This is a genomic window from Streptococcus sp. Marseille-Q0941 (genome assembly GCF_943736975.1).
Classification (GTDB): Bacteria; Bacillota; Bacilli; order Lactobacillales; family Streptococcaceae; genus Streptococcus.
In genome coordinates this window covers 1-115343 of sequence record NZ_CALSFO010000007.1, presented here as the reverse complement: position 1 = coordinate 115343, position 115343 = coordinate 1, and the positions used below count along the sequence as shown (strand labels likewise).

At 40.3% G+C, this 115343-nt stretch carries 93 protein-coding genes, 1 tRNA gene, 1 other RNA gene and 4 pseudogenes (1 of these 99 running past the window's edge); 20 read left to right on the top strand and 79 right to left on the bottom strand.

The window, feature by feature from the left end; genetic code table 11:
• Nucleotides 1-2966, bottom strand: partial view of a hypothetical protein gene (locus tag NGI26_RS07940; RefSeq protein ID WP_251938526.1) — the 5' portion only. It extends 79 nt beyond the left edge of the window; the window shows 2966 of its 3045 coding nt (coding positions 1-2966); the start codon lies at nucleotides 2964-2966; its stop codon lies beyond the left edge, outside the window.
• A gap of 94 nt (nucleotides 2967-3060) precedes the next feature.
• On the opposite strand from NGI26_RS07940, the gene NGI26_RS07935 reads away from it, so the two are divergent.
• On the top strand, nucleotides 3061-3960 hold the full coding sequence (locus tag NGI26_RS07935; protein ID WP_251938524.1) for a tyrosine-type recombinase/integrase: 900 nt from the start codon (nucleotides 3061-3063) through the stop codon (nucleotides 3958-3960).
• A 22-nt stretch (nucleotides 3961-3982) separates the two neighbouring features.
• Here NGI26_RS07935 and NGI26_RS07930 read toward each other — a convergent pair whose 3' ends face one another.
• The 11 genes from NGI26_RS07930 to NGI26_RS07880 form a co-directional block, all read right to left on the bottom strand.
• Nucleotides 3983-4153 carry a hypothetical protein gene (locus NGI26_RS07930; protein ID WP_251938523.1) on the bottom strand — a complete coding sequence of 57 codons (171 nt, stop codon included), beginning with the start codon at nucleotides 4151-4153 and terminating at the stop codon, nucleotides 3983-3985.
• Nucleotides 4154-4336: 183 nt separating this feature from the next.
• Nucleotides 4337-5059 (bottom strand): TipC family immunity protein, encoded by a 723-nt coding sequence (locus NGI26_RS07925; RefSeq protein ID WP_251938521.1) that lies wholly within the window; start codon nucleotides 5057-5059, stop codon nucleotides 4337-4339.
• A 72-nt stretch (nucleotides 5060-5131) separates the two neighbouring features.
• Complete coding sequence (locus tag NGI26_RS07920; RefSeq protein WP_251938519.1) at nucleotides 5132-5635, bottom strand: hypothetical protein; 504 nt, start codon at nucleotides 5633-5635, stop codon at nucleotides 5132-5134.
• Nucleotides 5636-5915: 280 nt separating this feature from the next.
• Nucleotides 5916-6461, bottom strand: a complete 546-nt coding sequence (locus tag NGI26_RS07915; RefSeq protein WP_251938517.1) for a ClbS/DfsB family four-helix bundle protein — start codon at nucleotides 6459-6461, stop codon at nucleotides 5916-5918.
• Between the two features lie 129 nt (nucleotides 6462-6590).
• Nucleotides 6591-7439, bottom strand: coding sequence for a hypothetical protein (locus NGI26_RS09345; RefSeq protein ID WP_502961308.1), 849 nt, complete (start codon nucleotides 7437-7439; stop codon nucleotides 6591-6593).
• Between the two features lie 170 nt (nucleotides 7440-7609).
• Nucleotides 7610-8305: a hypothetical protein gene (locus tag NGI26_RS07905; protein WP_049530714.1), complete on the bottom strand. Its 696-nt coding sequence runs from the start codon at nucleotides 8303-8305 to the stop codon at nucleotides 7610-7612.
• Between the two features lie 14 nt (nucleotides 8306-8319).
• Nucleotides 8320-9333: a hypothetical protein gene (locus NGI26_RS07900; protein ID WP_251938515.1), complete on the bottom strand. Its 1014-nt coding sequence runs from the start codon at nucleotides 9331-9333 to the stop codon at nucleotides 8320-8322.
• 205 nt (nucleotides 9334-9538) lie between these two features.
• Nucleotides 9539-10012 carry a hypothetical protein gene (locus tag NGI26_RS07895; protein WP_251938513.1) on the bottom strand — a complete coding sequence of 158 codons (474 nt, stop codon included), beginning with the start codon at nucleotides 10010-10012 and terminating at the stop codon, nucleotides 9539-9541.
• Nucleotides 10013-10023: 11 nt separating this feature from the next.
• The gene (locus tag NGI26_RS07890) at nucleotides 10024-13584 is read right to left on the bottom strand and encodes an RHS repeat-associated core domain-containing protein (RefSeq protein ID WP_251938511.1); all 3561 of its coding nucleotides are present in this window, start codon (nucleotides 13582-13584) and stop codon (nucleotides 10024-10026) included.
• A 111-nt stretch (nucleotides 13585-13695) separates the two neighbouring features.
• Entirely contained in the window at nucleotides 13696-14418 is a 723-nt protein-coding gene (locus NGI26_RS07885; RefSeq protein WP_251938509.1) for a TipC family immunity protein, read from the bottom strand.
• Nucleotides 14415-20195, bottom strand: coding sequence for an RHS repeat-associated core domain-containing protein (locus NGI26_RS07880; RefSeq protein ID WP_251938507.1), 5781 nt, complete (start codon nucleotides 20193-20195; stop codon nucleotides 14415-14417). The genes NGI26_RS07885 and NGI26_RS07880 overlap by 4 nt, the downstream gene beginning before the upstream one ends.
• Before the next feature lie 85 nt (nucleotides 20196-20280).
• Here NGI26_RS07880 and NGI26_RS07875 point away from each other — a divergent pair.
• Nucleotides 20281-21285, top strand: a pseudogene (locus tag NGI26_RS07875) (site-specific integrase); the annotation flags it as partial.
• Between the two features lie 261 nt (nucleotides 21286-21546).
• Here NGI26_RS07875 and rpsI read toward each other — a convergent pair.
• The 8 genes from rpsI to pbp2b all read right to left on the bottom strand — a co-directional run bounded on the left by rpsI (nucleotide 21547) and on the right by pbp2b (nucleotide 29278).
• Entirely contained in the window at nucleotides 21547-21939 is a 393-nt protein-coding gene (gene rpsI / locus NGI26_RS07870; protein ID WP_000075969.1) for a 30S ribosomal protein S9, read from the bottom strand.
• An 18-nt stretch (nucleotides 21940-21957) separates the two neighbouring features.
• A complete protein-coding gene (gene rplM / locus NGI26_RS07865) occupies nucleotides 21958-22404 on the bottom strand; it encodes a 50S ribosomal protein L13 (protein ID WP_251938504.1) in 447 nt (148 codons plus the stop codon).
• Between the two features lie 158 nt (nucleotides 22405-22562).
• A complete protein-coding gene (locus NGI26_RS07860) occupies nucleotides 22563-23270 on the bottom strand; it encodes a YwaF family protein (protein WP_251938502.1) in 708 nt (235 codons plus the stop codon).
• A gap of 121 nt (nucleotides 23271-23391) precedes the next feature.
• The gene (locus tag NGI26_RS07855; protein ID WP_251938500.1) at nucleotides 23392-24003 is read right to left on the bottom strand and encodes an NUDIX hydrolase; all 612 of its coding nucleotides are present in this window, start codon (nucleotides 24001-24003) and stop codon (nucleotides 23392-23394) included.
• Complete coding sequence (locus NGI26_RS07850) at nucleotides 23990-25363, bottom strand: UDP-N-acetylmuramoyl-tripeptide--D-alanyl-D-alanine ligase (RefSeq protein WP_251938498.1); 1374 nt, start codon at nucleotides 25361-25363, stop codon at nucleotides 23990-23992. The genes NGI26_RS07855 and NGI26_RS07850 overlap by 14 nt, the downstream gene beginning before the upstream one ends.
• Nucleotides 25364-25416: 53 nt before the next feature.
• Complete coding sequence (locus NGI26_RS07845) at nucleotides 25417-26460, bottom strand: D-alanine--D-alanine ligase (RefSeq protein ID WP_251938496.1); 1044 nt, start codon at nucleotides 26458-26460, stop codon at nucleotides 25417-25419.
• Between the two features lie 165 nt (nucleotides 26461-26625).
• On the bottom strand, nucleotides 26626-27222 hold the full coding sequence (recR, locus tag NGI26_RS07840) for a recombination mediator RecR (RefSeq protein ID WP_251938494.1): 597 nt from the start codon (nucleotides 27220-27222) through the stop codon (nucleotides 26626-26628).
• Nucleotides 27223-27232: 10 nt separating this feature from the next.
• Nucleotides 27233-29278: a penicillin-binding protein PBP2B gene (gene pbp2b, locus NGI26_RS07835; protein WP_286009855.1), complete on the bottom strand. Its 2046-nt coding sequence runs from the start codon at nucleotides 29276-29278 to the stop codon at nucleotides 27233-27235.
• Between the two features lie 192 nt (nucleotides 29279-29470).
• Here pbp2b and NGI26_RS07830 point away from each other — a divergent pair, with 192 nt between their 5' ends.
• Nucleotides 29471-30322, top strand: a complete 852-nt coding sequence (locus NGI26_RS07830; RefSeq protein ID WP_251938489.1) for a MurR/RpiR family transcriptional regulator — start codon at nucleotides 29471-29473, stop codon at nucleotides 30320-30322.
• A 115-nt stretch (nucleotides 30323-30437) separates the two neighbouring features.
• Here the strand turns inward: NGI26_RS07830 and NGI26_RS07825 are convergent, their stop codons facing one another.
• The 22 genes from NGI26_RS07825 to nrdR all read right to left on the bottom strand — a co-directional run bounded on the left by NGI26_RS07825 (nucleotide 30438) and on the right by nrdR (nucleotide 64143).
• Nucleotides 30438-37361 carry an alpha-L-fucosidase gene (locus NGI26_RS07825; protein ID WP_251938488.1) on the bottom strand — a complete coding sequence of 2308 codons (6924 nt, stop codon included), beginning with the start codon at nucleotides 37359-37361 and terminating at the stop codon, nucleotides 30438-30440.
• A gap of 309 nt (nucleotides 37362-37670) precedes the next feature.
• Entirely contained in the window at nucleotides 37671-38555 is an 885-nt protein-coding gene (locus NGI26_RS07820; RefSeq protein ID WP_251938486.1) for an ROK family protein, read from the bottom strand.
• Between the two features lie 15 nt (nucleotides 38556-38570).
• Nucleotides 38571-39488: a dihydrodipicolinate synthase family protein gene (locus tag NGI26_RS07815; RefSeq protein WP_251938484.1), complete on the bottom strand. Its 918-nt coding sequence runs from the start codon at nucleotides 39486-39488 to the stop codon at nucleotides 38571-38573.
• A 164-nt stretch (nucleotides 39489-39652) separates the two neighbouring features.
• The gene (locus tag NGI26_RS07810; protein WP_251938482.1) at nucleotides 39653-40303 is read right to left on the bottom strand and encodes a YesL family protein; all 651 of its coding nucleotides are present in this window, start codon (nucleotides 40301-40303) and stop codon (nucleotides 39653-39655) included.
• Between the two features lie 20 nt (nucleotides 40304-40323).
• Nucleotides 40324-40776: a NanQ anomerase/TabA/YiaL family protein gene (locus tag NGI26_RS07805; protein WP_251938480.1), complete on the bottom strand. Its 453-nt coding sequence runs from the start codon at nucleotides 40774-40776 to the stop codon at nucleotides 40324-40326.
• Nucleotides 40777-41177: 401 nt separating this feature from the next.
• A complete protein-coding gene (locus tag NGI26_RS07800; protein ID WP_004250812.1) occupies nucleotides 41178-42017 on the bottom strand; it encodes a carbohydrate ABC transporter permease in 840 nt (279 codons plus the stop codon).
• Nucleotides 42018-42033: 16 nt separating this feature from the next.
• Nucleotides 42034-42900 carry a carbohydrate ABC transporter permease gene (locus NGI26_RS07795; RefSeq protein WP_053092415.1) on the bottom strand — a complete coding sequence of 289 codons (867 nt, stop codon included), beginning with the start codon at nucleotides 42898-42900 and terminating at the stop codon, nucleotides 42034-42036.
• A 233-nt stretch (nucleotides 42901-43133) separates the two neighbouring features.
• Nucleotides 43134-44453 carry an ABC transporter substrate-binding protein gene (locus NGI26_RS07790; protein ID WP_251938478.1) on the bottom strand — a complete coding sequence of 440 codons (1320 nt, stop codon included), beginning with the start codon at nucleotides 44451-44453 and terminating at the stop codon, nucleotides 43134-43136.
• A gap of 116 nt (nucleotides 44454-44569) precedes the next feature.
• Nucleotides 44570-45268 (bottom strand): N-acetylmannosamine-6-phosphate 2-epimerase, encoded by a 699-nt coding sequence (locus NGI26_RS07785; RefSeq protein ID WP_006152943.1) that lies wholly within the window; start codon nucleotides 45266-45268, stop codon nucleotides 44570-44572.
• A gap of 288 nt (nucleotides 45269-45556) precedes the next feature.
• Nucleotides 45557-49147, bottom strand: a complete 3591-nt coding sequence (locus NGI26_RS07780) for an SIALI-17 repeat-containing surface protein (RefSeq protein WP_251938476.1) — start codon at nucleotides 49145-49147, stop codon at nucleotides 45557-45559.
• A 347-nt stretch (nucleotides 49148-49494) separates the two neighbouring features.
• The gene (locus tag NGI26_RS07775) at nucleotides 49495-50478 is read right to left on the bottom strand and encodes an acetylxylan esterase (RefSeq protein WP_251938474.1); all 984 of its coding nucleotides are present in this window, start codon (nucleotides 50476-50478) and stop codon (nucleotides 49495-49497) included.
• Nucleotides 50479-50791: 313 nt separating this feature from the next.
• On the bottom strand, nucleotides 50792-52807 hold the full coding sequence (gene recG, locus NGI26_RS07770) for an ATP-dependent DNA helicase RecG (RefSeq protein ID WP_251938471.1): 2016 nt from the start codon (nucleotides 52805-52807) through the stop codon (nucleotides 50792-50794).
• A 24-nt stretch (nucleotides 52808-52831) separates the two neighbouring features.
• Nucleotides 52832-53935 (bottom strand): alanine racemase, encoded by a 1104-nt coding sequence (alr, locus tag NGI26_RS07765; RefSeq protein WP_251938469.1) that lies wholly within the window; start codon nucleotides 53933-53935, stop codon nucleotides 52832-52834.
• Nucleotides 53925-54287 (bottom strand): holo-ACP synthase, encoded by a 363-nt coding sequence (gene acpS / locus NGI26_RS07760; protein WP_251938615.1) that lies wholly within the window; start codon nucleotides 54285-54287, stop codon nucleotides 53925-53927. Before acpS ends, alr begins: the two co-directional genes overlap by 11 nt.
• Nucleotides 54288-54331: 44 nt before the next feature.
• Nucleotides 54332-55363, bottom strand: coding sequence for a 3-deoxy-7-phosphoheptulonate synthase (locus tag NGI26_RS07755; RefSeq protein ID WP_251938467.1), 1032 nt, complete (start codon nucleotides 55361-55363; stop codon nucleotides 54332-54334).
• A 1-nt stretch (nucleotide 55364) separates the two neighbouring features.
• A complete protein-coding gene (locus NGI26_RS07750) occupies nucleotides 55365-56396 on the bottom strand; it encodes a 3-deoxy-7-phosphoheptulonate synthase (RefSeq protein WP_251938613.1) in 1032 nt (343 codons plus the stop codon).
• A gap of 80 nt (nucleotides 56397-56476) precedes the next feature.
• Nucleotides 56477-58990, bottom strand: coding sequence for a preprotein translocase subunit SecA (gene secA / locus NGI26_RS07745; protein ID WP_251938465.1), 2514 nt, complete (start codon nucleotides 58988-58990; stop codon nucleotides 56477-56479).
• Between the two features lie 578 nt (nucleotides 58991-59568).
• Complete coding sequence (gene der, locus NGI26_RS07735; protein WP_251938461.1) at nucleotides 59569-60879, bottom strand: ribosome biogenesis GTPase Der; 1311 nt, start codon at nucleotides 60877-60879, stop codon at nucleotides 59569-59571.
• 13 nt (nucleotides 60880-60892) lie between these two features.
• On the bottom strand, nucleotides 60893-61606 hold the full coding sequence (locus NGI26_RS07730) for an NADPH-dependent oxidoreductase (protein WP_251938459.1): 714 nt from the start codon (nucleotides 61604-61606) through the stop codon (nucleotides 60893-60895).
• On the bottom strand, nucleotides 61603-62499 hold the full coding sequence (dnaI, locus tag NGI26_RS07725; RefSeq protein ID WP_251938457.1) for a primosomal protein DnaI: 897 nt from the start codon (nucleotides 62497-62499) through the stop codon (nucleotides 61603-61605). The genes NGI26_RS07730 and dnaI overlap by 4 nt, the downstream gene beginning before the upstream one ends.
• Nucleotides 62500-63669 (bottom strand): replication initiation and membrane attachment family protein, encoded by a 1170-nt coding sequence (locus NGI26_RS07720; protein WP_251938454.1) that lies wholly within the window; start codon nucleotides 63667-63669, stop codon nucleotides 62500-62502.
• Nucleotides 63670-64143 carry a transcriptional regulator NrdR gene (nrdR, locus tag NGI26_RS07715; protein WP_251938451.1) on the bottom strand — a complete coding sequence of 158 codons (474 nt, stop codon included), beginning with the start codon at nucleotides 64141-64143 and terminating at the stop codon, nucleotides 63670-63672. It abuts the gene before it with no gap.
• A gap of 139 nt (nucleotides 64144-64282) precedes the next feature.
• Here nrdR and NGI26_RS07710 point away from each other — a divergent pair, with 139 nt between their 5' ends.
• From NGI26_RS07710 to NGI26_RS07700, 3 genes are read left to right on the top strand one after another with little or no spacing between them, the layout of a single operon-like run.
• Nucleotides 64283-64648 carry a GntR family transcriptional regulator gene (locus NGI26_RS07710; protein ID WP_251938449.1) on the top strand — a complete coding sequence of 122 codons (366 nt, stop codon included), beginning with the start codon at nucleotides 64283-64285 and terminating at the stop codon, nucleotides 64646-64648.
• 3 nt (nucleotides 64649-64651) lie between these two features.
• Nucleotides 64652-65347 carry an ABC transporter ATP-binding protein gene (locus NGI26_RS07705; protein WP_251938447.1) on the top strand — a complete coding sequence of 232 codons (696 nt, stop codon included), beginning with the start codon at nucleotides 64652-64654 and terminating at the stop codon, nucleotides 65345-65347.
• A 15-nt stretch (nucleotides 65348-65362) separates the two neighbouring features.
• The gene (locus tag NGI26_RS07700) at nucleotides 65363-66094 is read left to right on the top strand and encodes a hypothetical protein (protein ID WP_251938446.1); all 732 of its coding nucleotides are present in this window, start codon (nucleotides 65363-65365) and stop codon (nucleotides 66092-66094) included.
• 69 nt (nucleotides 66095-66163) lie between these two features.
• Here NGI26_RS07700 and NGI26_RS07695 read toward each other — a convergent pair whose 3' ends face one another.
• Together NGI26_RS07695 and NGI26_RS07690 are read right to left on the bottom strand one after the other, a co-directional pair.
• Nucleotides 66164-66859: an LrgB family protein gene (locus NGI26_RS07695; RefSeq protein WP_251938444.1), complete on the bottom strand. Its 696-nt coding sequence runs from the start codon at nucleotides 66857-66859 to the stop codon at nucleotides 66164-66166.
• The gene (locus NGI26_RS07690; RefSeq protein ID WP_251938442.1) at nucleotides 66856-67230 is read right to left on the bottom strand and encodes a CidA/LrgA family protein; all 375 of its coding nucleotides are present in this window, start codon (nucleotides 67228-67230) and stop codon (nucleotides 66856-66858) included. The genes NGI26_RS07695 and NGI26_RS07690 overlap by 4 nt, the downstream gene beginning before the upstream one ends.
• 181 nt (nucleotides 67231-67411) lie before the next feature.
• Here NGI26_RS07690 and NGI26_RS07685 point away from each other — a divergent pair, with 181 nt between their 5' ends.
• From NGI26_RS07685 to trxA, 3 genes are all read left to right on the top strand, one after another.
• Nucleotides 67412-67786, top strand: a complete 375-nt coding sequence (locus NGI26_RS07685; RefSeq protein ID WP_251938440.1) for a MarR family winged helix-turn-helix transcriptional regulator — start codon at nucleotides 67412-67414, stop codon at nucleotides 67784-67786.
• 102 nt (nucleotides 67787-67888) lie between these two features.
• On the top strand, nucleotides 67889-68110 hold the full coding sequence (locus NGI26_RS07680; RefSeq protein WP_251938438.1) for a DUF4649 family protein: 222 nt from the start codon (nucleotides 67889-67891) through the stop codon (nucleotides 68108-68110).
• A gap of 14 nt (nucleotides 68111-68124) precedes the next feature.
• Complete coding sequence (gene trxA, locus NGI26_RS07675; RefSeq protein ID WP_001029581.1) at nucleotides 68125-68439, top strand: thioredoxin; 315 nt, start codon at nucleotides 68125-68127, stop codon at nucleotides 68437-68439.
• A gap of 97 nt (nucleotides 68440-68536) precedes the next feature.
• Here the strand turns inward: trxA and NGI26_RS07670 are convergent, their stop codons facing one another.
• The 9 genes and pseudogenes from NGI26_RS07670 to NGI26_RS07630 form a co-directional block, all read right to left on the bottom strand.
• Nucleotides 68537-69205, bottom strand: coding sequence for an MIP/aquaporin family protein (locus NGI26_RS07670; protein ID WP_251938436.1), 669 nt, complete (start codon nucleotides 69203-69205; stop codon nucleotides 68537-68539).
• Nucleotides 69206-69480: 275 nt separating this feature from the next.
• Nucleotides 69481-69831, bottom strand: a pseudogene (locus tag NGI26_RS09340) (choline-binding protein C); the annotation flags it as partial.
• 2512 nt (nucleotides 69832-72343) lie between these two features.
• The gene (gene pepF / locus NGI26_RS07660; RefSeq protein WP_251938434.1) at nucleotides 72344-74140 is read right to left on the bottom strand and encodes an oligoendopeptidase F; all 1797 of its coding nucleotides are present in this window, start codon (nucleotides 74138-74140) and stop codon (nucleotides 72344-72346) included.
• A 10-nt stretch (nucleotides 74141-74150) separates the two neighbouring features.
• Nucleotides 74151-74894: a 16S rRNA (uracil(1498)-N(3))-methyltransferase gene (locus NGI26_RS07655; protein WP_251938432.1), complete on the bottom strand. Its 744-nt coding sequence runs from the start codon at nucleotides 74892-74894 to the stop codon at nucleotides 74151-74153.
• 1 nt (nucleotide 74895) lies between these two features.
• Nucleotides 74896-75846 (bottom strand): 50S ribosomal protein L11 methyltransferase, encoded by a 951-nt coding sequence (prmA, locus tag NGI26_RS07650; protein ID WP_353505227.1) that lies wholly within the window; start codon nucleotides 75844-75846, stop codon nucleotides 74896-74898.
• A 137-nt stretch (nucleotides 75847-75983) separates the two neighbouring features.
• A complete protein-coding gene (locus tag NGI26_RS07645; RefSeq protein WP_251938427.1) occupies nucleotides 75984-76457 on the bottom strand; it encodes a GNAT family N-acetyltransferase in 474 nt (157 codons plus the stop codon).
• Nucleotides 76458-76515: 58 nt separating this feature from the next.
• A complete protein-coding gene (locus NGI26_RS07640) occupies nucleotides 76516-76884 on the bottom strand; it encodes a hypothetical protein (protein ID WP_251938425.1) in 369 nt (122 codons plus the stop codon).
• Complete coding sequence (locus NGI26_RS07635; RefSeq protein ID WP_251938424.1) at nucleotides 76881-77309, bottom strand: NUDIX hydrolase; 429 nt, start codon at nucleotides 77307-77309, stop codon at nucleotides 76881-76883. Before NGI26_RS07635 ends, NGI26_RS07640 begins: the two co-directional genes overlap by 4 nt.
• A 9-nt stretch (nucleotides 77310-77318) precedes the next feature.
• A complete protein-coding gene (locus NGI26_RS07630) occupies nucleotides 77319-77789 on the bottom strand; it encodes a DUF3013 family protein (RefSeq protein ID WP_251938422.1) in 471 nt (156 codons plus the stop codon).
• 115 nt (nucleotides 77790-77904) lie between these two features.
• Between NGI26_RS07630 and NGI26_RS07625 the strand changes: the two genes are divergently transcribed.
• From NGI26_RS07625 to NGI26_RS07600, 7 genes are all read left to right on the top strand, one after another.
• Nucleotides 77905-79176 carry a replication-associated recombination protein A gene (locus NGI26_RS07625; RefSeq protein WP_251938610.1) on the top strand — a complete coding sequence of 424 codons (1272 nt, stop codon included), beginning with the start codon at nucleotides 77905-77907 and terminating at the stop codon, nucleotides 79174-79176.
• 65 nt (nucleotides 79177-79241) lie between these two features.
• Nucleotides 79242-79435: non-coding RNA, 6S RNA (gene ssrS / locus NGI26_RS09335), on the top strand.
• A gap of 1 nt (nucleotide 79436) precedes the next feature.
• Nucleotides 79437-79509 (top strand) — tRNA-Lys (locus NGI26_RS07620).
• Nucleotides 79510-79725: 216 nt separating this feature from the next.
• Complete coding sequence (locus tag NGI26_RS07615; RefSeq protein WP_251938420.1) at nucleotides 79726-80157, top strand: Rrf2 family transcriptional regulator; 432 nt, start codon at nucleotides 79726-79728, stop codon at nucleotides 80155-80157.
• 77 nt (nucleotides 80158-80234) lie between these two features.
• Nucleotides 80235-81239, top strand: coding sequence for an NADP-dependent oxidoreductase (locus tag NGI26_RS07610; RefSeq protein WP_251938417.1), 1005 nt, complete (start codon nucleotides 80235-80237; stop codon nucleotides 81237-81239).
• Between the two features lie 13 nt (nucleotides 81240-81252).
• Nucleotides 81253-82089 (top strand): alpha/beta fold hydrolase, encoded by an 837-nt coding sequence (locus NGI26_RS07605; protein ID WP_251938415.1) that lies wholly within the window; start codon nucleotides 81253-81255, stop codon nucleotides 82087-82089.
• A 1-nt stretch (nucleotide 82090) separates the two neighbouring features.
• Nucleotides 82091-82966, top strand: coding sequence for an SDR family NAD(P)-dependent oxidoreductase (locus NGI26_RS07600; protein WP_251938413.1), 876 nt, complete (start codon nucleotides 82091-82093; stop codon nucleotides 82964-82966).
• A 137-nt stretch (nucleotides 82967-83103) separates the two neighbouring features.
• Here the strand turns inward: NGI26_RS07600 and NGI26_RS07595 are convergent, their stop codons facing one another.
• The 18 genes and pseudogenes from NGI26_RS07595 to rpsL form a co-directional block, all read right to left on the bottom strand.
• Nucleotides 83104-83280 (bottom strand): hypothetical protein, encoded by a 177-nt coding sequence (locus NGI26_RS07595; protein WP_251938410.1) that lies wholly within the window; start codon nucleotides 83278-83280, stop codon nucleotides 83104-83106.
• Between the two features lie 436 nt (nucleotides 83281-83716).
• Nucleotides 83717-84499, bottom strand: a complete 783-nt coding sequence (locus NGI26_RS07590) for an AAC(3) family N-acetyltransferase (RefSeq protein ID WP_251938408.1) — start codon at nucleotides 84497-84499, stop codon at nucleotides 83717-83719.
• A gap of 29 nt (nucleotides 84500-84528) precedes the next feature.
• Nucleotides 84529-85071, bottom strand: a complete 543-nt coding sequence (locus tag NGI26_RS07585; protein WP_251938406.1) for a T6SS immunity protein Tdi1 domain-containing protein — start codon at nucleotides 85069-85071, stop codon at nucleotides 84529-84531.
• 368 nt (nucleotides 85072-85439) lie between these two features.
• Nucleotides 85440-86003, bottom strand: a complete 564-nt coding sequence (locus NGI26_RS07580) for a DUF6287 domain-containing protein (RefSeq protein WP_251938405.1) — start codon at nucleotides 86001-86003, stop codon at nucleotides 85440-85442.
• Nucleotides 86004-86190: 187 nt separating this feature from the next.
• Nucleotides 86191-87228 (bottom strand): tRNA preQ1(34) S-adenosylmethionine ribosyltransferase-isomerase QueA, encoded by a 1038-nt coding sequence (queA, locus tag NGI26_RS07575; protein WP_251938403.1) that lies wholly within the window; start codon nucleotides 87226-87228, stop codon nucleotides 86191-86193.
• Between the two features lie 28 nt (nucleotides 87229-87256).
• Nucleotides 87257-88165: a LysR family transcriptional regulator gene (locus tag NGI26_RS07570; protein WP_251938401.1), complete on the bottom strand. Its 909-nt coding sequence runs from the start codon at nucleotides 88163-88165 to the stop codon at nucleotides 87257-87259.
• Between the two features lie 257 nt (nucleotides 88166-88422).
• On the bottom strand, nucleotides 88423-89241 hold the full coding sequence (locus tag NGI26_RS07565) for a hypothetical protein (protein ID WP_251938399.1): 819 nt from the start codon (nucleotides 89239-89241) through the stop codon (nucleotides 88423-88425).
• A complete protein-coding gene (locus NGI26_RS07560) occupies nucleotides 89234-90352 on the bottom strand; it encodes an AAA family ATPase (protein WP_251938397.1) in 1119 nt (372 codons plus the stop codon). The genes NGI26_RS07565 and NGI26_RS07560 overlap by 8 nt, the downstream gene beginning before the upstream one ends.
• A 180-nt stretch (nucleotides 90353-90532) precedes the next feature.
• The gene (locus tag NGI26_RS07555) at nucleotides 90533-90763 is read right to left on the bottom strand and encodes a GlsB/YeaQ/YmgE family stress response membrane protein (protein ID WP_251938395.1); all 231 of its coding nucleotides are present in this window, start codon (nucleotides 90761-90763) and stop codon (nucleotides 90533-90535) included.
• A 9-nt stretch (nucleotides 90764-90772) separates the two neighbouring features.
• Nucleotides 90773-92014 carry an aminopeptidase gene (locus tag NGI26_RS07550; protein ID WP_251938393.1) on the bottom strand — a complete coding sequence of 414 codons (1242 nt, stop codon included), beginning with the start codon at nucleotides 92012-92014 and terminating at the stop codon, nucleotides 90773-90775.
• Between the two features lie 23 nt (nucleotides 92015-92037).
• A complete protein-coding gene (locus tag NGI26_RS07545; protein ID WP_251938391.1) occupies nucleotides 92038-92190 on the bottom strand; it encodes a hypothetical protein in 153 nt (50 codons plus the stop codon).
• 17 nt (nucleotides 92191-92207) lie between these two features.
• Nucleotides 92208-96602 carry a PolC-type DNA polymerase III gene (locus NGI26_RS07540; RefSeq protein ID WP_251938389.1) on the bottom strand — a complete coding sequence of 1465 codons (4395 nt, stop codon included), beginning with the start codon at nucleotides 96600-96602 and terminating at the stop codon, nucleotides 92208-92210.
• 145 nt (nucleotides 96603-96747) lie between these two features.
• Entirely contained in the window at nucleotides 96748-98343 is a 1596-nt protein-coding gene (locus tag NGI26_RS07535) for an LPXTG cell wall anchor domain-containing protein (RefSeq protein WP_251938387.1), read from the bottom strand.
• A gap of 99 nt (nucleotides 98344-98442) precedes the next feature.
• Nucleotides 98443-98846, bottom strand: a pseudogene (locus tag NGI26_RS07530) (transposase); the annotation flags it as partial.
• Nucleotides 98818-99049 (bottom strand): annotated as a pseudogene (locus tag NGI26_RS09330) (transposase); the annotation flags it as partial. The pseudogenes NGI26_RS07530 and NGI26_RS09330, both read right to left, overlap by 29 nt.
• 199 nt (nucleotides 99050-99248) lie before the next feature.
• The gene (gene fusA, locus NGI26_RS07520) at nucleotides 99249-101330 is read right to left on the bottom strand and encodes an elongation factor G (RefSeq protein WP_131200389.1); all 2082 of its coding nucleotides are present in this window, start codon (nucleotides 101328-101330) and stop codon (nucleotides 99249-99251) included.
• Between the two features lie 280 nt (nucleotides 101331-101610).
• Nucleotides 101611-102081 carry a 30S ribosomal protein S7 gene (rpsG, locus tag NGI26_RS07515; protein WP_004250722.1) on the bottom strand — a complete coding sequence of 157 codons (471 nt, stop codon included), beginning with the start codon at nucleotides 102079-102081 and terminating at the stop codon, nucleotides 101611-101613.
• 19 nt (nucleotides 102082-102100) lie between these two features.
• Nucleotides 102101-102517, bottom strand: a complete 417-nt coding sequence (rpsL, locus tag NGI26_RS07510; RefSeq protein ID WP_001142333.1) for a 30S ribosomal protein S12 — start codon at nucleotides 102515-102517, stop codon at nucleotides 102101-102103.
• Between the two features lie 342 nt (nucleotides 102518-102859).
• On the opposite strand from rpsL, the gene NGI26_RS07505 reads away from it, so the two are divergent.
• Both NGI26_RS07505 and NGI26_RS07500 read left to right on the top strand, forming a co-directional pair.
• Nucleotides 102860-103300: a LytTR family DNA-binding domain-containing protein gene (locus NGI26_RS07505; RefSeq protein WP_251938366.1), complete on the top strand. Its 441-nt coding sequence runs from the start codon at nucleotides 102860-102862 to the stop codon at nucleotides 103298-103300.
• Nucleotides 103297-103755 (top strand): DUF3021 domain-containing protein, encoded by a 459-nt coding sequence (locus NGI26_RS07500; RefSeq protein WP_251938364.1) that lies wholly within the window; start codon nucleotides 103297-103299, stop codon nucleotides 103753-103755. Before NGI26_RS07505 ends, NGI26_RS07500 begins: the two co-directional genes overlap by 4 nt.
• Before the next feature lie 39 nt (nucleotides 103756-103794).
• Here NGI26_RS07500 and mutS read toward each other — a convergent pair whose 3' ends face one another.
• Both mutS and argR read right to left on the bottom strand, forming a co-directional pair.
• Nucleotides 103795-106329, bottom strand: a complete 2535-nt coding sequence (mutS, locus tag NGI26_RS07495) for a DNA mismatch repair protein MutS (RefSeq protein WP_251938362.1) — start codon at nucleotides 106327-106329, stop codon at nucleotides 103795-103797.
• Between the two features lie 46 nt (nucleotides 106330-106375).
• On the bottom strand, nucleotides 106376-106822 hold the full coding sequence (argR, locus tag NGI26_RS07490) for an arginine repressor (RefSeq protein ID WP_247913194.1): 447 nt from the start codon (nucleotides 106820-106822) through the stop codon (nucleotides 106376-106378).
• A 153-nt stretch (nucleotides 106823-106975) separates the two neighbouring features.
• On the opposite strand from argR, the gene argS reads away from it, so the two are divergent.
• Entirely contained in the window at nucleotides 106976-108667 is a 1692-nt protein-coding gene (gene argS, locus NGI26_RS07485; protein ID WP_251938360.1) for an arginine--tRNA ligase, read from the top strand.
• Nucleotides 108668-109072: 405 nt separating this feature from the next.
• Nucleotides 109073-109324 (top strand): MarR family transcriptional regulator, encoded by a 252-nt coding sequence (locus NGI26_RS07480; protein ID WP_251938358.1) that lies wholly within the window; start codon nucleotides 109073-109075, stop codon nucleotides 109322-109324.
• A 128-nt stretch (nucleotides 109325-109452) separates the two neighbouring features.
• On the opposite strand, the gene nrdI is transcribed toward NGI26_RS07480, so the two are convergent.
• The 6 genes from nrdI to cadX all read right to left on the bottom strand — a co-directional run bounded on the left by nrdI (nucleotide 109453) and on the right by cadX (nucleotide 115317).
• Nucleotides 109453-109920, bottom strand: coding sequence for a class Ib ribonucleoside-diphosphate reductase assembly flavoprotein NrdI (gene nrdI / locus NGI26_RS07475; protein ID WP_251938356.1), 468 nt, complete (start codon nucleotides 109918-109920; stop codon nucleotides 109453-109455).
• 75 nt (nucleotides 109921-109995) lie between these two features.
• Nucleotides 109996-110520 (bottom strand): ABC transporter permease, encoded by a 525-nt coding sequence (locus tag NGI26_RS07470; RefSeq protein ID WP_251938354.1) that lies wholly within the window; start codon nucleotides 110518-110520, stop codon nucleotides 109996-109998.
• A 61-nt stretch (nucleotides 110521-110581) separates the two neighbouring features.
• A complete protein-coding gene (locus NGI26_RS07465; RefSeq protein WP_251938352.1) occupies nucleotides 110582-111868 on the bottom strand; it encodes a response regulator transcription factor in 1287 nt (428 codons plus the stop codon).
• Between the two features lie 2 nt (nucleotides 111869-111870).
• Complete coding sequence (locus tag NGI26_RS07460; protein ID WP_251938608.1) at nucleotides 111871-113544, bottom strand: sensor histidine kinase; 1674 nt, start codon at nucleotides 113542-113544, stop codon at nucleotides 111871-111873.
• The gene (locus NGI26_RS07455; protein WP_251938350.1) at nucleotides 113522-114136 is read right to left on the bottom strand and encodes a YesL family protein; all 615 of its coding nucleotides are present in this window, start codon (nucleotides 114134-114136) and stop codon (nucleotides 113522-113524) included. The genes NGI26_RS07460 and NGI26_RS07455 overlap by 23 nt, the downstream gene beginning before the upstream one ends.
• Before the next feature lie 842 nt (nucleotides 114137-114978).
• Nucleotides 114979-115317 carry a Cd(II)/Zn(II)-sensing metalloregulatory transcriptional regulator CadX gene (gene cadX / locus NGI26_RS07450; protein WP_000711085.1) on the bottom strand — a complete coding sequence of 113 codons (339 nt, stop codon included), beginning with the start codon at nucleotides 115315-115317 and terminating at the stop codon, nucleotides 114979-114981.
• Between the last annotated feature and the right edge of the window lie 26 nt (nucleotides 115318-115343).

Below are 115343 nucleotides of genomic sequence, written 5' to 3'. Positions count from 1 at the left end.
GAACAACTTAATTTAAGATTGTGTAAATTAATATTTTTATAATGATTAGGAAGAGGGGAACTATCAATTAATCTCAATTTGTTTTCAGTTTCTAGATATTGATTATTTTGGACTAATTCTAAATAATTAAATATGTTAGCAAAAAATAGTTTTTGACGAGCTCTGTAGGGACGTTTTCCCGAATCGTAGATTTCTTTGATTAAGTTCTTAAGAGTTGTTTGATCATCTAAAATGATAGCTCCGGCTACCAATCCAAGAATATACTTTTTATAGTCGTTAAGGTGGTCCTTTTTTAAGATACTAACTTTCTGTAGGATAATTAAGAACTGTTCTTGCTTAGGATTCTCTAAAAATTTTATAAATAATTTCTCTATTTCTAAAAAATAATTATATTTATCAATTGAAATAGGTTCAATTTTAAATAAAATTTCTTTGGCAAGTGTTATATTACTTGAATAAAAGATTCTCGCAAGGCGTTGGATGTAAATTTTTCCATATTCATCTATTTTTGAATAGTTCATAAATTCTTCTAAGAGCTTACAATCTAGTAATAAAGTGTTCTCTGTTTTAATCAGAGCCTCCAAAAATTTTTGGTTAGATTTAATTGTCTGAACTTGATCATGATTTACATTACGATAGGATAGCAAATTATGGAACTTCTTGCTATGTTTTCGAAATTGTTCTAAGCGATAGTTTTCATAATCACTATTGATTATTTCATAGACTACATTTAATATAATATTTAAAAAAATTTCAGATTCACTATTATAGTTTAATTTTTCATCAAGTATATTGAAAAGTTTTAAAAATTCTGCATATCCACTACTATCTTGTCCAACATTTGCATTAGCCATTGCAAAAAAATAGTGCAGTAAATAATAATCATTTTGAAATCTATAGAACAACCTCAAGTAGTTGTCTCCTCCTTTAAATTTGCGAAGGAGATAGTAAATTGAATGGTATTCTTGATGAGAAAAATATTGTTGAAGCGTAGCAATTGCTTTTTGACTTTTTTCTCTATTCTTATCTATAAATAAGGAGACAAATATTTCCTGGAGAGGATGATTGAAATTTATATTTTCAGAGATAAATAATTCATTCCCATTGTCTATAATCCAGTTCAAGAACTCCTCTAATAAATTAGAAGAGAATGGCACTAGTTGTTGGTTGATGTCAAAACCTAGAAATTTTTTTTCCAATAAAGATATTGTTGCTTCGCTATATATTTGAATATCATTTGGTGGGAGACTATAGTTCAAGAAAACAGACTTTACTACTTCAAGTTCCTCTTTGCTTAAATCTTCAAAACTTTTAATATTCTCGTTGCTACTGAAATGAATTAATAGTTTAGCGGGTTCGAGTTTTAAGATAGGAAAAGTATTTAAGTCCTGTAATTGTTTTATATTCTTAATGGATTCTTTTAATGGTTCATAGATTGGGTTTATTCCGTCCAGGGATAATGCTTCTGATATGTGAATGACATCTTTTGGAAAAGTTAATGGATTTGTTGAAGTAACGACAAAGAAAATATTGTAATCTTCATTATAGCAAGCTTGAATTATATGTTCAAAAAATTCTTTGTATTCGTTTGATAAAAATTGAAAGTTTTCTACAATAACTAATTTAAAGAATTGAGTTTCCTTAAATTGCTGAAAAAAGTCCGTTAGAATGTCTAATTGAAAATATCTAAAAAGTGCTTCGTAATTTTTAGCTTGATACTGTTGTATAAATGATTTTAAGGAACTACTGAGAGGAGTTGGATAATCTTCTTTGATGACCAGATCGTGTAGCAACGGAAACAAAATAAAATGCACTAGCTGAACTAAATTTTCCAAATTGTAGACATCATCCGATGAAAATGATATAAATATTTTGGGGAATTGCTGAATAGTAGGTGATGAAAAATAATTTTTGACTAGATAGCTTTTTCCATATTTATAGGGAGAAATAATTGAAAAAATCTGAGTAATTTTAGTATGATTCCTAGTTGTTTTACAATATTCTTCCAATTTCTGTCTGACATTCTCTTGTGATTTTATATAAATAGGTTTCATAACAGTATTTTTTATTAAAGTAAAATACTTAGGACTAAGAATTGAAATTTTGGTATTATTAGATTTCTTACATAAATCGAAAAAATGATAGATAGAATAACTGTCTTGATTTTTTTCGTAAATAAAAGAATTATTCTGGCTACCATTGGGTGAAGCATCATACCTATCGTCAGGAACTATTTGAAATTCTATTTGAATATGATTTTCACCAGCATTTACCGGAATCTCCTTAAGAGAAGATGTACTAACAATTCTCCAGGGATATTTTCCTATATTGTTAGGTAAAATTTCTATTATGTCATCATTGTCAGAAAAAAATGAAAAGGACAATCGATAGCGTGTATTGTACGACAGGTAATCTACTGAAAAATCGGGGTTTCGAATGGCATAGGAATTTATCGTGGTCACTTCAACAAATCTAGTTGAAGTAGTTTCAATTTCTGATATATCAATATCTTTTTCTGAGATATTAGAAGAAAAAAATTCTTTGATATATTTGGGATTACGTTTTAACCAACTTTCTAGATTTGTTTTAGTTATAAAATGTACAACCGCTTCGGGAGAAATTTCGGCAATTGCAGTTTTTATATTAATAATATTCTCAGTAGAAATATTCGAATTAGTAACAAAGAAATATTTTTTAACATTTTTTTGTAAGATAGAAGTGACAATAGTCGCATCAAGACGATACCGAGATAGTTTTTCTTTGGAGGTATATTTTGCTTCCATCCACCATCTAATAAATTGGCCGTCTTCTATAAAAAAGACGACCTGCGCATCTCTATTTCCATCACGAGTTTCTTTTGTTGGGGACCAATTTCTCTCACTGGGATAAACTTTTTCAACATATTTTAGTGCTAATACTTCAAAAGTTTTATCATTTTTGGGTTTTAGATATTGCCAAATATTCAATTTTATAAATCTCCTAATGATAACTATTTATTATCACTATACAAAGCATCAAAATAAGTTTATAATAGCCTGATTATTGATAAAGGAGTTATTCATGGATTATAAACTTATTTCTACTTTTTTAGACTACTGCAAAACTCATAAACGCTTGAGTTTACATACAATTCGAGCTTACAAAAATGATCTTTTGCAATTTTACAATTCAAACTATGACAATGTTGAATCATATATTGAATTTTTAACAAAATCAAATATAAAATCAAATACTCTACGGCGAAAAATCGCAAGTTTGAAGGTTTTTTATAGCTATTTGAAATTTCAAGATATAATTGATGAGAATCCTTTTAATCAATTACGTTTTCAATTTAGAACGGAAAAAATATTACCTAAAACAATTCCTTATGATATTTTGAAAAGTATTTTTTCACATCTAGAACAGAAAGTTGCCTATTCAAAAACTAAATATCAAAAACAAAAAGCTGAAAGAAATTTGCTAATCATTTCCTTATTACTTTCAACTGGTATTAGGGTTTCCGAACTTTGTCATATTCATCTCAAAAATATTAATCTTTCAAATAAGACTCTCCATATTATGGGAAAAGGTAAGAAAGAACGTATCCTATTTTTAGGAGATCAAATAACATTTAGCTTACTAGAAACATATATAAATAATTACTGCTTTCAACCCAGTGACTACCTATTCCCTGGAAAATATTCTCTCAAACCATTGTCAGAGCAAAGTGTACGTTTAATTCTAAATACTCTTGTTAAACAACATAACTTAACTACACCTATTACTCCCCATATGTTTAGACATAGTTTCGCAACAATGCTTCTAGATAGTGATGTAGATATTCGCTACATTCAACAAATTCTTGGACATAGTTCTATCTCAGTCACACAAATCTATACTCATGTATCTCAGTCAAAGCAAAAAGAAATTCTAAGTCTGTGTAATCCCATCGCTTCGATTCATTCACAGTCAAAAAAATAGGGCTACCTTCATAGAGGTAGCCCTATCCTGAATAGTCAAGCCCAGTATCGTCGCGGACTTCTCCGTTATAGGCAAAGGGATTGCCTGTTGTGTCTGTACTTGTCTTTCTTGCCCCATAAAGATGATAGCTAGTTGATGCGACGGTTTGTCTATCCTTTGTCAAGCCTGACACAGAGCCTGACTGGTTGGTCAAGCGGAAGCCTTATCCCCCCTTCCTTGGCCGCTGTAAGCAACTGTTTCTTTAAGTCATAGGTGAAACATAAAACTCTCGAAGAAATCCTTCCTCGAGAGTTTTTGTAGGTTTCTAGCACAACAGAAGATAGCCGTTCATTCAATATAGAGCAACTAAATACTGAGAGCCTAAAAATCGGTTAATCTATTCAGAAAAACTTAGTGGCACAATCTCTACATCCCCAAGATTGTCAACTGAGTAACGTTGACTACCATTTTTAAACCAACGTGCCAGAACAACATCATAAAGCATGAAGTGAGATTTTTCTTTAATCCAAGCTTCATCAATCCCATGAGGTTTTAAATACTCTAGTACTTCGTTGGGATTTGTTAGGTAAAAATTAGGTATCGAATCCCCTGTTTTCGACTGACGTGATAATTCTTTATATGCCTCCAAATCTAGTTTCCCCTCATCCTTATGGAGTATATTGTAACTAGCCAAGTCATACGCTACCGACCATTTAGAATCTGAGATTTCGACCGATTGGTTGAGTTTCTTATCATTGTAGTCATATTTTATATAAAGATATCTCCCATCAGATAATAGTTGCTGGTATTCAATAATAAAAGATTCTTCAAAACCTACAATCACTTTTAAACTTTCATTTTCAGACAAGTCTGCATCAAGTTCTATGGGAATTATCCAGTCTGAATCTCTAAACGACTGACTTCCGTCAACAGCTTTACTAAAATCAGCGAGGCCAGGTAAGATACCACTATGGGTTTCTGCATAGTTCATCTCTAAAAAGACATTACTTAAAGATTCATACACTCCTTTATAATAATACCTTTGATAGACACGATATAGACCAAACAAAGTTAGAAAAACTAATATCGTTATGACTAGAATTTTTAAAATTTTTTTCATCCAAATTCTTTTCCTCTAAATACTTACATATAACCTTTCTGCTATATTTGAAATCAAAATAATGATAGCCCCCTACCCCAACTCCTTGGCTATTCTGCTCTTTTCAAGTTTTCCCTTGGTAATTCGTTTCCATAAAACAAGTGGGTTCAAACTATAAGATAGGCGTAGGAGGAAATAATTGATCCATTCGATTAGGGCAAAAAGTTGTATCAGTGTTGCTAAGATAGCCACTTGGAAACTCTGGGTATTCCAGACAATAAAAGGAAAGCCTGAAATAAGTAAAACAAGGTCTAGTATTCTGAAACTACCATATAATTTGGGGACACTTCTACTGCCAAACTGGGGATTCGACAGTCTTCTAATCAAAATCGCCCAGTAGATTGAACCTTGAAGCAATATAAATGTCAGTAAAGACAAAGAATAGAGAATGGTTACTAGACTATTCCAATCAGTAAGCCGATTTTTCAAAAGGAGAAAACAAAACCAAAAGGATAGGACAGCTGTGAACTCTCCCAAACAGAGGGACACCAACTCTTTTCTAACTTTCTCTTTTTGCATGTTCATCATCTCACCCATCTATCTATCATCCTATATCAGAAAAAAGCCATTCGAATCATTTTCTAGTCAAGATTTCTCAGAATCAAGGCATTCTAAGCATCGAGCAGTTCAATTCCTTTAATATCGATGCAATTTTAAACTTAGAATTACATCAAAATAAATGTTTTAGGTCTATTCTAAGTCTATGAAGGCCTTAAATTTTAATTTTTAAAGGATTCTAAAGCTAGAATTGTTCAAAAATCACGAGAATGAAGCTATTCGAAGCTTAGAAGAACCTTTGGTGAATTTCAATAGCACTTCAACTAGCTATTCTACAATTTCTCTGATGAGCTTTGAGTTTTTTCAGAGCCCAATCATAGTGACTGGAAGTGGCACTCACAAAGTAGGAGCCTAGACTTGTTCCTCCCGTCCACTTATAGACACCTTTTGTGAACAATTCGTCATTGCTGAAGCCTTCCATCAACTCTAAAACCTCTTTATGCGATTGATTGAGGAGTTTGGTCGCTTCTTCTAAGGAAGTTCTCTGGTGCTTCTTCCAAAAAGCGACATTCATTTCCCCATAAGTTTTCCAATTATAAGGTTCAGGGAGAAAAGGTCTTTCATGACCCTTTTGATTGAAATGGACCCAGGTCAAAAGTAACTGATGCCATTCATAGAGATGGATCAGAACATCTCTTAGATTTTTATCTCTTTTCCAGTGAGCTTCTTTTTTCTTTTGGTCTTTTGAAAAATCAAAAGGAGTCTGTAGTTCCTCTTCACTTAATTTAGATATAAAGTGATTGAGCTTTTCATAGTTTTCTTTAGAGGCTAAGACTAATTCCTCTTTCGTTCTTGGTCTAGGCATAGGAGTTCTCCCTTCATTTTTAAGTTGGATATGCTATTTCCTCACTTCATTATACCATAATCAAAAAGCAGTTCTTCATTTTACGAAAAACCGCTTTTACTTACCATTTTATAAAAGTTAGGAGCGCCCCTAGACTTGCTTATTTACATATAAATCTTTAAAACGACGGTCCGCTTCTGCTATCTGATAGAGCAAGTTGGCTAGTTCTTGGTAATCTTCTCTTAAACATGAAAGGTGGGCTTGGCCATTATAGGCAAAGGGATTTCCTGTTGTGTCTGTGCTTACCTTGCTTGCCCCATAGAGGTTATAGCTGCTTGATGCGACGGCTTGTCCATCCTTGGTCAAGCCTGTCACAGAGCCTGACTGGTTAGTCAAGTAGTTGTAGCTGTCACCTGTTTGGTTGTTGAGGTAGCTAACTCGACCCTGACCATAGCTATAGGTCTCACGAGCCTTGCCATCATGATCATAGGTTTCGAGGACTTCTGTATGTTCACGATTGACATCGTTGACATAGTTGCGTTCCTCGTAGTAGTTGTAGGTATCCTCTCGTGTGGTATAAGGGATCAGGACATCCTGAACCTGACTGGCATAGGTTACTTCTCCCTGACCCGGTAAGTTTCCAAGTTCTGGTGGGTTGACGACAATTCCCTCCTTGGTTGCTCGATCCTTAGCCACTTTCTGGTGATAGGCTCTAGACACATCGTCAAAGATGCTGTGCCAGATGCTGCCTATCGTTTGCGGTAGAGCAGACAGGGCTTGGAGAACATTCTGGCTAAAACCATACCAGAAGAGGGAGTTTTCTTCTCCACTTGGGGCTGTGTATGGAAACTTACGACCTGAATTGGTATCCTTTGGCTTGCGTTGGAAGAGCTGATAGGTGTTCTTGCCTTCCTTGCGACTGGCAGTGAAGACACGGTTATCATCTCCATCATAGAGCGCAGCCATGAGAAGACCCTTCTTGTCCTTGATCGCAAGCAAGCGATTCTCTGTATCGTAGATGTAGTCTAACTTCTCTGAGTTCTTCTCAGAAGCGATGCTGGTATCAATATAGTCAGCTAGAAGTAAACTTTATAGTAAGCCATAAGTAAAATCTCCTGAAGAAATTCTTCAAGAGATTTTAGATTAATTTAACTCATAATCCTACGTCATCAAAAATCTAAACCGATGATTATCCATTCATCAACATAATCCCAAAAAGGGATCGGATATTCTGGCAATTCATCCTTTGACCAAAATATACCTCCTTCATCTATTGGTTTAGACAAATCTAAAACGAGATACTTTCCCATACCATTACTAAAAAAATTGTAATAACAGGAAATATCATCTGTTAACTGATCCTCAAATTCCCAATCATAATCGGCTATTGGTTCAATCATATCTAAATCGTCTAATCCCATACTTTTACTCGTATAGTCATTAAAACCTGCATGAACTTTTGTATAAAACTGAATAATACTCTCATCTAATTCTATATCTGACTGCTTAAAATGATCAATAAAATGTTGCTCCAAAATCGGCATTTTCCCCTCATAAAAAACCAAGCTATTGCTTTGATACGTTCTAATGGAATAAAGCAATGAATAATTGCTTCCAATTTTGATAAGATCTATATCTTCTGAAAATTCCTCTAGATATGAGATCGTATTGCTGAGTTCAACTCCTAAATATTTTTTCCATTCCTCAAAAATTATTTGTTTTCTTTTAGAAAAATCTGATGTTTGAAATGCATCGCGCCAATATTGTGGAATAGTATGATTGGACAGATTTTCAAAATTAGATAAAATCTCGACCATCTCTCCAGCTGGTACATATTTCTTTAAAAAATTTAATTTTTCATTCATAAACTACCTCCAATTTATTTATCATAGATAAAATTATCTATCATACTCTGAGGTTTCCCTTCTAAGATTGCTTCTTTTCTTATCATTTCTTCCCTAAAAATTGGATTTATCGGTGTATTAGTTTTTTTATACATCGTCCAATCGCTATAAGATTTTGCTCCTTTTGAAGTATTTGCTGATTTACTTAATCCTATAAAATTCTCTTCAAAATTCAACACAGAAAGTTGTTGCTCCGATGATAACTTATCAAATCCCTCCATAGTAACAATTTTTTTCATTGGGACTATATGATCAGCTTCTAGTTTCTTGGTAATGACATTTTCTGGTATTGCAAAATCATTCATCGGCAGACTAATCCCTTCATTCACTCTCATCCGAAGATTGGGTGTTGGAGTATTATCTCTTAATTTTTTATATTCTGCAGCAGATAATTTACTTTTCCCATATCGTGCTTTAGATACTGAGGCACCAGACTTCTCCGCAAACATTTGGAGATTATCTACTGTCATTGGTATACGTCCGCCCGTAGGCTTCGTCGTCACCACATCAGCCTTAGGAGCCTTCTTAGGAGACACACTACCTGCTCCGTTGGTAAAGGTGTTAAAGGCAAAGTTCATGGCGACTGTTTGACCAGTAATCTTATTTCCTGTGGCCAAATCAATACCTGTGTCAATCGCAGTCTCAACCGCTGATTCCACTCCAATCTTGGCAACTTGTCGAACTGCTTGATTGCTAATACTTTGGGTCACATTTGTTGCTAGACTAGCTCCTGCTCCCACAAATTGGCCGCCAATAAGACCTGAGATAGCACCTGTTCCTGCTCCTTTAGCGATCGAACCAACCAATTCCCAACCACGTTGGCCAGAACTATAGGCATCATATCCTGAGATGATTGCTCCAGAGGCTACACCACCGATAGCTGCCGCAGTTACGGCAACCTTCTTCCAGTCGACATTTTTCACGAAATCAACGACTTGATTCTTAACTCGTTCAGCTGTTGTACAGACATGTTTTAAGGTATTCTGCAAGGCTGTTCCCCAGTTTCGGAGGAGATATAGCCTCCATCGTCATACTCATAGTCGTAGCTAGAGATGAGCTTATCCTGCTTGCCCATATGGCGGAGTTCAGTGAGACTAAAATATATTTTGATTTCAAAAGCCCCCCAAAAATTTAGATTTTCTGTCTAATTTTTGGGGGAGTTCAAATCGTTTTTAATGTAATCTATCTATTGTCCTACACAATTTTCATCACCTTAAAGTGCCCCTCTGGATAATTGCCTTGGTAACCAACTGGAATGTACCCTCCCTCATAAATTAAAAGTAAATCATCATGAAATGCAGACTCTATCCCGAAATCGTCTTGCAATAATTTATAGTTTCTAAGAGTACTTAAATCAAATAAAATCGAATCTATGCATGTCTGTGGCAAAAAATTTCTCTGTAGGTATTCTTTTAATATAGGGTCAATAGATTTACGAAAATAGGCCGAATTTTCATTCCAAATTTTTCCTATTCCAGTTCTAACTTCACCTTTGTTCTTAAGTAAAAATTCACTTCGAAATTCCCAAACAAGCTCTTCCCATTCACTAGACTCTATACTTAGCAATCCTTCAGTACTGTCTAATATTTCTATCTTAAATGGGAATTCAATATTTCTTTTACTAAAACATTCAATAATATACTTCATATCCATATATTTTTCTTTCATTTAGAAAAACCTCATTTCTTTTTAGGTAACGGCATTCTACCTGGTAAAATTATTTCTGAATCACTATTCAATCCATAATAACTTTGTTCAGCTCTAGTAGCAGACATAACTTCACCAACTTGAGAATCTGTCAAGCCTGCATCTTTTAATGATTTAGTCGTTGCATCATTGTAATCAGAAATAGTAGGGATATCACCATATTTAGAGCCCCCCTTCCTATACTGATTATAAAATTCTTCCATAGTAGCATGGGCGTTGTAATGAGGACTACCAATATCTTTTCTTATGTTGCCAATTAGCGGAACAGTCACACCATCATTATAACTATAATTTGGAGCAGTTTTCTTCATCATAGCCGCTTGATTAACATGGTGAGCCTGATAATCAGTTCCTTTTAAAGACTTCGTTTGATTTTTATAAGTTCCCACCTGAGTATTTTCTTTCAATACTTCAAGACTTGACGTACCAGCCCTTGGCCCATCTAACAATTTCTGTGAAGCTTCTGCTGGTGGAGTGACATCTTTCAATGATCGATGATGCTTATACCCCACATCAAGGACTTCGACATCCCCTGATTTCGGCTTCGTCGTCACCACATCAGCCTTAGGAGCCTTCTTAGGAGATACACTACCTCCTCCGTTGGTAAAAGTGTTAAAGGCAAAGTTCATGGCGACTGTTTGACCAGTAATCTTATTTCCTGTGGCCAGATCAATACCTGTGTCAATCGCAGTCTCAACCGCTGATTCCACTCCAATCTTGGCAACTTGTCGAACTGCTTGATTGCTAATACTTTGGGTCACATTGGTTGCTAGACTAGCTCCTGCTCCCACCAATTGACCGCCAATAAGACCTGAGATAGCACCTGTTCCTGCTCCTTTAGCGATCGAACCAACCAATTCCCAACCACGTTGGCCAGAACTATAGGCATCATATCCTGAGATGATTGCTCCAGAGGCTGCACCACCGATAGCCATCGCTACGGGGGCTCCAAGACCTCCAGTCGCTACGGTAAGAGCAATACCGACACCGATAGCTGCCGCAGTTACGGCAACCTTCTTCCAGTCGACATTTTTCACGAAATCAACGACTTGACTCTTGACTCGTTCAGCTGTTGTACAGACATGTTTTAAGGTGTTCTGCAAGGCTGTTCCCCAGTTTCGAAGGAGATTCATGCCTTCTCGGATGGTAGGGGAAGAACTCCTACCTGTTGCCAGCGCATAGGCAGATTGAACCACTTGTTGGCGCCTAGCCTCTATCTGTGCTGCCGCTTGCTGGTATTTCGTTTGTACATAGTCACCGGCACTATTGTAGGCCGTTTGAACCTTATTCCACTGTCTGCCAACCCAATTCGATGCGCGATTGAATTGGGTGCTGATCCAGTTAGTCGCGTGATTAAAGGCACTCTTGGTCACATTCCAAGCTTTGGAGGCGAAACTCTTCACACTATTCCAGGTGTTTGAGGCCACTCGTTTCACCGTATTCCAGGTATTAGAAGCGACCCGTTTTACACCATTCCAAGCATTAGAGGCCTTCTTTTTAACATAGTTCCAGCCTTTTTTGATATTGTTCCAGAAATGCCCACTCGGGTCTGTATAGTTGACAGGGTTGTTCTGCACATAGCTGTAGAGGTTCTGGCTGAGAGGATCTGTGTCCTCGCCTGGATAGCTATCCTCAGTTAAGAAAGCACCTCCCTGACTATCATAATACCTTGCGCGTAAATAGTCAAGTCCAGTATCGTCACGAGCTTCGCCGTTATAGGCAAATGGCTGACCTGTCGTGTCTGTGCTTGTCTTTCTTGCGCCATAGAGGTTATAGCTGCTTGATGCGACGGCTTGTCCATCCTTGGTCAAGCCTGTCACAGAGCCTGACTGGTTAGTCAAGTAGTTGTAGCTGTCACCTGTTTGGTTGTTGAGGTAGCTAGCTCGACCCTGACCATAGCTATAGGTCTCACGAGCCTTGCCATCATGGTCATAGGTTTCAAGAACTTCTGTATGTTCACGATTGACATCGTTGACATAGTTGCGTTCCTCGTAGTAGTTGTAGGTATCCTCTCGTGTGGTATAAGGGATCAGGACATCCTGAACCTGACTGGCATAGGTCACTTCTCCCTGTCCCGGTAAGTTCCCGAGTTCTGGTGGGTTGACCACGATTCCTTCCTTGGTCGCTCGATCCTTAGCCACTTTCTGATGGTAGGCTGTCGACACATCGTCAAAGATGCTGTGCCAGATGCTTCCTATCGTCTGTGGTAGAGCAGACAGGGCTTGGAGGACATTCTGGCTAAAACCATACCAGAAGAGGGAGTTTTCTTCTCCACTTGGGGCTGTGTATGGAGACTTACGACCTGACTTGGTATCCTTTGGCTTGCGTTGGAAGAGTTGATAAGTGTTCTTGCCTTCCTTGCGACTAGCAGTGAAGACACGATTGTCATCCCCATCATAGAGTGCAGCCATGAGAAGACCCTTCTTGTCCTTAATCGCAAGCAGGCGGTTCTCTGTGTCGTAGATGTAGTCTAGCTTCTCTGAATTCTTCTCAGAAGCGATACGATTGCCATTCTTGTCGTAGGTATAGGTGATGGTACCATCTGGACCTTCTAGTTTGGTCAAGCGGTTATGATCATCGTAGGTAAATTGTGTCTGGCTCTCCTTGCCATCAACTGTCTCGGTGCTGGTCAGTTTATTGCCCGCTAGGTCATAGGTGTAGGAGAGTTTAGAGAGCTCCTTACCAGCTCCATCCGATACCGTCATGTTTTCCACTTGACCCAGAGTATCGTAGGTATAGGTATGGACTAGGGTTTCGCCATCCTGCTTAATGGTTTCCTTAGCGATATAGCCTCCATCATCATACTCATAGCCGTAGCTAGAGATGAGTTTGTCCTGCTTATCCATGTGACGGAGTTCGGTGAGACGGTGAGCCTTGTCATAGGTCAAGAAGCTCTTGGTTCCATCTCCTCGATTAACTTCCGTCAGATCCCCTGCTTGGTTATAGCTATAGCTGGTCTTTTGTCCCTTGACATCTGTCACGGAAGTCAGGCGATCCAGTTCATCGTAAGTATAAGAAACTGTGCTACCATCTGGGTAAATCATCTTCGAGATATTGCCATAGGCATCATACTCGTACTGAATCAGGCTACCATCTCCCTGACGAACACCCGTGATCTCGCCTTCTTCGTTGGTCGCGTACTGACTAGTTCCTGTCAGATCACTCATAGACACCCGACGGCCATCCGCATCATAGGTATAGAGGACTTGACCCTCTTGCTTTTCAGAGTACTCCACCTTGAGCAGTTGATCCAGCTTGTTGTAGTCATAGCTGATGGTTTTCCCATCGGACTTGGTTACTTTTTCGAGCTGGTTATTGACATTATAGGTATAGGTCTCCTTATCTCCGAGACTAGTCAAGCGCTCCACTAGATTGGAAAGCTGATCATAGCTGTAGCTTGTGACCTTGCCATTTCCATTCGTGACCGAAGTGACATTGCCCACACTGTCGTAGGTATAGCTAGAGGTGGAAGCCTTCTCTCCACTTCCTTGTGTCGCTGTAAGCAACTGATCCTTTAGGTCATAGGTGGGCATAAAACTCTCGAAGAAATCCTTCCCCGAGAGTTTTTTCTTGTTTCTATCACAACAGAAGATAGCCGTTCAATATAGAGCAACTAAATACTGAGAGCCTAAAAATCAATTAATCTATTCAGAAAAACTTAGTGGCACAATCTCTACATCCCCAAGATTGTCAACTGAGTAACGTTGACTACCATTTTTAAACCAGCGTTCTAGAACGACATCATAGAGCATGAAGTGGGATTTTTCTTTAATCCAAGCTTCATCAATCCCATAAGGCTTTAAATACTCTAGCACTTCGTTTGGATTTGTTATCTGAAAATTTGGTAAGCCTTTAGTCGAGCTAAAACTATAGGAACTTTTTAAATGTAGCTCTAAATCAGATTCTTTTCCACTCTTCACTTCTATATTATAACCAATTAACCCGTAAGCTAATGATTGATCAGATTCCGAAATTTCAATAGTTTGTTTGAGTATTTTATCGCTATAATCATAGTCAATAAAAAGATATCTACCGTCAGGTAACGTCCGCCTATACTCAATTAGAAATGTTTCTTCAATACCTACATACACTAATATAGTTTCACCTTCAGATAAGCCTGCTTCAAAACTCATACCAACTATAATATCCTTATCGCGATATGATTCACCTCCGTCAACGGCTTTACTAAAATCAGCGAGGCCAGGTAAGATACCACTATGGGTTTCTGCATAGTTCATCTCTAGAAAAACATTACTTAAAGATTCATACACTCCCTTATAATAATTCTTTTGATAGACACGATATAGACCAAACAAAGTTAGAAAAACTAATAAAATTATGAGTACGATTTTTAAAATTTTTTTCATCTACCTGTTTCCTTACTTAAATCTTGGATAAACTGATAAGCAACATTATTCTTCTCTTTTAACATCTCCATTGCTTGGGTATCATTCTGATGATTGATTCCTGTCTCTTTATAAATTTGTTTTTTAACATACTCCATTCCACCCATATTCTTTAAAAATTCAGATTCCCTTGAAGAGCTATTAGTAGAAAGTTGATCATAATATTGATTAGTAGCTGCAACATAGGATATTCTCTGATTTTTCATGATAGATATAATATTAACTGCATCAAGGTCTGCCTTATAATCAGGTATATTCATACTTGGAGGATTACCAATTGTCACATCTCCTAGCCAACCAGATAGGTCATTAGTATGTTGGTGACTATTGCCCCAGTATCCTTTTCTAAGCCCTTCAAAATTCGCAAGACGATTTTTGTTATCGTATAAATTAGTTGCAGTAGTAATACTTTGATGGGCAAAATCTGTAACAGTCTCACCCACAGTATTGGCTTTATTATGTTGTTCATTTATCCTAGCTTGTATTATCTTATATTCCTCTCCAGACAATCCGAAGCGGTTCATTTGTTCTTCTATGGTGTGATGGGGTTTAGCTCCACCTGTTGAACCTGGTCCAGCAGTTCCATTCCATTTAACAATATCCTTCAAGTATTCTAATACAGAATCGTTCCATTGTGCATTCTCATCGTTATAAATAATTCCACCTACTAAACGATTATAGACATAATCTGCATTTCTACCTTCTTTTTTCTCAATATTTTTATATAATTTCCACAATAATTCTGAAGTTTCTTCATCAAAATCATATTGTTTTTTAAGATTTTGCTTAAACTCGTATGCTGAAACACTGTAATCATCAACCGAGTTGGCCTTATTTTCTCCCTTATCGGAGGCACCAGTTGTTTTTGGATCACAGACATGCTTCAATGTGTTCAGTAGAGCCGGATTCCAGTTACGAAGAAGATTCTTGCCTTCTCGGATGGTTGGGGAAGATTTGATACCTGTTGCTAGCGCATAGGCAGTACGAATTGCCTGATAGCGTAGTTCTTGAATACGAGCTTGTGCTTGCTGGTATTTCGTTTGAACATAATCGACTGCACTATTGTAGGCTGTTTGAACCTTATTCCACCGTCTGCCAACCCAATTAACACCTCTATCAACCTGTCTACCAATCCAGTTAATGCCTCTATCAATCTGTCTGCCAACCCAATTAACGCCTCTATCAATCTGTCTGCCAACCCAATTAACGCCTCTACTAATTTGTCTGCCAGCCCAACTAACGCCTCTACTAATTTGTCTGCCAGCCCAATTAAGACCTGACTTAACATAGTTCCAGCCTTTTTTGATACTGTTCCAGAAGTGCCCACTCGGGTCGGTATAGTTAACCGGGTTGTTCTGCACATAGCTGTAGAGGTTCTGGCTGAGAGGATCTGTGTCCTCGCCTGGATAGCTATCCTCAGTTAAGAAAGCACCTCCCTGACTATCATAATACCTTGCGCGTAAATAGTCAAGTCCAGTATCGTCACGAGCTTCGCCGTTATAGGCAAATGGCTGACCTGTCGTGTCTGTGCTTGTCTTTCTTGCGCCATAGAGGTTATAGCTGCTTGATGCGACGGCTTGTCCATCCTTGGTCAAGCCTGTCACAGAGCCTGACTGGTTAGTCAAGTAGTTGTAGCTGTCACCTGTTTGGTTGTTGAGGTAGCTAGCTCGACCCTGACCATAGCTATAGGTCTCACGAGCCTTGCCATCATGGTCATAGGTTTCAAGAACTTCTGTATGTTCACGATTGACATCGTTGACATAGTTGCGTTCCTCGTAGTAGTTGTAGGTATCCTCTCGTGTGGTATAAGGGATCAGGACATCCTGAACCTGACTGGCATAGGTCACTTCTCCCTGTCCCGGTAAGTTCCCGAGTTCTGGTGGGTTGACCACGATTCCTTCCTTGGTCGCTCGATCCTTAGCCACTTTCTGATGGTAGGCTGTCGACACATCGTCAAAGATGCTGTGCCAGATGCTTCCTATCGTCTGTGGTAGAGCAGACAGGGCTTGGAGGACATTCTGGCTAAAACCATACCAGAAGAGGGAGTTTTCTTCTCCACTTGGGGCTGTGTATGGAGACTTACGACCTGACTTGGTATCCTTTGGCTTGCGTTGGAAGAGTTGATAAGTGTTCTTGCCTTCCTTGCGACTAGCAGTGAAGACACGATTGTCATCCCCATCATAGAGTGCAGCCATGAGAAGACCCTTCTTGTCCTTAATCGCAAGCAGGCGGTTCTCTGTGTCGTAGATGTAGTCTAGCTTCTCTGAATTCTTCTCAGAAGCGATACGATTGCCATTCTTGTCGTAGGTATAGGTGATGGTACCATCTGGACCTTCTAGTTTGGTCAAGCGGTTATGATCATCGTAGGTAAATTGTGTCTGGCTCTCCTTGCCATCAACTGTCTCGGTGCTGGTCAGTTTATTGCCCGCTAGGTCATAGGTGTAGGAGAGTTTAGAGAGCTCCTTACCAGCTCCATCCGATACCGTCATGTTTTCCACTTGACCCAGAGTATCGTAGGTATAGGTATGGACTAGGGTTTCGCCATCCTGCTTAATGGTTTCCTTAGCGATATAGCCTCCATCATCATACTCATAGCCGTAGCTAGAGATGAGTTTGTCCTGCTTATCCATGTGACGGAGTTCGGTGAGACGGTGAGCCTTGTCATAGGTCAAGAAGCTCTTGGTTCCATCTCCTCGATTAACTTCCGTCAGATCCCCTGCTTGGTTATAGCTATAGCTGGTCTTTTGTCCCTTGACATCTGTCACGGAAGTCAGGCGATCCAGTTCATCGTAAGTATAAGAAACTGTGCTACCATCTGGGTAAATCATCTTCGAGATATTGCCATAGGCATCATACTCGTACTGAATCAGGCTACCATCTCCCTGACGAACACCCGTGATCTCGCCTTCTTCGTTGGTCGCGTACTGACTAGTTCCTGTCAGATCACTCATAGACACCCGACGGCCATCCGCATCATAGGTATAGAGGACTTGACCCTCTTGCTTTTCAGAGTACTCCACCTTGAGCAGTTGATCCAGCTTGTTGTAGTCATAGCTGATGGTTTTCCCATCGGACTTGGTTACTTTTTCGAGCTGGTTATTGACATTATAGGTATAGGTCTCCTTATCTCCGAGACTAGTCAAGCGCTCCACTAGATTGGAAAGCTGATCATAGCTGTAGCTTGTGACCTTGCCATTTCCATTCGTGACCGAAGTGACATTGCCCACACTGTCGTAGGTATAGCTAGAGGTGGAAGCCTTCTCTCCACTTCCTTGTGTCGCTGTAAGCAACTGATCCTTTAGGTCATAGGTGTAGGTCTTGACACGCTTGCTTCCGGATGTGACACTGGTGAGGTTGCCATTGGCATCATAGGTCATACTTGCGACGCCACCAGCTTCATCTGTGATTTTCGTGAGATGGTTATCGTGGTCATAGCCATACTTAGTCCACTGGCCTGCCGCATCGCTTTCTGAGGTGAGGCGATTGAGGCTATCATAGGTCCGCTTGGTTACTTGACCGAGAGGATTCGTCTCCTCAAGGAGATTGCCATTCGGATCATAGGTATAGGTCGTTTCGCGTTTACCATTGATAGTTCGTTTGGTCACTTGACCGACTGGGTCATAGCTTGACTCCACTGTTCGACCAGTTGGCGTTTTGATCGTTTTTAGTTGATCGAGGGTCGTATAGTCAAAGGTGGTTGTAGCACCGGACGGTTTGGTCAGTTTAGCTAGATTCCCCGCTTCATCGTAGCTATACTTGGTTTCAAGGTCAAGGGCGTTCTTAGCCGTTAAGAGACGACCAACCTTGTCATAGCTATAGTGATTGCTTCGATCGGATTGGTCTGTCTCTTTCACCAAGTTTCCAGACACATCATAGCTATAGGTTTTTGATAGCCCCTGTGGACCTGTTTGCTTGGTGAGACGTCCCAAAGCATCATAGGCATAGGTATAAGCCGCCTCATTTGGCAGAGTGCGTTTGGTCACACGGCCATAAAGGTCATTGACATAGTTGGTGCTATGACCGTTGGCATCTGTTTCTTTTGCCAAGCTACCTGTAGCGTCATAGGCATACTGAGTCACTCCACCTGTTGGACGTTTCTTGCTGCTGACACGGTTCATACTGTCATAGCTGTAGGTCGTTGTATGACCTTCGCCACTTGTTTCGCTCAAACGATTTCCCAAAGCATCATAGCTGAAGCTTTGCTTGCTTCCTGTCGGAGCTACTGTTTCGATGATTCGTCCTAATGGGTCGTACTTAAAGGCTGTCGCTTGACCATTTGGATCCGTATAGAGTACCAATTTCTTATTAGCATCATAGCCATAGCTACTTGAATGGCCATTGGCATCGGTCATTTTAGATAGGTTGCCAAGGACATCATATTCGTAAGTGGAGGTATTGCCATCAGCATCCGACTCTGTCACTACTCGGTTGAGGGCATCGTAGCTATACTTGGTTTCACGTTTTAAATGATCAACGGTCTTAACTAGATTGCCATTTTGATCATAGTGATAGGTCTTAGTCTTACCTTCTTGGTCGGTTGAGCTTACGACATTGCCCATGACATCATAGGTGAAGGTTTCGCTAGTCTTATCTGCGTAGACCACTTTAGTCAGTTGGTTGTCGCTATTATAGCTGTATTGGGTGACCTCACCCAAGCTATTTGTTAAAGTGAGGCGATTTCCTGCCTTATCGTAGGTGTAGGACTCATTGAGATCCTGATTATCTTTTTTGTTCACTACTCGGTTGGCGGCATCGTAGTTATACTCTGTTACCAAACCGCTAGAATGCGTTTGCTTGATGAGACGATCAAGGGCATCGTATTCCTGCTTTACGGTAGTTCCGTCTGGGAGAGTCACTTCTTCCAGTTGAGCCGTTGAGGTATAGTTCATCTTAGTGACATTGCCATTGGCATCGGTAACCTGAATCGGATAGCCCAGTTCATTATAGGTGTACTGGGTCTTGCCACCCAAGGCATCTGTCAACTCTGTCAACTGTTCCATCTGGTTGTAGCCCATCTTAGTGACATTGCCTAAACCATCTGTAATACTGGAAACTTGATTTTGGCCTGTATAAGTCGTGCTAGCAGTATAGCCTGCCGCATCTGTAAGACTATTTTGATTGCCATTAGCATCATAGGTCATGCTGGTGCGGTAACCCAAGGCATTGGTCGTTGCGATCAGGCGCCCTGCCTTACTATATTCATAAGTCGTTTCTTTTCCAAGGGCGTCTGTCATGGACAGAATATTTCCCATCGCATCCAACACATATGAAACACTGCTACCATCTGGGTAGGTAACACCTGTCACATTTCCTGCAGCATCATAGGTGTAGCTGGTCGTCTTTTTCTCTTTGGTTTCACTGAGTTTATTACCAACACTGTCATAGGTGTAGGTCACTGTCTGACCTGCTTCATCGGTGTAAGAGAGCACACGCCCCATGATATCATAAGTAGTCTCTGCCTTTGTACCGATTGGGTAAGAAACTGAGGTTAGTTTTCCTGCTGCGTCATAAGTATTTTGAGTAACTTGACCTAAAGCATCTGTGATAGTTTTAACGGCATTGTTTCTATCATCGTAAGTCAAGCTGCTACTATTACCTGCTTCATTGGTCCGAGTGACAATCCGACCTAGTGCATCACGAGTAACGGTAGTCGTTTGACCTGAAGCATTGGTTTCTGTTAGAAAACGACCCTTGCTATCATATGTATAGCTAGTAGCGTGTCCTTCTGCATCAGTCACGGAAAGCTGGTTTCCAACACCATCATAAGTGTAACTATAGGTTCCACCTTCTCCATTCGAAGCACCGACTTTACGGCCAAAACCATCATACTTTTATCAAAACATTTGGTCGGAATCTTACAAAGCAGGTCAAACTACTTCTGCTACTAAACCACCATCTCAAGCAACTATAGTTGGAACAGAAATTGCTTTTAGGAAACACATCTTACCCTTACTTGGGAATTATTCAATAGACTTTCTTAATTAAAATAAACAAGTTGTACTAAATCTATTGACTCAAAAGGCTGAAGAATATGCAAATTTCAAAGTTATCAGGAGCTATGTTAACTCTATCTTTGACTGGGCAGAAGAATTAGAGTATATCGAAACTAATCGCCTATCAAAAACGATAAGCCGTATCAAAGCCACTAAGAAAATCAAGCTACAGGAATCAAAAAAAGATGAAGATTTATCTCTATCTCAAGAAGAACTTCAAGCATGGCTTACAGCTTTTGAAAAAGATTTAGATACTGAAAAAATTCTATTCAAAGACTATGTTTTATTCTATACTACCTTCTTTTTGGGAGATAGAAAATCAAAGAGCTACGCTTTGCAATGGAAGCATATTAATACAAAGGAACAAGAAATTCAGTTAGTCCAAGCTTTAGATAAATACAAAAATCCAAAGTCTACCAAAGGAAACAAGAAGACAACTTTTCGAATTCCTAATGAGTTAACTGACTTGCTTCAGGAATGGAAAAAACAACAAAAAATTGAACTGGCTAAATTCAATATTATCCAGACTCCAGAACAGTATGTGTTTACGTACATTGATACAAAGGGAAATGTAAACAGTTGTCTCCATGCTGATTATCTTAACAACAAGATGAAATCTGTTAAGCGTCGTCATCCAGAGCTTACACATGCTACGCCACACAAACTACGTCATACGGGAGCAACGCTCGCTAAACAAGCAGGAATGAGCTTAGAAGCTATCTCAGAAGCATTAACCCATAGTGATACGATTACAACCAAGACTTATGTCAATACTTCAAACATTGTTCCCCTATCTGCTGGACATGTCGCCTATCAACACATTAAAAATGAATAGTGCAAATTTAGGGCAAATTTTAGGGCAAATTCTCGTAGAAAGCACAGAAAAAAGCACCCATAGGGCAAACCTGTGAGTGCTTTGAAACGTTGATATAATCGTATTGATTAACGTTTTGAGGCAACTGACTTTGTCAGGTTGCAGCCACATTTGTAAGCGACTAAAGTCGCAACAACTGTGTCAATTGCACCAATTTAGTATGAAAGCATAAAAAAGAACACCCCGAAAGGTGCTCTTTGTAAGTATAGTAATTCTTTCGAATTAACGTTTACTAAATTGTGATGCTTTACGAGCTTTCTTAAGACCTGGTTTCTTACGCTCAACTTTACGTGAGTCACGTGTAAGAAGTCCTGCACGTTTCAATGAATCGCGGAAGTCTGGGTCTACTTGAAGAAGGGCACGAGCGATACCGTGACGGATAGCTCCTGCTTGACCAGCGTATCCACCACCTACAACGTTAACGAAAACGTCGTATGAACCTACAGTTGAAGTAACTGCGAATGGTTGGTTGATGACAAGACGAAGGTCAGCGTGTGGGATGTACTCTTCAACATCTTTTTTGTTAACAGTGATTTTACCAGTTCCTGGAACAAGGCGAACGCGTGCAACAGCGTTTTTACGACGTCCAGTACCTGCATATTGTGCTTGTGACATACTTTATTGTTCCTTTCCTTAGATAAGTCCTGAAATATCAAGAACTTCTGGTTGTTGTGCAGCGTGAGTGTGCTCAGCTCCAGCGAATACTTTCAATTTCATACCTTGAGCGCGGCCAAGAGTATTGTGTGGAAGCATACCTTTAACTGATTTTTCGATCAAACGAACTGCGTTTTTAGAACGAAGTTCACCAGCAGAGATTTGTTTCAATCCACCTGGGTGGTTTGAGTGAGTGTAGTAGATCTTATCAGTTGCTTTTTTACCAGTCAATTTAACTTTTTCAGCATTGATAACGATTACGAAGTCACCTGTATCAGTGTGTGGTGTGAATGTTGGTTTGTTTTTTCCGCGAAGTACGCTAGCAACAACTGCTGAAAGGCGTCCAAGAGGTACATCAGTTGCGTCAACAACGTACCATTTGCGTTCTACTTGGCCTGGTTTAGCCATGAATGTAGTTTTGTTCATGATTTCTCCTATATGAATATCGTTTTTGTTTACAGGGCGGATGTTCCGGTCCGCGGGGTATTTGAAAGGTTCCGGGGCCTTACAAATGGGGTAAACAATACCGCCTACTATTGTATCAAAATTCTCAGATAAAAGTCAAGCGGTTGGGAAAATATTTTTTATTTCTGCCAGATTTTCAATCTTCTTTCTGCCTTCTCCTGAGTGATGACCTGAAAACCTTTAGAGAAGAGGAAAATAGCACAAGCCAAAAATAGAGTGACAATGATATAATTAACCACAAGACCGTGGTCTCCCACCAATGGTGGTTTTGTCATAAAACCGTAATCTCCACCCGTCAATAAATTGACTATAAAAATCAAACCATTAAGTAAAGAGGTCAGTATAAGAATACCTTTGAAATCCAAGAGACGAGCATCGTAGTTGTTTAAAAGATAAATCAAGGAATTTCCAAGAAGGGCTAGATGTCCGAAAATAAAGGACAAAATAACGATGTGTGGGAAAGAGTAAGCGTCTGGGATTGGATAAACAAAAGCTGCAATCGTCCCAAAGGTTCCAAGCAAAGCAAAATACTGTTTGGTTTTTGAAACACCTGGTAGTAGTAGAACTACAAACATGGCTAATCGGCAATGATAAAAAGGCAAGCTTTCTGACAGCGGGAACTGGTTGATCCAATACCAGCTGTAAAGCGCGATTAACTGTATTGCCTGTATTATCTGGAAAAATCGTTGACAAACCTTATTATCACGATAGCGGTAAGCAAGATAAATTGTCAAAAACAGTAAGGCAAATGTGCTTGCGTACCAAGTAAATCCAAATTGGGGTGGCTCCGTAGCCTGGGTGGTAAATAAAGCATCCCAAACATTCATATAATTTTCCTCATTTTCATATAAGCCACCTCTTACTTATCTCCATAGATCATAGCTTACATTTATTTCTAATATTTTTGTGTTCCAAAGAAGCTAGTGGCCTTAAGATAAAACAAAGCTTCTAATCGATATATTGTTCCCGCTCACCCTTATAGACCTGCCATAGAATCTCCATTTGTTCCTTGGTTATTCTTTTTTCAGATAAGGGAGGGAGAGCCGAAATGTCAAAAAATCCTAATTCAGCAACTTCTTGATTTTCTTGAAAGTCCCCATCCAATAGTCGACAATCAAATACAAACTTGGCATACTGCTTACTCTGCATTTGAAAGCGATTGGTATCAAAAATAGCCAATAAAGAGCCTACTTCTGCAAAAAAGCCTGTTTCTTCCTGAACTTCTTTTCGAATATTTTCCTTAGGGGAATAGCCTACTTCACCAAAGCCACCAGGTAATGCCCAAGTATCCTCTCCTTGTCCTCTAACCAAACAAATCTTCTGGTCTTGAATAATCCAAGCCCTTACATCCATCAAGGGAGTTGCATAGCTAGCTGTTGGTTTTAAGATCGCAGTCAATTCCTCTTGATTAAGATCCGTAGTCTCCTGCAATACGTTCGATAAAATCTGACGTAAATCCTCATAACGTTCACGGTCAAAAGTGTCCTTTGTATAGGTCAAACCAGTATCAGTGATGGCTAACATTCTCTGCAGAGCCTTAGCAAAATCAGTTGTGCTCATTTTCTAGACTTTCTACTAGCTTAGCTAGATTCATAGAGTTGGAACCTTTAAGTAAAATTTGGTCATTGGCTCCAAGGCTTTCCTTAACCTGCTTGACTAGGTCTTCAAATTGGTCCTCGTCAGCTGTTTTCTTGAAGTAGAAAACGTGGCCGATTGGAAACATTTGACTAGCCAGCTGGCTTAATTCCGCAATATCTTCTCCGTAGAAAATAACGGTATCAAGGACATCTGGGGAAAGGCTCAAAATCATTTGATTATGGAGTTGGACAGACTGGTCGCCAAGTTCCTTCATATCCGCCAGAACTGCTATTTTTTTGCCACCTTCATTAGCTGGGATAGCAGAGAAAGTTTCTAAAATCAACTTCATGGCTGTTGGGTTGGCATTATAGACATCTGATAAGATATCTGCACCGTTGGCAGCCTTTTTCCACTCGGTACGATTTCGGGTCAACTCTAGATTATGGAAGGCTTGACCTATCTGCTCCTCAGACACTCCTTCTTGCAAGGTAACGTAAGAAGCAATCATAGCATTGGTCGCATTGTACTTGCCAGTTACTGGTAAATCCAGGGATTTTTCCAAAAAATTTGCCTTGAAGGTTAAGCTATCCTTACGCTCAATTAAGTCTGTAATCTCGAGTTCTGCACCCGGACCAAAACGAACCACTTTTTGCTCAGTAGGTAGATAATCCTCTACAATTGGATCAGCTGGTGCTAAAAGCAAGGCACCCTTTTCCATCCCATCAGCGATTTGCAATTTCCCTTTGGCAATTTCAGAACGGTCCTCGAAGAAGGCCAAATGAGCTTCTCCGACCAAGGTCACGATAGCTGTCTTTGGATGAGCTAGTTCAGATAAGAGATGGATATCTCCTAAGTGATCCTGCCCCATTTCCAAGACCAGCTTTTCAGTATCATCTGGCATATGAAGAACTGTATAAGGTAATCCAATCTCGTTATTATAATTTCCTTGCGTTTTGTAGGTTTTATAGCTTGTAGAAAGCAAATGGGCCAACATATCCTTGGTCGTTGTCTTACCGTTCGAACCTGTAACAGCAAAAACATCTACTCCTGTTTTTTGAAGGTAATAGGCTGCGAGAGTTTGAAAGGCTGTTAATACATCATCTACTAGAATATAGGGATGACCTTCTACTTCCTTCTCTGACAAGGTTAAAGCTGCGCCATTTTCAAAAGCCGTCTCGATAAAGTCATGACCATCACGCGCTCCCTTTAGAGGCACAAACAAGTCTCCAGGTCCAATCAAACGACTATCAAACTCTGCCTTGACTAGTGGGCTGTCCGCATAGCTTGTCACATCATTTTTTGCACCGACGGCACGCGCAACTTCGTGAATCGTAAGTTTCATGTTTACTCCTTTAAAAAGGGGCAGGAAGTCTTGCCCCGCCCTTATAGCTATCTTTACAATAGGTGCGCTTCACGCTTGTTAAAGCTTTCTTTAGCAAGATCAACCAAACGCTCGATTAGTTCTGGATAGCTAATTCCCATATTGTCCCAGAGCAATGGATACATAGACCACTGAGTAAATCCTGGCATGGTGTTTAGCTCATTTAGGAAAACTTCTCCCTTATCTGTATAGAAGAAATCACAACGTGAGAGACCAAGCCCGCCAATAGCACGGAAGGCAGCTTCTGCATTTTTACGCATGACTGCTACTACATCATCACTAATCTTGGCTGGAATATCCATAGTAATCTTGTTATCGATGTATTTTGCTTCGTAGTCATAGAAGGCTACGTCCTTGACAACTTCACCAGGTAGAGTGCTCTTGACATCATAGTTTCCTAAAAGTCCAACTTCGATTTCACGCGCATTGACACCTTGCTCTACCAAGACACGGCTATCATATTTAAAGGCGAGTTCGAGAGCTTGATGGAGTTCCTCTTTATTTTCAGACTTAGAAATACCAACACTAGAACCCATATTAGATGGTTTGGTAAAGACTGGGTAGCTTAATTTTTCTTCAACTTCTGCGATCTTAGAAGCTAAGTCATCTCCTTCAACAATGGCTACGTAAGGAACTTGGGCAATCCCAGCAGATTCCAAGACACGTTTAGTCGTGATTTTGTCCATAGCAAGGCTTGAAGACAAGATGTTGCAACCGACATAAGGCATTTTCAAGACTTCTAGGAAACCTTGAACGGAACCGTCTTCTCCCATAGGTCCATGAAGAACTGGAAAAACAACTGCGCCTTCTTCGTAGATGGCACTTGGAGCAATTTTCTTGTCCCAATCAATCGTTTCATTGGTCATGAGACGTTCATCTTGGCCAGGAGTTTGGGTAAATTCTTGGGTTTTGATAAAATCACCAGACTGGCTGATAAAGAAAGTTTTGACTGCAAAACGGTCATAGTTAACCGCACGCATGACACTCTCAGCTGACAATACAGACACTTCACGCTCTGCACTGCGTCCACCATATAATAGAATAATTGTTTGTTTCATATGATTGTCCTATTTCTACTAGAATACTCGCTTTTTAGTATATCACATTTGTTTATTTTTTTAAACTTGAATAGCACAAAAGAGACTGGATTAAAAATAAATCTAGTCTCTTGATTTCTTGAAATCTTATCTGCTAACTAATTACCCATTCTATATCCTTACAGACTAAAGTTCGGTACGATTTTCAATGGCTCTTAGGAGCGTTACTTCGTCCGCATATTCGATATCTGCTCCTACTGCTAGACCTCGTGCTAGACGAGTAACCTTAATCCCCGCGGGTTTGAGTAGCCGAGAGATATACATGGAGGTCGCCTCACCATCTGCTGTTGCATTGGTGGCTACGATGACCTCAGAAACTTCACTATCCATGAGGCGAGTCATGAGACTTTTCAGGTTGATGTCATCTGGGCTAATCCCATTCATAGGGGAGATCAATCCGTGCAAGACATGATAGAGTCCATGGTATTCTTGGATATTCTCCATAGCTGCTACGTCTCGGCTATCCTCTAATACTAGGATAGTAGTCTGGTCACGACTAGGATCCGTACAGATTGAACATGGATCATCATCTGTCAAGCGTCCGCAGATTGAACAATAGGTCAATTCTCGTTTAGCTGCCAGAAGATTTTTTGCAAATTCATTGACGTCATCATCCGACATTCCAATGGTATAAAAGGCCAGTCGGGTCGCTGTCTTAATCCCGATACCTGGAAGTTTAGAATAGCTGTCAATCAACTTAGCAATAGGTGTTGGATAAAGCATGGCTTCCTTTCTAATTCATTGGATGGTGTTGATTATATAAATTGATAATGTCGCGAGCAATTGCTGGCCCAACATTTTTGGTTAAATTGGTATTATGAGGAAAGACTACTGCAACTGCAATTTGAGGATTTTCTGTTGGAGCATAGGCCACAGCATTGGTATTATTAGCTTCTTGACCACCAGCTACATAGCTTTCAGCTGTACCGGTCTTACCACTGATAGAAACAGTGGCGCCATCTAAAAACGCCCGTCCTGTCGTTAGGGGACTAGTTCCATGCGATACTTGGTAAAATCCTTGGTGCAAGATTGCCATATCTGATTCAGAAATATTGACCTTGTTGATTTCCTTGGTATCTATTGCTTGGATTAATTCCCCAAGGCCACCCTTATCATTGTTATCGTATATTCCCTCGACAATATGTGGAGCTAGACGAACACCATTGTTAGCAATGGTCGCCACATACTGAGCTATCTGCATTGGTGTGTAGTTATCGAACTGTCCAAAGGCATTATTTAGATAGTTAGCCAAATCATAGTCTTTAGGGATAAAGCCTGTTGACTCATCCGGTAAATCGATCCCTGTAGACACGCCCAAACCATATTCACCAAAGGTTGAACGAAGTTTTCCCATGGCAGACTCAAGTTGGTTGGTTTTGACTGTCATATTTGGTTGATAGGTCTGACCCATCATTCCTAGCGCAGTTTGAACCATGTAGGCATTAGATGAATATTCTAGAGCCTCAACGGCTGTAACCGGAAAGGAACCGTAATAATAAGGGGTATACCAGGAATTGATAGGGGCAGAACCTTGGAAGACGATTGGTTGGTCTATCAAGGTTTGGTTGCCTGACAAGACTCCATTTTCCCAACCAGAACTGATGGTTGCCGCCTTAACGACAGACCCTGGTACAAAAACATTGGTCACTGTTCCTAGTGAGTCTGGTGTCAAGTCTCCTGTTTCTAGATTGTGTTTAATTCCTGACATTGCCAATACAGCACCTGTCTTAGGATTAAGGGCTACTGCATAAACACCTTCTGAGTATTTAGCACCACCATTTGCAAGTTCAGAATTAAAATAACTCTTTAAGAGGCTGTCTACGCTATCTTGGAAGGCCAAATCAATGGTTAATTTGATGTTTTTTCCCTTGCTACCTTCTTCTATATTCTCTACGCTCTCCATGTCTCCATGCTTGTCCAAATGGATTTCCTTGACGGTCCGTTTCCCTTGCAAGACTTCTTCGTATTGTTTTTCAAGATAGGAAGTCCCGACGCGATCATTGAGCGAATAACCTTTTTTCAAATAAGCGTCTACTTCTTCTGCTGGAAGACCTGATTTTTCACTAGAAACAGTTCCGACAATAGATGAAAGAGAAGTTTCTAAGACCTTTCGATCCCATGAGGTAGAGATAGAAATACCTGGCAATTCCTTTGAAGCAGAAGCAATTACAGCTACCTGTGTATCACTCAAAGGATCTGTTTGAATATTTCCTGTAGCAAAATTTCCAACTGAATTGAGCTGGCTAAAGAGATAGATGGCCTTCTTTTCATCCTCTGAATAGTTCAGTTGATCAGAAGTGATACTCTCAGCAGCATTGTTATAAAGTTGAGCTTCAGACAGCTGATTGCCATCTGAATCATACCGTTTATCTTTTGGAAGAGCTTCGACTATTTTCTTATAAACTTCAGCATCAGCCAAGTAGTAATCAGCCATTTGTCGGTCCGTCAACTCTGGAGAGGTGACTGTTACATAGGTCAACAATTTTTTAGAAATATCCTTCAAATCAGCCGCAGTCATCTTATTGCTTCGTGTAAAGGAAACAACTTGCTTCACAGTGTTTTGGACTAACGGTTTACCTGCAGCGTCATAAATTTCTCCACGAGCAGAACCCATGGTTACTCGAGTTTGGCTAGCAGAAGCGAGTTTATTTTCATAAAAATCCTTGTGAAGAACTTGCATATAAAGCAAACGACCAATAATGGCTAAAAAGAGCAAAATAACGATTGCGAATAACAAATTAAGCCGTGTCGGTATCGAGTGGCTGTTGAATTTTCTCATACACATCAGTCTCATTTCTAATCAAAATCACACTCTTCATTGTACCATAATTTAGGTAGAAAATTATGGAAAAAGAAAAGACTTTTCCTTTTTGGCCCAAAAATTATTTTCTATGATATAATGGAGGTAAGCGCTATTTTATTTGTTAGATTTGTCAAATAAATTCTGGCAAATAGCTATCAAAGGAGTCCCATGAATAAGCAAGATATTTCTACAATCATTGAGCTTCACTTTGAAGAAATGACCGATTTAGAGCAAGAAATTGCTCGCTATTTTCTGCAGGCAGATACCATAAACGATGACTTATCCTCTCAGCAAGTTACTCAAAAACTTCATATTTCCCAGGCAGCGCTCACTCGTTTTGCCAAGAAATGTGGTTTTAAGGGCTATCGAGAGTTCATCTTCAAATACCAACAACAAAAAGACACTCTTTCTACTCCTCAACAGGATATGAATCCTTTGACTCAGAGAGTCCTTAGAAGTTATGCAAACCTGCGAGATTTTTCTCAAGGATTGATTGACGATGAGCAGTTGGAACGTGTAGCTCAGATGATTGAGCAATCCGAACGAGTGTATTTTTTCGGAACTGGGAGTTCCGGTCTAGTCGCACGTGAGATGAAGCTACGATTTATGAGATTGGGTGTCGTCTGTGAAGCCTTAACAGATCCAGACGGTTTTGCCTGGACGACTAGTATCATTGATGAAAAATGTTTGGTCTTTGGTTTCTCCCTCTCAGGAACAACACCGTCCATCATCGATAGTTTATTAGATGCCCAGGATATGGGAGCTAAGACAGTTCTATTTACAAGTTCACCGAATAAGGATACTCAAGCATTTACAGAAACCATTTTGGTCGCAAGCCAAAACCAAGCCTCTTATATCCAACGAATCTCTGCTCAGATTCCAATGCTGATTATCATTGATTTACTCTACGCTTATTTCCTAGAGATTGATCGCGAAAGTAAAGAAAAAATCTTTAATAGCTATTGGGAAAATAATAGACTGAATGGTTATCGTAGAAACACAAGAAATAGAAAACCCTGAAATTGAAAACAATTCAGGGTTTTCTGTTTGGAATAACGTTATCAATAAAAGAAGGAGTCCACGATGGGACTCGCTTTTTTTGTGTTTCAAAACACTTTCTTTGATTTAGTTTCTGCTAATCCTTCATCTCTTTTTTGAAGAAGAATAGCATCATTCCTGAAACTAGAGTGAGGGCAGGCAAGAGAGCTGAACTGACTTCTTCTCCTGTTGCTGGTAACTGTTTGCTAGCAGAATCTGCTACAGTTCCCTTCGCCTCTAGCTTGTCTTCTCCCATTGGTTGTGGTGCAGGAGTTTCTACATTTGTTGGTACATCTGATTGAGGAGCATCTTTGTACACTACTGCATAGACACCCAGATGTGGAGCTACAAATTCAAGGGATGAACCTTTTTGTTCAAACTTCACTTCCTGCAATTCTTGATTTGCATTCATGGCATAGACATTGGCTACATCTGACGCCACAGTGACTTGAACAAGGGCTACACCTTTCAGTTGAACGAGTTCGCCTTTCTCATTTTTCAATTGAACTTGATAAGCATCGAAACGTCGACCTTCTAGAACCTGATCAGCAACCTTATCGACCTCTAGAACAGAACCTCCATTTAGGTCCCCTTCTCGGGCAATCAGTTTCAAGTTAGTTGAAGAATCTTTCAAGACCTTCAATTTGCTATCAGTTGATGGAGTTTCTTCCTTAGTACCAACCTCAATAATGCGATCTTGGGCTTCCTCACGTTCTACTTTAACAACCTTACGGTTGCCTCCATCGACTTCTACATAGGTAGTTACTTGACCATCTTTTCCTTCAGAAAGAACTTGTTCCTTACCTTTAGCCAAATTAGCATTCTCACGGCGGACAGTCTTGAAGGCAATTGGCTCTTTCTCTACTTTTAGATTTGGTAGGTTAAAGTCCAAATTCATAACGCCTTCTGTTGGCACAGCAGTTCCTTCTTGCGTACCAACCTCAATAATGCGATCTTGAGCTTCCTCACGTTCTACTTTGACAACCTTTCGATCGCTACCATCAACTTCTACATAGGTCGTTACTTGACCATCTTTTCCTTCAGAAAGAACTTGTTCCTTACCTTTAGGTAGGAGAGAATTTTCACGACGAATCGTATTGAAGGCAATTGGCTCTGTCGTTACTTCAAGGTTCGGTTGAGTTACACTCAATTCTTTAACACCTTCTGTTGGAAGATTTGAATGTTCCACTTCTTCTTTTGGTGCCGCTTGAAGATTGTTGATAGATGCCAAAGCTGCTTGCAAGGCCTTATCTACTGCATCCTGAGTCTTAGCTTCTTCAATAGCTGCTAAAGCTTGCTCCGCTAGTTCAACTAGTTTTTTCTTAGCTTCCTTGTCATCTCCCAACTCAGCTGTTTTATGTTTAATAGCTTCAGACAAACTTGCCATAGCTTTATCGTAGTCAATCTTAGACTCTTCTGGCTTGCTTGGTTCCTCTGGCTGTACTGGATCCTCTGGTTTTGCAGGTTCTTCAGGTTTGGCTGGATCCTCTGGTTGAGCTGGCTCTTCTGGTTTGGCTGGATCCTCTGGTTTGGCCGGCTCCTCTGGTTTTGCTGGATCCTCTGGTTTGGCTGGCTCCTCTGGTTTGGCCGGCTCCTCTGGTTTTGCTGGATCCTCTGGTTTGGCTGGATCCTCTGGTTTGGCTGGATCCTCTGGTTTGGCTGGCTCCTCTGGTTTGGCTGGCTCCTCCGGTTTGGCTGGCTCCTCCGGTTTGGCTGGATCCTCTGGTTGAGCTGGCTCCTCTTTCGGAGTCGCTTGAAGCTGATTGATAGATGCTAGAGCTGCTTGCAAAGCTTTATCTACTGCATCCTGAGTCTTGGCTTCTTGAATAGCTGCAAGTGCTTGCTCACCTAGTTCAACTAGTTTCTCTTGGGCAGCTCCATCTTCGACCAGTTCTGTTGCTTTTTTCTCGATTGCTTCTGTCAAATCTGCAATCGCCTTATGGTAGTCAACCTTAGGCTCCTCTGGCTTAGTTGGTTCTTCTGGAGTTGGCTCTTCTTTTGGTGTTGCCTGAAGACTATTGATAGACGCTAAAGCTGCTTGCAAAGCTTTATCTACTGCATCCTGAGTCTTGGCTTCTTCAATCGCAGTAAGAGCTTGTTCTGACAACTCAACTAGTTTCTTCTTAGCTTCTTTATCGTTTCCGAGTTCCTTGCTCTTGTTTCGAATAGCCTCTGCCAAACTTGCCATAGCCTTGTCGTAGTTTGGTTCTTCTGGTTGATCTGGTGTTGGTGTGTCTTCTGTACCGTAATTTTCTTCCTTATCAAGGATTGCTTGCAAGGCTGTTACTGTTTTCAGAATTTCTTGTGCATTCGCATCACTTACTGAAAGTTGCTTAGATAGTCTGTCCAAGTTTGACTTGAAGGCTTGACGTGCCTCTGAAGTATTTTTCAAACTGGTTTGATCAAATTTAGCCAACTCGTCCTTCCAGTTCTTCATTGCTTGGATCAACTCTTCTTTTGTATAAAGAGCGCTATCTTCTCCATGAGTGATGAACTGGTCAACTTGGATACCAATATTTCTCGTAGTATCATTACGTTTTGGATCCAATTGCAAGGTTACAGCATGCCAACCTTCTTCGAGCCCTGTCAAACGAACGAGAGTTTGATCTCCTTGACGTGTAGCAGCTGTACCACTAAAGTACTTCTTGCCATTAAGAACAGAGGCATTTCCTAGACCATCTTTGTACTCGACTTTTTTACCATCTAGCGTTACCTTGTAGATACCATGTCCCGGATCCACATATCCCTTAATTTCAAGACCTGTACCGTAGAAGTATGCTGTTACGCTGGCATTTTTCTTTTGCTCTTCATTCAAACGACCGAATGACGCCCATGATTCTGTATTTTGATATTTATCAGCTGAGTTCGTTTCATGGTTCCAACCTTGACTATAATCTAGCTGACTTGCCTGATCGTCATAGCTCTTCTGGTCTTTTAGGAGCAATTCTGCTTTCATCACTCGTACAGTAGCTTCTGAAGCAAATCCAAGAAGAGCATTGTCAGAAACGCTAGTCATTTTCACCTTGAAGTCAAAGACTGAATCAGCTTGCTCTGTAAAGTCGATCGTTGGAATCGTGATTGTTTTCTCAGTTTCACCGTCTTGGAAGGTCAAATCAGCGGTTGTATCCTTGTAAACTTTACCGTGAACCCCTGTTCCTGGCTCTGTTACAACATGAACTGTCGCAGCTCCCTTGCTACCACCAACACGTTTGATGGTTACAGTAACTGGTTGGCCTTTTTGAACTTCATAGGTAGTTTCTTTCATCTCAAACATACCCTTGCCGGCATTGTTGAGTGTGTAGATACCTTCAGTTGCAATAGGCTCGCCAGTTTTGTTGACAAGCTTGATGGTATGTTCACCTGGAGCCAAGTCATCTGTTTCATAGACCATCTGACTGCGCTTGCGAGCTGCATTTTTGGTTTGGACATCTGCAACCTTTTGACCATCCACGTAAACGGACATTTCACCGTGGTTTGGATCCACCGTAGATACTACATATGCTTTTGTTCCAGTGAAACGGTAGGTAACGCTGGCATCCTTTTGGTTAGTCCACATAGATGTTCCACGGATACCTTCAGATTCATCATACCAAGTTGTATTTTCTTTATCAGCTCTTGTATTTGAGTGGTAATCCAATCCTAGAGGGTAACCATCTGTCTTTTCGATACTGCTCGGCGTCTTATAAACAGAGAAGTTTGTCAAAATTGGAGTCGCTTGTGCACCCGTAATGGTTACACGAATCTTTTGCGCCTCTACTGGTTGACCTTGGATAAGACGACGATAACCAACAGTCGAACCTTCACCGTATGGTACCCAACGACCATTGAGTTCAACTTCAACCTTGAATCCAGAGATACGCTGACCTTTAGCGATGTCTTCTTTGAGTTCGACTACGTCAAAACGTCTCTTTTGACCAAGATCGACTGTAAATTCACCTGTCTTAGCATCATTTGCTAGTGCCCAGCTAGTATCATCCTTACCATCTGTCAAGTGACTTGCTTGATACAAATGATTCTTACGAGTAGAGCTTGCAGTTACAGTTGCTCCCTTAGCAAAATCAGTCGCATACATTTGATCCAAGGTTGCGCGGAATTCTTTCAAACGCGCCACGTCTGCATCTGCGAATTTACCTTCTTTATTAGGTGGAATATTGAGGAGAAGTGGCGTTCCGCGACCAACAGACTTGAAGTAGATATCCATCAAATCTTTGATTGATTTTGGCTGTTGGTTGTCATGGTAGAACCAACCTGAACGGATAGAAACGTCTGCTTCACCAACTGAATACATATCCCCTTCTGGATCTCCATGGTTGAGATATTCATTCTTCACATCATCAGTGATTTTAGCTTTCTTGACCTTATGCCAAACTGGATCTCCGGCGATACCACGTTCATTACCAATCCAACGCACACTTGTCGGTTGAGCAGAGAAGATAGTGATATCTCCTTCAGCTTTCTTGATGTACTTGAACCACTCATCAAAGGTGTAAGTTACTTTTTGAGCTCCGCTACCACGCGCACCGTCCATCCATACTTCGATAAATTTACCTTTGTTTCCGTATTTAGGATTGCCAAGGATTTCCTTGAGTTGGTTGAGATAGTATTCATTGTACTCTTTTTCAGTTGCAACATGATATTTAGGATGGTTGGCATCCCATGGTGATAGGTAAACACCCATATTCATGTCATACTTAGTCGCTGATTTAGAGATTTCTTCGAGAAGGTCTCCCTTACCATTTTTCCATGGACTCGCAGCTACCGTGTGGTCTGTGTATTTAGATGGATAAATCACAAATCCGTCATGGTGTTTCACAACCATAATGGTTCGTTTGAATCCAGCATCCTTCAAAGTCTTAATCCACTGATCTGTATCAAGATTGGTTGGATTGAAGTACTGAGGATTTTCTCTACCGTTCCCCCACTCAGAGTTGGTATACGTATTCATACCATAATGGATGAAGGCTGCCAATTCTTCCTTGTGGTAATCCAATTGAGCCTTGCTAGGCAGTGGACCGTAAGCAGCAATTTCTGTTTCTTCATCTTTTGGATCAACCACTGGTGTTACAGGAGTTGCTGGTTTTGGATCTTCAATCTTTTCGTATTCAAAAATAACTTCATTCACCCCTTTATGCTTGATAGTCGCTTCTTGGCTCGCATTTACTGGACGATAGCCTTTAATTTCTTTGGCTTGGAATTTATGAACAAAGGAAACATCGTATTCCTTACCCTCGTTATTGTCCACATCTGCAGTTGTCAACTCTTTATCAGAGTCTTTCAAGCGATAGTGAACTTCAAAAGAACCTTTATTCACTTTATAAACCACCTTGATGACGCGTGTTCCTGCAGGAGCCTTGCTTACCACACTATGATCTTCAGCCCAAGCGTCTTTCAATTGTTTATTGACTGGAGAATCTCCAATTGAAACGATCTCATATTTTTCTTTATTCTTCTTGTAGAAATCTGTTTTTTCGATTTCCGATTTGTAGTTATAGTTGAATTGAGCACCCACTTCTGCCTTATCTACAAACGTATCGTTTTCTTTGACTAGATTATCATTTTGGTCCACATGTTCAATAACTACTCGCCCATAGTCAACGCCTTCAACTAGGGTTGCTAGACCACTGTTGTCAAAGGCATACTTGTTTCCGCCAATGACAGCTGTTGTATTTCTGAGCAATTGTCCCTTCGAGTCAAAGTAATAGCGATTATCGTTATCACCTTGGTACCAACCTTCTTTGACACCGTACTTGTCAATGATTTCTTTGACCCATGCCAGTTGTTCTGGAGACAAGACAAGACCTCCACCGAAGCGGTCTTTTTCAGCAATGTTCATATTGTCAACAGTCCCACGTTGGTGGATTCCGATAACTTTGCCATCCCCGTTGATGATACCACCACCAGAAAGACCTGATACAGAAGTCAAACGATAAGTGACTCCAACAGTTCCCTTATCATCATATTTTTCAGTACCTTTAACAACACCATCAGCCTTATACAATTGACCAGGCACAATTGGTTCCTTCAATTCTGGCGAGCTTGAGTCTGTAGGATAACCAATCGTACTAACAGGTTCTCCCGCTTTATACTCTCGATACTCTGCTAAAGGAGTAAAGGTTGCAGCCTTATTTGGGCTTGCAATCTGAAGTGGAATAGGGGCTACAACCAAGGCTAGGTCATTCTTGTAACCTTCACCAAACTTTTCTTTATTCCAAAAATGAATATCTTTTTCCTTAAACAAAATATCCTTTCCTGAAGTTGGTAAAGATCTTTCTTTTGGAGTATTAGAGCCGACATTGTAGTAGAACTTAGCAGTATCACCACCTAAGATATGACCAGCATTGGTTTCGGCATCCTTCTTCAAGAAATTATGAGCCACTGTCAACATGATATTTGGAGCTACAAAGATACCAGAACCTGAATTGAGGTAACGCTGAGTTCCACCGTCTGCTAGAGGTGAACTGAAAATTGTGTAAATCATAGTAGCTGATGTAGCTGGTTGACCCTCATAATTGATATGCTTAAGATCTTGACCACCATTGATAATAGCTCTATTGTCTTTCTCAACTTCAGTTGCATTTGATTCTTCAGCTTTTAAAATACTCTTAGTTTCTACTTTGGGACTATCCTTTTCTGATACAATAGCTGAAGTATCCAATTTTTTCACTGGTGTATCAGGATAAGCACGGTCAGGAATCTCTGCTGGTAGTAAATCGCCAGCTTCTTCAGTAGTTTTAGTTTCTTCTGTTACTTTTTCTGTAGCAGGAGCTACTTGTTCAGCTACATCTTTTTTAACAGGAGTCGCTACTTCTTTAGTTTCCTTAACTGTTTCTGCTTTTTCTTTATCAACATCGATTACTTCTTTTGCTTGACCTTCCACTTCCAGTTTTGGCTCTGTCACAACTTCGTTAGCAGCAACATTTCCAGATGCAAAAAAAGCTAGTCCAACTGCCACGGAGGCTACACCAACTGTTAGTTTTCGAATACTGAATATTCGACTTCTTTCAAAAAAATACCGTTTCATCAAATTCTCCTAATGAACAAAAGCAGTCCGCTACTGCAAGAGCCCAGTTTCTGCTGGCGACAATTTTATTTCTCAGTATCTAGCCTAAAACTCTTCTCCCTCCCAGTTTTTACTCTGTTTAAATCCATTTTAGAAATCGCTTACATTTTTCTGAATAAAAAAATGACTGGATTTTATAAATGCTTTTTCGAGATTTCTCAGTATAATAAATATACTATATTATCCCAAGAAATGCAAGGGTTTCCAAAGTTTTATTAAATTTTTACCTAGCTTTTTTCCTGTAAAAAAACCTAAATTGGCAAAGCCAATTTAGGACTGTTTGGTTCTAAAATGATAATATGCACCGAGCATGCCAGCAGTGTTCTGATGGTGGGCAAATTCAAGACGAGTCTTGTCTGCCAAACTTGGAACAAGTGCATCTTTCAAAGCCTTACGAATTTTAGGTTTCAGAATAGCTTCCTGTCCCATGATGCCACCACCAAGGATGACAACTTCTGGATTGGCAACATAACAAATATTAGCGAGACCCTTACCAAGGTATTCTACCATGCGGTCAATCCCCTCCATACAGAGTTTGTTGCCCTCGGTTGCTTCCTTGAAAATGCGGCGGCCATTCCATTGGTCAACTGGATCTCCATGAGCCTTAGCTACATACTCTACCAAGGCTGTCGTAGAAGCCAAATCTTGGAAAGCTCCATCCTGCATATGCATATAACCGACTTCACAGGCTGAGTTGCTAAATCCATGGAAAACTTTCCCATCCATAATCAAGCAACCACCGATACCTGTTCCAATGGTCAAGCAAAGTGTCACACTCGCTCCCTTTCCTGAACCAGATACTGCCTCAGCAAGACCTGCGCAGTTGACATCATTTTCAATCTCACATGGGATTCCAAAGCTACTTTCAATTTCTTTTTTAAATTGAGTTCCAGCATAGTTTGGAATTTGTGGACCAGCATAGAAAATCTCACCCTTACCGGGGTCAACCATTCCCGCTGAGGAAATGGCGACGCCCGACACTGGACCTTTTTCTAGATAGCTAGCTACGATATCTTTTGTTTTCTGTAAGATGTGTGGACCGCCCTTATGAGCCTCAGTCGCAACTTCATGAGACTCTACAAGTTGTCCATCTTGGTCAATCAAACCGTATTTGATATTAGTTCCACCAATATCAATTGCAACGTAATTAGTCATAAAGCCTCCTATTGATTAGAGGAAACGCTCCTTAGTTTCACGAATCAATGCCGCAGCTGCTTCTACAACTGGACGATCTTCTTCGGTCACTGGTGTAAGCGGAGAACGAACTGATCCGATATTAAGTCCTTCATTGATTTTCAAGACTTCCTTGATCACGCCGTACATGTTTCCATGCGCTGCAGTTAATTTACCAATGATAGCGTTGATAGCGTATTGCAATTCACGCGCTGTCTCCAAGTCTTTCTCAGCAATCAACTCATTGAGTTTCAAGAAGAGTTCTGGCATAGCACCATAAGTACCACCGATACCAGCTTTTGCTCCCATGAGGCGTCCACCTAGGAACTGTTCATCTGGACCATTAAAGACAATATGGTCTTCTCCACCAAGGCTGACAAAAGTTTGGATATCTTGTACTGGCATTGAAGAGTTTTTAACACCGATAACACGTGGGTTTTTCAACATTTCTGTGTAAAGGCTTGGAGTCAAAGCAACACCTGCCAATTGTGGAATGTTGTAGATAACGTAGTCTGTATTTGGCGCTGCAGCACTGATGTCATTCCAGTATTTTGCTACTGAATACTCAGGTAAACGGAAGTAAATTGGCGGGATTGTTGCAATAGCATCAACACCCAAACTTTCAGCATGGCGAGCCAACTCAATACTATCTTTTGTATTGTTGCAAGCCACGTGAGCGATAATGGTCAATTTACCTTTAGCAACTGCCATGACTTCTTCCAAGATCAACTTGCGATCCTCTACACTTTGGTAGATACACTCGCCTGAAGAACCATTGACATAAAGACCTTGAACACCTTTATCAATAAAGTATTGAACCAAGGCACGAGTACGTTCTGGACTTACTTCACCCGCATCATCATAACATGCGTAGAAGGCAGGAATGACACCTTCATATTTTTTTAAATCTGACATAGATTTCTCCTAAAATTTCTTATTTTCTGCACTGGGCAGATGATTATTTACTATTTTAGTATACACCTTGTGAAAAGCGCTTTCAACACATATAAGCCACTTAGATTTTAATTTCTATTCATCTCACCAAGCTTTTCTTGTTTGAAAGTAGTTTCATATTGTTTTCAATTCTCTTGATATTTAGCAAACAATTTTTCCATTAATCCTGCTTGGCAAAAGGCAAGAAGACCAAAGCCAAAGAGTAGAAATGCCGAACCACCAAGCACTAGAGTAAAGCCTGATAGATAGAGAAGCATGATGATTAAGAAAATAATCGCAAGCATCAAGAAGAACCAAACGAAGTTAAAGCTGACTAAGAGCAAGCCCTTTTGAAGGACTTCTTTCCAAGTCAAGTCATAGCGCGCTGCAATTGGATAGCTAGCCAACATAACTAGGGTTAAAAATATCAGTATTCCCAAGCAAATGGCTTTAATGAGCTGAAAAGCAATACCAGTTTGACTCCAGAATAATGATAAATCAACCACACTAATCAGAAAGATTCCTAATTCTAGCAAACCTAACTGGAGACCTAATTTCAAATTTTGTTTGAAGGCTTTCATATAAGTTTTAAAAACAGGCACCCGTCGACTACTCTTAACTTCGAAGATTGTCTGATAGAGACTGATCTTTGCTACTCCGATCGTCACAATAGGCAAACAAGACACCACAAAGAGCAGGTTAACCGTCACAATATCTAAAACCTTCTCGCAAAAACGCATGAGAAAGTTATCCGTATCAAATGCCGCTTTTATCAATCCAGATCTTTTTTGTGCCATTGTTTGCTCCTCCTAATTGACTAATCGATTAAAATTTTAAATAAATATTTGCGAACTTTATCTTCCATACCAGCATAACCATTCGGTTGATGAGGTTCTCCTGGGAAGAAAACTGCAAAATTGTGATATCCCAACAAGAGTGGGTATTGTTCGTGACAATGGACAAAACCAATATCACTGGTTTCATCAAAAGCTACAGCCTCATCTTTAACACGAGAACCGTAGCTAGAATACTCATGACCTTCAACCAACAAATGCAAGTCTGCATAGTTTTTATGGTGCTCAAAACGATCATTTTCTTCTTTGTTGAGAACATTTTCTTGTACAACTAGAAAAACCTTATCGCCATCAATCTCATACTTCCCAAGGTCAAATGAATCTTTGCGGTGTTCATAGAGATAATCAATGGCCTTGTCTAGATTAGGATGAATTCCTTTGTAAAAGCTAATGTTTTTTAAATCGTCAAAAATCATAGTAACTTCCTTTACTTCTGATGCCTATTTCCAATTCGATTTATCTTTTTACAATTTCCCTCAAATAGTGCGGACGGAAGGTAAAATTATCCAGTGGATGATTTTAGAAAACCATGAAATGAAAGACCTAATTTTTGAGCTCCTCGCTCATTCATTTCTAGGCTCAGGCTAAAATAGTTCCCCGAACTATTTTACTCTCAAAAATTCCGTCCAAGATAAGTACAACATACTTATCTTGGATACCACTAAATCGGAAAACAACTATTCTAAATAGTATCTAAAAAGTCAAAAATTAAGTTTATAAGTGTCTAACAAAACTTCATGAAGTAAGCAACTTTTCTCCATTTTGTAGACACTTATAACTCTATATTGTATTCTGATAGATAGATTTTCGCAGAGTACTATCCTTTAACAGCTCCCATAGTAATACCTTGAGTAAATGATTTTTGGAATACTAAGAAGACTGTTACGATTGGCACAGCTGCAAGGGCAGCACCCGCCATAATCAAACCATAGTTAGTTGCCATCTCGGCCTGCATGGTTGCAACACCAAGTGAGATGGTCAAGTTGTTACGAGAAGTCAACATAACCAACTGCATGAAGTAGTCATTCCATGTATTGATGAAGGTGAAGATTGCAAGGGCTGCAAATCCTGGTTTCACAATTGGGAAAGCTACGCTCCAGAAGGTACGAATCTCGCCACATCCATCGATTTTAGCAGATTCGAGCAATTCTGTCGGAATGTTTTCACTGAACTGTTTCATAAGGAAGACCCCAAATGGCCATCCAATCAAAGGCAAGATAACTGCCCAAAGAGTGTCATGGATTCCCATGAAGTTGACGATACGTACCAATGGCACAAGAACAACTTGTTTTGGAAGAGCCATGGCAGCGATAAAGATAGCGAAGAGAATGCGTTGTCCATAGAAACGTTTCTTAGCCAATACATAACCTGCTAGGGATGAAGTTGCACAAACCAAGAACATTGTTACCAATGAAATGAAGACTGAATTCCACATCCATTGCAAGGCTGGGTTTTGCACCATCAATTGTTGGAAGTTCTCCATTGTTGGAGCTTTAGGGAACCATTGTGGTGGAATCATAATGGTATCCGGTTGTGATTTGAATGCACCTGTCAAAATCCAGTAGAATGGAAAGATAAACAGTACAGTCAATAAGAGCAAGAAGATGGTTGAAATAACAGTGAAAGCTGTTAAAGGTTTCTTTTGTGTAGATTGCATAGCTGTCTCCTTTCTATTAATATTCTACGTCGTTTCCAAGTACTTTAAATTGAACAAAGCTGACAATAGCGATCATAACTGCCAAGAATACACCAATAGTATTGGCATAGCCATACTCAGTCAATTGGAAGGCTTTCTCGTATAGGTAGTACATAAGTGTACTTGTTGAGTAGTTTGGACCACCTGAAGTCAAAAGCTGAATCAAAGCGAAACACTGGAATGAGTTGATGGTTGTGATGATCGCGATATAAAGAGTTGTTGGAAGAAGACTTGGCCATTTAATCTTCCAGAAAACTTGTAACTCAGTTGCTCCGTCGACACGCGCCGCTTCAACAAGAGAGTTATCAATATTACCCATTGCAGCGATGTAAAGAATGATTGGTTGACCAACTGATGTTGTCAAAAGGATAATCATAATCGCCATCAAAGCCCAGTTTTTATCTCCTAACCAAGAAATGTTTTGGCTAATGATATGGCTTGACTTCAGCACGAAGTTCAAAATACCTGATAGAGGATCGTAGATCCATTTCCATACTACTGTTACGGCAACACTACCTGTTACTACAGGGAGGAAGAAGACGAAACGATAGAAGGATCTAGCAACGGCATTTTGTTGGTAAGTTTGTGATGCCACAAATAGTGAGAAAAGTACAACGACTGGTACAGATCCGATAACTAAGATTACGGTATTAATCAAAGATTTTGTAAAGACAGGGTCTTTAAACATGCGGATATAGTTGTCAAGTCCCACAAACTCAAAGCTAGTCATTGAGTAGTTAAAGAAACTAGTGATGAATCCCATGATCATTGGAGCTAGGACAAAGACGGTAAAGAAGATTAATACTGGTGCTAAGAAAGCGTAAGAAACAATTGTTTCTCTCATGCGAATTTTATTGACTTTCACAGTTGGCACCTCACTTTCAAATAGTTTTTGTTTTTTGACTGTCATCTGACATCGATTTAAAATCAGAATGAAATTCTTTTAAAGATTTGCCAATGTAAGAACTTCATTTTAATTTTGACCTGTCAGTTCCTTACATTTTTTAAATAAAACTCCCCCTTTTCGTACACAGTTATGCACAGGGAAAAGGGGGGATTTTACTTTTTATTTAGGGCTTATTTTTTAGCTGCTTTTTTGATTGTTTCATTCGCTTTTTCAGTGAATGTCTTCAAAGCTGCAGCAGGTTCTTGGTCACCATTAGATACTGATTGCAACATTGGGAACCAAAGAGTTCTCATTTCAGCAAATCCGTCGATTGTGTTGTAGTATGGAGAGTAGTATTTAGTCCAACCACTGATTGTTTCCATACGTTTGTCATCGTAAAGTTTACCAAATGAAGTACGAACTGGGAATGCTCCTGTGCGAACTACGTCTTTAGGACCCCACTCTTTATCATCAGCGATGAATTGGATGAATTTCTTAGCTGCGGCAACTTTCTTTTCATCCTTGTTGTTAAATACTGCAAATCCGTTTACAAGGTATTCAAGAGCTGGTTTGCCTGAGTCAGATGGGAATGGTACTTCAACCACTTCAACTTTACTTGCTTCCAACAATTTAGCTTGGATACCGTTTTGAGCTGGAGCCCAAAGGATAGTGTAAGATGTTTGACCGTTTGCAAAGTTTTGGATGTCTGCTCCACCGTCAAATTGTGAACCATTGTTCAACAAACCGTCTTTGATCCAGCTTGATGCTTTTTCAAGACCTTTGACAAATTTAGGGTCGTCAGTTGTGTATTTAGTAACTTCTTTGTCTGTTACAGAACCACCGTAAAGGTTAGCGATGAAGGCACGTGTTCCTTGGTCTCCCCCTTGACCTGAACTGAACAATGAACCTGGAGTGTATCCTTTATCTTTAAGTGCTTTCAAGACTTTTTCGAAATCATCTGTTGTCCAACCTTCTTTAACAAGGTTAGCTACACCAGCATCCTCCAACATTTTCTTGTTCATAGCCATGTAGAATGGCGCTGAACTGATTGGATACATGTAAGCTTTATCGCCAGCTTTACTTGCTTGGATGATATTTTCGTTGTTAACATCTTTCACAAATTCGTCTGTGAAGAGATCGTTCAACTCAGCCAATTTACCGTTTTTACCGTAATTGATGATACGACCTGGTGCGTCAAAGAGTACATCTGGAGCAGTTCCAGCTTCGATAGCTGTAGTGATTTTTTCAGGTCCAGACTTGAAGTCGATTGTTTCTAATTTAACTTTGATATCTGGATTTGCTTTTTCGAAAGCTTCGATGATAGATTTTTCATAAGTTCCAACACCGTCACCAGATTTTTCTTGAGTGAAGACTGGGAAAGCCCACCAAGTGATTTCAGTTTTCCCTGAATCAGCTGCAGCGTCTTTTTTAGCGTCTGATTTGCCACAAGCAGCAAGAGAAAGAACAGCAGCACCCGCAAGTACTGTACAAGCTAGTTTTCTAAATTTCATTAGTATTCTCCTAAATGATGATAAGCGTATCCGAAACGGATAGTGAGCATTGACAACTTTGTATACGTTTACATTTTATTTTACGAATCAACCACTCTCCTCGTGTTTTAATTGTCTTATTTGAGACCCGCAACAAATCGTTCCGTAATCTCTTTTGGTCTAGTAATAGCTCCACCAACTACAATGCCTCGCACTCCGTAACCTAGGATTTGCTTAGCCTGTTCTGGTGTATGAATTTTTCCTTCTGCGATGACGTCCACCCCTGCGTCGCAGAGTTTCTTGATGAGTTCAAAATCTGGACCATCCACTTTTGGACTATAAGATGTGTAGCCTGACAAGGTTGTTCCAACAAAATCAATTCCTGCCTCAACTGCTGTTAGCCCTTCTTCAAAGGTACTTGTATCAGCCATCAAGAGTTGGTTTGGGTATTTTTCTTTGATTTGACGGATAAATTCTTGAATCTCTAAGCCATCATGGCGTTCTCTCTTAGTACAATCAAGAGCGATCACCTCAATGTCAAGAGCTGCTAATTCATCAACTTCTTTCATAGTAGCAGTAATGAAGGGTTCCTGTGGTGGATAGTCACGTTTGATAATTCCGATAATCGGAAGATTTGTGACCTCTTTGATTTCCTTAATATCCCGAACACTATTTGCTCGGATACCGACTGCTCCACCTTGCTCAGCCGCTTTGACTAGCAAGGGCATTACACCTCCCGCTTCTGTGTAAAGCGGTTCGTGAGGAAGTGCCTGGCAAGAAACGATGATTCCATCTTTAATCTGCTCAATCAAGGCTTCTTTACTGATTTGTGGCATCTACTTTCCTCCTTTTCTTTTTTCTTATGAGTCTATTATATATCATTTTTAAAGCGCTTTCAATAACTTGTGCTAGAATAGATTGAAGTTTCAAAACAATTTTATGAAAGAGAATCTCCTGAAAGTAGTTTCAGAGAAAATGTTCCTGTTTGAATTTCCCTCTATTTTCCATTTTCGCTATCATCTTCGCTTTCTATAAATAAAGAGCCTGTAGCAACTGATTGCTACAGACTCTCTATGTATCAGTCTAACTCTGCTTATAGAGACTTTTCAAATTGAATGTTGCCATTAATCTTCTTTTTTCTTGGCCATTCCTAACATTCCCAAGAACATCCCAAGAATTCCAACAGATACTAGAGAAGTTGAAACTTGGCTTCCTGTTACAGGTAGAGCTGGCTGTTGTGGTTGAGCTGCAGGCGCTTGGTAAGTCTTATCTTGTTGCGCTACTAGCGTTACAAGCGGTTGTTCTTCGCCCTTATATTCTGGAAATTCGTTCTTGTCTGCTTCGACAGCGTTGACGCCACCTGTAAATTCTGGAAGTTCATGCTTGAGCGCTTGGACTGCATTGACGCCACCTGTGAATTCTGGGAGTTCATGCTTGAGCGCTTGGACTGCATTTGCTCCGCCTGTATATTCAGGAAGTTCATGCTTGAGCGCTTGAACTGCATTGACCCCACCTGTGAATTCTGGGACTTCATGAACTGCTGCTTCGACTGCATTGACGCCACCTGTGAATTCTGGAACTTCTACTGTTGGTGTCGCTTCGTCGCCTACTGTTGCACTAGGAGCAGTGTTTTCAGGAAGCTCTGCTACAGCCGCTTCGTCGCCATTGACACCACCTTCGAATTCTGGAACTTCTACGGTTGGTGCCGCTTCGTCACCTACTGTTCCAATTGATTCAGTGTACTCAGGGAGCTCTGCCACAGCTGCTTCGTCACCGTTGACTCCACCTGTAAATTCTGGAACTTCATGAGTAGTAGAGTCACCTTTTGAACTTTCTTCATTAGCAAATTCTGGGATTTCATGGATTGCTCCCTCGTCACCTACTGTTCCAATTGATTCAGTATACTCAGGAAGCTCTGCCACAGCTGCTTCGTCACCGTTGACACCACCTGTGAATTCTGGAACTTCATGAACTGCTGCTTCATCGCCATTGACACCATTCGTAAGTTTAGCACCTACTACAGATACTGGCAAGTTATGCATGCTTTCAATTGCGCCTGCTGCAAGACCTGTCACCTTTTGACCAAGATTCTCTGGATCGATTGAGAATAGAAGAGTCTTAGTATCATACTGAGTCATGAAGGTTGCAGTCTTACCATTAGCTAGTTTGAGAGTTGGAGCTTGATTTACCAAGACTTCTGAATCAAACTCCATAGCAATAATGCCTGGCCATTTTTCCATAGCCTGTGTAACTTTCACTTCTTTAGGAGCAAGTCTCTCTTTAGTTAGGTAATCCCAGTTGAATTTCTTGAAGGATAGAGTATAAGGATTGCCACCTGCTTCATGATGTTCGTACAAGAGACCAAATTCTTTTGGACCGATTTGTTGAAGCGAGTTATAAGCATACTCACCTTCTTGAATCAAATGATGATGCAACCAAGTCAACTCGCCATCTTCTTCTACGCGAGCCACTCGAATATGACCATTCTTACGACCTGGTCCGTTAGCATTTGCTAGAAGGATATACTCTTTACCATCTTGAACTGTGTGAGTTGCCGCCATTTGAACATAAACATCTGTGACATCTGAATAGCGTTTCACATCTTTTTCCCAAGTTGCTCCACCATCTTTACTTGTTGCGACCTGCAAATCTCCTGTCAATCCACGCATAAAGAGTTTCAACTGACCATTGTTCAACTGAACAACAGAAGCTTCTGTATTTTGAGCGTAGTAATTGTTCATGTTGCTTGAATCAACTACTGTGCCATCATGAAGTGTACGGTTGTCATTGACACCGCCACCCATATGCCAAGTCTTACCATGGTCATCTGAATAGATAATGCGAGATGATTGAGAACCGTTGAGGTGGTGGGTTCTGTTTGTCGTATAGACAGGGACAACAATCCGACCTTTATGAGGTCCATTCTGAAGGGTAATTCCCACTCCAGGTCCCACACCTAAGAATTTCATCCAATCAGCTTTGACCATTGGAGTAATATCTTGTGGTGCAGACCAAGTCTTACCATCATCATCACTATAAGACATCCATAGGTAGCTGTCTTTAGCAATTCTAAATGGAGAAGTTTTATTGCTTGTAAAGTAGATATTTCCTAGTAGCTGCTCACCTTGATAAAGATCCCCTTTATCACTATAACCAGGCTTGACAGGATTTACAACAACACGGTAATCCGTTGCCTGACCATCTGGTGTGTAGACAAGACCATTTTCACGAATCGTATAGGCTCCATTTTCTCCTTCACGGTATAGAATTTGATAAGTTTTTCCATCAATTTCCTTATAGGCAACTTCTCTTTCAGAAGACATTCCAAAAATCCCTTTACCTTCTGGGAACATATCGTAGACTGAGAAGATTCGTTTGGTTTCAGTATCTTGAACCAAGACCATGTCGATATTTACTGGTGAACCGATGTTTGGATCCTTGGCTTTTGGATTGTCACGTAGATTCGTAAGAGTGATGCGGTCGCTCCATGTTTGACCCTTATCTTCACTTCGTTTAACGACCATACCGATATCACCCCAGTCATAGTGGTGTAAGCGGCGTTCGTCAGCTCCAGCAATCAAAGTTCCCTTGTCAGTCTTGAGGAGGGCTGGAATACGATAGCTATTGATGCCATCTTGATTTGGTTGCCCATTTTTACCTGCTGTAAAAACATCTGTTTTTTTAGAAATTTCAGCCCCTTCTGGAAGTTCTTGCCCCAAGTCTCCTCTTTCAAATAATTGACTTCGTGTTCGAACTTCATCTTGCGTTAAGGCACGGTCGTAGACTGTTAGATTACGAACTTGTAGATTTGAGCCCCAAACTGTCTTGCTTCCTCGTTTGGTCGCTCCGATTTGAACGTGGTTCACATTTGGCATATCTTTGATGAATTTCCCAGATTTTAGACTTGTTCTGGATAAGACACCATTTACATATAAACGAACTCTTCCAGTAGGCACTTCAGTTGTTGGTTTTTCCACAGTAAAGGTAACTGAATTCCACTGACCAGGGCGAACCTTTAATGGTGCATCGGTGTATTTATCATAGAATTGTGTACCATTTGCATCACGGCCTTCGATAAGGGCTGTATTATCAAAGACTGACATGGTGAAGTATTCATTTTCCTTAGTATCACTGGATACAGAGAAAAGATTGTAAAAACGTGGTGCCGATGCATCTGGTTTGAACTCCATATGCACTGTTGCATCTTGAAGTTTCTTTAGTTTCTCTAAATCACTTGTAAGGTCATCTCGCTGATTATTTTCTGCATTGGTAGTAACGTCATTTTTTTCTACGACAGTGTTGACATTTTCCAATTCTCTTGAGTAATAGTCCCGAGCAAGTGCTCCTTGGTTCTCAGTTTCTTCTGCATTTCCAGTTTCTGCAGCTGGAGTCTCTGCTGGAGTTTCAGTTTCTGTTGGTTTTTCAGAGCCTGGATTTGCTTGCAACTCCTCACGGTTAATTTCTGTCCCTTTATCTGTCGCTGTTGCCAACTTATCAGCAAGTTCCTTATCTAAGTTAGCTAGATTTCCTGTTTCTACCTCTTTTGGCAATTCTGGCAAAGCTTGTCCAGCTGTTTCACCACTGGTTGTCGGAGCTTCTTGGGCTAAAACTGGTGACGCACCAAAAACAACTGCCCCAATGACCACCGATGCAGCTCCTACTGTAAACTTTCTAATTCCAAAACATTGTTTCCGTTCAAAATCTCTCTGTGTCATAATTTTCCTTTCTTTTTACAAAAATAAAGCGCTTTCTTTTTTACTTAAAATTTTTAGCCTCTAGGGCATCAATCATGTAAAGAAACTGTATTATTGATGGGTTTCCCCCATTCTTTTTCATCTGAAATGCGGCTGCCTTTATTTACTTCCTTCCAGTAAGCAACCATTTTACTCCTTTCGACTTGATGTTACATTTATTATATAATAAATATTCTAAATCATAGCCTTCATAATCTATAATAGAATTTACTTTCAGATATATTTTTATGTTTCAAGCTTTTTGAAACTACTTTCTGTTTTCCCGGCAAAGAAAGCCCTGTTTTTGACAGGGCTCTTTTTACATTTTTTTAATAACCAACATAGGTAAAGGGAATTTCACTGCCACACAACCAATTGTAAACTTGATCATTGACATGAACATTCATAGCTTCGTGTGCATATTCAGGCATGATGCGATAGCTCTTCTCACAAGTCAAACGATTGTAGATCGCGAACTGGGTGATTGGATAGCAGACATCGTCATCTAGTCCAGTAATCATCCGAACTTCCCCCTTAATACGATGGGCAAGATTTTTCACATCGATATAAGCTAGGGTTTCCATAATTTGCTCCTCTGTTTCGTGGAAAGGATCATGGAACTTAAAGTAGCGGAAGAGCTCATCATAAGCTTCACTGGTATTTCCAATCTCTAGCACTCGTCTAAAGTCAGATAAAAATGGATAAATAGAAACTGTACGCTTGATACGAGGATTGAGACCTGCAGCTACTAAAGCCAAGGCTCCTCCTTGTGAAGCTCCATAACTAGCCAGTTGTTCCTCATTCACTTGCGGGAGACTAGCCACAATCTCAATCAATTGATAAATATCTAGATAGACATCCTTATAGAAGAGTTGCTCTTTCCCTTCAACAGCACCACGGATGATTTGTCCCTTAACTGTATTTCCAAGTGGTGAACGTAGACCATCTTGTGAGAAACCGGATTGTCCACGGACATCCATAGATACTACACCATAACCAGCGACCGTAAAGGCTAACATATCTGTCCAATCCCAACAACGTCCCATATAGCCATGGAAGTGAAAAATAACCGGGACTTTCTTTTCTGATTTTGGTAAGACCACACGCGCATAAATAAGGCCATCACGTGTACCTTTAAAAGTAAGCTCATAGCATTTCACATTTGGGATATGAAAGTCTCCTTCCTCTAGTTGGTATTCTGGCAAGACCGAAACCTTCTCAATCTCACCATTCCAAAAAACATCAAAATCTTGAGGAATTTCATCCCTTCCTTTATATGTTTTCATTTCTTCTATTAATGCTAGATTTCTCATAGAATTCTCCTTAATTTTTGTAACCGTTATCATAACTGTAGCACATATGGAAAAGCAATGCAAGAAAGAAAAGGAAATGGAAAGTGTTTTTAAGGTCTAGCCCCCCGCAAGAATCCTCTTGAAAGTAGTTTTAAACAGATAAAAAAGAGCGTTACCGCTCTTTTTCTTAGTATTTAGGAGAAGGTTGAGATCCTTTTTGAAATGTCTTTTGATAATTTACTTTAATCATCATGAGAGAGTCCTCGTTTCGTTTTGATGACTCTAGTATAGACACTCAATCTAAAAGCAAACTTAAGATTTTCTTAGAAAAAGCTTAATCCAAATATTCTTTCTTCTCCAGATGTAAGGCAACTATGTGCCACTCTGGATCCTCTCGCCAATTAGGGAGAGAACTGATATAGCTGGCTACCTTTCTAGCTTCTTCTAGGATTGGGAAGTCCTCAATAATATCAGCTACATGAAACTCTGGCAGACCAGACTGTTTAGTTCCAAAAATTTCACCAGAACCTCGCATTTTCAAGTCTTCCTCCGCAAGGACAAAACCATTAGTCGTCTCTGTCATGATGCGCATGCGATCTTTCCCAGAGTCAGTCTTGGGATTGGCAACGAGTACAGCATAGGACTGCTTGTCTCCCCGACCGACACGACCTCTAAGCTGGTGAAGCTGGCTGAGGCCGAAGCGATCAGCATCCATGATGATCATGACAGTCGCATTGGGAACATTGACCCCAACCTCGATAACCGTTGTAGAGACCAAAATATCTGTCTTACTCTCTTTGAAATCCTGCATAATCTGGTCTTTTTCATCACTCTTCATCTTACCATGTAGGAGAGCCACTTCGGCCTTACCTGCAAAATGAGCCGTCAATTCCTCTGATAAGGCAATGGCATTTTTCAGATCCAGAGCTTCTGATTCTTCAATCAAGGGTGAAATGACGTAGGCTTGAGAACCATTTTGAATCTCCCCCTCCAACCAAGTCAAGATCTGTGGCAATTGCTCATGCTTGGTCCAGCGAGTTACGATTGGTTTGCGTCCTGCTGGCATCTGATCAATAACAGAAACATCTATATCCCCAAAGGCAGTGATGGCTAAGGTCCGTGGTATGGGAGTTGCCGTCATCATGAGGACATCTGGATTTTCTCCTTTTTCGCGTAGGATACGCCTTTGTCCCACACCAAAGCGGTGTTGCTCATCAATGATAATCAAACCAAGTCGAGCATAGTCCACCCCATCCTGTATAAGAGCATGGGTTCCGACAATCACATCTGCTTCCCCCTTGGCAATGGTTTCCAAGACCTTACGTTTTTCAGCAACTTTCAAGGAACCTGTTAGGAGAGCCAATCTCAAATCCGGAAAGAGACTCTTAAGACTTTCAACATGTTGCTCTGCAAGAATTTCTGTTGGAACCATGAGGGCCGCCTGGTAACCAGCCGTTACAGCAGCATACATGGCCAGACCTGCAACAACTGTTTTCCCGCTACCGACATCCCCTTGTAGAAGGCGATTCATGTGATTGTCTGACTTCATATCTGTTAGGATTTCTTGCAGACTCTTTTCTTGGGCTTGGGTCAAAACAAAAGGTAACTGTTCTTTTACTGCCGTTAGTTTTTCCTGAGACCAATTCAGAACCAAGCCACTTCCGTGAACCTTATTTTTAGACTTGAGAGTCTGTAACTGCATTTGGAAATAGAAGAGTTCCTCAAACTTGATTCGACGAAGAGCCTGTTTGTATTCAGCCAAATCCTTGGGAAAATGCATGGCACGAACAGCCTGACTACGGGGCATAAGTTTGTATTTGTCTAACAAGGACTGGGGTAGATTTTCCTCTATCAAGAGGTCCAATCCCTGATCAAAGGCTGTCTTGATGACTTTCACAAGTCCTGCTTGACTGACACCTTGCGCTAGACGATAGACAGGTTGGAGGTCATCCTCGACTTGAGCTAAAACCTTCATGCCTGTGAGGCTAGCCTTGGCACGATCCCACTTGCCAAAAACAGCTAGTGTCGCGCCAAGCTCTATCTTGTCTGCTAGGTAGGGTTGATTAAAAAAGTTAACCGCAAAAACAACCTCTCCCTGCTTGAGGCTAAAGCGCAGGCGATTCCGCTTAAAACCATAATACTGAACACTAGCTGGTGTCACCACCTGACCAGACAGAACGGCTTTTTCACCGTCTTCTAACTCTAGTACCTGCTTGGTCTTAAAATCTTCATAACGGAAAGGAAAGTAGAGCAAGAGATCTCGCAAGTTTTCAATTCCTAGTTTGGCATATTTCTCTGCTGATTTAGGTCCCACGCCAGGCAAGACATGCAAGGGTTGATGTAAATTCATGCTCCTCTCCTTTCCATTTGTTTTTTAATAATATTCTCGTGGAATGCGATCACTGAGGAGACAAACTACCTCATAATTGATGGTTCCTCGGTAAACTGCTACATCTGTTGCCGTAATTTCTTTATGACCGTCTGAGCCAATCAAGGTAACTTTTGTTCCCAAGGGATAAAGCTTAGGCAAACGAATCGTGATTTGGTCCATGGATACACGTCCTACGATGGGGCACAATTGTCCATCTACCAGAACTGAGAAATTCTGCATGTCTCGTGTCCAACCATCTGCATAACCGATTGGCAACGTAGCAATGACTTGCTCCCTATCTGCCTGATAAGTCGCACCGTAACCCATACAAGCCCCTGCTGGAACTGTTTTTACATGAACAATGGCTGACTCCAAAGTTAAGGCTGGTTTTAGTTCATAAGGCAAGTCCAATACTTGACCACTTGGATTGAGGCCATACATAGCATCTCCCATACGGACGGCGTTAAAAATGGTATCAGCATGCCAAAGAGTCGTTGCAGAGTTGCTTGCATGAACAATTTCTGGAACTTCTTGCAAGTCATTTAGGATTCCCTTAAAACACGCTAACTGCTGCTTAAAGTAGCTATCTGACTCTTCATCTGCTGTTGCAAAGTGCGTAAAGATTCCCTTGACATTGGCTCCATGTTTCTTGAGTATAGTTTGGGCTTCTTCAGCCTCACTAGCACTTCTAAAACCAATTCGCCCCATACCTGAGTCAATTTTAAGGTGAACAGTTAAGCCTGACAAGTCTGGCTCTGTGGCTATGAGTTTCTGGATCCATTCCAATCCTGCCACTGTCAAAGTAATATCAAATTCTTGTGCTAGCGGAATTGATTCAATCTCAGAAACTCCTAAAATGAGAATCTCCTTAGAAATTCCTGTCTGACGAAGCTCAATGGCTTCATCGATATTTGAAACACAAAAGCCGTCTATATTATCCTGGATGGCTGTCGCAACAACAACCGCTCCATGTCCATAGGCATTGGCTTTCACAACAGCCCATTTGAGGGTCTCTTTGGGAATGTGTGCTCCCATTTGTTGGATATTGTAGCGAATTGCTCCTAGATTAATAAGGGCCTTGGTTGGTCTATGTGGACTAGTTTTCATGATTTTCCTCCAAAATAACACTAGCTGTCACAAACTGATCTGTATGGCTGATCGATAGCCAAACTTTTCCTGAAAACGGGGATTTGCTGAAGTAGGGAGCCCCTCTCTCATTGTTCAAGACTTCCAAATCCTGAAAGCCTAGCTTTCCAATACCCGTTCCCATAGCCTTTGAAAAAGCCTCTTTAGCTGACCAACGCCCAGCCAAATACTCGATCTGTCTACGACCTTTGAGACTAGAAAAGCGCTCCATTTCCTTGTTTGTCAAAACACGCTGCGCAAAGCCTTCTCTTTTTTCAACTGCATTTTGTATGGAAACTAATTCTTCGATATCGATTCCGTGTCCAACTATCATTTTTTTCAAAAGGAGTTGAGATCCCCCAACTCCATCCTTTTCACTTATTTTGTTAAGGTAGTATAAATTTCTTCTACCAGAGCTACTGTGTTTTCCCAGCCTAAGCAAGGGTCTGTAATGGAACATCCAAAAATTTCAGGCTGATTTTGACGTCCATCTTCTAGGTAAGACTCGATCATGAAGCCTCGAACTGTCTTCTTAATCTTTTCATTCCAGTCACGGTTGAGCAAAGCTTGACGCACAATTCGAACTTGCTCCATATATTGTTTCCCTGAATTATCATGGTTGGTATCAATCATGATAAAAGGATTTTCAAGGCCCATTGACTCGTAACGTCCGATAGCATTTAAGAGAGTTTCATAATAGAAATTTGGTTCATTCTTCCCGTATTCATTCATAGCTCCACGAAGAATGACGTGGGCCAGGGGATTTCCTGAAGTTTCAACTTCTTGACCATGAAAGAGAAAGGTTTGTTTGTTTTGTGCAGCATAGATAGCATTAAACATCACAGATAGATTTCCAGAGGTCGGATTTTTCATCCCTACTGGTGCATCGATCCCTGAAGCTACAAAACGGTGCTCCTGGTCTTCGACTGAACGCGCACCTACCGCATGATAGCTCACCAAGTCGTCAACCAAAAACAGATTAGCTGGGTAGAGCATTTCATCCGCTGTAGTCAATCCAGTTTCTGTAATAACGCGATAATGAAGCTGACGAACAGCCTGCAAACCATTAATCAAGCTTGGAGCTTTAGAAGTGTCTGGCTGATGAACTAACCCCTTATAGCCATCACCATTGGTACGTGGCTTTGCAGTATATACACGCATGACCATGAAAATCTTGTCCGCAACTTTTTTCTGCAAGTCTGCTAAACGGCGAGCATACTCAAGAACTGCTTCTTCATTGTCAGACGAACAAGGTCCAATGACCAAAAGGAGGCGGTCATCCTTTCCTGAAAGGATATCTGCTAGTTCTTGGTCACGACTTTCCTTATGTCGCAAGGCTTCTGCAGATAATTGTGTTTCCGCCTTAATCGCTTCAATATTGATTTCTTGGCCTTTCTCAATAAATGCCATATTATTCTCCTAGTCTTTGGTAAATTTCACGAACAAGTGCTTCAGTGTTTTCCCATCCTAGACATGGATCCGTGATCGATTTACCAAAGACCTCAGGTTCGTTTTGACGACCGGCTTCTAGATAAGACTCAATCATGAATCCACGAACATATTTTTTAATCTTTTCATTCCAGTCGCGGTTAATCAAGGTCTGGCGAACGATACGAATCTGTTCCATGTATTGTTTCCCTGAATTATCATGGTTGGTATCGATGATGATAAATGGATTTTCAAGGCCCATTTTTTCATACTGGGCTATGGTGTCCATCAAATTATCGTAGTAATAGTTAGGGATATTTTTCCCGTATTCATTGAGGGCACCACGGAGAATAGCATGTGATAGAGGATTTCCAGTAGTTTCGACTTCTTTCCCTAAGAAAAGGAAACTCTGCTTGTTTTGAGCGGCATAAATACCGTTAAACATGACATTGAGATTTCCAGATGTTGGATTTTTAAACCCTGTCGAAAAGTCTGCTCCACTCGCTACAAAACGGTGCTGTTGGTCTTCAACCGAACGGGCTCCAACCGCCATATAAGAAATCAAATCATCTACCAAGGGAAGGTTCTCTGGATATAGCATCTCATCTGCTGTTGTCATTCCCGTTTCAGAAATAACACGGTAGTGTAAATGACGAACGGCTTTGATTCCATTGATAAGGCTAGGTGCCTCTTTGGCATTTGGCTGGTGAATCAAGCCCTTATAGCCATCACCATTGGTACGTGGTTTAGCTGTATAGACACGCATCACCATAAAGATACGGTCTTTTACTTCTTCTTGAAGTTTTGACAATCGCTTCGCATACTCAAGAACTGCCTCTTCATTGTCAGATGAACATGGTCCAATCACCAAGAGAATACGCTGGTCTTCTCCACGGATGATGGCTTCCAATTCCTGATCACGTTGGTTTTTTCTCGCAAGAGCGACTCCCTCTAATTTAGACAAGGCGCGAACTTCTTCAATGTTAATTTTAGGACTTTTAGCTGTAAATACCATCATTCATCTCCTTATAAAGTAAACGGATGCCAAGCGAAAATTCACTTTTCACTAGGCATCCGCCTGAAAATTAGTCATTCTTAACGTCGTTTACCGTGACAGTTTTTAAATTTCTTACCAGAACCACATGGGCACAAGTCATTACGTTTCACTTGACTGAGGTCCAAATCAGCTGGAAGATTTGTTCGTTGCGCAGCAATATTTCGAGTTGCTGTCGTACTGATATGATGTTCAGCTTGTGGTCGCTCTTGTTCATGAATTTGTGCTTTCATCATCAAACGAGTCACATCAAACTCAATCGAACCAATCATATCGTTAAACATACGGAAGCCTTCCGCTTGATATTCTACGACAGGGTTGTTTTGAGCATAACCACGAAGTCCAACAGCATTTCTCAACTGGTCAAGGGCATCGATATGGTCTGTCCATTTATTATCAACAACACGTAGAATCAAGACTTTTTGGAATTCTTTAACGGCTTCTTCATCACGAAGTTTAGCAACTTGTCTATCGTAGACTTTCAATGCACGTTGGTATAGTTCATCTTTGATAGCTTGGTCTGACAAACCTTCTAGGTCTGAAAGTGAAATTGAATCTTCTGGAAGCAAGTTGTACTTAGCAAAGTTCAAGATTGCTTCGAGTTTTTCATCTTGTTTAGAACGAGCATGGCCATCTACAATTCGTCCAATCGTGCGACGGATCATGGCATGAATTTCTGGTGCCAGGTCACGATCTGCAGTGATGACATCATAACGTTGTGCGTAGATGATCTCACGTTGTTCACGCATAACATCATCATATTGAAGGACTTGTTTACGAGTATCGTAGTTGTTTCCTTCAACACGTTTTTGCGCCGCTTCTACTTGGCGGGTCAACATACGAGATTCGATGGCTTCGTCAGACATGTTGAGACGTTCAAAGACACCTTTCAAGCGTTCTGAACCGAAACGTTTCATCAAATCGTCTTCGAGTGACAAGTAGAATTGTGATTCACCTGGGTCCCCTTGACGACCTGAACGTCCACGAAGCTGGTTATCGATACGACGGCTCTCGTGACGTTCTGTACCGATGACGCAAAGTCCACCAAGCTCACGAACACCTTCACCAAGCTTAATATCGGTACCACGACCGGCCATGTTGGTTGCGATAGTGACCGCACCACGTTGACCAGCATTCATGATGATTTGCGCTTCTCTATAGTGGTTTTTAGCATTCAATACTTCGTGAGGCACGCCTGCTTCAACCAATTTCTTAGAAAGGAAATCACTGGTTTCAACGGCAACAGTACCTACCAAGACTGGTTGACCTTTTTGGTAACGAGCCTTAACATCTTCAACGACAGCCTTGAATTTTGCATCGAGACTAGCGTAGAGAAGGTCTGAATGGTCGATACGTTGGATTGGACGGTTAGTCGGAATTGGAATAACACGAATGTTGTAGATTTCGCGAAATTCTTCTTCTTCTGTTTTACCAGTACCTGTCATACCTGCCAATTTTTTGTACATACGGAAAAGGTTTTGGTAGGTGATCGAAGCTGAAGTCTTCGTTTCATCTTGGATTGGCACACCTTCTTTAGCTTCAATCGCTTGGTGCAAGCCATCAGAGTAACGACGACCTTCCATGGTACGACCTGTAAATTGGTCGACAATCAAAATTTCTTGTTCTTCACTGACCACATAGTCAATATCAAGAATCATGATGTAGTTGGCACGAAGGGCATTATCGATAAAGTGAGTCAAAGCTACGTTTTCGATGTCATAAAGATTTTCTAGTTTGAAGAAACTTTCAGCCTTGTCAATACCTGAGTCTGACAAACCGATTGTCTTAGACTGAATATCAATAATATAGTCATCTTTATTCAAAGACTTCACAAAGTGGTCAGCCATATGGTAGAGTTGACTTGTTTCAACTGCGTTAGCTCCTGAAACGATCAATGGGGTACGAGCTTCGTCGATCAAGATAGAGTCAACCTCATCGACCAAGGCATAGTTGAGTGGACGTTGAACCATGTTCTCTGCACGAACAACCATGTTATCACGAAGATAGTCGAAACCAATTTCTGAGTTCGTCGAGTAAGTAATGTCACAGAGATAAGCTTCTTTTTTCTCCATTGGAGATTTTGCAGCTAAGTTGATCCCTACTGACAAACCGAGCCATGAGTACAACTCACCCATCTCAGTCGCGTCACGTTCTGTAAGGTATTCATTGACGGTAACTACGTGTACACCTTTGCCTGCAAGAGCGTTGAGGTATACCGGCATAGTCGCTGTCAAGGTCTTTCCTTCCCCTGTACGCATCTCAGGAACATCACCGTGGTGAAGGACGATACCACCCATAACCTGAACCTTGTATGGGAAGAGTCCAAGAACACGTTTAGCTCCCTCACGTACAACCGCAAAAGCCTCATACAAGAGCTGATCTAGCATTTCACCATTTTGATAACGTTGCTTAAATTCTTCTGTCTTAGCTTGCAACTGCTCGTCTGTCAAAGCAGCCATTTCATCTTCGTATTTGAGGACTTTATCAGCCATCTTTTCTAGGCGACGGAGTTCCCCTTTATCATTTTCGATGATTGTTTTTAATAAATTTGCCATTTTTTTCCTTACTTTAAATTCTGAATATTTTAGAATGTTCTTTTTATTCTAGCATATTTGCCAAGTTTTTTCAAGAAATATTCCGTTTTCCCCAAAGATAAAAAAAGAGCCAATCCCTAGGATTGCCCCCCTTAAAATCTCCCTTTCCAGCAAGGGATTTTAATGAGACTTTTCCTCAGTTGTTGCTAGCTTTCTTCTTGTCCAATCTCAGTTTGTTCATCTTTTTTAGACAGTCAAAAACTTTCCAGTCATTCACAAGGGATAAGAAGATTAAGAGCAAGCAAATACCCCACCTTGTTAAATCTCTAGGACTTAACAAAATATAATTAAACAGTAAAACTGAAAATCCTGTAAAAGCTATACTAAACAAAGCCCACAGAGGAAGGTAAATCCAGTAAAAATAATAGAAAAAAGTGAAGTATCTACTATCTTTATCGACCTTCTCAATCCAACGTAAAAAGTAAAAGTAGGGTGCTAAAACCAACAATTTCAAAAATTTCTCCATCTCACACCTCACCAAGTCTTTCCTTATTTTATTATAGCAAAAAATCTGGAAATATCATTCCAGATTCTACTTTTTATTTTCGTTTTCTTGCGATCAAATGGATTGGTGTCCCTTCAAAGACAAAGGCCTTGCGGATTTGATTTTCCAAGAAACGCAGGTAAGAGAAGTGCATGAGTTCTTCCTCGTTGACAAAGATGACAAAGGTTGGTGGTTTGGTTGCCACTTGGGTCGCGTAGAAGATTTTGAGGCGTTTCCCTTTGTCTGTCGGTGTTGGATTGATAGCAATAGCATCCATAATCACATCGTTCAAGACAGCTGATGGGATACGTGTATTTTGACTTTCACTGATTTGCTTAATCATCTCAGGCAGTTTGTGGAGACGTTGCTTGGTCAGAGCTGAAACAAAGACAATCGGAGCATAAGGCAGGTATTGGAACTGCTCACGGATATCCTCTTCCCAGTTTTTCATGGTGTGGTTATCTTTCTCAAGGGTATCCCACTTATTGACCACGATAATCATCCCTTTACCAGCTTCGTGGGCAAATCCAGCGATACGCTTATCATACTCACGGATGCCTTCTTCGGCATTGAGGACCATCAAGACTACATCGGAACGGTCAATGGCACGCATAGCACGCATGACAGAGTATTTCTCTGTATTTTCATAAACTTTACCAGACTTACGCATACCAGCCGTATCAATCATGGTAAATTCTTGGCCGTCAGCATCTGTAAAATGGGTATCAATGGCATCACGAGTGGTACCAGCTACGGGACTTGCAATCACGCGATCTTCTCCCAAAATAGCATTGATCAAGCTAGATTTCCCGACGTTTGGACGCCCAATCAAGCTAAACCTAATGACATCTGGATTTTCTTCTTCGACTTCATGTGGGAGATTTTCCACGATGGCGTCTAGCACATCCCCTGTACCAATCCCGTGCACAGATGAAATCGGTAGTGGTTCTCCCAATCCAAGAGCATAGAAATCATAGATATCATTTCGCATTTCAGGATTGTCTACCTTGTTGACTGCAAGGATGACTGGTTTATTAGTTTTGTAAAGTTTACGTGCTACGTATTCGTCTGCATCCGTGATTCCTTCTTTCCCGGAAACCACAAAGACGATGACATCAGCTTCTTCCATGGCAATCTCTGCCTGGTGTTTGATTTGTTCCATAAACGGAGCATCAACATCGTCAATCCCTCCCGTATCAATCATACTGAAAGAACGGTTAAGCCATTCACCAGTAGCATAGATACGGTCTCGTGTTACTCCTTCGACATCTTCTACGATTGAGATGCGTTCCCCTGCAATACGGTTAAACAGGGTTGATTTCCCGACATTGGGACGTCCTACGATGGCAACAGTTGGTAAGGCCATGTTTTCTCACTTTCTACAATAAATTCTTTTGTTCAAGATTTTCTCTAGTGGAGCTTGGTTCAGGCTGACCGAATTGCTCTGCAAGACGTTGACTCCAAGTGGTCGTCGCACGAGCTCCTGCATATTCAGCCTGCACACGGTCATAGGCTTCAATAGCCTCAGGTGTTTGTTCTTGGTATTCTTCCTCAAAAACAACATTCTCTAGTGGTAATCTTGGTTTTACATCATGTTTTTGGTTCGGCACACCCAGTGCAATCCCAAAAACTGGGTAGGTATAGTTAGGAAGCTTGAACAATTCTGCTATTTCAACAGATTTGTAACGCACCAAACCGATGATTACTCCACCATAGCCCAGGCTTTCTGCCGCAAGCAAGGTGTTCTGCCCAGCTAAGGCTGCGTCCACAGAAGTAATCAGGAGACCTTCCACTCCTTGAGGTTGAAAAGTATCGGTATGGAGACGAGCTCCTTTTTCTGCACGGTTTAAATCTCCTACAAAGAAGAGGAAGGCGGCAGACTGACGAATCGCTTCCTGAGGAACCAGCTCAAAAAGAGCATCTTTCTTTTCTTGACTTCTGACTAGAATCACAGAATAAGATTGGAAATTTTTCCAAGAAGAAGCCATTTGTCCGGCAGACAAAATGGTATTTAAATCTTCTTGAGGAATCTCTTGCTCCTTAAATCTACGAACCGAAGTATGAGATTTCATTAAGGTGATTGTTTCACTCATCGGCGATTTTCTCCTTCTAGTCGTGTTTCTTCTGCTAAATAACGAATACGCTCCATAACGCGTCTAGCTTCCCATGTTTCATCGTTTCCGTTCTTGCCTTTAGCAAAATGTTTTTCCAAATCTTCAAAATTGAAATTTGAGGTAAAGAAGGTTGGCAAATCTTCCTGCATCCGATATTGGAGAATGACCTGCAAGACTTCATCACGCACCCAAGGTGTTGACTGCTCCGCGCCAATATCATCCAAAATCAAGACTTCAGCTTGCTTGATTTCATCCACTAAATTCTTAACATTTCCATCACCGATAGCATTTTTGACATCAATGACAAAGCTAGGATAATGGAGCAGAGTTGATGAAACACCACGTTTTTCGGACAAATCATGGGCTAGGGCAGCGACCATAAAGCTCTTCCCAACCCCAAAATCTCCATAGAGATAGAGGCCTTTACGGATGGCTGGATATTGGTCGACAAAGGCGAACAACTTTTTAAAAACCGGCACGCGCCCTTTATCATCTAAATCAACTTGAGCTAGACTAGCTTTTTTCAGACTAGCTGGAAGATTAATCAGTCTGAGACGGTTCTTGATAGCAGCTTCTTTCTCAGCCGCAATCAGTTCTGGAGTTTCCTCATAAGACACATCCGCATAGCCATGATTCATGACCAAAATAGGCTTGTAGCCACGCGCAATGTAGTCTGTATCTCCGCGAAGGAATTTATCCCGTTCGGTGATGTATTGGTTAAACTTAGAGATACTACGATTCAATTCCTCTTGGCTGAGAGATTCCTTCTGGATAAAAGCCGCAACATCCGGATCTTTTACAATCTGCTGGACCAAGTCTTGGTATTGAAAACGGCTGGGATGACCTTTAAGCACATCTCCTACACTTTCCATCTAGTCTCCTCCTTTCCCTAATCGGGCTAACATTTCTTTTTTCATACGTTCTAACTCCAAACGAGTTTCTTCGCTGGTTTCATTCTTATATTCTGGATTACTCCATTTAGGAACATTGGTTTTTGCCTGGCTTGTTTGCGCCGTTTTTTGTTCCTGCCCCTTTTGATTTTTTTCTCGGATTCGAAGTACAGCCTCTTCAGCAGTTCTGATTTTGTTATAAGAGTAATCATTGACCACTTTCATGGCATATTTTTCATTAAGATTGGCCGAATCAACCTTGTTGAAGGTCAAAAGTATAACGACATTGATGACTTCATCAAGCAGTCCCAAATCCGCCATCTGTTTTAGCAAATCGCGTTCGGCTTGGATAATTCCTGCATTTCGGGTTTGTTTGATTCCCGCTAAAAATTCTAGGGCTGTTTTACTCTTAGCCTCCCTGATAATGGTCGCTTCTTTAGGACTAAAATCCGACGCAACGGGCTGTTGCGCCAATTTTTCACGCATGCGCTTGACAGAAATGACTTGGGAAACAGCTGTTCCTTTAGCTAGCTGATAGGTTTCAAACCAGGTCCATTTTTTCTCGTCTGCGATTTTAAAGAGCTCTAAAACATCTGACTGTTCAGCTTGAAAACGGAGATTATCTCGAGCCATGAGCTGACGAAAATGATCCAAATCAAAATCATTTTTAAAATCAGCTTTTACTGGTGTCTCATCATGACTAGCCAATTCTTCTATCTCTGGAAAGGCCTGACTCAAAGGAACAGTCAAAGGCTCTCCGCCTGCCTGCTCTTGGCGCAAATCAGAAACTGCTGGCTCACCGATTTTTTTCTCCAATAAGGTACGATAAACCGTATGACGCAAAAAATCTGAACTAGAAAGCGTTGGATGAATAGCGATTTCATAGACGTCACCCTTTTGATAGAGGGTAAGCAAGTTAAAAGCTGATAAGAGCTTAAAAGCCTTTAAGAGTCTGTCCATTCCAAAATTCAGATGATTGAGAATGGCAGAAAAGAGGTGTCCCTTTTGTCCATTATCCCAAAAGGCTAGGGTATAAAGGTAAAGACTGAGCGCATCCTGACCGATAATCGGGAGGTAGCACTGCACCAAAGTTGTGGGATCTTGCGACACCCGATTATTCTTTAGAAAAGAAAAACGATCATTAGGCTTCATTTATTTTTCCTTTTTCTTCTTTGAAGATTGCGTAATTTGTTTGAGAAGATTTTCGAGCTCGCTCACATCTTTAAAGCTACGATAAACACTAGCGAAACGAACGTATGTGATTTCATCCAGTTCAGCCAGTTCTTCCATGACGAGAGAACCAATATCTTCACTTTGAATTTCATTATCATTGCGACTGAGGAGTCTTTGTTCGATACGATTGACCACCATGCCAATCTCATCACTAGACACCGGACGTTTTTGAGCTGAGCGAATAATCCCGTTAAAGATTTTATCTCTTGAGAATTGTTCTCGAGTTCCATCTTTTTTGACCACAACCAAAGTTCTCTCTTCTACGCGTTCATAGGTTGTAAAACGATGCTGGCATTCTTCACACTCACGTCTTCTTCTGATAGTATTTCCTTCTTCAGCTTGACGACTGTCAATTACACTTGATTTTGTAGCGCCACATTTTGGACAACGCATACCTTCCCCTCCTTGTCATTTTCTTCTCATTATACCATTTTTTGAATAATTCCCAAAATAATTCTCCTTTTGGCTTGACAAGTTTTTTGTTTTGTTGTATTATTGAATTAACACAAGAGGAAGTAGAAAGGAGACCGCGATGTCTTGGACATTTGATAACAACAAACCCATCTATATGCAGATTATGGAGAAAATCAAATTACAAATTGTTTCCCATAAACTTGAACCCAACCAACAACTCCCAACTGTTAGAGAACTAGCTAGCGAAGCAGGAGTCAATCCTAACACTATCCAGCGTGCTCTATCTGAATTGGAGAGGGAAGGCTTCGTTTATTCCAAACGAACTTCCGGCCGCTTTGTCACGGAGGATTTGGACTTAATTCTCCAATCCCGAAAGCAACTTTCTGAAGAACAGTTGCAACAGTTTGTAACAGGCATGGTAGAATTTGGCTATGAAAAAGAAGAACTACCAACTGTTTTGAGAGATTATATTGAAGGAGTTTAGACTATGACCTTGTTAACGTTTGAAAATGTTTCAAAATTCTATGGAGCAAGCCCTGCTCTTCAAAATGTTTCCCTTGAAATCCCAGCAGGAAAAATCGTTGGCTTGCTTGGACCTAACGGCTCTGGAAAAACAACTTTGATTAAACTAATCAATGGTTTACTTCAACCAGAGCAAGGACGTGTCCTCATCAATGATATGGAACCAAGTCCAGCAACTAAAGCGATTGTTTCTTATTTACCTGATACGACCTATCTCAACGAGCAAATGAAGGTTAAAGAGGCTCTTACCTATTTTAAGACCTTCTACAAAGACTTCAATCTAGAACGCGCTCAAGGTCTTCTTCGTGATCTTGGCATCGATGAAAATAGTCGTTTCAAAAAACTCTCAAAAGGGAATAAAGAGAAGGTTCAGTTGATTCTGGTCATGAGTCGTGACGCTCGTCTATATGTCCTTGACGAACCAATCGGTGGTGTCGACCCCGCAGCTCGTGACTACATCTTGAACACCATCATCAACAATTACTCTCCAACTTCGACTGTCTTGATTTCAACTCACTTGATTTCAGATATCGAGCCTATCTTAGACGAAATTATCTTCCTCAAGGATGGAAAAGTCGTTCGTCAAGGTAACGTAGATGATATTCGTTATGAGTCAGGAGAGTCAATCGACCAACTCTTCCGTCATGAATTCAAAGCCTAGATAAAGGAGATTATTATGTTTTGGAATTTAGTTCGCTACGAATTTAAAAATGTTAACAAATGGTTTATAGCCCTCTATGCTGCTGTACTATCCCTATCTGTCATCATAGGAATTCAGGGCAGCACCCTCTCAAACACCTATTATCAGGACAAGGGCGTTGTCATGTTAGTGTTTCTATCTCTGGTTTTTGGGGGGCTGATCATTACTTTGGGTATTTCAACCTTGATTTTGATTATTCAACGATTTAAGGGAAGTGTTTACGATCGTCGTGGCTATCTAACTCTCACCCTGCCAGTATCTGAACACCAGATCCTCTCCGCTAAACTTCTTGGAGCCTTTGTTTGGTCTTTGACAAGTACACTGGTCTTTCTTTTTAGTCTTTACATCATCATTGTCATGGTTGATCCAGGCGCTTACCTATCTACCTTTGCCGAGTATATGCTAAAAAATTATCAAGATAATTTCTGGTTAGCCTTGATTTCCTATATTTTTAATACTCTTGCAGGTATTCTTTGTATCTACTTGTCTATCTCTATCGGTCAACTCTTTAATGAATACCGTACAGCTCTTGCAGTTGTCGCCTACATCGCCATCCAAGTTGTTCTTGGATTTATCACCCTCAATCTTCGCATCGATTTTGACTACAATTGGATGATATCCTTTGAAATTCTCAAGGATTTAATCCTTAGCCTTGTCTTCTATCTTGGAACCTACTATATCTTAAAGAACAAAGTAAACTTACAATAATGAATGAAACCCCTAGCAAATAAAGCTAGGGGCTTCTTTTTACACAAAGAAATATAACATTATTATTTTTTAACTCAATATCAAACCAGCTACGATGGGACTAATAAAGACATAAAGCAGACCTGTAACTCCGATTGCTAAACCAGCCATGGCACCTGCAACTGATCCATAGCGAAAGGCTGTTCCAGTCCCAACTGCGTGACCTGTTCCACCTAGAGCCAAACCGGCAGCTACTGGATCGTCAATTTTTAGCCATTTTAAGAGTGTTGGTCCGATAACACTGGTCAAAATACCAGTCGCTACTACTACGACCAAGGTGATTGTTGTAATCCCTTGTAGCTTATCCGTAATTCCAACTGCCATGGCCGTCGTTACTGACTTTGGAAAAAGCGAAATCGCTAAGAAAAAATCCATACCGAAGAATTTTGCAACTAAAGCCGTAAAAGTGGTATTAACTACAACCGCTAAGAAACTACTGAGTAAAATACTTCTAACATGGTGCTTCATGAGGTGAAAACTCTTATAAAGAGGAATCCCTAGGGCTACTGTCGATGGAACTATCAAGTTATTAAGATAAACCCCACCTTGATAATAAGCAGCGTAAGAAATACCCGTCAGTTTTAGAAAAGCAATGATAAATAAAGTCGCTAAGAGTAAGGGAGTTGTCAGAGGGTGAGGATACCTTCTAAAGATAATCATACCTCCAAGGTAAGCCAGAATGGATAAGGCTATTCCAAACAGTGGATTGGATACAAATTCGCTCATTTAACACCTCTTTCTTCATAATCTCCTTCATAACGCTTTTTGATAAACTGAACTACAAGCGCAATTAAGATAATATTGATAACCGCCGCGAAAAAGACAATCAGGATAATTGGTAAGAGGTAGGGGGCAATCACATCAAATTTTTCCATAATCCCTACGGCAGGAGGTAAAAATAGGATGGTCATATTGGCCAAGAGAAAATTTCCTACCATATTGACATGTCTCGTCCGAAGCCATTTGAACTGTAAGGCTAAAAAAAGGATAATCAAGCCAATAATGCTACCAGGAATGGGCAAATGGAAAAAAACGGAAATTCCCTCTCCGATTAAAGAAATCACAAATAGAATCATTAACTGAACATATAACTTCATCGTATACTCCAAAAATAGACTTTCTGCATACCAGTTTACTCCTTTTTCTGAAAATTTCAAGGAAATACACAAAAAAACTCCTTCTTGCTATCGCATCTAAAAAGTTGTATACTAATTGCGTGCGCAAGCATCTTAGATGCACAAGTATGTTTACAATTATCATATAGGAAAGGAGGTTGTCATGACTTACTTAGAAAAATGGTTTGACTTCAACCGCCAGCAAGTAGAATTGGAAGCTATTTTAGAGCAGACAATTGCTGATCAGAGCCAACAGAGTCTGACACTCAAGGAATTCTATCTCTTGCACTTTTTAAATCAGGCTCCAGAAAAGTCTTTGAGACAGGTTGACCTGCCGGACAAACTCCATCTGAGCCCAAGTGCAGTATCACGGATGGTGGCACGACTAGAAACCAAAAACTGCGGTTTGCTTAGTCGGAGATGTTGCGACCAGGACAAGCGAGCTAGTTTTATCTGCCTGACCAGCGACGGTCAAAAGACTCTTGCCTATCTACAAAAAGCTGTTGAAGAGAGCCTAGCTACAAATACATACTGGTAATTTCATTGTTTTTTTAAAAAAACTTGCGTGCGCAATCAATTTTCTTGACATTCCTTTTTCTGAGGAGTAAAATGAAAACATGATTTAGCAAAGGAGAATCCTATGATTGAAATCACTTATCTGGATGCCAGCAAGCAAGAGAGAACCATGACTTTCGAATCATACGAAGAATTTGAACGTTCTCAGCATGCCTGTCTGATTGGTGTCGCAGACTACTACCCCGTTCAAAAGTTAACCTATAAGGGACATACTTTGGACTACCATGGGACTTATGGAGATGTCTTCTTCTATCTCATGAAACAAGATTTAAGCCAATATAAGTAAAAAGGAGAAATACTATGGCAAAAGCAATTACAGATGCAACATTCGAACAAGAAACTAAAGACGGATTGGTCTTGGTAGACTTCTGGGCAACTTGGTGTGGTCCATGTCGTATGCAAGGTCCAATCTTGGATAAATTGTCTGAAGAACTTTCAGAAGATGTCTTGAAGATCGTTAAAATGGACGTTGACGAAAATCCAAACACAGCTCGTGCATTTGGTATCATGTCTATCCCTACTCTTCTCTTTAAGAAAGATGGACAAGTTGTTAAACAAGTGGCAGGTGTTCACACTGCAGAACAAATCAAAGCCATCGTTGCTGAATTAAGTTAATCACAAAACACTCCCACATTTGGTTATGGGAGTGTTTTTTATATATAAAAAACTACCCTCCAAGATGGAGAGTAGGATTTTTTACGATATAGTTGAATTATTCTTCAGTTCCAAGGAAGTTTTTAGCAACAAGAGCTGCAAGAACTCCACCAACGATTGGTGCAAGGATGAAAATCCATACTTGTTGAAGGGCCGCACCACCTACCAAGACAGCTGGTGCCAAGCTACGAGCTGGGTTTACTGAAAGTCCAGTAATGTTCAATCCCACAAGGATCATAGCCATCAAGGACAGACCAATCACCAAACCAGCAATCGCGCCATTTCCTTTGCTTGCTGATGTTACAGTCATAATAACCAACACAAACAAGAATGTTGCGATGACTTCAAACAAGAAACCACCAAAGACAGTGACACCGTTTGCCAAGGCATTTTCACCAAGACTAGCAGTTGACATTCCTGAGTTAGACAAGAGGAAGAATACTGCAGCTGACGCAAGGAAAGCTCCAACTACTTGTCCAAGGATGTAGTTTACAAGCTCTGAAGATGACAAACGTTTGTTAACGAACATAGCGATCGAAACAGCTGGGTTCAAGTGAGCACCTGAAACAGTTCCGATTGAGAAAGCTGCGACTACGATTGCCAAACCAAAGGCAAAAGCAATTCCAAGGTGTCCAAGACCTTCAACACCATTTCCAAAAACAACGGCTCCTGTTCCGATGAACACCAGCATAAATGTACCGATTAACTCAGCGACAAATTTTTTCATGATAAGTCTCCTTTTTTCAAACTATGTATTAGTCTATCAGAAGAAGGAAAGGGTTTCAAGAAAAGTGCTTGGAAACATGATTGAAAAATTAATTTCAATTTTTTCTTAAATTGTGAACTATTCGACCTATACATTCTAAAAAGGTGTTGACTATTATTCTTGTTTTAAAATTGTTCTCAATATCTGTTATAATTGGTAACCTATATTCATTTGTAATTCTGTACAAATACCTTAAATAATATATACTAAGTAACATTATATAACTTTTAATTTGTCTATCTAATCCATTCCCCGTTATAATTCACTTTATAACCATCTGGTGTAGTTGTACTGATTGCTAAGGCACCTGAACCATATGCATAGTACCATTTCCCTGAGACACTAAACCAACCTGTTTGCATTGCTCCCGAAGAATTGAGGTAATACCATAATCCACCTGTTTTTACCCAGCCTGTTTGCATTGCACCTGAAGAATTAAGATAATACCATGAACCGCCTGTTTTTACCCAGCCTGTTTGCATCCATCCTGAACTGTCAAAATAATACCATGTACTGTCGATTAGTTCCCAACCACTAGTTGTATAAGAACCATTGTTGTGTCTGTACCACCAACGACCAGAGGATTGAATCCAACTTCCTTTCGAAGCTGCTTTTTGTTTTAACAATAAATATTGTTTATATGCTTCAGATACTTTCGTGTATTCTTTCTTAACAGCATCCTTTTTAGATTTTGCATTTTTTAGTTTAACATTTGCATTTTCAAGTGCTTTTTTAGATTCCTCAACCTTTTGTTTAGCTCTAATCAATTGTTTTTTAGCATCCTGGAGATTTTTCGAAGCATTTTTGAGATTTGCAACATATTGCTGTGCTGTAGCCAAATCCTTTTTAGCATTAGCTAATGACTGTTCCACATTCTTACTAGCATGAGATTTATTATTCTTAATTACTTTCAACCGATTTAATTGAGATTCTTGCTTCGAAAGTTCAGATTTAGCAGCATTTAGCATAGTTTGTTGTTTACTCAACTCAGATTTAGCAAATTTTAAAACGTTTAACTTAGATTGATTTTGTTTTGTTAAATCTGCAAGACGCTTTTTATTTTTGTCTAGTTCTTTTTGATCTTTATCTAAAGTCGTTTTAGCAATGGTAAGGTTATTGTTTAGAGACGATAGTTTTTCATTTGCCACAGTCTCTTCATTTCTTTGTTTTCTGTTAAAATTATCTAAAGCTTCTTTCGCTTTAGTATAAGCTGGATTTTTAGGATGTGTGATTTCATTCCAAACATAACGGAAGGTTATTTTAGGTAAGAATTTTACTCGTTTCCCATTAAAGTAAAATTCGCTATAATCTGGATTACTATCTTTATTTTCTGCTTTTGCTAAAAAATAACTACTATACCCTTTAGCCCCAGAAGGAAGTATTCCATAAACACTTTTATCTTCACTTATAAATGTTAACACTCCATAATTTCCATAGCTTGTTTTTTCGCTAGAAGATGCTCCGACAGCCATACCTGTCCCAGAAGCTGCAAGCAATGGAATTCTATGACCATAGTTAAATGTATTTGCTTCTTTAGGATCTGACGAGCCGTATGCAGAGGCATTGCTGTAGTCATTAAAGTAGCTTAAAACTTCTTTATAAGCAAGTTCTTTTTCACTTAACAGGCTCTTTTCTGGAACGGAACCAGCTGTAGCATTTTCTGTTGCGTGCTTAAAACCAAAATCTTGATTTTTTAATTTTGTATCGTGTGACAATTCATTTTTTGCCACCATTTCATCCGCTCTTGCTTTTCCATATCTCAAAGCCTTATCAGTCACAGGTGGCACTGGAATATCAATGCCATTGATTCTACGCAATTCAATTAAGTATTTACGAACTTCTTCAGAAACCTTTTTATAATCAACCACATGAGGAACATTGACATAATCTTTAGATGAGACAACGATAGTTTCTGTTCTTTCTCCGCTAAAATTCACATCTTCGTTTGCAGCAACATAATATGTCTTCCCATCACTTCCTACAAAAGTTTTTTCCTCAAGTGGCGGAGTCTTGGAATCACTCTCGCTAACAGAATTTGATTGAATCTCGTGAGGGACAGTAACTGTTAAAAACTCATTCCCAGCTGATTTTAAATTCTTTTCAAGAGTAGAACGGTTCTTATTTCCTCTTTCTACAAGTGCTTTTCTTTCTTGTTGTGCTTTTGAGAACTCACTAGTTAAAGAACTCACTTTAGCTTGGTCAGCTTTCACCTTCGCATCCAATTTCCCAGCAGCTTGTTGGACCTCACGTAATGTATTCCAATCAATAGAATTCTCTGCTACCCTTACTTTGTCTTGTGCCTTTTTTACGTCTGCTGATCTTTGATCAACCTGAGTTTTTGCCTTATTAACAACTGTTTGTTGGTTCTCGACACTTGTCTGAGCTTGTTTCTCACCTTGTTTTGCTCCAGCCAAATTTTCTTCGGTTTTCTTAACAGTTACTTGTTTTGTGGCAAGATCCTTTTCTGCATTTTTAATTTTCTCAGGTGTAGCTTGCTTAGCAAATTCTTGAGCTTGCTTTAAAGTGTTATCTGCTTTGTTCTTATTTGTTACAGCAGATGCATACTCTTGTTGCATTTTATCAACAATCTTCTGAACATTTTTTTCTTCATCAATTGCTTTGTCTAGTTTGACTTCTGCATTTTTTACATCTGATTCTGAAACTTCAACATCCTTTTTGGTCTCTGATTGACTGACAGTAGTTTTATTCGATTGTTTATTTGTAACCTCATCTGCTTGGACATGACCATTAAAAGCAGTTACTATTGCAGTTGCAACTCCCAAACCAATCAGCACTTGTTCCTTTTTCATAAAATTAACCTTTCTTTAAAAACGTTTACATTATTAATTTTAACATATTTACTTATATTTCAAAATAAAACGAGTAACTCTTCATCTGTACTCTCTACATAACTCCTTCTCAGGAGAGTATTTAGGAGTACAGACTTCAGCTATTTTTAGGGTGATCTTATTATATAGTATAAATAAAAGTACAGAGAATACCAATACTATTCCTGCTTCAATTTTTTTAATCACCACCAAAAATAAATGTCATTCTAAAATCTCAACAATATAACTCTATTGTTGTACTTTTATGATTTTATTCTCCCAACTGGGCACTGTAGGCTATAATCTGATCAACCGTATCAGACAAGAATTGGATAGTATCACGGAGTGGTTTGTCTGTTGAGATATCGGCTCCGATAATCATGGCTGACTCAGGCGGTGTCTTGCTGCCACCTGATTTGAGGAGATTGAGCCAGTCTTCGGCTCCAGTTTCTGAATGTTTCAGATGAAGGTAACCTGCAGTCGAAATAACAAGTCCTGCTGAGTAAGTGTAGCTATACAAGCCCATGTAGTAGTGGGCCTGGCGCATCCAAGTCAAGGCCGCATCGTCATCAATCTCAATAGCATCTCCCCAGAAATCCGTCAAGACTTCCTTCATAATACTGTTGAGTTTACTTGACCCAAAGGTTTCTCCTTCTTCAATCAGTGTATAGACCTTACGCTGGAATGCAGCTTCCAGAAGGTGAGTGATGAAGTTATGGAAATAGGTATCTGTCAAGCGGTGAGCAAGAGCGAAGCGTTTCTGACGTGGATCATCAGACTGGTTTTCTAAATAATCGCTTAAAAGCAATTCATTGAAGGTTGACGGTGCTTCGACATAGTAGGTCGACATGTGGGCGTTGAAGTAACTCTGGTGATTGTCTGAAAAGATAAATTGACCAGAGTGACCAATTTCATGAATCAAGGTATAAACATCGCTCAAACGACCTGTCCAGCTCATGAGAACATAAGGATGCACACGGTAGGGATCAGCTGCATATCCACCAGAATCCTTACCACTATTAGCAGCGAAATCAACCCAGCGTTCTTCTTGATAACGAGCGATTTCTTGACAGTATTCTTGCCCCAGTGGTGCGACAGACTTAATAACCAAATCGTAGGCATCATCAATGCTAACCTCTGGATTCAACGCACTATCCAAATCCAATTTCCAATCAGCAAAGGTCATCTTTTCAAGACCATTGACCTTGGCAACATGCTTGAGATATCTCTGAGCAACTGGTGCAAAGTCCTTCATGATGAGGTCAATCTGACGATCAAACATAGAACGATCTACTTCTTGCTCAGCTAAAAGATAGTCAAATACTGAGTCATATCCCTTCATATCAGCCAAGAGTTTTTCAGACTTGACTTGGGCTAAATAAGCTGCGGCTGCCGTATTTTGGTGCTTACGAAGTCCTTCGGAGAAGGAACGGAAAGATTTTTCACGAACTTCAGCATCCTCGTGATTTTGGTAGAAATTTTCATAGGTTACAAAGCTGTTTTTGTAGGTTTTGCCATGAGCTTCAAAGTCAGCCATTTCAAAGTCCCCAGCTCGCATCTTGGTGTAGATATCCTGTGGACTATAGAAAACTTCACCCAGATTAGTCAAGGCCTTCTCCACATCAGCCCCAAGATAGTGGGCTTTTTTGATTTTTGCCTGACGAATGGCTGCCGTCAAATGGGGCAATTCAGCCAAACGGTCCAAGACTTCCTCATCAGCAGCTACCAAGGCATCGTCAAAGAAGGTCAAGGCTACACTGGCATCTGTTTCAAATTCCATCCCAGCTTGGGCAATATTAGCAAACTCTTCATTGCTATAATCTGTCGTCTGAGGCATAAAGGCGTAGTTGCCAATATGGCTCATCTGAATGTAGATTTGTTCCAATTCTGCAAAGGCCTTTTCAAAATCTTCAAAAGTGTGAAGATTATCCTTGTAGTCACGGCTAAATTGATTGATGTCTTCGCGAGCCTTTTCGATTGCTCGCAAGAAATCCTCACGATCTTGATATAGGGCTGTCAAATCCCAAAGTTCCTTTTCAGGAAATTCTGAACGATGTTTTTGTTCCATCTTTTTCCTCTTATTTCTCTAATTCAAGCAAAACGCTAATGGCCGACAGGGCATAAAGCGGTGCTGTTTCTGCTCTTAGAATGCGAGGCCCAAGTCCTGCAAGGACTGCTCCTTTAGCCTGGAAGCTTTCAACTTCTGCAGGTGAAAGACCTCCTTCTGGTCCAAAGACAAAGAGCAATTTGGCTCCTTTTTCCAGTCCAGCAACTGCTTGTATAAGTGCAGCGGCTTCTCCTTCTTTAGCCGATTCTTCATAGGCCACCACGATGCGGTCAAACTGGTCGAACTGAGCTAGAAAGTCTGCTTTTTTCTCAAAAAGGATAATGCTTGGGACATGATTCCGCTTGCTTTGTTCTGCTGCTCCAAGGGCGATTTTTTCTAGTTTTTCAACCTTTTTACCCAACTTCTTACCATCCCACTTGGCAACTGACCAGTCGGCAGGAAAGGCCCAGATTTGACTGGCTCCTAGTTCCGTCACTTTTTGAGTGATGAACTCCAGCTTGTCTCCCTTGGGAAAGCCTGATGCAATGGTTACTTGAACGGGCAGTTCCACATTGTCAGCTAATTCTTGAACCAACTCAAACTGACGAGCTTCTACATCCAGCACACGCGCCAAGCGCTTAATCCCATCATCAAAGACCAAGGTCACTTCATCATCTTCTTTCAGCCGCATGACCTGAAACATATGCTTGCTGGTTTCCTTATCTTCGATAATGACAGGAGAGATTGCACTTCCCTTGACAAAATACTGTTGCATGCTAGCCTCCAATCACACCTGAAATATCCTTGGTTTTCTTAAAGACACAGGCATTCCATTCCCCTTGCATCATGTGGGTTTCAAGGAAAAATCCAGCTGACTCAGCCGACTCGCGCACCATGTCCCACTTGTCCTTGATAATGCCACTCATGATGAGGTAGCCTTCATCCTTGACCAAGCGATAAGCATCCTCTGTCAGATGAATGAGAATATCCGCCAAGATATTAGCCACAATCACGTCTGCCTCAATCTCTACACCCTTGAGCAAATCTCCAGCAGCAACATGGATATTTTCCATGCCAGGGTTGAGCTCAATATTTTCCTGAGCGACACGAACCGCCACATCATCCAGGTCATAGGCGAAAATTTCCTTAGCGCCAAGAAGTGAGCTGGCAATAGAAAGGACACCTGAACCAGTCCCCACATCCAGCACCGTTTCGCCGCCACGAAGAACCTGCTCCAAGGCAAAGAGGCTCATCTTAGTGGTTGGATGCGTCCCAGTCCCAAAGGCCATGCCTGGATCCAGTTTGATAATCTTTTCTCCAGCAGTCGCCTCGTAGTCCGTCCAGGACGGCACAATGGTCAAGTCATGAGTGATGCGAGCTGGCTCATAGTATTTCTTCCAGTTGTCTGCCCAGTCTTCCTCAGCCAAGGCAGTCGTGCCCATCTTGACCTCTCCTAGATCCATAAAATCAGTTAATTCTGCCAGGCGAGCCTGCAAATCTGCCTCAACTACTGCCACATCAACCGTTTCAGGGTAGTAGGCTGTCACTACGATTTCTTCTTGCTGTTCAACCTCAGGGAAAATCTCACCAAAGCGATCCACATTCCCCACATAGTCCATGCTGTCTTCAATCGCAACACCTTGGGCGCCCAACTCAATCAAGAGATTGGAGACCAGCTCCTCTCCCTCGCGCTTCACTGTAACTTTTAGCTCTTGCCATGTTTCCATCATTAAGATACCAAGCCCGTAAAACACAAAGCCAAAATAGGAAACTCTCTGAAGACGCTTGTGTCTAAGAGAAGTTTATCTTTTTGGCACAGTGTTTAGGGCGGGTTCAGTTTAGAAATGTAACCGAACCATCCTTTCTATTTCTCTATCCATTTTTTCATGTAGACCATATCCATACCTTCTTTTTCAGGTTCGATATGGGTTTGGTGGTAGCCATTTTTCTCATAAAAAGCGACCATGCCCGCATCCTGTAATACCGTACACAAATCCCACTGTTTAATCGTTGGAAATTCCTTTTCCAGCAATTCCAATCCTTCAGAACCATAACCTTTTCCTTGGTACTGGGGCAAAATCGCTGCCGTTCCCAACCAAGCCTCCGTCAACTCTTCATTGGTCTGAACTCGTAAAAATCCGATATTTTCTCCCTTTTCTTTCACAAAGTAGTAATAGCTATTGGGACTCCCAACCAATTTCCACTTGATTCGTTCACGATCCTCGAGATAAGGATCATACTCATCTTGGTATTTTTCATAGACAGCCTTAAAGCTAGCTCTTTGAATTGCAATTACGGTTTCTAAATCCTCTGCTCCTGCTCGGATAATCTGAATCATACTAATACCTCCAAATTCACTCTCTCAACTCGCTTCCTATGCTCTTCCACACGCTGTTTTACTGACCCTCAAATTCCTCAATCACATCTGTATAGTGTTCTTTCATTGCGCTATGAATCTGCCGTTTAAAAATTCCAAACATAAGATAATAAACAAATAGAAGAATTCCTGCTAACAGTATCAAAAATAAAAAATATACTGAAAGAGGCAGTACGAGATCTCTATCACTCAGTAAGGGTATAACAAGCATTAATACCCAAATAACAGCCGTAGAAATCCCAGCTACTTTCATACCACTTTCTCTCTGCTTCTTTAACTTTAAATATTCCATATAGATGAATGTAGCTTCTTCTCTAGAATATTGTCCAGTTTTTAGTTTGCGTTTAACTTCCTTGTTTAACGTCGTTGTTGCAATTGCAAAAATCATTTTATTTCCTCCAAATAATCCCTCACTCTATCCTGCAACTGGGGTACAACCTTATCTGAGCCAAGAAATTCCTCAATGCCCATCAGTTTGTAGCCCTGCCCTTCATCTCCAAAGGTGATATTATCAAACTGCTCTTGACTTAGTTGACCAACCATAAAGACAGACTGCCGTCCTTCAAAGAGCATGCTAGGATAGACCTTGCTCCAAATCAGGCAATCTTCAGTCAGAGCAATGCCTAGTTCCTCATAAACTTCACGCGCCGCGCACTCAAAAGGACTTTCATCGCCTTCTCGCCCACCACCTGGCAGTTCCCACATATTGGGCCAGGGAATGCTTTCCTTATCATCACGCAAGATGGTCAGTAGCTTATCCTCACAAAAAAGAGCAATTTTAGAACCTGTAAAATCAGTCAGTTCTATTTCCATGCTAGACTCCTAGTATCTCGGATAAGGATAAAATTCTCCTTCTTCCAAGCCTACTTTTCCTTCTTCAAAGACTTCTTGGTTCCATTCCATGACGAATTCTTCTGCTTCTGGGTCTTCCAAAAAGTCCATGAGGGCATCAAGCCCAACCTCGGCAGTATCTTTGAGGAAAAGTGCAAAATAAGCTAAAAACTCACGAGAAAATCCTTTTTTAGGCAGATAAGGGATAGCCGTTAAATAGTCTTCCTCATTGACAGTTGACTTTGCTGGATTGTAAAAAAGCACTGCTTCTTCAAAGAGGATATCGTCTGACGACACCTCTCCGTCTTCATCCACCATCTCAACTCCTGCAGCATTTTGTACCTCTAATAGAAAACTCACTTCAACCGCATGATTGCGCTTGTCCCAGCTAATCTCATAGTCAAAAGGAAAGTTCTTATCCAACTCTTCTTGTAAAATATCTAAAAATCCGTATGTTGCCATTTTGTCCTCTTTCTATACGACTCTTCAATCGCCCCGAATACTCGGAAATATGCTAAAATAGATACTACCATATTACCATATTCGTATCAGAAAATCTATGTTAGAAAGGACTGCTATGCCAGACAATCTCGCGCTTCGTATGCGCCCCAAAACCATCGACCAGGTCATCGGTCAGGAGCATCTGGTTGGACCAGGCAAGATTATCCGCCGTATGGTGGAAGCCAATCGCTTATCCTCTATGATCCTCTACGGACCTCCAGGCATCGGAAAAACCAGTATCGCTTCAGCCATCGCTGGAACGACCAAGTATGCTTTTCGGACCTTCAATGCCACTGTTGATAGTAAAAAACGTCTCCAAGAAATCGCTGAGGAAGCTAAATTCTCAGGTGGCCTTGTACTGCTACTAGATGAGATTCATCGTCTTGATAAGACTAAACAAGACTTCCTTTTGCCTCTCTTGGAAAGTGGACTGGTCATCATGATAGGGGCGACAACTGAAAATCCCTTCTTTTCTGTCACTCCAGCCATCCGCAGTCGTGTTCAGATTTTTGAATTGGAACCTCTATCCAACCAAGACGTCAAAGAGGCCATTCAAATAGCCCTGACTGACCCTGAACGAGGTTTTGATTTCCCAGTGGAGTTGGATGATGAGGCCCTTGATTTTATCGCAACATCTACCAATGGAGACCTCCGCTCTGCTTTCAACTCACTGGATTTGGCTGTTCTTTCCACCCCAGCAAATGATCAGGGCATCCGTCATATCACGCTTGACATCATGGAAAATAGTCTGCAGAGAAGCTACATCACTATGGACAAGGATGGAGACGGACACTATGATGTTCTCTCTGCCCTTCAAAAGTCTATCCGCGGATCAGATGTAGACGCTAGTCTCCACTATGCTGCTCGCTTGATTGAAGCGGGTGACTTACCTAGCCTCGCTCGTCGTTTGACTGTGATTGCTTATGAAGATATCGGCTTAGCCAATCCCGAAGCGCAGATCCATACTGTAACTGCTTTGGATGCTGCACAAAGAATCGGCTTCCCCGAAGCTCGCATCCTCATTGCCAATGTCGTCATCGATCTGGCACTGTCGCCCAAGTCCAACTCAGCCTATGTAGCTATGGATAAGGCTCTGGCTGACCTTAAAACATCAGGTCACTTGCCAATCCCACGTCACTTGCGAGATGGACACTATAGTGGTAGCAAGGAATTAGGAAACGCCCAAAACTACCTCTATCCACACAACTATCCAGGTCACTGGGTCAAACAAGATTATATGCCAGAAAAAATCCGCGACCATCACTACTTCTCACCAGAAGATAGTGGAAAATACGAACGGGCCCTGGCTCAACGCAAGGAAACCATTGATAAACATAAAAAATTGTGAAATCCTTTTCAAAAATTCTGTTTTCCTCTTGATTTTTTTTGAAAAAGTGGTATCATATAATCATAGAAACGCTGTGGTGTACGACTTCACATTTAAGTGTTGACCGACTATTTTTTGTATTATTAGGGAAACAAAAGTCTTCTAACAGCATGTAGGCCGTCTCACACGGAAACAGCTTAAGTTAGAGCGAGTTGCCCACCTGCTTAATTGCGCGGGTTCAATACAAACCGTGAAGTTTCGGCACCAATACAGCTTTTTTTGCCTCCTTAGCTCAGTTGGTAGAGCAGTAGACTCTTAATCTATGGGTCGCAGGTTCGAGCCCTGCAGGGGGCATCTAAATCAACAGGAAGAAGCCTTGAAATCAAGGCTTTTTTGCTTGTCTATAACTAATTTGCCCCACATTTTTTTATGAGCAATCTTTCCAGATATCTCTGATCAGATGACACTCTTCAAAGAATTTTTAAAAATTTAAAACAAAAGTCTTGCTTTTCTTTTTATTTGTGATATACTTGTTCTTGTATCAGATACAAGTTATCTAAAGGAGTTTATATGGATACAAAATTTTCAGTAGCCTTACATATCCTAACCATGATTAGTGAAAGCAAGGATACCTTAAGTTCTCAAGCACTAGCAACTAGCGTTGGCACCAACGCTAGTTATATTCGTAAGGTGATTGCCTTATTGAAAAACGCTGGCTTAATTACTTCCCATCAAGGAAAAACAGGCTATCAACTCAGTAAGTCCCCAAAGGAAGTGACCTTACTTGAAATTTATTTTGCAACACAAGAAGTCAGCCACATCAGCCTATTTCCCGTTCACCAAAATAGCAATCCGGATTGCCCAGTAGGAAAACATATTCAAGCTGCCGTTTCGCCACTATTTGCTAGCGCTGAAGCTCAACTTGAGAAGGAATTAGCCCACCAAACCTTAGAAGATGTCATTAACAATCTTTATAAAGAAGCCAAACAAAAACGAAACTGATTTGCTTGCAGATCAGTTTTAAAAAGACTATACTTGTATCTAAATCAGATACAACAAAAAATTGAAAAGAGAACACAATGAAAGTCGCACAACATACTACTTATAACAAAAACAATATCACACTGAACATCACAGAAGTCGCTAAACCAAGTATCACAGACACAGAAGTTTTGCTCAAAGTCACCGCAGCCGGGGTTAATCCTCTGGATAACATGATTTCCCGAGGAGAAGTCAAGATGATCGTCCCTTACAAACTCCCACAAACTGCAGGAAATGAAGTGGTCGGTATCATTGAAGAGACCGGTAGACAAGTCAAAAATCTCAAAGTCGGAGACCGAGTTTTTGGCCGTTTACCGCTTGACCATATTGGTGCCTTTGCAGAATACCTAGCTGTCGATAACCAATCTCTAGCCAAGGTTCCAGACTATCTATCAGACGAGGAAGCTGCTGCTGTTCCTCTTACTGCCTTGACCATTATGCAAGCCTTGGAACTCATGGGCGCTCAAGCTGGGAAAACGATCTTTATTTCTGGTGGTACTGGAGGAGTTGGTGGGATGGCCATACCGATTGCAAAGGCCAAAGGATTGAAAGTCATCACTAATGGGGCTGGAGATAGTGCCGAACGTGTGTTGAAACTAGGTGCGGACCGCTTTATTGATTACAAAACAGAGGATTATACAAAAACTGTTAGCCAAGTTGATTACGTTCTCGATACTCTTGGTGGGGCTGAAACTGAAAAACAAATGTCTATCATGAAAAAAGGTGGTCACCTTGTCTCTCTACGTGCCATGCCTAACGGTGCCTTTGCCAAACGCATGAATCTACCAAAATGGAAACAGATGATTCTTGGCTTAGCAGGTCGCAAATTTGATAAAATGGCAGACGAATATGGCGTTCACTACCACTTCATCTTTGTAGAAAGCAATGGCGCTCAATTACAAGAGGTAGCTGACCTCTTTAGCAAATTAGAAATCAAACCCTCTATCGATACAGTTTATCCATTTGAAGAGGTAAATAGCGCTTTAGACAAGGTCGCTAACGGTCGCTCTCGTGGTAAAACAGTTCTCAGCTTTAAGAATTAAAAAGGAAAAAATTATGTCATATATTACAACAAAAAATCAATACATCACTATCCAAGGAAACCAAATTACCTATCGCGAACTCAGCAAAGGTAAATCAAAACCACCTCTTCTGATGCTCGTCCATTTGGCAGCAACTCTCGATAACTGGGATCCAAAACTATTAGACTTGATTGCTGAAAAGCACCATGTGATTGTTGTTGATCTTCCTGGTGTTGGAGCCAGTCAAGGAAAAGTTGCTCCGACGATTCCTGGAATGGCTAAGCAAACAATTGCCTTTATTCAAGCACTTGGTTACAAGAAAATCAATCTCCTAGGTCTTTCTATGGGAGGTATGATTGCTCAAGAAATCGTCAGAATCAAGCCTAGTCTAGTCAATCATTTAATCTTGGCAGGAACAGGACCTCGAGGTGGAAAAGAGGTCGATAAGGTCACAGGGAAAACGTTTAGTTTTATGTTTAAAGCTGGACTCGAGCGCATCGATCCTAAACGTTATATCTTCTATAATCATGATGAACAAGGGAAAATCGAAGCCTTGAAAGTTCTAGGTCGAATGGGCATGAGAACCAAGGAATTTGCGGATAAAGACATGAAGGTATCAGGATTCCTAACTCAACTCAAAGCCATTAAACGTTGGGGAAAAGATTCGCAAGACGACCTTCAATTTATCACCCAACCAACCTTAATTGTCAATGGGGATAATGATATGCAGGTGCCAACGGAAAATTCTTTTGACATGCATGAAAAAATCAAAGATAGCAAGCTTATCATCTATCCAAATGCTGGCCACGGTTCAATCTTCCAATATACAGATGAATTTTCAAAAGAACTACTGGCTTTCTTGGAGAACTAATATGGTCCAAACCATTCTAATTACAGGTGCTACTGACGGTATCGGTAAACATTTGGCAAAGAAATTGGCTAGCGAAGGTCATCATGTCATCCTACACGGTCGCAATCCTCAAAAACTTGAATTGGCCACTCAAGAGGTTCGTGCAGTCTCCGTGAGAGGCAGAGTTTCTAGCTACCTTGCAGATTTTTCAAAACTAGAAGATGTCTACCAATTTCTTGAGGAAATCAAGCGAGACTTTCCAAGTATCGATGTCTTGTTTAATAATGCAGGACTTTATGGAGAGAAAGAACGAAAAACGAGTGCTGAAAATGTCGAATTAACCTTTATGTTATCTGTTCTGGTTCCCTATATTTTAACAACTGATCTAAGCCCCTTGTTAGAAAAAGCGCCTGACGGTCGTGTTATCAATACTTCTTCCTATATGCATCATTTTGCTAAAGTTAAGGATTTGGATTTTGGATTTGAGAAAAACTACAATCCTAGTTTGGCCTACAACAATTCTAAATTATACACCATTTGGATGACACGCTATCTAGCAAGAGAGTTCTTTCTGAGAGGTTCAAACATCACTGTAAATTCCTATCATCCGGGCTTGATTTCAACCAACTTGGGGAATGATTCCAGTGATGAAAAGACGAAAAAGTCTCTCTTTGGACGTTTGATGAAGTCTCTTTCAAAAAATCTAGATGAAGGGATTGAAACAGGCTACTACCTCACCTTATTAAAAGAAGTCACAGGTTTGACTGGCTACTATTTTGATGAGAAGAAAGTAAAGTCTGTATCTGAAAAAGGATATGATTTTGAAAAAGCCCAAGATTTAATCACTTACTGCGAAAATAAAATTGAGATGTTCAAAAATAAGTCCACAATATCTTAACTTTATTATGCCTTGATTGCTTAGCAAAGATAATATCAAAACTTATCTATTTTCTAGTGCAAAAAAATTTGCCCCACTTTTGCCCCATTTTGAAATAATTACATTTAAAATTACTTCAAATATCTTCATAGAACCACTTATATTTCAATATTTTTAATTACATTCAAGATGATAAAGCCTTCTAAATTCCTGCAGGGGGCATCTAAATCAACAGGAAGAAGCCTTGAAATCAAGGCTTTTTTGCTTGTCATTTTGTTTTTTGTACCAAAATTTGTACCAAAAAATTTTACATTAACAAAATAAGCGAGTCTCATCCAAAGACTCACTATTTATCTAACACTCGTTTTCATCGAAAAAACCACCGCGAGGGTGGTTCTTTTTTATCAATCGTCCATCACTCCGCCTGTGAGTTGGTACATAAGGTATACGTGCTCCTTTTGTTATTAATATTAGCTCAATCTCTAAATTTTCAAGCAAGCCTTTAAGATACTTATTAACTGAAGCAATATCAGGAACCATATACATGTACGCAAAATGTTGGGCAAAATTTTGAATGCTCCAGATTATGTCTTCTTTTGTAAAATTATGTTATATCTTATCCATAAGTCATTTTTAGCATAATCTTCTGATAATGAATAATTCGCCCTGAAATGTACTTTTTTACCCCCAAGTGGCCAAAATTACTTTCTGTTTAAACTATAGACAATCATTCTGATTTATCAGTTTCTTCACAATGTTTATAAAATCAATTTATTTGCGATACTCTTCAATCCAGCAAACGGAAAAATCTACTAGTTCACGCTGTTGCATCAATCTAGAATCGGCATTTCCGATTTTCCCTATATTTGCAAGACCTTTTTCCTCAAAGGCGATTCCTATATCTTCAAAATCTTCTCCGTCAACGAATAGGGTATTATACGCTTTCCATATACGAACACCATCTTCAAGTATGGCACTGTGTTCAATACAGTCATGTTTCCCAGGATACTCTGCACGGACATCCGCTAAGTGTATGGAGGTGTTTTTATCATATCCAACCCCTAACAACAGTACTTTTGCGTCAAGTTCATAGAGTTTTGCGATAGGTGAACCCTCCCCAAATATATTTGAAAGGGTATGTTCCGCTGTAATATATTCAGCATGTTTTCCCCATGCACAAAGAGATCTTGCTGGATGATCTGTACGGATGCTTCCTGGCCATTGACGAAACATTTCTGCAACAGCCCCCATGGTATTTGTCGGTGTTAGCCGTTTATCATATGCTGGCCAATTCTCTCTAATTTTATCCCAGTCTGACTCCTCTGCATTCCAGTGCACACCTGTTTCCGGATCCAGATTTTTCCATGACTGTGTCGGCATTACAACAGTCCCTTCAGAAGTAACAACTTCAATTAGAGCTTCTATCACAGCCTGTGCTCCTCCACATACATATCCAATACTTTTTAACGATGTATGTACAATGACAACATCCCCTCGTTTCAGACCAAGCTCTTTTAACCCCTGTACGATATCTTTTTTACATATTGTTTTCATAGATTTTACCTCATGGTAGTTCTTTTTTATCAATCGTCAAACACTCCGCCTGTAAGCTGGTACATGAGGTAAATGTGTTCCAGGACTTTTACTTTATCCATATGCTCCACATCTTTAGAGCCTCCTAATGCCAGGAGTGGAACAAAACCGAAACATTCATCGTAGGCCAATTCACCATGTTTGGCAACAGCTTTTTTGTAGAGTGGAATATCGAAATAATCGTCTTTGAAATCTTCATCATCAACATACTCTATGAAACGATCCATACGCTTAATCATAATATCCAAATCCTGAATATTATATTGGACAATTCCCACATAGGCATTCTCTTCCCAAGTAATAATATCTCCAAATGCTGTCACGAACATAGGAAAAGCGACACCTCCTCTGAAATGACTATCTTGGAGAAATTCAAGATAGTCATCTGGATTGATGACTTTTAGATAACCATCTAAAAAGCTTCCCAGACCATCTTCCTGCCAAATTTGAACTAACTCAGCTGGAACTTGATCCTTGTATTTTTCAATAACTTCTTGGGGCATATCCGTCTCTTTTATAAAGTTTTTTAGCATATTTTCCTCCCATTTAGTCTCACTCTGATTTTTATTTATAACAACACTATATCTCCAGTATAGCATAATCATTAGGTATTATAGGTTTTCAAACCAAATGTGAGTCAATCGTTTTTGCCCCACTTTTGCCCCATTTTGAAATAATTATATTTAAAAATGCTCCAAGTATCTTCTAAAAATCACTTATACTTCAACATTTTTGATTATTTTCAATATGAAAGTCCTCTCCAAATCCATGCAGGGGCATATAAACAACAGGAAAAAGCCTTGATTTACAAGACTTTTTTGCTTGTCTATACCTACTTGATTTCAAAGTATTATCTAAAAAAGCGAATCTAACTAAAGACTCGCTTTTTTCTTTTTTATTCTTAGTTACGGTAAAAATGACTATCCTTGTCACTTGGTGATTGGCCGATAGACAAGACTTCTTGGCTACCATCTGTACCTGTCACTTCATTTTGAACTCCAGCTGGGGTGAAAATCAGCCGTGCACCTTGTCCACCTCCGACAAGATGGATACCTGTTAAGTAGTAGCCATCTTTTTCCTCTACTTGACCCATTTCATATGTAAAGGTCCCATTGGAACTTTGGATCGTTACAATTCCATCTGCTGTGACTGTTGCAGTTATTCCCGCGTAGTTTTCCCAAGTCCCTACAAACTTAGCGTAAGCCTCTTGTGATTTTTGCTTATCTTCCTTTTGTTCTGCTTGAGTGGTTGTAGTTTCTGTCGCACTATTTGTTTCTGACTTCTGCTCCTCTTTTTTGCCTGATTCCGTTTTACTTGCGGACTCTGTAGTTACCTTTCTTGTTGTCACCTTTTGGTTTGAAGATGACGTATTCTTGTCCGTCTTTCCACCACAAGCAGCTAATATAATAGCAGCCAACAAGGTCAGGACTGATAGACTCGTATAGCACAATGTTTTGTTTTTCATAAAAATCTCCTTTGAAATAGGCACCTATAAAAGTAGCTCGTCAGAGTTTACATCGTTTTTGACGAATAGCTCGTAGTCTTCAGTGTGTCATTTATTTGCTTTTAATTCAATAGCTATCATATATCGAAAAAAGGCTAATCCAAGTAGGAATTAGCCCTTCTATTTCTAGTTTTGATTTGCTCGTTTTTTAGTAGATAAACATGGCATCGCCAAAGCTAAAGAAACGGTATTTTTCATCGATAGCATGTTGGTAGGCTTGGAGGACCAATTCACGGCCTGCAAAGGCAGATACTAGCATGACCAAGGTAGACTTCGGCAAATGGAAATTAGTAGAAAAAGCATCCACCACCTTCCAATCATAGCCTGGCTTGATAAAGATATTAGTCCAGCCAGAGTCGGCCTGGATTTGGCCGTCAAACTTGCTTCCGATAGTCTCTAGTGTACGGATAGAGGTTGTCCCCACAGCAATGACACGGCCACCATTTTCTTTGACCTGACGCAAGGTCGCTGCTGCTTCCTCAGACAATTGATAAAACTCTGAGTGCATCTCGTGCTCATCCAAATTATCTACTGAAACAGGTCTAAAGGTCCCAAGTCCAACATGTAAGGTCAGGTAGACTAAGTGAACTCCTTTTTGCTGGATTTCTTCTAGTAATTCTTTGGTAAAATGCAGGCCTGCAGTTGGGGCGGCAGCTGATCCGCTTTCCTTGGCATAGACTGTCTGGTAACGTTCACGGTCATCCAATTTTTCATGAATATAAGGAGGCAAAGGCATTTCTCCAAGACTTTCAAGTACTTCTAAGAAAATCCCCTCATACTCAAAACGGACACTACGGCCACCATGGGTTAATTCCTCAGTCACAACTGCGCTTAGTCGTCCATCACCAAAGATAACACGCGCTCCGACCTTGAGACGTTTGGCAGGTTTTGCCAAGACTTCCCATTCGTCTCCAGCTGTATTTTTCAAAAGCAAGAGTTCAGCATGGCCTCCTGTTTCTTCTTTTTGACCATGAAGTCGAGCTGGCAAGACACGGGTATCATTCATAACCAGGGCATCACCTGGCTCTAGCATTTCGATAATGGAGTGAAAGTGGCGATCTTGAAATTCTCCTGTTTTGCGATTGACCATCAAGAGTTTAGAGGCATCGCGCTTTTCCAAAGGAGTCTGAGCAATCAATTCCTCTGGTAAGTGAAAATCAAAATCATTTGTATTTAATGTCGTCATTCTTCTTTTCTCTTCTCATTTATTCAAATTACTTATCAAAGCGAACTTCTTCAAGTAAATACTCGATGAAGCGTTCACCCATCTTAGACAAGCTAGTTTTCTCATGCTGGATATAAACCAGTTCAATGGGATCATCAATATCAAGTGGAATCGAAACGATATTGTCTCCATTGAGGTTACTATTAAGGATACCAGTCGCGATGGTATAGCCGTCCAAACCAATCAAGAGATTGAACAAGGTCGCACGGTCACTAACAACGATGGATTTCTTGTGGTGTTCTTGTGACAAAATCTCTTCTGAGAAATAGAAGGAATTATGGGTCCCTTGGTCATAACTCAAGTAAGGGAAGTCTTCTAGATCTGACAGCTGCACCTTGTCTTTTTTAGCAAGCGGGTTAGACTTGCTGACAAAGATATGGGGCTGTGCTGTAAAGAGATGGTGGGCAACCAGATGGTTGTCATCCAACATCTTTGAAAGAACGTCCCGGTTATAGCTATTTAAAAAGAGGACTCCAACTTCACTACGGAAGTTCTTGACGTCATCAATGATTTCCCAGGTTCTGGTTTCACGCAAAAAAAGCTCATACTTTTCCATATCGCTTTTCTTAAGCAAGGAAACAAAGGCGTTGACCACGAAGGCATAGTGCTGCGCAGACACACTAAAAAGCTCTCGATGAGCGATGGGGTTCTTATAGCGTTCTTCTAGAAGTTGAGTTTGTTCGACAACCTGACGGGCATAAGACAAAAACTCCATCCCATCACGTGTGAGGGTAATTCCTTTGGGATTGCGGATGAAAATCTCAATGCCCATCTCATTTTCTAGGTCACGAACTGCATTTGATAGACTAGGCTGAGTGATAAAAAGCTGTTTGGCAGCCTCATTCATCGAACCTGTCTCAACGATTTTGATAATATAGTGTAATTGTTGAATTCTCATGCTTTTATTGTACCATACTTGACGCAATATAAAAAGAACCAGTCACTGCATCTCCCATTATCCATTTTCCATGTTAAAAGAGGTCGAAACAGTTCCAACCTCTTTTTATTTTTTATTGTTAAACAAGCGTTTAAACGACTTATATTGGAAGAGTGATTCAAAAATAATAATAATTCTCTCTAACTTTTGGAAAGCACTTTAACATGTCTTTTATAACATATTTTTTCTTTACAAATCAGTAACAAATTCCAATCTCGCTATGAAATATCTTTTAATTTATATTGACATTCTTTTTCGAAATATTGATCTATCCCAAATATTTCAACTATAAAATGAGGAAATGCTGATAAAATGACAACTTTATCTTGCGGATTAATATACTTTGTAAATTGATTTGAAAATATAGCACTAGAATTCGCAATTTCATTTTTATTACCAACTAAAGACAATGAACAGTAAATAAAGTATTTAACTAGCTTTTCAATCTTCAACTCATCATAAATCGGATTATTATACTGACTCGAAGTTATATTTTTATATTTATCTTTAAAAGTTGTTCTACCTCTCTCTTTAACATCATAAATTTTAAATAGATGTAGCAAGACATCATATCTATCTATAAAATCATCATTAAAACATTTAATTGCTTCAAACATTGGATAACTAATTAATAACTTGCCTTTATCAGTTGATTCATTAAAAATGGACAAAAGTTCATTAATCTTCTTATAAACTAAATCATTCCGATCATTTTTCTTGTAATAGTAGTGCGCATCTAAGTCGAAAAAAAGAAAAATATCAGAAAACTTCTCGTAATCTTCTAATTTAGAATTATATTCTATTTTTTTTGATTTTAATATGTCTAGTAAAAGAGGAATAGTTTCAAATTCATCCTCTACCTGATTCTCAGAGATTTTTTTATATAAATCATATATTAATGTTCCATAACTCTGAACAATAATTGGAGTAACACTATTCCCATTTTTTCTCATACATTCTTGGTGATATTTGATAAATTGTTCCATATATTTTGGCTCATCTACCACACCTTCAACAATAAATAAAATATTACTCATTATCAAAACTACCTGCTCGATACATTTTTTCTATATTTTGTGCTTGACGAATTTCCCGACCTGAACGATCTGCTATATTAGCAATTTTATTATGCGAAATAGTAAAATAACTATCAGGTCTTAAAATTGCATTAGACATATTGGCTGTATTATGTGTAGTTAAAATAATTTGACTAGAAGATTCTTTAAGTTTTTTAATCAATTTTCTAGAAACTTCATGATGGAAATAAGAATCAAACTCATCTATAAATATAAAATTAATACCATCCACCATTTGCATATACCACATATAGAATAGAGATAAAGCAACAGTTCCCTTCGACATAATACTAAAAAAATTAGCCTCTCTTCCTGAAGGAAACTTCACAAATATATGTTTAGTATCATCGATTTCTTTTACAAATAAGTTATATTTGATACCCAAATCAGATAGAAATTCTTGATATTCTTTTATTTTATTTTTTTCAATAATTGTTGTTGCGATACCACCATTACCTGTTGTATATCCTTGATAATGATTCCCATATATTGAATCAAAAGATAACATTGAATCAACGAATTCTATAAATTTATTAAAAATATCATCCTTTGATTCTTCAACATTGTCTATACCTGTTGAATAAATATAAGCAAGTTTTACTAGTGATTGATCGCTTCGTAATTTATCAAAGTTAATTTCATTACCATTTTTTAAATTAATAGTCTTGATTTGTTCATCCTTATCATACAAGATAAGCAAATCACCGTCTATATATAATTCTTCATATAAAATGTCATCGTAACTTTTTTTACAATATTTATATTGGACAATATGATTACTAATGTTAAACGTATATTCAAACTCAGCAAACTTAGGCATAGTTTCTAAATTTAGGAAATGTTTTTTATAATCCTTACTATTTTTTTCATTATCTGTTAGATGAGTTATAATATCCATGATAGCTAAACCTAAGTTTGATTTGCCTGAAGCGTTATCTCCATATATAACCGCAGTAGAAAGAATATTGTTTTTTACAATACTATTATTAAACGAATAATTTCCAGCTGTTAAATCAAACTCAATTTGTGATGCAAAATTTTTAAAACCTTTTACCTTAAATTTTTGTAACATACTACCCTCCTTTAACCGTAAAAAAATTACGGTCAATTCAATTATACGATAAATATTCAGTCAATGCAAGAATAAGACATAATTCTTTAAAATAAAAACACCCCAAAATAGATTTTTTGGTCTAGCTTTTGGGGTGCAGTTCAACAGTTCCAACCTCTTTACTTGTTCTAGCAGTTAAACCTAGCTTCCTCTTTCCCAGAAGATGGCTAATAAAATCATGGCTCCAAGAACCGATGGGATAATAGCCGTATCAGCTAAGATAGGGCCCCAAGTTCCAAAAAGCATTTGACCCAGGAAAGCACCAATCCAACCCAGGAACATTTTCCCGAAGCATCCCATCCGTTCTCCACGATTGGTGATAGCTCCTGCTAATAGTCCGATCAAAAGACCGACAAACATACTTCCAAGCATAGTTTCTCCTTAAATTGCCCAATCTCCATTGCGGAAGAGTGGTACGCGTGTCCCATCCTCACGGATACCATCGATATCCATTTGGTTCGAACCGATCATAAAGTCAACGTGAACATCTGAACGATTAAGTCCTGCAGCTTCAAGCTCTTCTTCGCTCATCTCTGCTCCACCAACAACGCTCGTTGCATAGGCTGCACCAATAGCCAAGTGGTTTGAAGCATTTTCATCGAAAAGGGTGTTAAAGAAGGTAATCCCTGACTGAGAAATTGGGCTTGGGTCTGGTACCAAGGCACATTCACCCAAGGCACGCGCACCAGCATTCTTAAAGACAAGGTTCTTCATAACTTGGTCACCCTTTTCAGCTGTGATATCAACGATTTGACCATTTTCAAAGGTCACTTTGATCCCTTCGATGATGTTTCCGTTGTAGCTAAGCGGCTTTGTAGAAGTGACATAACCATCTGCGCGACGGAAATCAGGAGCTGTAAAGACTTCTTCTGTTGGCATATTTGGCAAGAAACCTTCGCCTTGAGCATTGATAGCACCAGCTGATTCCCAAACGTGGTTCTTCGGCAATCCAAGTGTCAAGTCTGTTCCAGGCGCTGTGTAGTGAAGTGCTGAGAATTGCTCTTTGTTGAGCATTTCCGCCTTGCTCTTCAAGATAGCTGCATGTTCTTCCCAAGCATTAACTGGGTCTTCTTCGTAGACACGGCAAGTCTTGAAGATTTGGTCCCAAAGGAGGTCCACTGCTTCTTCGTCACTTGCAGCATTTGGAAAGACCTTCTTAGCCCACTCGAGTCCAGCTGCTGCTGCTACAGTCCAGCTAACCTTGTTAGATTGAGTTGCGATACGCATTGGCTTCATCGCAATTCCCATAGCTTTAGCAGAAGCTGAAAGCTTTTCAGCATCCACTCCGTTCAAGGCACCTGGGTCAGAAGAACGAACACCGAGACGACTTGCTTTGTTTTCAAGAAGGTAGTTCATCTCAGCGATCTTGTATTCTGGCACATTGTCCAAACGCTCCATTGGCGCGTGGAGGAATTTTTCACGGTTTACAAAGTCATCTGCCCATTGGACGATCACTTCGTGTGCCCCAAGTGCATAGGCTTCTTTGACGATTAAGTGAGCCAACTCGCGTTGCTCCACATCGATAGAGAGAGCCAAGGTATGACCAGGCTGCACGTTCACACCGTTTGCAACCAAAAGCTTAGCGTATTTTTCTAGATTTTCTTTAAAATTTGGTAAAACCATCTTGTTTCTCTTTTCTATATTTTTTAGTCTTTATTCAAAGCAGAGAGTAGCCCTGCCAGTGCAATCGCACCCGACAAGAGTGCAGTTGATAGAAGAATGGTCTGATCAGCAAGGTCTAATTGATACTCAAACACCTTCTCAGCCGGTTTATCTTCCGCGAAAATTCTTAGTTTCATTTTTCCCCTCCAAGAGATTAAAATAAATCATCAAACAGGCTGAGTTGGTTATCCTCTGGCATATTGCCCAGAATTCCCATTTCATCCATCTTTTCAACCAAGGTTGATGAGAGTCCTCCACGCTTGCGCAATTCAGTTTTAGAGAGGAATTCTCCTTCTTGGCGCGCGCGCACCAATTGCTTGGCAACGTTCTCTCCCAGACCATCCATCGCGACAAACGGTGGGATAAGAGTATCTCCATCAATGATGAATTCAGTCGCATCACTACGATAGAGGTCCAGTTTCCCAAATTTGAAACCACGTTCCCACATCTCATTGACGATTTCAAGTGTTGTATAGAGGTCAATTTCTACGTTGGAAGCTTCATTGTTCTTACGTTTTTCAGCAATTTCTTGCATCTTGCGTTTGATAGCGTCCAAGCCTGCCCCCATAGTTTTGATATCAAAGGCCTTAGCACGGATTGAGAAGTAAGCACAATAATAATAAATCGGATGGTGAACCTTAAAGTAGGCCACGCGAAGGGCCATCATAACGTAGGCTGCCGCATGGGCTTTAGGGAACATGTACTTGATTTTTCCACAAGATTCGATATACCACTCAGGCACATTATTGGCCTTCATGGCTTCGATATAACCATTGCGTTCTTCTTCTGATATTTTGAGCCACAATCCCTTACGCACGCGCTCCATGATGGTAAAGGCCATCTTCGGATCTAAACCAGCATGCATGAGGTAAACCATGATGTCATCCCGACATCCGATAACGGTTGATAGGTCCGCAATTCCAGCTTTAATCAAGTCTTGGGCATTTCCCAACCATACGTCGGTACCGTGAGACAGACCTGAAAGCTGGAGCAACTCCGCAAAGGTTGTCGGATGGGTTTCATCAACCATGCCACGAACAAAGTTGGTTCCAAACTCTGGAATTCCAAGCATACCAGTTGAAGTCCCGATTTGCTCAGGCGTCACTCCTAGGATATCTGTACCTGAAAAGAGAGCCATCACGCCTTCATCATCCATAGGAATTTCATTTGGGTCAATACCAGACAAGTCCTGAAGTTTCCGAATCATGGTCGGATCATCATGTCCTAGAACATCAAGCTTGAGGACGTTCTCGTCGATATCGTGGAAGTTAAAGTGAGTCGTTTGCCATTCGGCAGTGACATCATCGGCAGGATATTGCACAGGAGTAAAGTCATAGACATCCATATAATTAGGGATAACAACGATTCCTCCTGGGTGCTGACCAGTCGTACGTTTAACACCGGCAGCTCCTTGAGCAAGACGCTCCACTTCGGCTTCTCGGTAGAATTTGCCATAGTCACGCTCGTAACCCTTGACAAATCCATAGGCTGTCTTAGCAGCCACCGTACCTACCGTTCCTGCACGGAAGGCATATTCTTCCCCAAAGATATCGCGGACGTCCAAGTGGGCGCTAGGCTGGTCTTCACCTGAGAAGTTCAAATCGATATCAGGTACCTTATCCCCATCAAAACCAAGGAAGGTCTCGAAAGGAATATCCTGTCCATTTTTGCTGAGTTTGTAGCCACAGTTTGGACAGTCTTTATTTGGCATATCAAAACCTGAACCGTAAGAACCATCGGTAATAAACTCACTGTACTGACACTGACCACAGACATAGTGAGGAGAGAGAGGATTTACCTCGGTAATCCCAATCATGGTCGCAACAAAACTAGATCCAACAGACCCACGGGAACCAACCAAGTAGCCTCGTTCGTTTGAACGGTGCACTAGCATTTGCGAAGCCAGATAAATCACGGCGAATCCATTCCCCAGAATAGAGGTTAGTTCTTTTTCAATTCGTAAATCAACGATATCTGGGAGTGGATTTCCATAGATTTCAAAAGCTTTTTTATAGGTTAACTCGGCGACCGTTTCCTCGGCTTGATCAATGAATGGTGTATACAAGTCGCCTTTAACGACCTCAACAGGCTCAAAAATTTCTGCCATAGCGTTAGTATTTTCAATGACAATCTTGCGAGCCAAGTCTTCCCCTAGAAAAGCAAATTCGTCCAACATTTCATTGGTCGTTCTAAAATGTGCCTTGGGTAGCGGAGCTGGTTGGGCAGCTTCTCCATGACCGATAGTCCGGTTAATCATAGCTCCCTGACCTATACTTCGCACGATGATCTCCCGATAAATCTCATCCTCAGGTTCGATATAGTGGACGTTTCCTGTCGCAAGAACTGGCTTACCGAGACGGGCTCCGACCTCAATCAAGCTCTTGATGATGGTCTGAAGCTCCTCCATATCCTTGACCTGCTCTTTGGCAATCAGAGGTGCATAGATAGCCGGAGGCATCACCTCGATAAAATCATAGTATTTAGCTACTTCGACTGCCGCATCTACACCCTGTGATACGACTGCATCAAAGACTTCCCCTTCCGTACAGGCTGAACCTAAGATCAAACCTTCTCGATGGGCATCCAGCACCGTACGTGGAATCCGTGGAACCCCTTCAAAATACTGGGTATTTGAGAGAGACACCAGCTTAAAGATATTTTTCAAGCCCACTTGATTTTTTACATAGATTGTCGCATGCTTGACACGAGCTTTCTTATAAGAATCCGGACTGATTAAATCAAGGTTTAATCGTGCTAAGTCTGTCACACCGTGTTTTTCTGCTACTTCTTTGATAAAGATAAAGAGCAGACGGCCAGTTGCTTCCGCATCATAGTTGGCCATGTGGTGGTGTTCTAGAGCTACACCAAAACGTTTAGTCAAGGGTCCCAAACCATGTCGCTTGTACTCTGGATAGAGATTTCTAGCGAACTCTAGCGTATCGATGACAGGTTGAGTAATTTTTGGAAGACCGTGACGCTCGTAGTTTGCATTCATAAAGCCAACGTCAAAGGTCGCATTATGGGCTACAAGAACGGTATCTTTACAGAATTCTTGGAATTCTTTCAGAACTTGAACCAAGGGTTTAGCATTTTTTACATGGTCATCGGTAATTCCAGTCAATTCCGTTGTAAAGGCTGATAAGGGATGCCCTGGATTGATAAATTCATCAAACTCAGCAATGATATTCCCCTTATACATCTTGGATGCCGCAACCTGAATCAAGTCATTATAGATGGCTGAAAGACCTGTCGTTTCCACATCAAAGACTACATAAGTCGCTTCAGAAAGGTTCATCTCAATTTCGTTATAGACGATAGGAACACGGTCTTCAACGATATTGGCTTCCATTCCATAAATGAGCTGAATACCAGCTTTCTTGGCAGCCTTATAGCCGTGAGGAAAGGACTGAACATTTCCATGGTCTGTGATTGCCACTGCTTTGTGGCCCCATTTGGCTGCTGTTCCAACAATTTCTTCGACCTCAGGAAGAGCATCCATCGTCGACATATTGGTATGGGCATGAAACTCAACACGACGCTCGCCTTCTGGCATCAAATCCTTACGTTCATAGTGAACTACTTCCTGCACATCTTGTACATTCATGGTCAAATCTCGTGTGAAATTATTGACCTCGACATTTCCACGAACACGGAGCCATGAATTTTTCTTGATGATATCAAACTTCTGAGCTTCCTCTTCATTTTTGACCCATTTTTGCATAGAGAAACTAGACGTATAGTCCGTCATCTTGAAGTTAATCAAGACACGACCCGTTCTAGTCACCTTATGCTCCACATCAAAGACAACTCCTTCAAAAACCAGACGATTTTCTTCGGTATTGACCTCGATCATCGGAGTAATCTCTGCCTTGTCAAGTTTAGGCTTAGCAGCAACCTTCTTGGCTTGAAAATCAAAGACAGGTTTGTCCTCAACTGGAGGAGGAGGCGCCATCTGTTCTAACTGTTCCATAGCTCGAAGAGTCTCATCATTGGCAGCCTGAACAATCATTTGATTCTCTGTATGGAAGGCTTCTTGTTCTTCCTTGGTCAGGTCCTCATTTTTCTCTAAGTGACACGTAAACTTAGGAAAACCAAAAAGTTCCAGTTGTTTGCTAAGATTTGGCAGATGATTTTTTCTGAAATGCTCTGTATCTGCTGCTTCAGAGGCCTCAATAATCAACTGATCATTTTCAAATCGAACCTGAAAATCCTGATACATGGTCCGAAAGCCTTGACTAGAACAAGGGCCATCTGAAAAAGCCTCCCGATAGTAGGCCTGTAGAAGCTCTCTTGAAAAATCTTGATATTTCGTTTTAATCTCGAAAGTCGCTTGGTTTCCCGTTTTTGAAAATTCTTCTTTCAATCCCTTCTTCAACGCTAAAAAGAGTTCAAAGGGGAGGATATTTTCAAATACAAAACGAAACTCCCAAATGTTACTTTGTTTGTGTACAATAACTTGTTCAATTTCAGCCTGGGAGAAGGCCTCATGATTTCTCATTTCAGCCGGAATTCCCAACTGATTCATTAAAATTTCAAAAGTGGTTGACATCCATTTTCCTCACAATATACTCCTTCTATTTTACCATATTTGAGGTAATTTTAGCTATTTCTACCAAAGAGCCAATATAAAAATGGAGAGGACAACGATTGTCCTCTCCAGATGTTAGCTTTTATTCAACTTTTTTTAATAAACACTAGTTTCTTTTCTTCTTGAAAGAGAATTTAAGGAGCGTCATCATTCCTAGTAATACTGCTCCAACTGAGCCTAAAAGACTACTATTTTCTCCTGTTTTTGGTAAAGCTTTTTCTTTATCTTCAGTCTTTTCTATTTCTTTCTTAGATGGACCAGACTTCACATCTTCAATTTTTTTCGGCTCCTCAGACAGACTCCTAGAATCCTTATTCTTACCATTATCCTGAGGTTTCAGGTTTAGTTCCGGTTGTGGTGCCGGATTCGGCTGTGGTGTAGAATCTGGTTGCGGTGCAGGATTCGGCTGTGGTGCTGGATCTGGTTGAGGTACAGGATTAGGCTGCGGTGCTGGGTTCGGCTGTGGTGCTGGATCTGGCTGTGGATTTGGTTTCTCAGTATTTTGAGATTGATAAACAACCCCATAATTTGAGAAGTGAGAAACTTTGAAATGAACATATTTTCCATCAGCACTCAATTCAAACGGCAGTTCCTCAACTGCTCCCGTTTCTGGTAAGAAGTAGATTACTTTTTCTACTTTACGATTAGGATCCACAGGAATCGTTACAGTTGCTTCTCCTGAAATTTGTACAAAACTACCATCTGCCTTTTGAGTCTTAACATCGTAAAGTTCAACATTTTTGGCTGGAAGTTCTGCTGGGAGTTTAGCCAGAATAGTGGTATCTAAAACCTTGTCCGCTATGATCTTATCAACCGTGGCAACATCTGCTCCTGTTAGAGAAACAGAAACATTCGTTGTAGGAGAAACAAGTGTCTCCTTTGGGTGAGATTTGTAGTATACACTTGCTGCTACTATCCCTACAGCAGTATCAAACACTTCATACTTCAACAAGGTTCCATAGGCAGGATTTGCAAGGTCTTTAGGGTCAAAACGTTTCCCAAGGGGAAGGCTATAAGTTCTTGTCAACCCCCACTGTCCTTTCCTATTCTGCTCATCCCAATCTATAAGATGATATACCCTCACGGTTGTATCATGCTTTATCTTACTAGCATAGATATCTGGGCTGGTCGAGTCTGTAGGGTTTGGAACCTCCCTGATAATTTCTTGGAAGGTGATAATATACTCCTTTTGGATTTGCTCAGAGCCGTCATTGGTAATGGTTCTGCCGATATTCTTAAGGTTTTCCTTATAATCATAGCCTTCTTTATAATCATCAAGCTCAAAATCCTTATAGGTATTGGCCTTTAAGGTGTAGCTTTCTCCCGGCTTGAGAGTGATTGTTTTTCGGGACAATTCAGCATCCCCTCGACCACCAGCTTGGAAAAAGTGATATACTTCAACTACATCAAAGGTAACTGTTTGCAAAGCTGGTTTCTCTCCCTCAACCGTCTTCTTTTCTTTATCTGGTAGTTGATTAGAAGTTTCCTTAGTAGAGTCCGTATTCTTTTCTGCTGTTTGCTCCTTTTCCTTAGCTTCTGGGGTATCAACTAGGGTTTTTGGTGTTTCTGCTACCGTTTCCTCTGCCTGTGCAAGGCTTGCTCCAGCCAGACCAACCGTCACAGTTGCTAGACCAAGCAAAGCAAGTTTCTCCAACTTGATAGCCTTTTTTCGATCATGTTTATAACGTTTTATTCTTGACATCTTATCACTCCTAATTTACTTTGTAATATATCTCCTATATTATACCCCCCCCGAATCCCTTTGTCAAGCCTTTTTCAACACTTTTTAGAATTTTTATATTCAATTGAAACAAGAATAAGATAAAAGAGCCTCGGAAAAAGTATTGCAATTGGTAATACCTTTTTGAGATGCTTTTTAATATGAGCCCATTTCTTCTCAATAGGATTGTACTCAGGTGAGTAGGGAGGAAGAGGTAAAAGTTCATGCCCAAATTCTTCACATAAGAGCTCTAGCTTACCCATTCTATGGAATCTTGCATTATCCATAATAATAACTGATGGCGTGTTTAATGTTGGTAAGAGAAACTTCTGAAACCAAGCTTCAAAAAAGTCGCTCGTCATCGTCTCTTCGTAAGTCATTGGAGCGATTAACTTGCCATTTATTAGCCCAGCAACCAATGAAATCCTCTGATATCTTCTTCAAGATACTTCACCTCTTATTAACTGACCTTTCAGAGAAAATCCCTTGTGAATAGGCAAACAAAAGAGTAGATAAAAGCATTTTAGGGTGATAAGACGGCGACTAAAGGCGTGATAGAAGGCGTGGACGTGTCGTTCCTCCAAGGTATTCACCACTTTTTCAATAGTAAAACGAGATGATCTTGCGGCAAGAATGAACTGATTTCTAATGATAAAGTTGTTTGATTTTTGTTATAGTGAATATACATGGAATAGCTTTTCTAAATAGTTTATTGTGAAATTATATTTTACAAAGACTATCGCAAATATGCAAAAAGCAACGGCAAAAACCATTGCTTTTTTTGGGAGACAAGGGACTATTGTCCTAGACTCAGATGTTAGCTTTTATTCAACCCACAACAGCTGAAAAAGAAGCCACAAAGTGACTTCTTTTATAGTGGCGACAAATTAGTCTTCACCTTTGTTTTTCTTAATGATTTCTTCTTGTACTGACTTAGGTACATCTTCGTAGTGGTCGAATACCATCATGAATGTACCACGTCCTTGAGATGCAGAACGAAGAACTGTTGCGTAACCAAACATTTCAGCAAGTGGAACGTAAGCACGAACGATTTGGCTGTTACCGTGAGCTTCCATACCATCTACACGTCCACGACGAGCAGTTACGTGACCCATAACATCACCAAGGTTTTCTTCTGGAACAGTGATTGTTACAAGCATCATTGGCTCAAGGATAGCTGGTTGTGCAGTCTTCGCAGCTTCTTTAAGGGCAAGTGAAGCCGCGATCTTGAAGGCAGTTTCTGATGAGTCGACATCGTGGTATGAACCATCGTAAAGCTTAGCTTTCACGTCAACCATTGGGTAACCTGCAAGAACACCGTTAGCCATAGATTCTACCAAACCTTTTTCAACCGCTGGGATAAATTCACGAGGAACCACACCACCGACGATTGCGTTTTCGAATTCGAATCCTTTACCTTCTTCGTTTGGAGTAAATTCAATCCATACATCACCGAATTGACCTTTACCACCAGACTGACGTTTGAAGAATCCACGTGCTTGAGTAGAAGCGCGGAATGTTTCACGGTAAGATACTTGAGGAGCACCTACGTTCGCTTCAACTTTGAACTCACGGCGCATACGGTCAACAAGGACGTCAAGGTGAAGTTCACCCATACCAGAGATAACTGTTTCACCAGTTTCAACGTTTGTTTCAACGCGGAATGTTGGATCTTCTTCAGCCAATTTTTGAAGGGCGATACCCATCTTGTCTTGGTCAGCTTTAGATTTTGGCTCAACCATCAATTGGATAACTGGTTCTGGAACGTTGATTGACTCAAGGATGATTTTAGCTTTTTCATCTGTCAATGAGTCACCAGTTGTAGTATCTTTCAAACCAACGGCAGCAGCGATATCACCTGAGTAAACAGTGTCGATTTCTTGACGGCTGTTAGCGTGCATTTGAAGGATACGTCCGATACGTTCACGTTTACCTTTAGAAGTGTTCAATACGTAAGAACCTGATTGAAGAACACCTGAGTAAACACGGAAGAATGTCAAACGACCTACGAATGGGTCAGTCATGATCTTGAAGGCAAGAGCTGCAAATGGCTCTTCATCAGATGCAGGACGAGTTTCTTCTTCATCTGTATCTGGGTTGATACCTTTGATCGCTGGGATGTCAAGTGGGCTTGGAAGATAGTCGATAACCGCATCAAGCATCAATTGAACACCCTTGTTCTTGAAGGCTGAACCACACAATACTGGGAAGAATTCAACGTTGATAGTCGCTTTACGGATAGCAGCTTTCAATTCTTCGTTAGTGATTTCTTCACCTTCAAGGTATTTCATCATCAAGTCTTCATCAGTTTCAGCAACTGCTTCCACCAATTTTTCACGGTACTCTTGAGCTTGGTCAAGGTATTCAGCTGGGATGTCTTCTTCAAGGATATCTGTACCAAGGTCGTTCGTATAGATTTCAGCTTTCATCTTGATCAAGTCGATGATACCACGGAAGTCATCTTCAGCACCGATTGGCAATTGGATTGGGTGTGCGTTTGCTTGAAGACGATCGTGAAGTGTGCTTACTGAGTAAAGGAAGTCAGCACCGATTTTGTCCATTTTGTTGGCAAATACGATACGTGGAACTCCGTACTCAGTTGCTTGACGCCAAACTGTTTCAGTTTGAGGCTCAACACCTGATTGTGAGTCAAGAACGGTAACTGCACCATCCAATACACGAAGAGAACGCTGTACTTCGATTGTGAAGTCCACGTGTCCTGGTGTATCGATGATGTTTACGCGGTGGTTGTTCCATTGAGCTGTTGTCGCAGCAGATGTGATAGTGATACCACGTTCTTGCTCTTGCTCCATCCAGTCCATTTGTGACGCACCTTCGTGAGTTTCACCGATTTTGTGGATTTTACCAGTGTAGTAAAGAATACGCTCAGTAGTTGTTGTTTTACCAGCATCGACGTGAGCCATGATACCGATATTACGAGTTTTTTCAAGTGAAAATTCGCGTGCCATGAGGTTTGTTTCTCCTATTTATTTTAATTTCTATTCTATTATAACACGATTTTAATAAAAACGGATAGGCAGGACCTACCCGTTCTCAATGTTTTCATGTTTTTGTTGGTTTCAACTTGTGAGATGGGAAGTTGAATTGAACTCGGGCTAAAGCTTAAGTTAGCTAAGTTGAACTCAAGCTAAAAGTCTGGAGAAAAAGATGAATCTCATTGGTTGCAATCGCAACCTACTTCGATTCCCTATTTTCTCTTGGACTTTCTTAACGCTTTCGCATCCTATCTTACCAACGGAAGTGTGCGAAGGCACGGTTAGCTTCAGCCATACGGTGAGTGTCTTCACGTTTCTTAACTGCTGCACCAGTGTTGTTAGCAGCGTCCAAGATTTCTTTTGCAAGACGGTCTTGCATTGTGTGTTCACCACGAAGGCGAGCGATTGTTACCAACCAACGAAGTCCAAGTGTTGTACGACGTTCTGGACGAACTTCAACTGGAACTTGGTAGTTAGATCCACCAACACGACGTGCACGTACTTCAAGTACAGGCATGATGTTTTCCATAGCTGTTTCAAAGACTTCAAGTGCATCGTTACCAGTAGCTTCTTTGATTTGCTCAAAAGCACCGTAAACGATTGAAGCAGCTGTACCACGTTTACCATCAAGCATAACGCGGTTGATAAGACGAGTAACTAGTTGTGAATTGTAAAGCGGATCTGGCAATACTTCACGTTTTGGAGCTCTATTTTTACGACTCATTTCTCTTTATCCCCTTTCCTTATGCTTTTTTCGGACGTTTAGTACCGTATTTAGAACGGCCTTGTTTACGATCGTTAACACCTGCAGTATCAAGTGCACCACGGACGATATGGTAACGTACCCCTGGAAGGTCTTTTACACGTCCACCGCGAAGAAGCACCACGCTGTGCTCTTGCAAGTTGTGTCCGATACCTGGGATGTAGGCAGTAACTTCGATAAGGTTGCTCAAACGTACACGAGCGAATTTACGAAGGGCAGAGTTAGGTTTTTTAGGTGTCATAGTTCCAACACGAGTTGCAACACCACGTTTTTGTGGTGAAGAAACGTTTGTTTGAACTTTTTTATGACTGTTGTAACCAACGTTCAAAGCTGGTGATTTAGATTTTTCTACTTTTGATTTACGCGGTTTGCGAACCAATTGGTTAATTGTAGGCATCTACATTCTCCTGTGTTTTTTTATTTTTGGTGATGATACACTTGGTGACAGCTATCATCTGTGTGTACTTTTGCAACATTTGTCAGCACGTCCCTGTACACTCTTGAGAGACCAAAAGTAAAAAGTACCGTCTAACATTGTACCACTTTTTTTCTATTTTTGTCAATATATTTCTTCTTATTTTTTGACTTCTTGGATCATAAATCTATCTGAAAACGTTCGCCTACCAGATAGACTCTTCAACCGACCACATAGACAAAGCTTCTTGTATTTGTCGACAAAATGGTGTTTAATAGATTTGTAAGCAAGAGATCTCTATTACAACTTTATAAAGGAGAAATTATGAAAGTCAGACTTGACATTGATGCACAACATACTGAAGAACAAATCATAATCGAAGCGCCAATCTTGTCCACTCGAGTTCAAAAAGTTCAGGACTTTGTACAAAATCTTGAACAAAAAGAAACTCTTAAAGGAAAATTCCAAGACCAAGTCTACTTGATTCAGATTAGCAAAATTCAGCGTGTCTACATTGAAAATCGTAAGGTTCTGGCCGAAACGGATAGCCAAACCTATACACTTGACATTCGTCTCTACCAAGCAAGTGAAACCCTACCTGCTTCCTTTATCCAAATTTCCCAATCCGAAATTGTCAACATTGATGCAATCAGTCATCTAAAATTAACCTCTAACGGCTTGATTGAAATCTATCTAAAAAACGACAGTTTCACCTACTCATCTCGCCGTTACCTCAAAACTATTAAGGAGAAATTAGAACTATGAAAAAACAAGTATTCCACGATGCCACAACTGGTATCCTCATCGGCCTCACCCTATCTATTATCTTTTCTTTTATCTATTCACCAAGCTACTACGCACCTCTAAGCTATGAATCGCCCGTTGGTCAATTCATGAGAGAGCATCAAGTCCATGGTTCCCTAGTCTTACTTTACTCTACGGTTATCTGGGCAGCTATTGGAGTACTCTTTAGTTTTGGTAGCCGTCTATTCTCTCAAGATTGGAGCCTTCTTCGTGCGACTGTCACTCACTTCTTCCTCATGCTACTAGGCTTTGTCCCTTTAGCAATCCTAGCAGGCTGGTTCCCATTAAACTGGCTCTTCCTCCTCCAACTCATCCCAGAGTTTGCCATCGTCTACCTCATCATTTGGACGATTCTCTATAAAAGAGAATCAAAGAAGGTTGCCCATATCAACCAACTATTAGCTAAGAAAAAATAAGACCCAAAAACCCACTCCGTTTTGTGAGTGGGTTTTTGCTTATAATGTTTGCTTCCATTCTAGCAAGAGGTTCATGGCTTGCATCGGTGTCATATTGTAAACATCTACTTCAGCCAATTCTGCTAGGATAGGACTTTCTTCTTTTTCATCAAAGAGAGACATTTGCTCATTGACAACGTTCCTTTGATTGATAGAAAGTGGATTACCCTGGCCTTGACTCTCTAACTGAGCTAAAATAGTATCAGCTCTTTTTAGCAAGTCTGCCGGTAGTCCAGCAATCTTCGCTACATGGATACCGTATGATTTGTCAGCTGGTCCTGGTTCTATCTTATGAAGGAAAGTAACCTGACCATTTTGTTCCAGCGTAGCCACATGTACATTTACTAGATGTTCAAGACTAGCTTCCAGACTTGTTAATTCATGGTAGTGCGTTGCAAAGAGAGTCTTGGCACCGATATGCTCATGGATGTACTCAATGATAGACTGGGCTAAAGCCATGCCGTCATAGGTTGCCGTTCCGCGTCCCAACTCATCAAAGAGAATCAGGGATTTCTCAGTCGCATGACTAATAGCATTATTAGCCTCCATCATCTCGACCATAAAGGTGGATTGACCTGAAACCAAGTCATCCGCTGCACCAATACGAGTGAAGATCGCATCAAAGATTGGCAAACGAGCACTTTCTGCGGGCACATATGATCCCATCTGGGCCATAACTGCTGTTATAGCCAACTGACGCATATAAGTTGACTTCCCGCTCATGTTAGGTCCTGTAATCAGCTGGATACTGGTAGCTTCATCCATTTGGATGCTGTTCGGAATATAAGTCTGGGCTCCCATGACTTTCTCAACAACAGCGTGACGACCATTTTGGATATCAATTCTAGAATCTTGTCCAAACTCTGGTCGAATCAGGTGTTGCTTTTCTGCCACAACTGCCAAGCCTTGCAAGACATCGACAGTAGCGATTCCTTGAGCTAGGGCTTGCAGGCGTTGAATATACTTGCCAACCTCCTCACGGATTCGCATAAAGATTTCGTACTCTAGGTTTGCGGATTTCTCACGCGCCTCTAGCATTTCTCCCTCGATACGCGCCAACTCCTCTGTTCCAAAACGTTCCGAGTTTTTTAGCGTAGCCTTACGGAAAAAGTGGGCTGGAACATTCCCTAACTGCGAGTTGGTCACATGGAAATAGTAACCGTCTTTTTTATTGTAGTCAATCTTGAGATTATTGATGCCAGAGTTTTCTCTTTCCTTGGCCTCGATCTCAGCAATCCAGCTGGTCCCTTCTCTCAGCACACGACGGTATTTATCCAAGGTCTCATCAAAGCCTGTTCGAATAATTCCTCCCTCTGTAATCACATGAGGAGCCTCAGGGGCAATGGAAGCACTTATCAGGCTTTCCAACTCAGGGATAGCATCTAGTTGTTCAATGAGATAAGTTAGAGCTGGTTGCTCCATTCCTTCTAAAATTGCTCGAATTCGTGGAACACTTCCTAAGGTAGTGGCTAATTGCAAGAGGTCTTTGGGATTGGTTTTGCCAAAAGAAACACGACTAGCCAAACGTTCGATATCATAAACTCCCTTGAGGCTGTCTGTCAAATCACTACGCTCAAAGAAGTGGTCAAGAAAGACCTGCACCACCTCTTGACGTTGGACGATTCGTTCCTTATCAATCAAAGGACGTTGAATCCAAGAACGTAGAAGACGCATCCCCATGGCAGTTTTAGTCTCATCTAGCAACCAGAAAAGACTGCCTTGTTTCTTGCCTGAGCGAGCATTTTCAACCAAATCAAGACTAGCCTTGGTCGCAAAATCCATCTGCAAGAAATCTTTGATTTCATAACGGATAACAGGCTTCAAGTGGTTCAATTCTCTCATCTGTGTCCGATGGACATACTGGAGAAGTTTACCACTAGCTGCTCCTTCAACAGATGCCAATTCTGAATCTAACAGATGTAGATCTTCATAGATTTCTTGTTCATAGGAAAGTACGAGATTCATTTGACGACTGAGAATCTGTTCTTCCGCTTCGGATAGTTCGTAACCAAGCACTACTTCTCTGGCCTTGAGATTGCGGATTTCACCACAGACTAGAGAAAAATCTGATAGTCCTGTCACATAAAAATCACCTGTCACCAGGTCCATGTAGGCCAAACCATATTGAGACCCATTACGATCAATAGCTACCAAAAAGTTGTTCTGACTATCTGGCTTGCTACTGTCAACGACTGTCCCTGGTGTAATAACCTGAACAACTTCACGTTTAACGACACCCACAGCTTGTTTGGGATCTTCCATCTGTTCAGCGATGGCAACCTTGTAGCCACGCTCAACTAGGACATCGATGTACTGTTGGGCAGAGTGATAGGGTACACCTGCCATAGGAATAGGATTTTCAGCATTTTTATTGCGACTGGTCAGTGAGATTTCTAGTATCTGTGCAGCATTGACGGCATCTTCATAAAACAACTCATAAAAATCACCCATGCGAAAAAGCAAAAAAGCATCTGGATATTGTTTTTTGATATCCACATACTGTTGCATCCCAGGTGATAATTTTTCAGTAGTCATTTACTCTCTCCTTGTAAAAACAGTCCTGAGAGAAGCTCTCAAGACCTTATCTATTTTCCATTAGCTCAAGCAAGCGTTCTTCCATGACTTTAGCAGCATGTTGATCTTTACAGATAACCAAAAGGGTATTGGCTCCAGCAACTGTACCTAAGATCCACCCATCTTTATTTGAATCGACTACATTGGCTAAAACAGATGCTTCTCCAAGTTTCGTATGGAGAACCAGGGTAAATTCAGCCCTTGCAACACCCTCTAAGTGGTGCGAAAGAAATTCGACCAAATCAATCTTCTCTGTCTCATTTGCTAGTACATAGTAGACAACATCGTTTTTCTTAACTTTGGTTAAGCCAAGCTCTCGCAAATCACGGGATAATGTCGTTTGTGTCACAAAGACATCACAGGCTTCCAATCGATCTTGAATTTCCTTTTGAGTTCCTAATTTTTCTTCTGTAATCATTCGCTTGATCAGCTGATGACGTTCTCTTTTTCTCATAAGATCCTTTCAAGTGCATATTTATAACATTTTACATTTTTTTAGTAAGAATATTATATCAAAAAAACTGGATATTTCAAAAAATATCTCTTCTTTCAAAAAAAATGTAGTAAATTGTGATAAAATAGTAGAAAAGCCCTAAAGGAGCCCTAAATGAATACAAAAGAATTGATTGCTAGCGAGTTAGCTAGCGTCATTGATAGCCTGGACCAAGAGGCTATTTTAAATTTACTAGAAACACCTAAAAACTCAGATATGGGAGATATCGCCTTCCCTGCCTTTTCATTGGCAAAGGTTGAACGTAAAGCTCCTCAAATGATTGCAGCAGAACTTGCTGAAAAGATTAATAGCCAAACCTTTGAAAAGGTGGTAGCAACTGGACCATACGTCAACTTTTTCCTTGATAAGGCTGCCATTTCTTGTCAAGTACTACAAGACGTTATCACTGAACAAGAGCACTACGCTGACCAAGAGATTGGCAAGCACGAAAATGTTGTTATCGACATGTCTAGCCCTAACATCGCTAAACCATTTTCAATCGGTCACCTTCGTTCAACCGTTATCGGAGATAGCTTGTCACATATCTTCCAAAAGATTGGTTATCAGACTGTCAAGGTCAACCACTTGGGAGACTGGGGCAAACAGTTTGGGATGTTGATTGTCGCCTACAAAAAATGGGGTAACGAGGAAGCTGTCAAAGCTCATCCAATCGATGAACTCCTCAAGCTCTATGTCCGCATCAATGCTGAAGCTGAAAATGACCCAAGCTTGGATGAAGAAGCACGCGAATGGTTCCGCAAACTTGAAAACGGCGATGAGGAAGCTCTCGCTCTTTGGCAATGGTTCCGCGATGAAAGCTTGGTAGAGTTTAACCGTCTTTACAATGAGTTACAAGTTGAATTCGATAGCTATAACGGAGAAGCCTTCTACAATGACAAAATGGATGCAGTCGTAGATATCCTAGCTGAAAAAGGACTGCTTGTTGAATCTGAGGGTGCCCAAGTTGTTAATCTTGAAAAATATGGAATTGAACACCCAGCTCTTATCAAGAAATCCGATGGTGCTACCCTTTACATCACACGTGACTTGGCTGCAGCCCTCTACCGTAAAAACGAATACCAATTTGCCAAATCAATCTATGTTGTTGGTCAAGAGCAATCAGCTCACTTTAAACAACTCAAGGCTGTCTTACAGGAGATGGGTTACGATTGGAGCCAAGACATTGTCCATGTCCCATTTGGATTGGTAACAAAAGAAGGGAAGAAACTTTCTACTCGTAAAGGGAATGTTATCCTGCTAGAGCCAACTGTCGCAGAAGCAATCAGCCGTGCGAAAGCGCAAATTGAAGCCAAAAATCCTGAACTTGAAAATAAAGACCAGGTTGCTCATGCTGTTGGAGTCGGTGCCATTAAATTCTATGACCTTAAAACTGACCGTACAAATGGGTATGACTTCGACCTTGAAGCCATGGTATCCTTTGAAGGAGAAACTGGTCCTTATGTTCAATATGCCTATGCTCGTATCCAATCAATCTTGCGTAAAGCTGATTTCAAACCTGAAGCAGGTGCCAACTATAGCTTGAACGATGCTGAAAGCTGGGAAATCATCAAGCTCATTCAGGACTTCCCACGTATTATTAAACGTGCTGCTGACAACTACGAACCTTCAATCGTTGCTAAATTTGCAATTAGTTTAGCGCAAGCCTTTAATAAATACTATGCCCACACTCGTATCTTGGATGAAAGTCCAGAACGTGACAGTCGACTAGCCCTTAGCTATGCAACAGCAGTTGTCCTCAAAGAAGCCCTTCGTTTGCTGGGTGTAGAGGCACCAGAGAAGATGTGATTCAGTACTAACAATTGGAACTAAAGTTTCTAGTCTCTTGACGGTAATCGCTATCAGGCGATTTACCTAAACGCCTTACTAATGCATTCAAATAAATAATATCGATTTATTTGAATGCATGTCGTAATCTGTAAAATCACTTGATTGCAGAACAATCTAAGTAACTAACGCCAAATCTTATTCGGACTTTGGCTTGGCGCTTCACTAGTTCTGTAACATAAATAATATTGATTTATTTGAATGCATGTCGTAATCTTACAGTCATTGGAACTAATGTTCCTAATTGTTAGACGCTAGCCGCTTTTATGCGGACTAGCTATCTGCTTCATAGTATTATCACCCGAAAGGCGAAGATACTTCGCCTTTCTCTTGCCACCTACTTCTTTATCACTTAGGGAGAATTTTATGAGCCAATACGCTTATATCCTAGTTGTTCTCAGTCTTCTTTTTCTATTTCTTGTCAATAAATATGAAAAAGAGAAACTTCAAAGACTGCTTCAAGACCAACTATTGAAAGATCCAGCTTTTCGTGCAACTATCACAGAGAAAATTCAAACGATAGAAAATATCAATGATGTCATTGATTACATCAACAAAGGTTACCGTTTAGGAATTCCCATTTCAAAAGAAATCGTTGACGAAATTCGCAAATCATAAAAAGACTCGAGATGACATTTCTCGAGTCTTTTTTATTGTCCACTGATCGTTAAAACACCTACAAGAATAATAAGTCCTAGTAATTCCATTATCCATAGGTTAAAACTCTAGCTTAGGAAATCTGCCTCTTACGAAACCTCAAGTTCGTACAGTTTTGCAATAATCCCTGCAACCTTCTTGATATCTCCCAACATGCCTCGCATCTCAAAATCAGCTAAAACAGGGAAACCAAAACGTTGACTGTATTGCTTGGCCGTTAAACAGTATTGGTTATTAAAGTTACGATTACCAGATCCTACAACACCAAAACACTTGCTAGCATTGTCACCATATGCGATAAAGTCACCTACCGGAGTGGTCAAAATTTCTACATCACCATTGTCAACACCATTGCCACCTTCTAGATAAGTCGGTAGAAAAGCCACATATAGGTTGGTCATCTCAAAGAAGTCTTCTCCTTCCTTGACCAAGTCTTTAATATGAATTTTTTCTACTTCAATGTTCGCATACTGCTCCAACAAATAAGCTTTCAAACGTGTTACAAAACTCTCCGTGTTGCCGCTCAGACTGATATAAACTAAGGAAATTTTTTTCATCTTTTCCTCCCTCTTTCTCGAATCCAAAAAAATAACTACCAAGATTGTATCTTGATAGTTATCCTTTGTCAACTCTTAGACGAGTTCTTCCTCTTGAGATTCTGTTAATTCTTTTTGTTGCTGCCATATTTTATAGAAGACGATTGCTAGAAAGATAACATTGAGTACGATCCCAAAAATAGCAGAACCTTTAGCACCTAGTTCAGCCCCCATACGAACATTAGGGTCTGTAAAAAGTGAAAGTGCATCTTGAACTCCTACAAAGTTATAAATAGAACCAAGAATAGCTAGCAAGACGTAACTGATATAGGTATAATTGGCCAACTGAATATTTTTACGCACGAGGAAAATCAAAGCAACAACAACTAGAATAGCTGATAAGATAACTAAGATAATGTTGATAATTGAATGACCATGTTCAGCTGCTTTAATCGTGTATGCAATCAATTCCTTAGCATAAGTAGCATCTACACCTGATGTCTCAATATTACCCATACTTTCTGCAGTAGGTACTGGAGAGATGATCCCAAATAGTGACATTGCTGAGAGTAAGGCTGAAAAAATCAGTAATACCCATAGATAGATTGGTTTCTTTTTCATAAAAGTAACCTCCTCATATTTTTGAATTTATTATAGCATATTTTAAAATGGATAACAAACCTTAGAGGGTGACCTCAATCTGCTTGCGGTAGGCCTTCGGAGACTTTCCACATAGTTTTCGAAAAACCTTGTAGAAATAGCCTACATTACTGTAACCAACCGTATAGCAAATATCCTCAATACTATCGTTTGTAGACAGCAAGAGTTGTTGGGCAGCCTTGATGCGCTGTTTATTGAGAAGCTCCGCAAAGGTTGAATTGGTTTCCTTCTTGATTAACTGACCTAAATACACAGGATTGATAAAAAGATCCTTGCTGATATCCTTAAGAGACAGCTCTTTTTTATAATCTCTACCAATAACTTCAAGTACACTGACGACATTTTCATTCATACGATATTGACCAAAGAAGGACGTCAAGGTTTCCTTGGTATAAGCCACTAAGTTTTCAAAGTTTGTAATGGCATGAATGTTCTTGACAATATCTGTCATATCGTCCGCTTTCAAATGTTCAAAAAGATGGAAAACATCCATGACAAACTGTGTAAAGAGTTGCTTGGTAATGGATACCCTTGGTGTGTTTTCCAACACAATCTTCTCAAGCAAATTCAACTCTTCGATAATCTGCTGAAGATTTCCTTGGATAATCACTCGATAGATGGGTTCATAATAAGAAAAGAGACTTTCAGACTGATCTAGATTGACAGTTCCATAGAAAAGTGCTTTTTCAACGTCAAACTTCCATTTTTCAAAGTTTGCCTGATAAGGCAACTCAAAAGGCATGACAAGTAAACCATCGAATTTCTGAGCTGCAATCACAATCTGCCAGTCCTGACCTAAAACATAGTAAGGAATGACAAAATCCCCTTGTTTCTCTTGGGAAAGGCCAATCCACCAGTTTTCTTTTTGAGACAGGTGTGCTTTAAATGCTTCGTCGTCTAACTTTTGACTTAACATTTCTGGCTCATGCCCTTTCTCACGAAGCTGACCAAGAATTTTCTCGAGCAAATGCTCCAGCTCAACCTTATCAACTGGTTTGACAAGATAATCTACAACATTGAGGTTCATGGCTTTCTTGACATATTCAAATTCTTGATAGCCTGAGAGAAGGATATAGTAAGCCTCTGGCAAGAGTTCCTTCATCTCCCCAATCATTTCAAGTCCTGTCTTGTCAGGCATGTTGACATCAGAAATGACGATATCTACGGGATGCTCTCGGACATAATCCAAAGCGTCGTCGGCATGATTGGCCGTTGCAACGACTTCCATATCCCATTTTTCAAAAGGGATCAAACGCTTAAGTCCTTCTGTAATCATGTACTCATCATCAACTAATAGTACTTTATACATGTTTATCCTTTCTCTTCATCCTGAATGGTGATTCGATATTGAACACCCTTTTGTTCAGCAGATTCTATACTAATGTTATAGCGGTCTCCAAAGTAAAGCACAAAGCGTTCGTGGATATTCACAATTCCAATAGACTGTCGCTGTTCCTTATAATCCGCTGTGTGTTCAAAGGTTCTTTGAGCCAGTTTAGCTTGAATTTCTGCTAGTTTTTCAGCAGACATTCCACGGCCATTATCGGTTACTAAAATTTCGACATAGCCATTTTTTTTCAAAGCCTTGATACTGATAACATTGTCTGTTCTTCTGTGGTCAACTCCATGGGCAAAATAATTTTCCACTAAAGGTTGGAGGGTGAACTTTGGAATACGCATTTCTTCCAATTCAGGGTCAATCTTAAATCCATAGGCAATGGATTTTGGATAGCGAACCATACAGAGATAACTGTACTTCCGACAAAACTCCACTTCTTGTTTGAGGGTCGTTTCTCGCTCGTCAGAGATATTATTGCGCAGGAGACTACTGAACTCATAGATGATATCTGCTAGCTCGTTTTGGTTCTCCATCACTGCATACATTCGCAAAAATTCTAGAGTATTGTACATAAAATGCGGATTAATTTGAGCTTGTAAGGCTCGCATATTAGCATCTTTTTGATTGAGTTCCAGTTGATAAATATCGTGGATATTACTTTCCAGTCGATCCAACATATCATTTGTTGATTCAGCAATGAGTAGCAATTCCTGATCCTTTTTATCTGTATCAATTCTCTTGGTGTGTTCTCCCTTTGTAATGGCTTGAATGGAGTCCACCAAGTCCACAACCTGACTTTGATAGTCAGAAAAGGTCCTTCTTAAGGTCATATATAAAATGATGATAAAGAGGGCGCTCAAACCTAAAATAAGTGCCGAATTCGCTAAAGTCCCACTCCAAACATAATCCTTTGGTACAGCTACTCGAACTTGATATCCATGGGCAGTTGTTCCTACCAACCAAGATTCATTCCTTCCCTTCGCCCCAATATAGAACATATCTGTTTCATATGGTGCAATGACCGTTACTGCTACAGGCATTGTTCCCCTGGTATTGTCAATCGCCTTATAGAGAACTTCTGGTTCTACGGAAATATAGATAACACCAAGAGCCTGGTCAGAAATTGGATCCGATACTGGAATAGCGAAACTATTAGCATCCGGTTTAAAGCTCTCAGCTGGAATCTTCTGCCCACCTCGGTTTTCTCTTTTGGAAACAAATACATCCGTCGAATCTTGTAGAACAATCGAAATACCTGTTACAAAATCATTTCGCACGTATATATCATCGATATTTTCATAAATGGAAACGGAAATATAGGGTGACGCCTTGCGTTCTAACTGCCAATAAAAATAATCTGGCGTACTGAGGCTAAAATACTTGTAAATCCCTTCAATCCGAGCTTGATTATCCACTAAACTCTGGGCTAGGCGGTTTGACTCCCGATAGTAGTATTCAACTTCATCAACAGTACGAGCGAGAACACGCTGACCAACACGATTGGCTTCCCTTTCACGCATATCCCAGTCCACATAAGAAATCAAGAGGGCAAAGCAGGAAATGATGATCATCATTACCAGACTATAGATTCGTAGGAGTGAGTGAAGGCGGAATTGTTTGGTCTTATTTGGTTGCCAATTTTTCATGAATACTTTCATAAACAGGCTCCAATAAATCACTAATAAAGAAGTGCCACATTCCAATACCTACAAAGGCGATAAGGGCTGGCATATAGAAACCAATAATGGCTAACAAGACACTACCAAGGAGAACCTTGGCCACTGCTGACAAACTCATAAAAATTCCGATAAAGGCAAGCTTTAAGGTATTTTTATAGGACAATTCAAAGTAAACCTGTAATTTTAAAGATACCGTATAGGCCAAAAATACCAAGGCTACTAAAAAGATATTTAGAAATGTTGCTGCCAAGTGGATAATGGTCTGGTTTGGCAACTGAATCATCAAATACAAGCCATAAATCAAGAGTAAGTCAATCCCTATAAAGGTGTAGAAACTGAGATTGCTTTTGACAAAATTGCTCTTAAATAAATCCCATGCTTCCTTGAAACGATAAGCACGGTAAGAATAGCCGTGTTCAGCATATAAACTCATGAGAGTTGCACTAGCGGGCGCTATACCAAAGACCACTCCTCCTGCTAGTGTCAATAACCAAAAATAAGCCGTCGCAATCATCCCCAAAAAGAAACGATAAAAGACTAGCTCAATGAAATTTCCCACGGTCTGCCTCCTATAAATTAATCTAGTTTTATTATAACATATTTCAAGCGCTCTCAAAAAGCGGAACAGTAAAAAGGTAGAGAGAATTTAAGTCACTACCTTTTTAGGAGTTCGTTTGCAATATGTATCCATTCTTGTCAAAAGCGCAAAAATGTCAAGCTATAAAAAATAAATACATTTATTGGTTTAATATCGATGTTCGTACTATAATTAAGATAGATAAAGAGACCGATTGGTGATCAAAGAACAAACTTTTCCACTAGAACAGATGGACATAATGGACATATTAGAAGATTAGATCATTACTATTCAACTTAGTTATTTGCTTGATAAAATAGAGAAAGGAGTATGGACCATGACTATTTCTATTTTAAGAACCACTTTATTTTGTGTTGCTCTTGTATTGATTCTTTTATCTGATAAATTGTTCAAACAACATGCAAAAGTCGGTAAAATAATTTGCACTATAATCATGTTAGTCGCATCATTATCATATCTATTCTAAGTTATTTTAGGAATACAGGAATTTATTGGTCCTGTATTCTTTTTTCTACCAAATGTACATTGATAAAATGAATAAATCAAATAAATTAGAGGCAAAAAAGGTAGAGAAAAAGGTAGAGATTGAACTGAAATATAGTGAATTGTATTGAAATTGAAAAAAGAAAAAACGCTTAAAATCAGCGTTTTTCTTATGTATTGATTCGTATTGAATGCTTACTTCACTTCTATAAAAGATTAATTAATTTCTATTTTAGCTGTTAGAAACGTTGGTACATCAATGTTTTTAGAATGCTACATAATAAAAGGTAGAGTGAATGGTAGAGTAGTAAAAATAGTTGTTATCCTAGTTGATTAAAAAAATCTCTGATTTCCTCATCTTTTATAAAATAATATATAATTTTCCCCTCTCTTCTAGTGTCCAAGATGTTTTGATTGGCTAGTTTACGAAGATGGTGGGAGGCAGATGCCATACTGAGATTTAGTAAACAGGCTATATCGCAGACACAGAGTTCTTCGACGGCAAGGAGATAAAAGATGATATTTATCTGTTTATTATCGGTAAATTTTGATAAAATGCGAAGTGATTTTTGGACTTTTTCCTTTTCAAGGTAGTTCGTTGCGGTTGTAACATTTTGTTGATTTATAATATTCACTTGGCAGATACTATCTTTTTTCATAATTTTTTCTCCTAGCCGAACACAGT

Coding starts and splice junctions, on each gene's coding strand:
- NGI26_RS07935 (WP_251938524.1), top strand. CDS start 3,061: ATGGATTATAAACTTATTTCTACTTTTTTAGACTACTGCAAAACTCAT.
- NGI26_RS07615 (WP_251938420.1), top strand. CDS start 79,726: ATGGATACAAAATTTTCAGTAGCCTTACATATCCTAACCATGATTAGT.
- NGI26_RS07815 (WP_251938484.1), bottom strand. CDS start 39,488: ATGTCAGATTTAAAAAAATATGAAGGTGTCATTCCTGCCTTCTACGCA.
- NGI26_RS07590 (WP_251938408.1), bottom strand. CDS start 84,499: ATGAAAACAATATGTAAAAAAGATATCGTACAGGGGTTAAAAGAGCTT.
- NGI26_RS07855 (WP_251938500.1), bottom strand. CDS start 24,003: ATGAGCACAACTGATTTTGCTAAGGCTCTGCAGAGAATGTTAGCCATC.
- NGI26_RS07885 (WP_251938509.1), bottom strand. CDS start 14,418: ATGAAAAAAATTTTAAAAATCGTACTCATAATTTTATTAGTTTTTCTA.
- NGI26_RS07845 (WP_251938496.1), bottom strand. CDS start 26,460: ATGAAACAAACAATTATTCTATTATATGGTGGACGCAGTGCAGAGCGT.
- NGI26_RS07915 (WP_251938517.1), bottom strand. CDS start 6,461: ATGCCTAGACCAAGAACGAAAGAGGAATTAGTCTTAGCCTCTAAAGAA.
- acpS (WP_251938615.1), bottom strand. CDS start 54,287: ATGATAGTTGGACACGGAATCGATATCGAAGAATTAGTTTCCATACAA.
- dnaI (WP_251938457.1), bottom strand. CDS start 62,499: ATGGAAAGTGTAGGAGATGTGCTTAAAGGTCATCCCAGCCGTTTTCAA.
- NGI26_RS07480 (WP_251938358.1), top strand. CDS start 109,073: ATGAGCCAATACGCTTATATCCTAGTTGTTCTCAGTCTTCTTTTTCTA.
- queA (WP_251938403.1), bottom strand. CDS start 87,228: ATGACGACATTAAATACAAATGATTTTGATTTTCACTTACCAGAGGAA.
- NGI26_RS07705 (WP_251938447.1), top strand. CDS start 64,652: ATGACCTTGTTAACGTTTGAAAATGTTTCAAAATTCTATGGAGCAAGC.
- nrdI (WP_251938356.1), bottom strand. CDS start 109,920: ATGAAAAAAATTTCCTTAGTTTATATCAGTCTGAGCGGCAACACGGAG.
- pepF (WP_251938434.1), bottom strand. CDS start 74,140: ATGGAACAAAAACATCGTTCAGAATTTCCTGAAAAGGAACTTTGGGAT.
- NGI26_RS07710 (WP_251938449.1), top strand. CDS start 64,283: ATGTCTTGGACATTTGATAACAACAAACCCATCTATATGCAGATTATG.
- NGI26_RS07625 (WP_251938610.1), top strand. CDS start 77,905: ATGCCAGACAATCTCGCGCTTCGTATGCGCCCCAAAACCATCGACCAG.
- NGI26_RS07805 (WP_251938480.1), bottom strand. CDS start 40,776: ATGATTTTTGACGATTTAAAAAACATTAGCTTTTACAAAGGAATTCAT.
- NGI26_RS07690 (WP_251938442.1), bottom strand. CDS start 67,230: ATGAAGTTATATGTTCAGTTAATGATTCTATTTGTGATTTCTTTAATC.
- NGI26_RS07595 (WP_251938410.1), bottom strand. CDS start 83,280: ATGAGACTCGCTTATTTTGTTAATGTAAAATTTTTTGGTACAAATTTT.
- NGI26_RS07565 (WP_251938399.1), bottom strand. CDS start 89,241: ATGAGTAATATTTTATTTATTGTTGAAGGTGTGGTAGATGAGCCAAAA.
- NGI26_RS07810 (WP_251938482.1), bottom strand. CDS start 40,303: ATGGCACAAAAAAGATCTGGATTGATAAAAGCGGCATTTGATACGGAT.
- NGI26_RS07545 (WP_251938391.1), bottom strand. CDS start 92,190: ATGAAACTAAGAATTTTCGCGGAAGATAAACCGGCTGAGAAGGTGTTT.
- NGI26_RS07695 (WP_251938444.1), bottom strand. CDS start 66,859: ATGAGCGAATTTGTATCCAATCCACTGTTTGGAATAGCCTTATCCATT.
- NGI26_RS07500 (WP_251938364.1), top strand. CDS start 103,297: ATGAAAAAACAAGTATTCCACGATGCCACAACTGGTATCCTCATCGGC.
- NGI26_RS07645 (WP_251938427.1), bottom strand. CDS start 76,457: ATGATTCAGATTATCCGAGCAGGAGCAGAGGATTTAGAAACCGTAATT.
- rpsI (WP_000075969.1), bottom strand. CDS start 21,939: ATGTCACAAGCACAATATGCAGGTACTGGACGTCGTAAAAACGCTGTT.
- alr (WP_251938469.1), bottom strand. CDS start 53,935: ATGAAAACTAGTCCACATAGACCAACCAAGGCCCTTATTAATCTAGGA.
- NGI26_RS07630 (WP_251938422.1), bottom strand. CDS start 77,789: ATGGCAACATACGGATTTTTAGATATTTTACAAGAAGAGTTGGATAAG.
- NGI26_RS07670 (WP_251938436.1), bottom strand. CDS start 69,205: ATGAAAAAATTTGTCGCTGAGTTAATCGGTACATTTATGCTGGTGTTC.
- argS (WP_251938360.1), top strand. CDS start 106,976: ATGAATACAAAAGAATTGATTGCTAGCGAGTTAGCTAGCGTCATTGAT.
- NGI26_RS07890 (WP_251938511.1), bottom strand. CDS start 13,584: ATGCCCACCTATGACCTAAAGGATCAGTTGCTTACAGCGACACAAGGA.
- secA (WP_251938465.1), bottom strand. CDS start 58,990: ATGGCAAATTTATTAAAAACAATCATCGAAAATGATAAAGGGGAACTC.
- NGI26_RS07720 (WP_251938454.1), bottom strand. CDS start 63,669: ATGAAGCCTAATGATCGTTTTTCTTTTCTAAAGAATAATCGGGTGTCG.
- nrdR (WP_251938451.1), bottom strand. CDS start 64,143: ATGCGTTGTCCAAAATGTGGCGCTACAAAATCAAGTGTAATTGACAGT.
- NGI26_RS07685 (WP_251938440.1), top strand. CDS start 67,412: ATGACTTACTTAGAAAAATGGTTTGACTTCAACCGCCAGCAAGTAGAA.
- der (WP_251938461.1), bottom strand. CDS start 60,879: ATGGCCTTACCAACTGTTGCCATCGTAGGACGTCCCAATGTCGGGAAA.
- rpsG (WP_004250722.1), bottom strand. CDS start 102,081: ATGAGTCGTAAAAATAGAGCTCCAAAACGTGAAGTATTGCCAGATCCG.
- NGI26_RS07790 (WP_251938478.1), bottom strand. CDS start 44,453: ATGAAATTTAGAAAACTAGCTTGTACAGTACTTGCGGGTGCTGCTGTT.
- NGI26_RS07795 (WP_053092415.1), bottom strand. CDS start 42,900: ATGAGAGAAACAATTGTTTCTTACGCTTTCTTAGCACCAGTATTAATC.
- NGI26_RS07550 (WP_251938393.1), bottom strand. CDS start 92,014: ATGGTTTTACCAAATTTTAAAGAAAATCTAGAAAAATACGCTAAGCTT.
- NGI26_RS07850 (WP_251938498.1), bottom strand. CDS start 25,363: ATGAAACTTACGATTCACGAAGTTGCGCGTGCCGTCGGTGCAAAAAAT.
- NGI26_RS07655 (WP_251938432.1), bottom strand. CDS start 74,894: ATGCAACAGTATTTTGTCAAGGGAAGTGCAATCTCTCCTGTCATTATC.
- NGI26_RS07460 (WP_251938608.1), bottom strand. CDS start 113,544: ATGAAAAATTGGCAACCAAATAAGACCAAACAATTCCGCCTTCACTCA.
- NGI26_RS07895 (WP_251938513.1), bottom strand. CDS start 10,012: ATGAAAGAAAAATATATGGATATGAAGTATATTATTGAATGTTTTAGT.
- NGI26_RS07780 (WP_251938476.1), bottom strand. CDS start 49,147: ATGACACAGAGAGATTTTGAACGGAAACAATGTTTTGGAATTAGAAAG.
- mutS (WP_251938362.1), bottom strand. CDS start 106,329: ATGACTACTGAAAAATTATCACCTGGGATGCAACAGTATGTGGATATC.
- NGI26_RS07825 (WP_251938488.1), bottom strand. CDS start 37,361: ATGAAACGGTATTTTTTTGAAAGAAGTCGAATATTCAGTATTCGAAAA.
- NGI26_RS07700 (WP_251938446.1), top strand. CDS start 65,363: ATGTTTTGGAATTTAGTTCGCTACGAATTTAAAAATGTTAACAAATGG.
- NGI26_RS07785 (WP_006152943.1), bottom strand. CDS start 45,268: ATGCCACAAATCAGTAAAGAAGCCTTGATTGAGCAGATTAAAGATGGA.
- NGI26_RS07555 (WP_251938395.1), bottom strand. CDS start 90,763: ATGCTTGGAAGTATGTTTGTCGGTCTTTTGATCGGACTATTAGCAGGA.
- NGI26_RS07600 (WP_251938413.1), top strand. CDS start 82,091: ATGGTCCAAACCATTCTAATTACAGGTGCTACTGACGGTATCGGTAAA.
- NGI26_RS07580 (WP_251938405.1), bottom strand. CDS start 86,003: ATGAAAAACAAAACATTGTGCTATACGAGTCTATCAGTCCTGACCTTG.
- trxA (WP_001029581.1), top strand. CDS start 68,125: ATGGCAAAAGCAATTACAGATGCAACATTCGAACAAGAAACTAAAGAC.
- rplM (WP_251938504.1), bottom strand. CDS start 22,404: ATGAACAAAACTACATTCATGGCTAAACCAGGCCAAGTAGAACGCAAA.
- NGI26_RS07920 (WP_251938519.1), bottom strand. CDS start 5,635: ATGGGTGAGATGATGAACATGCAAAAAGAGAAAGTTAGAAAAGAGTTG.
- fusA (WP_131200389.1), bottom strand. CDS start 101,330: ATGGCACGCGAATTTTCACTTGAAAAAACTCGTAATATCGGTATCATG.
- NGI26_RS07750 (WP_251938613.1), bottom strand. CDS start 56,396: ATGGTATTTACAGCTAAAAGTCCTAAAATTAACATTGAAGAAGTTCGC.
- NGI26_RS07755 (WP_251938467.1), bottom strand. CDS start 55,363: ATGGCATTTATTGAGAAAGGCCAAGAAATCAATATTGAAGCGATTAAG.
- NGI26_RS07800 (WP_004250812.1), bottom strand. CDS start 42,017: ATGCAATCTACACAAAAGAAACCTTTAACAGCTTTCACTGTTATTTCA.
- recG (WP_251938471.1), bottom strand. CDS start 52,807: ATGAATTTACATCAACCCTTGCATGTCTTGCCTGGCGTGGGACCTAAA.
- NGI26_RS07775 (WP_251938474.1), bottom strand. CDS start 50,478: ATGAGAAATCTAGCATTAATAGAAGAAATGAAAACATATAAAGGAAGG.
- NGI26_RS07635 (WP_251938424.1), bottom strand. CDS start 77,309: ATGGAAATAGAACTGACTGATTTTACAGGTTCTAAAATTGCTCTTTTT.
- argR (WP_247913194.1), bottom strand. CDS start 106,822: ATGAGAAAAAGAGAACGTCATCAGCTGATCAAGCGAATGATTACAGAA.
- NGI26_RS07860 (WP_251938502.1), bottom strand. CDS start 23,270: ATGAATGTTTGGGATGCTTTATTTACCACCCAGGCTACGGAGCCACCC.
- NGI26_RS07680 (WP_251938438.1), top strand. CDS start 67,889: ATGATTGAAATCACTTATCTGGATGCCAGCAAGCAAGAGAGAACCATG.
- NGI26_RS07640 (WP_251938425.1), bottom strand. CDS start 76,884: ATGATTTTTGCAATTGCAACAACGACGTTAAACAAGGAAGTTAAACGC.
- NGI26_RS07535 (WP_251938387.1), bottom strand. CDS start 98,343: ATGTCAAGAATAAAACGTTATAAACATGATCGAAAAAAGGCTATCAAG.
- rpsL (WP_001142333.1), bottom strand. CDS start 102,517: ATGCCTACAATTAACCAATTGGTTCGCAAACCGCGTAAATCAAAAGTA.
- NGI26_RS07570 (WP_251938401.1), bottom strand. CDS start 88,165: ATGAGAATTCAACAATTACACTATATTATCAAAATCGTTGAGACAGGT.
- NGI26_RS07465 (WP_251938352.1), bottom strand. CDS start 111,868: ATGTATAAAGTACTATTAGTTGATGATGAGTACATGATTACAGAAGGA.
- cadX (WP_000711085.1), bottom strand. CDS start 115,317: ATGAAAAAAGATAGTATCTGCCAAGTGAATATTATAAATCAACAAAAT.
- NGI26_RS07470 (WP_251938354.1), bottom strand. CDS start 110,520: ATGAAAAAGAAACCAATCTATCTATGGGTATTACTGATTTTTTCAGCC.
- NGI26_RS07605 (WP_251938415.1), top strand. CDS start 81,253: ATGTCATATATTACAACAAAAAATCAATACATCACTATCCAAGGAAAC.
- NGI26_RS07585 (WP_251938406.1), bottom strand. CDS start 85,071: ATGCTAAAAAACTTTATAAAAGAGACGGATATGCCCCAAGAAGTTATT.
- NGI26_RS07560 (WP_251938397.1), bottom strand. CDS start 90,352: ATGTTACAAAAATTTAAGGTAAAAGGTTTTAAAAATTTTGCATCACAA.
- NGI26_RS07610 (WP_251938417.1), top strand. CDS start 80,235: ATGAAAGTCGCACAACATACTACTTATAACAAAAACAATATCACACTG.
- NGI26_RS07905 (WP_049530714.1), bottom strand. CDS start 8,305: ATGAATGAAAAATTAAATTTTTTAAAGAAATATGTACCAGCTGGAGAG.
- NGI26_RS07925 (WP_251938521.1), bottom strand. CDS start 5,059: ATGAAAAAAATTTTAAAAATTCTAGTCATAACGATATTAGTTTTTCTA.
- NGI26_RS07730 (WP_251938459.1), bottom strand. CDS start 61,606: ATGAGTGAAACAATCACCTTAATGAAATCTCATACTTCGGTTCGTAGA.
- prmA (WP_353505227.1), bottom strand. CDS start 75,846: ATGGAAACATGGCAAGAGCTAAAAGTTACAGTGAAGCGCGAGGGAGAG.
- pbp2b (WP_286009855.1), bottom strand. CDS start 29,278: ATGAGAAAATTCAACAGCCACTCGATACCGACACGGCTTAATTTGTTA.
- recR (WP_251938494.1), bottom strand. CDS start 27,222: ATGCTTTATCCAACACCTATTGCTAAGTTGATTGACAGCTATTCTAAA.
- NGI26_RS07540 (WP_251938389.1), bottom strand. CDS start 96,602: ATGTCAACCACTTTTGAAATTTTAATGAATCAGTTGGGAATTCCGGCT.
- NGI26_RS07820 (WP_251938486.1), bottom strand. CDS start 38,555: ATGACTAATTACGTTGCAATTGATATTGGTGGAACTAATATCAAATAC.
- NGI26_RS07505 (WP_251938366.1), top strand. CDS start 102,860: ATGAAAGTCAGACTTGACATTGATGCACAACATACTGAAGAACAAATC.
- NGI26_RS07830 (WP_251938489.1), top strand. CDS start 29,471: ATGAATAAGCAAGATATTTCTACAATCATTGAGCTTCACTTTGAAGAA.